This is a genomic window from Devosia sp. (assembly GCF_017744655.1).
In the GTDB taxonomy this organism is placed as follows: Bacteria; Pseudomonadota; Alphaproteobacteria; order Rhizobiales; family Devosiaceae; genus Devosia.
On the sequence record NZ_JAGIAW010000011.1, the window covers coordinates 1 to 89,722 of the forward strand.

The 89,722-nt window shown below is 61.3% G+C and carries 78 protein-coding genes; 23 read left to right on the forward strand and 55 right to left on the reverse strand.

Annotated elements, in window-relative coordinates; all coding sequences use genetic code 11:
* Nucleotides 1-803: 803 nt before the first annotated feature.
* Nucleotides 804-2,774, forward strand: a complete 1,971-nt coding sequence (locus J7557_RS18725; RefSeq protein WP_291421549.1) for a M23 family metallopeptidase — start codon at nucleotides 804-806, stop codon at nucleotides 2,772-2,774.
* Here J7557_RS18725 and J7557_RS18730 read toward each other — a convergent pair whose 3' ends face one another.
* Together J7557_RS18730 and clpB are read right to left on the reverse strand one after the other, a co-directional pair.
* Nucleotides 2,775-3,119, reverse strand: a complete 345-nt coding sequence (locus J7557_RS18730) for a VOC family protein (RefSeq protein WP_291421550.1) — start codon at nucleotides 3,117-3,119, stop codon at nucleotides 2,775-2,777.
* A gap of 104 nt (nucleotides 3,120-3,223) precedes the next feature.
* Entirely contained in the window at nucleotides 3,224-5,839 is a 2,616-nt protein-coding gene (clpB, locus tag J7557_RS18735) for an ATP-dependent chaperone ClpB (protein WP_291421551.1), read from the reverse strand.
* Nucleotides 5,840-6,154: 315 nt separating this feature from the next.
* Here clpB and J7557_RS18740 point away from each other — a divergent pair, with 315 nt between their 5' ends.
* On the forward strand, nucleotides 6,155-7,072 hold the full coding sequence (locus J7557_RS18740) for a hypothetical protein (protein WP_291421552.1): 918 nt from the start codon (nucleotides 6,155-6,157) through the stop codon (nucleotides 7,070-7,072).
* A 268-nt stretch (nucleotides 7,073-7,340) separates the two neighbouring features.
* Here J7557_RS18740 and J7557_RS18745 read toward each other — a convergent pair whose 3' ends face one another.
* The 5 genes from J7557_RS18745 to J7557_RS18765 form a co-directional block, all read right to left on the reverse strand.
* Nucleotides 7,341-8,033: a DUF4167 domain-containing protein gene (locus J7557_RS18745; RefSeq protein ID WP_291421553.1), complete on the reverse strand. Its 693-nt coding sequence runs from the start codon at nucleotides 8,031-8,033 to the stop codon at nucleotides 7,341-7,343.
* 340 nt (nucleotides 8,034-8,373) lie between these two features.
* A complete protein-coding gene (gene prmC / locus J7557_RS18750) occupies nucleotides 8,374-9,276 on the reverse strand; it encodes a peptide chain release factor N(5)-glutamine methyltransferase (RefSeq protein ID WP_291421629.1) in 903 nt (300 codons plus the stop codon).
* Nucleotides 9,273-10,349 carry a peptide chain release factor 1 gene (gene prfA / locus J7557_RS18755; RefSeq protein ID WP_291421554.1) on the reverse strand — a complete coding sequence of 359 codons (1,077 nt, stop codon included), beginning with the start codon at nucleotides 10,347-10,349 and terminating at the stop codon, nucleotides 9,273-9,275. Before prfA ends, prmC begins: the two co-directional genes overlap by 4 nt.
* A gap of 205 nt (nucleotides 10,350-10,554) precedes the next feature.
* Complete coding sequence (ptsP, locus tag J7557_RS18760) at nucleotides 10,555-12,822, reverse strand: phosphoenolpyruvate--protein phosphotransferase (RefSeq protein ID WP_291421555.1); 2,268 nt, start codon at nucleotides 12,820-12,822, stop codon at nucleotides 10,555-10,557.
* 69 nt (nucleotides 12,823-12,891) lie between these two features.
* A complete protein-coding gene (locus J7557_RS18765) occupies nucleotides 12,892-14,157 on the reverse strand; it encodes an aspartate kinase (protein WP_291421556.1) in 1,266 nt (421 codons plus the stop codon).
* 214 nt (nucleotides 14,158-14,371) lie between these two features.
* Between J7557_RS18765 and ubiG the strand changes: the two genes are divergently transcribed.
* Nucleotides 14,372-15,112 (forward strand): bifunctional 2-polyprenyl-6-hydroxyphenol methylase/3-demethylubiquinol 3-O-methyltransferase UbiG, encoded by a 741-nt coding sequence (gene ubiG, locus J7557_RS18770; RefSeq protein WP_291421557.1) that lies wholly within the window; start codon nucleotides 14,372-14,374, stop codon nucleotides 15,110-15,112.
* 1 nt (nucleotide 15,113) lies between these two features.
* Here the strand turns inward: ubiG and J7557_RS18775 are convergent, their stop codons facing one another.
* Entirely contained in the window at nucleotides 15,114-15,839 is a 726-nt protein-coding gene (locus J7557_RS18775) for a DNA alkylation repair protein (RefSeq protein ID WP_291421558.1), read from the reverse strand.
* A gap of 826 nt (nucleotides 15,840-16,665) precedes the next feature.
* On the opposite strand from J7557_RS18775, the gene ilvD reads away from it, so the two are divergent.
* Nucleotides 16,666-18,519 (forward strand): dihydroxy-acid dehydratase, encoded by a 1,854-nt coding sequence (gene ilvD, locus J7557_RS18780; protein ID WP_291421559.1) that lies wholly within the window; start codon nucleotides 16,666-16,668, stop codon nucleotides 18,517-18,519.
* A gap of 248 nt (nucleotides 18,520-18,767) precedes the next feature.
* Here the strand turns inward: ilvD and J7557_RS18785 are convergent, their stop codons facing one another.
* The 6 genes from J7557_RS18785 to J7557_RS18810 all read right to left on the reverse strand — a co-directional run bounded on the left by J7557_RS18785 (nucleotide 18,768) and on the right by J7557_RS18810 (nucleotide 22,499).
* Nucleotides 18,768-19,634 carry an aldo/keto reductase gene (locus J7557_RS18785; RefSeq protein ID WP_291421560.1) on the reverse strand — a complete coding sequence of 289 codons (867 nt, stop codon included), beginning with the start codon at nucleotides 19,632-19,634 and terminating at the stop codon, nucleotides 18,768-18,770.
* A 77-nt stretch (nucleotides 19,635-19,711) separates the two neighbouring features.
* Nucleotides 19,712-20,071 carry an MmcQ/YjbR family DNA-binding protein gene (locus J7557_RS18790; protein WP_291421561.1) on the reverse strand — a complete coding sequence of 120 codons (360 nt, stop codon included), beginning with the start codon at nucleotides 20,069-20,071 and terminating at the stop codon, nucleotides 19,712-19,714.
* Entirely contained in the window at nucleotides 20,068-20,493 is a 426-nt protein-coding gene (locus J7557_RS18795) for a DUF1178 family protein (protein WP_291421562.1), read from the reverse strand. Before J7557_RS18795 ends, J7557_RS18790 begins: the two co-directional genes overlap by 4 nt.
* 63 nt (nucleotides 20,494-20,556) lie before the next feature.
* Complete coding sequence (locus J7557_RS18800) at nucleotides 20,557-21,384, reverse strand: carbon-nitrogen hydrolase family protein (protein ID WP_291421563.1); 828 nt, start codon at nucleotides 21,382-21,384, stop codon at nucleotides 20,557-20,559.
* A gap of 20 nt (nucleotides 21,385-21,404) precedes the next feature.
* Nucleotides 21,405-21,659 carry a glutaredoxin 3 gene (gene grxC, locus J7557_RS18805; RefSeq protein ID WP_291421564.1) on the reverse strand — a complete coding sequence of 85 codons (255 nt, stop codon included), beginning with the start codon at nucleotides 21,657-21,659 and terminating at the stop codon, nucleotides 21,405-21,407.
* Nucleotides 21,660-21,692: 33 nt separating this feature from the next.
* Nucleotides 21,693-22,499 carry a ComF family protein gene (locus tag J7557_RS18810; RefSeq protein ID WP_291421565.1) on the reverse strand — a complete coding sequence of 269 codons (807 nt, stop codon included), beginning with the start codon at nucleotides 22,497-22,499 and terminating at the stop codon, nucleotides 21,693-21,695.
* A 49-nt stretch (nucleotides 22,500-22,548) separates the two neighbouring features.
* On the opposite strand from J7557_RS18810, the gene J7557_RS18815 reads away from it, so the two are divergent.
* The 5 genes from J7557_RS18815 to J7557_RS18835 all read left to right on the forward strand — a co-directional run bounded on the left by J7557_RS18815 (nucleotide 22,549) and on the right by J7557_RS18835 (nucleotide 26,446).
* The gene (locus J7557_RS18815) at nucleotides 22,549-23,382 is read left to right on the forward strand and encodes a methyltransferase domain-containing protein (RefSeq protein ID WP_291421566.1); all 834 of its coding nucleotides are present in this window, start codon (nucleotides 22,549-22,551) and stop codon (nucleotides 23,380-23,382) included.
* A 2-nt stretch (nucleotides 23,383-23,384) separates the two neighbouring features.
* Entirely contained in the window at nucleotides 23,385-23,918 is a 534-nt protein-coding gene (locus J7557_RS18820; RefSeq protein ID WP_291421631.1) for an AAA family ATPase, read from the forward strand.
* A 13-nt stretch (nucleotides 23,919-23,931) separates the two neighbouring features.
* Nucleotides 23,932-24,324 (forward strand): cupin domain-containing protein, encoded by a 393-nt coding sequence (locus tag J7557_RS18825; RefSeq protein WP_291421567.1) that lies wholly within the window; start codon nucleotides 23,932-23,934, stop codon nucleotides 24,322-24,324.
* A gap of 121 nt (nucleotides 24,325-24,445) precedes the next feature.
* Complete coding sequence (locus tag J7557_RS18830) at nucleotides 24,446-25,663, forward strand: HAMP domain-containing protein (RefSeq protein WP_291421568.1); 1,218 nt, start codon at nucleotides 24,446-24,448, stop codon at nucleotides 25,661-25,663.
* A 30-nt stretch (nucleotides 25,664-25,693) separates the two neighbouring features.
* Nucleotides 25,694-26,446, forward strand: a complete 753-nt coding sequence (locus J7557_RS18835) for a methyl-accepting chemotaxis protein (RefSeq protein ID WP_291421569.1) — start codon at nucleotides 25,694-25,696, stop codon at nucleotides 26,444-26,446.
* Between the two features lie 137 nt (nucleotides 26,447-26,583).
* On the opposite strand, the gene J7557_RS18840 is transcribed toward J7557_RS18835, so the two are convergent.
* The 4 genes from J7557_RS18840 to J7557_RS18855 form a co-directional block, all read right to left on the reverse strand.
* A complete protein-coding gene (locus tag J7557_RS18840; protein WP_291421570.1) occupies nucleotides 26,584-27,150 on the reverse strand; it encodes a CarD family transcriptional regulator in 567 nt (188 codons plus the stop codon).
* 368 nt (nucleotides 27,151-27,518) lie between these two features.
* Nucleotides 27,519-27,857 (reverse strand): ferredoxin FdxA, encoded by a 339-nt coding sequence (gene fdxA / locus J7557_RS18845; protein WP_035085354.1) that lies wholly within the window; start codon nucleotides 27,855-27,857, stop codon nucleotides 27,519-27,521.
* A 150-nt stretch (nucleotides 27,858-28,007) separates the two neighbouring features.
* Nucleotides 28,008-28,412: an RNA-binding S4 domain-containing protein gene (locus J7557_RS18850; protein ID WP_291421571.1), complete on the reverse strand. Its 405-nt coding sequence runs from the start codon at nucleotides 28,410-28,412 to the stop codon at nucleotides 28,008-28,010.
* A 2-nt stretch (nucleotides 28,413-28,414) separates the two neighbouring features.
* A complete protein-coding gene (locus J7557_RS18855) occupies nucleotides 28,415-31,432 on the reverse strand; it encodes a helicase-related protein (protein ID WP_291421572.1) in 3,018 nt (1,005 codons plus the stop codon).
* Between the two features lie 485 nt (nucleotides 31,433-31,917).
* On the opposite strand from J7557_RS18855, the gene J7557_RS18860 reads away from it, so the two are divergent.
* Entirely contained in the window at nucleotides 31,918-32,241 is a 324-nt protein-coding gene (locus J7557_RS18860) for a nuclear transport factor 2 family protein (RefSeq protein WP_291421573.1), read from the forward strand.
* Between the two features lie 365 nt (nucleotides 32,242-32,606).
* Here the strand turns inward: J7557_RS18860 and J7557_RS18865 are convergent, their stop codons facing one another.
* Nucleotides 32,607-33,380 carry a DUF3108 domain-containing protein gene (locus J7557_RS18865; RefSeq protein WP_291421574.1) on the reverse strand — a complete coding sequence of 258 codons (774 nt, stop codon included), beginning with the start codon at nucleotides 33,378-33,380 and terminating at the stop codon, nucleotides 32,607-32,609.
* Nucleotides 33,381-33,616: 236 nt separating this feature from the next.
* Here J7557_RS18865 and rpmB point away from each other — a divergent pair, with 236 nt between their 5' ends.
* On the forward strand, nucleotides 33,617-33,901 hold the full coding sequence (gene rpmB / locus J7557_RS18870; RefSeq protein WP_291421575.1) for a 50S ribosomal protein L28: 285 nt from the start codon (nucleotides 33,617-33,619) through the stop codon (nucleotides 33,899-33,901).
* A 121-nt stretch (nucleotides 33,902-34,022) separates the two neighbouring features.
* Entirely contained in the window at nucleotides 34,023-34,715 is a 693-nt protein-coding gene (locus J7557_RS18875; RefSeq protein WP_291421576.1) for a queuosine precursor transporter, read from the forward strand.
* Here the strand turns inward: J7557_RS18875 and J7557_RS18880 are convergent.
* Both J7557_RS18880 and J7557_RS21520 read right to left on the reverse strand, forming a co-directional pair.
* On the reverse strand, nucleotides 34,712-35,416 hold the full coding sequence (locus tag J7557_RS18880; RefSeq protein ID WP_291421577.1) for a hypothetical protein: 705 nt from the start codon (nucleotides 35,414-35,416) through the stop codon (nucleotides 34,712-34,714). The genes J7557_RS18875 and J7557_RS18880 overlap by 4 nt on opposite strands.
* 69 nt (nucleotides 35,417-35,485) lie before the next feature.
* Nucleotides 35,486-36,457: a L,D-transpeptidase family protein gene (locus J7557_RS21520; RefSeq protein WP_367272913.1), complete on the reverse strand. Its 972-nt coding sequence runs from the start codon at nucleotides 36,455-36,457 to the stop codon at nucleotides 35,486-35,488.
* Between the two features lie 332 nt (nucleotides 36,458-36,789).
* On the opposite strand from J7557_RS21520, the gene J7557_RS18890 reads away from it, so the two are divergent.
* Entirely contained in the window at nucleotides 36,790-37,329 is a 540-nt protein-coding gene (locus tag J7557_RS18890; RefSeq protein WP_291421578.1) for a glyoxalase superfamily protein, read from the forward strand.
* A 54-nt stretch (nucleotides 37,330-37,383) separates the two neighbouring features.
* Here the strand turns inward: J7557_RS18890 and J7557_RS18895 are convergent, their stop codons facing one another.
* The 6 genes from J7557_RS18895 to J7557_RS18920 form a co-directional block, all read right to left on the reverse strand.
* Nucleotides 37,384-39,282 carry an ABC transporter ATP-binding protein gene (locus tag J7557_RS18895; RefSeq protein WP_291421579.1) on the reverse strand — a complete coding sequence of 633 codons (1,899 nt, stop codon included), beginning with the start codon at nucleotides 39,280-39,282 and terminating at the stop codon, nucleotides 37,384-37,386.
* The gene (locus tag J7557_RS18900) at nucleotides 39,279-41,081 is read right to left on the reverse strand and encodes an ABC transporter ATP-binding protein (RefSeq protein WP_291421580.1); all 1,803 of its coding nucleotides are present in this window, start codon (nucleotides 41,079-41,081) and stop codon (nucleotides 39,279-39,281) included. The genes J7557_RS18895 and J7557_RS18900 overlap by 4 nt, the downstream gene beginning before the upstream one ends.
* 264 nt (nucleotides 41,082-41,345) lie before the next feature.
* The gene (pyc, locus tag J7557_RS18905; RefSeq protein WP_291421581.1) at nucleotides 41,346-44,786 is read right to left on the reverse strand and encodes a pyruvate carboxylase; all 3,441 of its coding nucleotides are present in this window, start codon (nucleotides 44,784-44,786) and stop codon (nucleotides 41,346-41,348) included.
* Nucleotides 44,787-44,894: 108 nt separating this feature from the next.
* Complete coding sequence (locus J7557_RS18910) at nucleotides 44,895-45,311, reverse strand: TIGR01244 family sulfur transferase (RefSeq protein ID WP_291421582.1); 417 nt, start codon at nucleotides 45,309-45,311, stop codon at nucleotides 44,895-44,897.
* Between the two features lie 104 nt (nucleotides 45,312-45,415).
* Nucleotides 45,416-46,951 carry a bifunctional diguanylate cyclase/phosphodiesterase gene (locus tag J7557_RS18915; RefSeq protein ID WP_291421583.1) on the reverse strand — a complete coding sequence of 512 codons (1,536 nt, stop codon included), beginning with the start codon at nucleotides 46,949-46,951 and terminating at the stop codon, nucleotides 45,416-45,418.
* Nucleotides 46,952-47,143: 192 nt separating this feature from the next.
* Entirely contained in the window at nucleotides 47,144-48,199 is a 1,056-nt protein-coding gene (locus tag J7557_RS18920) for a glycine betaine ABC transporter substrate-binding protein (RefSeq protein ID WP_291421584.1), read from the reverse strand.
* Between the two features lie 221 nt (nucleotides 48,200-48,420).
* Here J7557_RS18920 and J7557_RS18925 point away from each other — a divergent pair, with 221 nt between their 5' ends.
* Both J7557_RS18925 and J7557_RS18930 read left to right on the forward strand, forming a co-directional pair.
* Complete coding sequence (locus J7557_RS18925; RefSeq protein ID WP_291421585.1) at nucleotides 48,421-49,617, forward strand: ABC transporter substrate-binding protein; 1,197 nt, start codon at nucleotides 48,421-48,423, stop codon at nucleotides 49,615-49,617.
* A 76-nt stretch (nucleotides 49,618-49,693) separates the two neighbouring features.
* Nucleotides 49,694-50,287 (forward strand): class I SAM-dependent methyltransferase, encoded by a 594-nt coding sequence (locus J7557_RS18930; protein ID WP_291421586.1) that lies wholly within the window; start codon nucleotides 49,694-49,696, stop codon nucleotides 50,285-50,287.
* A gap of 3 nt (nucleotides 50,288-50,290) precedes the next feature.
* Here the strand turns inward: J7557_RS18930 and J7557_RS18935 are convergent, their stop codons facing one another.
* The 18 genes from J7557_RS18935 to J7557_RS19020 all read right to left on the reverse strand — a co-directional run bounded on the left by J7557_RS18935 (nucleotide 50,291) and on the right by J7557_RS19020 (nucleotide 73,199).
* Nucleotides 50,291-50,962, reverse strand: coding sequence for an RES family NAD+ phosphorylase (locus tag J7557_RS18935; RefSeq protein ID WP_291421587.1), 672 nt, complete (start codon nucleotides 50,960-50,962; stop codon nucleotides 50,291-50,293).
* Nucleotides 50,953-51,486 (reverse strand): MbcA/ParS/Xre antitoxin family protein, encoded by a 534-nt coding sequence (locus tag J7557_RS18940; RefSeq protein ID WP_291421588.1) that lies wholly within the window; start codon nucleotides 51,484-51,486, stop codon nucleotides 50,953-50,955. Before J7557_RS18940 ends, J7557_RS18935 begins: the two co-directional genes overlap by 10 nt.
* 60 nt (nucleotides 51,487-51,546) lie before the next feature.
* Nucleotides 51,547-52,782, reverse strand: a complete 1,236-nt coding sequence (locus J7557_RS18945; RefSeq protein WP_291421633.1) for a branched-chain amino acid ABC transporter permease — start codon at nucleotides 52,780-52,782, stop codon at nucleotides 51,547-51,549.
* A 50-nt stretch (nucleotides 52,783-52,832) separates the two neighbouring features.
* Nucleotides 52,833-53,837 (reverse strand): branched-chain amino acid ABC transporter permease, encoded by a 1,005-nt coding sequence (locus J7557_RS18950; RefSeq protein ID WP_291421589.1) that lies wholly within the window; start codon nucleotides 53,835-53,837, stop codon nucleotides 52,833-52,835.
* Nucleotides 53,838-53,840: 3 nt separating this feature from the next.
* Complete coding sequence (locus J7557_RS18955) at nucleotides 53,841-54,545, reverse strand: ABC transporter ATP-binding protein (protein ID WP_291421590.1); 705 nt, start codon at nucleotides 54,543-54,545, stop codon at nucleotides 53,841-53,843.
* Nucleotides 54,545-55,330, reverse strand: a complete 786-nt coding sequence (locus J7557_RS18960) for an ABC transporter ATP-binding protein (protein WP_291421591.1) — start codon at nucleotides 55,328-55,330, stop codon at nucleotides 54,545-54,547. Before J7557_RS18960 ends, J7557_RS18955 begins: the two co-directional genes overlap by 1 nt.
* Nucleotides 55,331-55,486: 156 nt before the next feature.
* The gene (locus tag J7557_RS18965) at nucleotides 55,487-55,849 is read right to left on the reverse strand and encodes a methylglyoxal synthase (RefSeq protein ID WP_051960832.1); all 363 of its coding nucleotides are present in this window, start codon (nucleotides 55,847-55,849) and stop codon (nucleotides 55,487-55,489) included.
* A gap of 35 nt (nucleotides 55,850-55,884) precedes the next feature.
* The gene (locus tag J7557_RS18970; RefSeq protein ID WP_291421592.1) at nucleotides 55,885-56,244 is read right to left on the reverse strand and encodes a DUF1801 domain-containing protein; all 360 of its coding nucleotides are present in this window, start codon (nucleotides 56,242-56,244) and stop codon (nucleotides 55,885-55,887) included.
* An 82-nt stretch (nucleotides 56,245-56,326) separates the two neighbouring features.
* Nucleotides 56,327-57,940 carry a globin-coupled sensor protein gene (locus J7557_RS18975; protein ID WP_291421593.1) on the reverse strand — a complete coding sequence of 538 codons (1,614 nt, stop codon included), beginning with the start codon at nucleotides 57,938-57,940 and terminating at the stop codon, nucleotides 56,327-56,329.
* A gap of 150 nt (nucleotides 57,941-58,090) precedes the next feature.
* On the reverse strand, nucleotides 58,091-59,791 hold the full coding sequence (locus J7557_RS18980) for a methyl-accepting chemotaxis protein (RefSeq protein WP_291421594.1): 1,701 nt from the start codon (nucleotides 59,789-59,791) through the stop codon (nucleotides 58,091-58,093).
* A gap of 365 nt (nucleotides 59,792-60,156) precedes the next feature.
* Nucleotides 60,157-62,565 (reverse strand): methyl-accepting chemotaxis protein, encoded by a 2,409-nt coding sequence (locus tag J7557_RS18985; RefSeq protein ID WP_291421595.1) that lies wholly within the window; start codon nucleotides 62,563-62,565, stop codon nucleotides 60,157-60,159.
* A gap of 252 nt (nucleotides 62,566-62,817) precedes the next feature.
* Entirely contained in the window at nucleotides 62,818-64,854 is a 2,037-nt protein-coding gene (locus tag J7557_RS18990; protein WP_291421596.1) for a methyl-accepting chemotaxis protein, read from the reverse strand.
* A gap of 160 nt (nucleotides 64,855-65,014) precedes the next feature.
* Nucleotides 65,015-67,021, reverse strand: a complete 2,007-nt coding sequence (locus tag J7557_RS18995) for a methyl-accepting chemotaxis protein (RefSeq protein WP_291421597.1) — start codon at nucleotides 67,019-67,021, stop codon at nucleotides 65,015-65,017.
* A 295-nt stretch (nucleotides 67,022-67,316) separates the two neighbouring features.
* Nucleotides 67,317-69,827: a methyl-accepting chemotaxis protein gene (locus J7557_RS19000; RefSeq protein ID WP_291421598.1), complete on the reverse strand. Its 2,511-nt coding sequence runs from the start codon at nucleotides 69,825-69,827 to the stop codon at nucleotides 67,317-67,319.
* Nucleotides 69,828-70,049: 222 nt separating this feature from the next.
* Nucleotides 70,050-70,439: a response regulator gene (locus tag J7557_RS19005; RefSeq protein WP_035085417.1), complete on the reverse strand. Its 390-nt coding sequence runs from the start codon at nucleotides 70,437-70,439 to the stop codon at nucleotides 70,050-70,052.
* A gap of 112 nt (nucleotides 70,440-70,551) precedes the next feature.
* Nucleotides 70,552-71,598, reverse strand: a complete 1,047-nt coding sequence (locus J7557_RS19010) for a chemotaxis response regulator protein-glutamate methylesterase (protein ID WP_291421599.1) — start codon at nucleotides 71,596-71,598, stop codon at nucleotides 70,552-70,554.
* Nucleotides 71,595-72,437, reverse strand: a complete 843-nt coding sequence (locus tag J7557_RS19015) for a protein-glutamate O-methyltransferase CheR (protein ID WP_035085419.1) — start codon at nucleotides 72,435-72,437, stop codon at nucleotides 71,595-71,597. The genes J7557_RS19010 and J7557_RS19015 overlap by 4 nt, the downstream gene beginning before the upstream one ends.
* Before the next feature lie 171 nt (nucleotides 72,438-72,608).
* Nucleotides 72,609-73,199, reverse strand: coding sequence for a chemotaxis protein CheD (locus tag J7557_RS19020; protein ID WP_291421600.1), 591 nt, complete (start codon nucleotides 73,197-73,199; stop codon nucleotides 72,609-72,611).
* Between the two features lie 163 nt (nucleotides 73,200-73,362).
* On the opposite strand from J7557_RS19020, the gene J7557_RS19025 reads away from it, so the two are divergent.
* Nucleotides 73,363-73,716 (forward strand): hypothetical protein, encoded by a 354-nt coding sequence (locus tag J7557_RS19025; RefSeq protein ID WP_152565894.1) that lies wholly within the window; start codon nucleotides 73,363-73,365, stop codon nucleotides 73,714-73,716.
* A gap of 125 nt (nucleotides 73,717-73,841) precedes the next feature.
* Here the strand turns inward: J7557_RS19025 and J7557_RS19030 are convergent, their stop codons facing one another.
* From J7557_RS19030 to J7557_RS19050, 5 genes are all read right to left on the reverse strand, one after another.
* The gene (locus J7557_RS19030) at nucleotides 73,842-74,267 is read right to left on the reverse strand and encodes an OsmC family protein (protein ID WP_291421603.1); all 426 of its coding nucleotides are present in this window, start codon (nucleotides 74,265-74,267) and stop codon (nucleotides 73,842-73,844) included.
* A 150-nt stretch (nucleotides 74,268-74,417) separates the two neighbouring features.
* Nucleotides 74,418-74,906, reverse strand: coding sequence for a chemotaxis protein CheW (locus tag J7557_RS19035; RefSeq protein ID WP_035085422.1), 489 nt, complete (start codon nucleotides 74,904-74,906; stop codon nucleotides 74,418-74,420).
* 109 nt (nucleotides 74,907-75,015) lie between these two features.
* Complete coding sequence (locus J7557_RS19040; RefSeq protein ID WP_291421605.1) at nucleotides 75,016-77,340, reverse strand: chemotaxis protein CheA; 2,325 nt, start codon at nucleotides 77,338-77,340, stop codon at nucleotides 75,016-75,018.
* A gap of 28 nt (nucleotides 77,341-77,368) precedes the next feature.
* The gene (locus tag J7557_RS19045) at nucleotides 77,369-77,734 is read right to left on the reverse strand and encodes a response regulator (protein ID WP_035085423.1); all 366 of its coding nucleotides are present in this window, start codon (nucleotides 77,732-77,734) and stop codon (nucleotides 77,369-77,371) included.
* Entirely contained in the window at nucleotides 77,731-78,021 is a 291-nt protein-coding gene (locus tag J7557_RS19050) for an STAS domain-containing protein (RefSeq protein WP_291421606.1), read from the reverse strand. The genes J7557_RS19045 and J7557_RS19050 overlap by 4 nt, the downstream gene beginning before the upstream one ends.
* A 162-nt stretch (nucleotides 78,022-78,183) precedes the next feature.
* On the opposite strand from J7557_RS19050, the gene J7557_RS19055 reads away from it, so the two are divergent.
* Both J7557_RS19055 and J7557_RS19060 read left to right on the forward strand, forming a co-directional pair.
* Nucleotides 78,184-79,500 carry a homoserine dehydrogenase gene (locus J7557_RS19055; protein WP_291421608.1) on the forward strand — a complete coding sequence of 439 codons (1,317 nt, stop codon included), beginning with the start codon at nucleotides 78,184-78,186 and terminating at the stop codon, nucleotides 79,498-79,500.
* Nucleotides 79,501-79,575: 75 nt separating this feature from the next.
* On the forward strand, nucleotides 79,576-80,472 hold the full coding sequence (locus J7557_RS19060) for a hypothetical protein (protein ID WP_291421609.1): 897 nt from the start codon (nucleotides 79,576-79,578) through the stop codon (nucleotides 80,470-80,472).
* Between the two features lie 6 nt (nucleotides 80,473-80,478).
* Here the strand turns inward: J7557_RS19060 and J7557_RS19065 are convergent, their stop codons facing one another.
* Nucleotides 80,479-81,450: a zinc-binding dehydrogenase gene (locus J7557_RS19065; RefSeq protein ID WP_291421611.1), complete on the reverse strand. Its 972-nt coding sequence runs from the start codon at nucleotides 81,448-81,450 to the stop codon at nucleotides 80,479-80,481.
* A 120-nt stretch (nucleotides 81,451-81,570) separates the two neighbouring features.
* Between J7557_RS19065 and J7557_RS19070 the strand changes: the two genes are divergently transcribed.
* Complete coding sequence (locus tag J7557_RS19070; protein WP_291421613.1) at nucleotides 81,571-82,380, forward strand: siderophore-interacting protein; 810 nt, start codon at nucleotides 81,571-81,573, stop codon at nucleotides 82,378-82,380.
* 33 nt (nucleotides 82,381-82,413) lie between these two features.
* Here J7557_RS19070 and J7557_RS19075 read toward each other — a convergent pair whose 3' ends face one another.
* From J7557_RS19075 to J7557_RS19085, 3 genes are all read right to left on the reverse strand, one after another.
* Nucleotides 82,414-82,905 (reverse strand): hypothetical protein, encoded by a 492-nt coding sequence (locus tag J7557_RS19075; RefSeq protein WP_291421615.1) that lies wholly within the window; start codon nucleotides 82,903-82,905, stop codon nucleotides 82,414-82,416.
* Between the two features lie 68 nt (nucleotides 82,906-82,973).
* The gene (locus J7557_RS19080; RefSeq protein ID WP_291421617.1) at nucleotides 82,974-83,858 is read right to left on the reverse strand and encodes a carbohydrate kinase family protein; all 885 of its coding nucleotides are present in this window, start codon (nucleotides 83,856-83,858) and stop codon (nucleotides 82,974-82,976) included.
* Nucleotides 83,855-84,832, reverse strand: coding sequence for a pseudouridine-5'-phosphate glycosidase (locus J7557_RS19085; protein ID WP_291421619.1), 978 nt, complete (start codon nucleotides 84,830-84,832; stop codon nucleotides 83,855-83,857). Before J7557_RS19085 ends, J7557_RS19080 begins: the two co-directional genes overlap by 4 nt.
* 380 nt (nucleotides 84,833-85,212) lie before the next feature.
* On the opposite strand from J7557_RS19085, the gene J7557_RS19090 reads away from it, so the two are divergent.
* The 4 genes from J7557_RS19090 to J7557_RS19105 all read left to right on the forward strand — a co-directional run bounded on the left by J7557_RS19090 (nucleotide 85,213) and on the right by J7557_RS19105 (nucleotide 89,421).
* Entirely contained in the window at nucleotides 85,213-86,304 is a 1,092-nt protein-coding gene (locus J7557_RS19090) for a polyamine ABC transporter substrate-binding protein (RefSeq protein WP_291421622.1), read from the forward strand.
* A gap of 55 nt (nucleotides 86,305-86,359) precedes the next feature.
* Complete coding sequence (locus tag J7557_RS19095) at nucleotides 86,360-87,511, forward strand: polyamine ABC transporter ATP-binding protein (RefSeq protein ID WP_291421624.1); 1,152 nt, start codon at nucleotides 86,360-86,362, stop codon at nucleotides 87,509-87,511.
* 244 nt (nucleotides 87,512-87,755) lie between these two features.
* Nucleotides 87,756-88,610: an ABC transporter permease subunit gene (locus J7557_RS19100; RefSeq protein WP_291421635.1), complete on the forward strand. Its 855-nt coding sequence runs from the start codon at nucleotides 87,756-87,758 to the stop codon at nucleotides 88,608-88,610.
* Nucleotide 88,611: 1 nt separating this feature from the next.
* Nucleotides 88,612-89,421: an ABC transporter permease subunit gene (locus J7557_RS19105; RefSeq protein WP_035085439.1), complete on the forward strand. Its 810-nt coding sequence runs from the start codon at nucleotides 88,612-88,614 to the stop codon at nucleotides 89,419-89,421.
* Nucleotides 89,422-89,519: 98 nt separating this feature from the next.
* Here J7557_RS19105 and J7557_RS19110 read toward each other — a convergent pair.
* On the reverse strand, nucleotides 89,520-89,722 hold a 203-nt coding region (locus J7557_RS19110; RefSeq protein ID WP_291421627.1), incomplete at its 5' end, for a hypothetical protein.

The window sequence follows — 89,722 nt, forward strand, 5'->3', positions numbered from 1 at the left end:
ACGTGCACCCATCGAAAGTCTTGTAACAACCTCGCTGGAATTGCTTCCAACTCAGTTCGCAAGAACCTCGCCGTCCACGTTTCTCTTTCTTCTTTCTTCACAATGTCAAAGAGCTGACCTAATCCCAACAAGGGAAAACGTCGGTGAGGAATTACCCTCGAATTTCAAATCCAACCAGAAGCAGTTCGTCCCCGGCCTAAACCGGCGTCATACCCGCCTTGTCAGATTTTAACGCCAAACAGTGGGAACAACTTAAAGCCGTTCGCGTCGTCAGCGCCGCGGTAGATAAGTGAACCAGAGTTCCTTGTCAACACCGCTTTTCAGAATTTCGGTAGAACCGATTTTCTAGTTCACTTAATTGTCGAATTTTTCATTCGTTTTCAGTGACTTGCTTCCGTGCCCGCCGCCGTTTGGCGCCGCGCTCTTCAGCGATGAGCGGGTTATAGGGGGAGCCCGTTTTCCTGTAAACCCCCCTCCATGACAAAAACGACATTTTTCGATTTTGACCTCGTCCGGCGTGTGGAAAACACGACTGGATCACCAGAGATTTCAGGCACCTCCGGTTCTTTGTGGTTTTCGGCAGATTTTTCAGGACCTTCTCCGCTTTGTAGGAACAGTTATGATCGCGAACGCTTCGATGTCCCAAAACTCCGCGCTTTCGCCGCATTTGCGGAAGATATGACGGCCATTGAAATCATGGGCCGCTCTCCTTAGGCTGCGCCCCACGCTATAGCTATATAGAGAAGAGGCCGTTTGCTTCGGCCCTTAGGGGGAAGACCCATTCAATATCGAAGGACGGCGCGTTGAACGCTGCGCAACGAAATCGCCACGCTTCCCTGCTGCGCGCCAGCGGGTTTGAAGACGGCCCGGCTCTGACAGTTCAGTCGACTGACGGTGAAATTCCGCAGGGTCGCGAGCTGAGTTTTGCCTGGTTGAGCGGCACGGTGATGACCGGCCTTACCTCGGTCTTGCTCATGGGCGCCGCGCTCTATGTTTCCTTCCAGGGCCAAGACACGTTTTCGACTGCCTATAAGGCGCTGCAGCTCGCGGCACCGAAACTCGAACAGCCCTTTGCGACCGATATCACGGCAAAGTCCTCGCGCATCCGCCCCGTCGCTGCCACCCGTTCCGACCTCGAAACCATCGAGGCTTCCATTCGCCAGGTGGTCGATGGCCGCGAGATCCTGCGCAACCAGCCTTTCATCCGCCTCCGCGCCACACTCGCGACGACAGCGACGTCCCTTTCCGCCGACGCGCCGGCCTATGATCCGGTCGCCATTCTCAATGCCACCCAGCCGCTGCAGGCCGGTGCCCTCGATCTCAATGCCGACGTCTATGGCACCGATGTCGACGGCGAAGTCGCCGTGCGCCAGGCCGAGATGCCGCTGAGCTTCATTCCGGCACGCGCCATCAGCGATGAAGTGGCCGCCGATTTCGTTCGCGGTTCGGCCGAAGCGACCTTCTATACGGAAGATACACCTCCGACCTTGGCCTATGCCGCGCTCGGTCCCAGCCTTGATGCGCTGGCCAAGGAAGGCACGCCCGCCGCTCCCAATGGCATTGCGGAAAATGTGACAGTCGTTCCCAAGACGACCCTCGCCGCCAATAACGGCCCCGGCCGCACCGAGCGTTTTCTGACCGTCCGCGAAATTGGCCCCCTGGCCGACACCCTGGTACGCAACGGTTTTACCCGCGCACAGGTCTCGATGGTGGAAAACACGCTCGCCAATCTCATGCCGGCAAGCGGCCTGCCGGCCGGTATCCGCCTGCGCATTCTCTATGGTCCACTGACCAGCGACAGCAACAGCCTCGTGCCCTATCGCATGTCGATCTATCGCCCCGAGGGCATTCAGGGCGATCCGCATATTGCGACGGTCGCCCTTAGCGACAATGGGCAATATGTCGTGGGCCTGCAGCCCGATTGGGTCGACTTCCCGCATGAAGATATCGAGCAGATCAATGTGGGCAACCTGCCCACCGTCTATCGCTCGATCTGGGAAACCGGCCGCAAGCATGACCTCGACGACGACACCATCCAGCGCATTGTCGGCATGTTTGCCTATGACGTCGACATGACCAAGCGCATCTCGGCCGGCGACACCATCGAAATTCTCGAGACCCAGGACGCGCCGGACGCCAAGCCCGAGCTGCTCTATGTCTCGCTCAATCTGTCGGGCACCAAGCGCCAGCTCTACCGCTTCGCCACCGAAGATGGCACCGTGGATTTCTATGATCCCGATGGCGAAACCGGCAAACGCTTCCTCAATCGCCGCCCGCTCGAAGGCGGCGGCACCCTGCGTTCGCGCTTCGGCTATCGCATCCATCCGATCTTCAAGACGCGAAAACTGCACACCGGCGTCGATCTCGCCGCCCGCTCCGGCACCCCGATCTATGCGGCCGGCGACGGCGTCATTTCCTACTATCGCTGGCAGTCCGGCTACGGCAACAAGATCGAGATCCAGCACGTCAACGGCTACGAAACCGCCTATGGGCACCTGTCGCGCTATGTCGACGGGCTCGGCGTTGGCTCCAAGGTGCGCCAGGGTCAGCTCATCGGCTATGTCGGCTCGACCGGCCAGTCGACCGGCCCGCACCTCCATTTCGAAATCCTGATCAACGGCAATCTCGTTGATCCCCTGAGCGTCAAACTGCCCAAGGACAATGTGCTGGCGCCGCAGTATCGCGACGCCTTTGCCCAGGCCATGACCCAGATCGACGACCTGCTCGCCCGCGACGGCGCTCCGACCCAGGTCGCCGCCGCCAAGACCCCGTAACTAACCTTCCTCGCGCGAAACCCAGACGGCAAGCTCATTGCCGCCTGGCTCGCGGAAATGGAAACGACGCCCACCAGGAAAATCGAACTGCGCGCGGGTGATGACACCGCCTGCAGCAATTACCCGCTTTTCCGCGCCATCGAGATCATCGGTCCGAACAATCGCCATAGTCGCCGCAACGCGGCCTTCCGCCTGATCGACGCCGCCGTCAATCCCGGCATTTTCGAGCCCATCATAATGCGGTCCATAGCTGGTCCGACCCCAGCCGAACGCTGCTTCGAAAAAGGCGCTGCTCGCCGCCCGGTTCGTCGAGGGAAACTCGATATAGTCGATCTTGTCAGCCATGTTTTTGCGTCCTTTTATGTTCTCTTTTTGTTCTAGTTCAGAATCGAAACGATGGCAAGCAAAAGGGCCGGTCAACGACCGGCCCCTTGTTAAGTCAGTGGCTCTCAGGCCGCGGCGTCAGCTTCACCCCTGCCACCGGGCAGTAGTAAAATGCCTTCATCATCGGCATCGACCACCACGCGTTCGCCATCCGAAACCTTGCCCGAGAGAATTTCCTCGGCCAGGCCATCCTGCACTTCGCGCTGGATGACGCGCTTCAGCGGCCGCGCCCCATAGGCGGGGTCATAGCCTTCATTGGCCAGCCATTCTCGCGCCTTGGGCGTCAGTTCGAGGCTGATGTCGCGATCCCGCAGCAACTTTTCGAGCCGCCCGAACTGGATGTCGACAATCGAGCCCATATGCTCGCGGCCAAGGCGATGGAACAGCAGGATTTCGTCGATACGGTTGAGGAATTCCGGACGGAACGCCGCCTTCACCGCATCGAGCACCTTTCCGCGCACCAGTTCCACCGATTCCCCATCCTTGAGATCGACGAGATATTCCGCCCCAAGGTTGGAGGTCAGGATAATGACCGTATTGCGGAAGTCGACCGTGCGCCCCTGCCCGTCCGTCAGTCGCCCATCATCGAGCACCTGCAGGAGAACATTGAACACATCCGGATGCGCCTTTTCTATCTCGTCGAAGAGCACAACCTGATAGGGCCGACGCCGCACCGCTTCAGTGAGCACGCCGCCTTCGTCATAACCGACATAGCCCGGAGGGGCGCCGATCAGCCTGGCGACGGAATGCTTCTCCATGAACTCCGACATATCGAGCCGCACCATCGCGGTTTCGTCATCGAACAGGAACTGCGCAAGCGCCTTGGTCAGCTCGGTCTTGCCGACGCCCGTTGGCCCGAGGAACATGAACGAGCCGATCGGCCGGTTTGGATCCTGCAAGCCGGCGCGCGAACGCCGCACGGCCTTGGCCACCGCCGCCACCGCTTCCGCCTGCCCGATGACACGTGCACCAAGGGACGTCTCCATATGGAGGAGCTTTTCGCGCTCCCCTTCCATCATCCGGTCGACAGGAATGCCGGTCCAGCGCGACACCACCTGGGCAATATCGCTGGGCTCCACGGTTTCCTTGGCCATCAGCGGATCGGGCTTGCCGTCCCCATCCGGATCGTCAGCCGTCTTCAGCCGCTTTTCGAGATCGGGAATAACGCCATAGGCGAGCTCACCCGCCTTGGCGAGATCGCCCTGGCGCTGCGCGATTTCGAGCTGGCTGCGTGCTGCATCAAGCTCTTCCTTGAGTTTTGTAGACCCCTGCAGCCTTTCCTTTTCCGCCAGCCATTTTGAAGACAGAACCTGCGCCTGTTCCTCAAGCCCGGAAAGCTCATGCTCCAACCGGTCTAGCCGAGTCTTCGACCCGTCATCGGTTTCCTTCTTCAGCGCCTCGCGCTCGATCTTCAGCTGCATGATGCGCCGATCAAGCTCGTCCAGCGCCTCGGGCTTGCTGTCTACAGCCATGCGCAACCGCGCCGCCGCCTCGTCCATCAAGTCGATGGCCTTGTCGGGCAGGAAACGATCCGTGATGTAGCGATTGGAAAGCGTCGCCGCACTCACCAACGCCGAGTCGGCAATGCGAATGCCGTGATGCAGCTCGTACTTTTCCTTGAGGCCACGCAGGATCGAGATCGTATCCTCAACGGTCGGCTCGGAAACGAATACGGGCTGGAAACGCCGCGCCAGTGCCGGGTCTTTTTCGACATGCTTGCGATATTCATCAAGCGTCGTCGCGCCCACGCAGTGTAGTTCACCACGCGCCAGAGCCGGCTTTAGGAGATTGGACGCATCCATGGCGCCATCGCTCTTGCCCGCGCCGACCAGTGTGTGCATTTCGTCGATGAACAAAATGATCTGCCCCTCGGCCGACTGCACTTCGTTGAGCACGGCCTTCAGCCGCTCTTCGAACTCGCCACGATATTTCGCACCGGCAATCAGCGCGCCCATATCAAGCGCAAGCAAGCTCTTGTTCTTGAGCGATTCCGGCACATCGCCATTGACGATGCGAATGGCCAAGCCCTCGGCAATGGCCGTCTTGCCCACGCCGGGTTCGCCGATCAGCACCGGATTGTTTTTGGTCCGCCGGCTCAAAACCTGAATGGTGCGACGGATTTCCTCGTCGCGCCCGATCACCGGGTCGAGCTTGCCCTCACGCACATCCTGCGTCAGGTCGCGCGCATATTTCTTCAGCGCATCATAGGCATTCTCCGCCGAAGCCGAGTCCGCCGTGCGCCCCTTGCGAATTTCTTCGATGGCCGTATTCAGCCCCTGCGGCGTCACCCCGGCCGAAGCCAGAATTTTGCCTGCATCAGTGTCTTTCTCGACCGTCAGCGCCAAGAGCAGCCGCTCGGCCGTCACATAACTGTCGCCAGCCTTCTGCGCCGCGCTCTCGGCCGTATCAAAAACACGCGCCAATTCGCGGCTCAGGTAAAGCTGCCCAGCATCGCCCGATACTTTTGGAATCTTGTTGAGCGCCGCTTCCACGCCGGCCCGCGCCGCCTTGGCGTCGCCACCCGCACGTTCGATCAGACCCGAGGCCAACCCCTGGTCATCGTCGAGCAGCACTTTGAGAAGATGGACCGGCGCAAACTGCTGATGGCCCTTGCCCAGAGCTGCCGTCTGCGCGCTCTGGATAAAGCCGCGCGAGCGCTCGGTGTATTTTTCGATATTCATTCAACTCTCCTTGTCTCGCTCGCCACCCAGCCCTCGATAGGCACCGGCATGACGACGGAAGCGTCGTGTGCAAAACGCCCGGCAACCCGGCGCGCTCCGTCACACGAAGATATATGGGGAGGTTTTTGGGTGGGGCAATGCCGCGGCGGGGCTAAATCGGTTGGTGGTTGAATTGAACCTCAGGGGAGCTTCCCGATGCCCACACCAGTTCAGAATTGCAAAGCCGAATACGTTGTTTCATATGACATCGACGCATAACCGCGGCGCCCTCTGGTCTATCCCAGCAACCCAACTACACACCCAATAGGAACATAGATGAAGATCGTTGCGGTCACTGGATTTTACGACATTGGACGCGCCGGATACGACAACCGCACGCCAGAGAAATACATCGGATGGCTCAACCAAACCCTGCAAATCCCGCTGCCGTTTCTGGTGTTTCTCGATCCCGGGTTTGACGCGAGCGGCATTGTCCTCAAGGCCGAGGACCGCATCATCCGGGTACCACGATCCGACCTGACGATGTTCGGGCACGGCGAGAAAATCCGAGAGATCGTTGCCGACAGCCAGACAGTCAATCGCCGTGACATATCGTTCAACGTGCCTGAATACGGTATGATCGTCATGTCAAAGCTCGACCTGATGAAGCGAGCTTCAAAGGAAACGGACGCCGATTTCCTGCTGTGGGCCGACGCAGGCGTGTGCCGCTTCATACCCGATCTGGGCGATGGAAAACTCAAGGTGACCAAGGCCGATCTTGAGGGCATGAACTTCGGCCTGTCGACGACCCTTCACCTCGCCCAGCGCACGCGTATTGGCAAGTTCCCACGGCGCATGGTGGGAAGAACTCTGGCCATGATGAGCGCCGAAGATTTCATCGTCGCACGCAGCTTTGCGCAAGAGCTGTCTGACCGAATGGATTTCCTCGTTCAAGAAGAATGGCTGCCGGCCGGGCTTTGGGATAACGAGCAAGTCGCCATCGGCACCCTGCTGTTTCGCGGCGCTTTACCGGGGACGCGCATCATTCAGACCCATGTTGGCGGCGGCGCGAACACGTTGAGGTGGCTTTTTGGGGCAGAACCCTACGGCCGCAAGCCGCCCCTCTATGTACGCTGGCGCATCCTGCTCGATGAATTCAGGACGAGGCAGGCTCCAAAAGACCAGTGCTACCTGCCCGGAGACTTTCCAGAGGCAGAGTTTCAGTCATGGGTGCAGTCGCGAGCGACCACCTAATCCCGCAAAAACTCCGTCGCGCTCTGCATCACGGCCGGTGACTCGATAATCGTATGATGCGTCCCCCCCCCCCGGGATGACCGCCGGCCGGTTGGCTGAGCGCAATGATCCATCCAAGCCGGCATCCCTCTGGCCCCGCCGAGCAATTTGTAAAACTCGACCACATGCTCTGGCCGGCTGGAATCCGCATCCGCAAAAACCAGCAACGTCTCGACCCGGCGCCCCCAAACAGAAAGGCAGGGCATTTCGCCCGGCCTTTCTAAAATTCTTACTCCGCTGCCGGAGCCGTACCCGCTGTCAAAAACGCCGGCAATTCGCCGACATCGGGCTGCGGTGCATTTGCCGGATCGACGGCACCTTCACCGCCAGCAGGGCGACGACGGCGCGGGCGGCGTTCGCGCGCCTTGCGCGGAGCCTGTTCTCCCTCTTCCGCGGCGGCCACCGGTTCGGAGGCTTCGCCAGCTTCAGCCGCAGGCCGCTCGGCAACAGGACGTTCGGCCGGCGGGCGATGGGAGCGCTCGGCGCGTTCAGGCCGCTCGGCTCTTTCGGCACGTTCGACCGGAGCAGCGGCCGGGGCCGCAGCCTCCTCTTCCGCTTCCGGGCTTGCCTGGACATGCACCGGCTGGGGCGAGGAGAAGCGCGAGTTCAAATCCGAGACATCGTCATCGAACTCGTTATCGTCCTGGCTCTGGCCATCGCGCTGGCCATTCATAGCCTGCTGGGCGGAAGAGACGATGCGGAAATAATGTTCTGCGTGCTGGAGATAATTCTCCGCCATCACCGAGTCACCGGACGACTGGGCATCGCGCGCCAGCTGCAGGTATTTTTCGGCGACATGAGCGGCATTGCCGCGGACCTTTACGTCCGGACCGTTGCTCTCATAGTTGCGCGACAACGGATTGACGTGCTTGCGTCCACCGTTCCGGCCACGCTGCCGGTTCTTGTTCTGGTTTGGTCTCATCGGGTCGCTTTGTCTAACTCTAGATCGTTAAGCGTCACATCTGGGCGGACCGGACTTTTGGCGGGTCTCGCCCCACATCCCGCGAACATCGCTTTGGATGGGGTTATACTGGTTTCATGAAGACCGTATGCTTTCGTGCAGCGCCCTCGGAAAAATCCGCCCTTCTCATCCCGCTTCATTCCAAAAGGAATGGAGCACGGCCCCTGCCGCAGGATTTGGATATAGGGTGTGGTCGCCGCGGCGCCCATGATGCGCCATTGACAGCAGGATCAAACTAGCGGTTTTCGCCGATCTTGACCAGCACAAAGTGTCTTGTGCCCAGTTTCTGCCTTTCGACACGCTAGATGTGGTGCGCCGAAACCACACGATCAAGCCCCGCAAGGTCCTTCGTAACGCCGATTCGCGAAAACCCCGCCGCCTCAAAGAGATTCGCCACCACCGCTCCCTGGTCATAACCAATCTCGACCAAGACCTGCCCGCCCGGCTTCAACCAGTGCGCCGCCTCCGCCGCAATGATCCGATAGGGCCCCAACCCATCCGGCCCACCATCCAGCGCCAGCCGTGGATCGAAATCCCTCACCTCCGGCGCAAGCGTTTCTACGATCTCGGACGAAATATAGGGCGGATTAGAGAGAATGAGATCGAAACCCGACCTATCGCCGCCATCGCCTCCCTCCCCCTTGTGGGGAGGGATCGAGGGTGGGGGTATGAGAGCCCCGAACCAATCGCCTTGCAAAAGGGTAAGTCGATCGCTCACCCCATTCCTCTCGGCATTCCGCCCGGCCATCTCCAGCGCCCGCGGATTGATATCGCTCGCCACCGCGCGCGCATCCAGCCGATTGACCAGCACCGCTATCGGAATGCACCCCGTTCCCGTCCCAAGATCGACAAACCGCCCGCCCTCGGGTAGCGCCCTCAGCGCCAGATCGACCAGCAGTTCCGTATCCGGCCGCGGCTCCAGCGTCGCCTCATTGAGTTCGAACTCGAGCCCATAAAATTCCTTGAGCCCGATGATCCGCGCCACCGATTCACCGGTTAGCCGCTTCTGCATCAATTCAGCGACGTCAGATGCTAACAGTCTGCTAACCAACTCGCTCTCACGCACCGCCAATTGCAGCGCATCAAAACCCAGCGCGTGGCCCACCAAAAGCTTGGCATCCAGCACCGCCGTCGCAAAGCCACGCTGGCTCAATTCGTCCCGCCAGCGCCGCCAAAGCGCGCCGACAGTGACCGCCTCGCTCAGTTGGAACTCTCCATAGCGGCGAGCTGCGCCGCCTGGTTTTCGGTGATCAGCGCCTCGATCAACTCATCCAGCGCTTCGCCCGCTATCACCTTGTCGAGTTTATACAAAGTCAGGTTGATCCGGTGATCGGTGACGCGCCCTTGCGGGAAGTTATAGGTCCGGATGCGCTCCGAACGATCCCCCGACCCCACCTGCCCCTTGCGCTCGGCCGAACGGGCACTATCTCGTTCCTCACGCTGCATTTCATAAAGCCGCGCCCGCAGCACCACCATGGCCTGCGCCCGGTTCTGGTGCTGCGATTTCAGCGCCGAGGTCACGACGATACCGGTCGGCAAATGGGTGATACGAACCGCGGAGTCGGTGGTGTTGACGTGCTGTCCGCCGGCACCCGAAGCGCGCATCGTATCGATGCGGATGTCTTCATTTCTGATTTCAATATCAATGTCTTCGACCTCGGGCAGCACCGCAACCGTCGCCGCCGAAGTATGGATGCGCCCCGAGCCTTCCGTCGCCGGCACACGCTGCACGCGGTGCACGCCGGACTCGTATTTCATCCGCGCATAAACGCCCTTGCCTGACACATTGGCGATGACTTCCTTATAGCCACCCATTTCGCCCGGGCTCTCTTCCATCAGCGTGACCTTCCAGCCGCGCAGCGAGGCATAGCGCTCATACATGCGGAAGAGATCGCCGGCGAACAGAGCCGCCTCGTCGCCGCCGGTGCCGCCGCGGATTTCGAGGATGATCGACTTTTCGTCGGCCTCATCCTTGGGCAGCAGCATGACGCGGATCGATTGCGTTAATTGCTCAATCTTTTCATCGAGTTCTTCGATCTCAGCCGCGGCCATTTCGGCCATGTCCTTGTCCGGCCCCTTGGCGAGAGACTCGGCTTCGGCGCGGTCGCGCTGCGCTTTTTGGTAGGCATTGATCTCTCCAACGATCGGGGAAAGATCGGAATGCTCCTTGGACAGTTTTGCCAGTTCGTCCGGGCTCGCGCCGCCGGAAAGGGCAGCTTCGATATACTGGAATCGGGTGGCAAGCGCGTCGAGCTTGTCCTCTGGCAAAGCGGGCATTCGTGATCTTTCCGGAGCTATCGGGGCTCTGGATAGTCGTCATCCCCGCCAATCGCAAGCAGAACTAGGGCTCTTACCATTCGGCCCAGGCCGAGACGAAAACGTCCACTGTCGAGAACCGGAGCGCAGCGTACATCAGTACGTGAGCACCGGAAGCACAGAAAGTGGGCGTTTGCAGGCCGGCATCGGCCGAATGGTAACAGCCCTAGCCCATGGGCAGGTTCTGCTTCTCTACCCATTCCTTGAGGAGATCCCGGATCGCCACGCCATCGGCGCCGACGCTCAGCGCAGCCGCAACCGAATCCTGGATCGGCTTGAGGTCGAGGTTGAGCACCAGTTCCTTGATCGGCCCGATGGAAGCCGGCCCCATGGAAAGCCGCGTCATACCGATCGCCATCAGCGCCAGCGCTTCCATCGGCTTGCCCGCCAATTCACCGCACATGGTCACCGGCTTATTGTGCCGCCGCGCCGCATCGACCACCAGCCGCATGGCCCGCAACCGCGGCAAGGCGATGGCGTCATAGTTCTTGGAGACACGCGGATTGGCGCGATCTGCCGCCGTTAGAAACTGCACAAGATCGTTCGATCCAATTGAGACGAAATCGGCCTCTGGCATGATCTGGTCGAGTTCGAACAGCAGCGATGGCACTTCCACCATGGCGCCCAGTTCGAGCCGCGACGGCACCGGTTCGCCGGCACGGCGCAGGCGCTCCATTTCCTTGGCAACCACGAGCTTGGTCTGGCGGAACTCAAAAGTCTCCGTGACCATCGGCACGAGAATTTTGAGCGGCCGCCCCTTGGCCGCCATCAGCAGGGCCCGCACCTGCGTCCGCAACAGACCCGGCCGATCGAGGCCCAAGCGAATGGACCGATAGCCCATGGCCGGATTTTCTTCAGCCATCGAGCGCAGATAAGGCACAACCTTATCGCCACCAATATCGAGCAGGCGGAACACCACCGGCCGATCGCCGGCAATCGCCATGGCCTCGGCATAGAGGTCGACCTGCTCCTGCAAACGTGGCAGCTTGCTCGCGATCATGAACTGCAATTCGGTGCGGAAGAGCCCAACCCCGCTCGCACCCGTATCGTCGAGCATAGGCAAATCCGCCACGAGCCCGGAATTGTGCAGCAGCGTGATATCGACGCCGTCCTTGGTGACGCTCGGCTTGTCCTTGAGCGCGGCATAGTGCGCCCGGCGCTTGGCCGAAATCCGCACCTTGTCGACATAGGTCTGTTCGACGTCCGGCGTCGGCCGCAGATGTACCTGCCCCGCAGGACCATCGATGATGATATCGTCGCCGCTTTCGCACATCGAGACGATGGAATCGGCCTGGCCCACCGCCACGAGCCCCAGCGAACGGGCGACGATGGCGACGTGCGCCGTCGCCCCGCCCTCTTCGAGCACGAGCCCACGCAGCTTCTTGCGGTCATATTCGAGCAGTTCCGCCGGCCCCATATTGCGGGCGACGAGAATGGCATTGTCGGGCAATTCGCGATGCGCTGGCTGGCTCGTATTGGTCAACACGCGCAAGAGGCGATTGGCGAGATCGTCGAGATCGTGCAGCCGGTCGCGGATATAGGGATCGGTCTGGCGCAGCATGCGGGCGCGGGTATCGTTCTGCACCCGCTCCACCGCAGCTTCAGCCGACAAGCCATTGTCGATCGCCTCGGTCAGCCGGTTCACCCAGCCCCGGTCATTGGCGAACATGCGATAGGTTTCGAGAATCTCGCGATGGTCGGAGCTGGGCTGCATATCGCCATGGTCGAGCATGGCGTCGATCGAGACACGCATGCTGGCCAGGGCCTTGTCGAGCCGAGCCTTTTCCGCCTCGGTATCATCGGCGATGAAGTTGACGACGACCACACGCGGATCGTGCAGCACCACGGTGCCAAGCGCGATTCCATCGGTAAAGCTAACGCCGTTGAACATGCGGGGACGCCTGAGATCGATATCCGACCCCGGCTTGATCAGATTGTCGAAATCCGAGGTCGCGACCATTTCCGCAAGGATTGTGGCCGTAGTCAGCATGGCCTCGGTTTCATCCTCGCCATAGTGGCGGCGCTCGGCGTTCTGGACGACCAGAACCCCCAGGGTTTGCCCGGCTCTGAGCACCGGCACACCGAGGAATGAATTATATTTGTCCTCGCCCGTTTCAGGACGATAGGCAAAGCCGGGATGGCTGGGGGCGTCGTCGAGGCTGAGCGGTTCGGCCTCGGACGCAATAAGGCCCACCAGACCCTCGCCGAGACGAAGCGTCGTCATGTGGACCGATTCGGCCTTGAGACCCTTGGTGGCAAAAAGCTCGAGCGCGCCGTCATCGCGCAGCACATAGAACGAGCACACATCGGCTCGCATATTTTCGGCGATCAGGGCCACGATCTTGTCGAGTCGCGCCTGCGAAGCCAGAGGCTCCGCCATGGTTTCGCGCAATTGCCGCAGCAGCACCCTTGGGCCGCCTATGGTCGTGACCATCCCACTATCGGCAGCCCCGCCGAGCCGCCCCCCTAATTCGGACGCGGCTCCTTTCCCCTCGAAACGAGATCAGGCGTCCTTCTTGTCCAAACCGTAATAGGTGTGCAGAGCGCGAACCGCAAGCTCAGCATATTCTTCATCGATCAGGACCGAGGTCTTGATTTCCGAAGTCGTGATCAGCTGGATGTTGATGCCCTTGTCGGCCAGAGCCTTGAACATCGAAGACGCAACACCCGCATGGCTGCGCATGCCGACACCCACGACCGAGACCTTTGCCCCACCCTTGGAGCCCGAAAGGCGGGCATATTCGAACTTGCCGCCATTCTGTTCGAGCGCCTTGACCGCCTTGTCATATTCGCTGTCGGGCACGGTGAAGGTGATGTCGGTGGTCGCGCCATCATCGGCAATGTTCTGCACGATCATGTCGACGATGATGCCCTCGTCGGCGAGCTGGCCAAAAATGGCAGCGGCAACGCCCGGCTTGTCCTTGACGTCGCGCAGGGTGATCTTGGCCTCGGCCTTGGCGAGCGTCACGCCCGAAACGATCTGCTTTTCCATGATCTCATCCTCATCGCAAACGAGCGTACCGGGAACACCGGGGGTCCCATCAGGCGCAATCTGGGGCGCGTTGGGGTCATCAAAACTGGAGCGCACCAGGAGGCGCACCTTGTGGGCCATGGCCATCTCAACCGAGCGGATCATCAGCACCTTGGCGCCGAGCGAGGCCATCTCAAGCATTTCCTCGAAGGAAATCTTGGTCATGCGCTGCGCCTTGGGCACGATGCGCGGGTCCGTCGTGTAAACGCCGTCCACATCGGTATAGATATCGCAACGGTCCGCACCGACGGCTGCGGCAACGGCAACGGCCGAAGTATCCGAACCACCGCGGCCGAGCGTCGTCACGCGGCCATGGGGCGAAATGCCCTGGAAGCCGGTGATCACAGGAACCCAGCCATCCTTCATGCGCTTGTCGAGTTCGGTCGGCTCGATACCGGTGATGCGGGCCGCGCCATGCGCATCATCGGTATGGATCGGCACCTGCCAGCCGGCAAACGAGCGCGACTGAATGCCCATCTCCGAAAGGACGATGGCCATAAGGCCAGCCGTGACCTGCTCGCCCGAAGCGACCACGGCGTCATATTCGCGCGCGTCGTGGAATTTGCTCGCCTCGTTGACCCAGCCAACCAGTTCATTGGTTTTGCCCGACATGGCCGAAACGACGACGGCAACTTCATTGCCGGCTTCGACTTCGCGCTTCACATGGAGGGCGGAATGGCGGATGCGTTCGATATTGGCCATCGAAGTGCCACCGAACTTGACGACGATACGGGCCACGTTCTTCCCCGAAAATCAAAATGCTGCCCACCGAACCCGGCGGTACGCTTTCATTAGCGCGGGGAAATGCCACAAAGCGCGGCTGGGATCAACTGGGATCACGCTCAGCGTCACCTGTGATCGCTCAGCGTCGCTTGCGATCGCGATCCTGCGTCACCCCGCGCCTTGAATGGGCCCTGCTTGCTCTGCCATATGGGGGCAGAAGGAGCACGCAATGTCCCAAACCACCATCAACGACGCCGAGATCGCCAAATTCACTGATATGGCCGAGGAATGGTGGGACCCCAAGGGCAAGTTCAAGCCGCTCCATAAATTCAATCCCGTGCGCCTTGCCTATATCCGCGATCACCTTGTCTCGCACTTTGGCCGTGACACCTCCGGCATGCGCCCGCTCGAGGGGCTGAAAATCGTCGATATCGGGTGTGGCGGGGGCCTGCTTTGTGAACCCCTTACCCGGCTTGGCGCCACCGTGACGGGTGTCGATGCCGCCGAGCGCAATATCAGCATCGCCAAAATTCACGCCGAAAAGTCGGGGCTCGATATCGACTATCGCGTCACGACGTCCGAAGCCCTGGTGGCAGCAGGCGAAAAATTCGACGTCGTGCTCAACATGGAAGTGGTCGAGCACGTGGACAACGTGCCGCTCTATATGAAGAGCTGCGCCGATCTCGTCGCGCCCGGCGGGCTGATGTTCACCGCCACACTCAATCGCACCGCCCGCGCCTATGCCCTCGCCATTCTCGGCGCCGAATATGTACTGCGCTGGCTCCCCAAGGGCACGCATGACTGGAAGAAATTTCTTACGCCCGACGAGATTCGCAGCCTCATCACTCGCAATGGGCTGAAGGTAACCGAAGGCAAGGGTGTGACCTTCAACCCGATCGCCGACGAGTGGCGCCTGTCCTCCGACATGGCGGTCAACTACATGCTGCTGGCGGAACGCCCCGCCGCCTGAATCATTTTCCGCGCTTGAGCCATTGGGCGCGCTCCGCGTCGGAAAAATGCTCGATGGCATAGCGCAAAGCCACGCGCGGCATGGTGTCGGCATGCCTGTCGAGAAAGGCGCGCAACCGCTCCGGCGCAGTGCGCTCGGTTTCGCGCAGCACGCCACCGACAACCTTGTTGATAAGATCCTGAGGATCGTGAACGAGAATTTCGGCGATGGCGAAAACGTCGTCGAGATCGCCCTTGCGGGCAAAGGCCATGGTGGCAAACATGGCCGTGCGCCGCTCCCACAGGTTTTGAGACCTGGCGAGGTCGTAGAGCACTGACCGATCCCTCTCGCGCAGCCAGACCCCGACGATCTGCGGCGCGCCGAGATCCACCAGGTCCCAATTGTTGATCCGGTCATGCCGCCGCAAATAAAGCGCCGCCAGTTCGCCCCGCCGTTCCTGCGATGTTTTCTTCAGAGTAAACTGCTTGGCCATGATCGACACCGCGCCGGCCCGCGCTTCATGGATGTCACTTTCGAGCAGCTTTTCGATCTCATCGAGCGGCATCAGCACATGCTCTTTGGCGAGCGCGAAAACCGTGCCCATGCGCACCCCGATAAAGCGGTCGCCTTCGCCATAATCACCCTCGCCGGATTTGAAATAGCGCCCGATCTTGGCCAGTTCCTCGTCAGACTGGTTCGCCCAGAGCGCGGCAAGGAATGCCTCGGCGGTCAGCGTGGTTTCCGTCATGAAAGCCCCCTCCTGAGACAGTTTTAGGCGATGCTGCTCCGAAACTACAGGCACCCACCAGCCCCAACCGAATTCGCTGTGGCGAATTCGGTGACCCCTCGCCCCTTGCGGGAGAGGGACAGATTTTCTGCGTTCAGCAGAAAATCAGGGTGAGGGGTTTCGAACCGGCCGAAGGCAAATTCGCTCCAGTGGAGCGAATTTAGGTAAGAAAGCCATTTGAGCTGCGCTCAAATGGCAGGCCTCCGCAGAGAGCATGTGGCGAAGTCCCAACCCCCTCTCGTCGTCATTGCCGGACCCGTCCCGGCAATCCATCTCCCCTCCCTCCATCACCGCGTCATTCCCGCGAAAGCGGGAATCTCCCTGCCGCGAAACTGGGATCCCCGCTTTCGCGGGGATGACACCGTGGTTTGGGAAGGGATGGACTTATCCATCTTATCCCCGCCTCCAATTATGCCCTCATAATAGCCCCATCCAACCTCGCATGGACGGTCTGCAGACGACAGTAGCGAGGGGGCCCGGCAGGGGATCGTCTCCCAGGCACGTTCGGGGCTGGCCGCTTGCGACGAGCGATCAATAGTCGCCGATAGTTCCCGCCCGAAAAGAGGGCACTCCGGAGCGGTATCCGCTTCATCTAACAAAAAACTTCGAGGCGAATGCCGCTCCGGGGTCCGTCCATCTTCCCAGCACGATAGCAAGTCGTTGTTCGGTTTCGTTCGTCAACCGTACCGTACGGTACGGTACGGAAAATCCTTGAAGCTGCCCTGGAATGGGTCTAAAGAAAAGGAAACTCCGGCCCCACCGGCGACAACGTATTGAGGAAACCGCCATGCCCGTCTATCGCTCCCGCACAACCACTCATGGCCGCAATATGGCCGGCGCGCGTGGCCTGTGGCGCGCCACCGGCATGAAGGAAGGCGATTTCGGCAAGCCCATTATCGCTGTGGTCAACTCCTTCACCCAGTTCGTGCCCGGTCACGTGCACCTGAAGGATCTCGGCCAGCTCGTTGCCCGTGAAATCGAGGCTGCCGGCGGCGTTGCCAAGGAATTCAACACCATCGCCGTGGACGACGGCATCGCCATGGGCCACGACGGCATGCTCTATTCGCTGCCGAGCCGCGATATCATCGCTGATTCCGTGGAATACATGGTCAACGCGCATACCGCCGACGCCATGGTCTGCATTTCCAATTGCGACAAGATCACGCCCGGCATGCTGAACGCTGCCATGCGCCTCAATATTCCCGTGGTCTTCGTTTCCGGCGGCCCGATGGAAGCCGGCAAGGCGATCGTGAAAGGCAAGCTGCAGGCGCTCGATCTCGTCGATGCCATGGTCATGGCAGCCGACGACCACTATACCGACGAGGAAGTTCAGGCTGTTGAAGAAGCCGCCTGCCCCACCTGCGGCTCCTGCTCGGGCATGTTCACTGCCAATTCGATGAATTGCCTCACCGAAGCCCTGGGCCTCTCCCTGCCCGGCAATGGCTCGACCCTTGCCACCCACTCGGACCGCAAGCGCCTGTTCCAGGAAGCCGGTCACCTGATCGTCGACCTCGCTCGCCGCTATTACGAGCAGGAAGACGAAAGCGTGCTGCCGCGCTCGATCGCGACCAAGCAGGCCTTTGAAAACGCCATGGCACTCGACATCGCCATGGGCGGCTCGACCAATACCGTGCTGCACATCCTCGCCGCTGCCCATGAAGGCGGCGTCGACTTCACCATGGACGATATCGACGCCCTGTCGCGTCGCGTTCCCGTGCTCTCAAAGGTCGCACCGGCCAAGAACGACGTGCATATGGAAGACGTCCACCGCGCCGGCGGCATCTTTGCTATTTTGGGCCAGCTCGATCGCGGCGGCCTTATCAACCGCAAGGAACCGACCGTTCACGCCGCGACCATGGGCGATGCCATCGACAAGTGGGACATCTCTCGTACCAATTCGGAAAGCGTTAGGAATTTCTACATGGCCGCCCCCGGTGGCGTGCGCACGACGGAAGCCTTCTCCCAGTCCAACCGCTGGGCCGAACTTGACACCGACCGCACCAATGGCGCGATCCGGTCGCCCGAGCATCCGTTCTCCAAGGACGGCGGCCTCGCAGTCCTCAAGGGCAATATCGCGCTCGACGGCTGCATCGTGAAGACGGCGGGTGTCGATGAATCGATCCTGAAATTCACCGGCCCGGCTCGCGTCTTCGAAAGCCAGGACTCGACGGTGAAAGCCATTCTCTCCAACGAGATCAAGCCCGGCGACGTTCTGGTGATCCGTTATGAAGGCCCCAAGGGCGGCCCCGGCATGCAGGAAATGCTTTATCCGACGAGCTACCTGAAATCGAAGGGTCTCGGCAAAGCCTGCGCCCTTCTCACCGACGGCCGCTTCTCCGGCGGCACTTCGGGTCTTTCCATCGGCCATGCTTCGCCTGAAGCGGCCGAAGGCGGCGCCATCGGTCTCGTGCGCGAAGGCGACATCATCGAGATCGACATCCCCAACCGCACCGTCAACGTGCTGGTATCAGATGCCGAAATGGCAGCCCGCCGCGCCGAACAGGACAAGCTCGGCTGGAAGCCGGCTCACCCGCGCAAGCGCAAGGTGACCACCGCCCTCAAGGCCTACGCCGCTCTCGTCACCTCCGCCGCCAAAGGCGCCGTGCGCGATACCAAGGCCATCGACAAGCTCTGGAACTGAGGCGCTAGGCCACGCCGCCAAAAGAGCGTCATCCTCGGGTCGAACCCGAGGATGACAGGCTGTGAATTTGCGACAATCGCGTGACAAGCAAGAAGAGCGGTGCTAAAGCCCCGCTCAGCCACTCAGCGGTCTGCCAAGACAGCTGAACTGGTCAGGCCCGATAGCGGGGATTCCACCCTCCCTATTGGGCCGACCCTAACCTTCGCGACATCGCCAGACGCAGAGCCGCCAGATCGAGACGGAAGCTCTTAGCGGCGACCGATCCCGTCCAGCGTCGCAAAATCCTCGTCGCTGAGCTTGACCGCCGCGGCGGCGACATTGTCCTCGAGATGCTTCACTTTGCCGGTGCCCGGAATGGGGAGCATGACCGGGGAGCGTTTCAGGAGCCAGGCAAGGGCAATCTGGCTACCGGAGGCATTATGCTTCTCAAGGATCGCCTTGGCGCCCTCATGGCCTTCGACGAGATCGCCACCGGCCAGCGGGAACCATGGAATGAAGCCAATGCCGTTCTTCTCGCAATAATTGAGCACAGCCTCGCTCTTGCGATTGGCGAAGTTGTAGAGGTTCTGGACGGTCGCGACCTTGAAATATTTTTGGGCTTCCTCGATGTCGGCAACGCTGACTTCGGAAAGACCGACATGGCGGATGAGACCTTCCTTCTGCATGGCGGCTATGACTTCGAACTGATCGGCGCGCGGCGTCTTGGCGTCGATACGGTGCAACTGCCAGAGATCGAGTCGTTCAAGCTTCAGGCGGCGAAGGCTGGTCATTACGCCCTGGCGCAGGAATTCCGGGCGGCCGACCTGGTGCCATTCATCGGGGCCGGTGCGGGTGAGGCCGCTCTTGGTGCCGACGATCGTGCCCTGCGCATAGGGCGCAAGTGCCTCGGCAATGAGATCTTCGCTGATATACGGACCGTAGCTTTCGGCGGTGTCGATGAAATCGACATTGATTTCTGGCAGGCGCTTCAGCACGCGAATGGCTTCGTCGTGATTTTCCGGCGGCCCCCAGATGCCCTTGCCGGTGATGCGCATGGCTCCGAAGCCAAGGCGGTTGACCTTCAGGTCTCCGCCGATAGCAAAGCTGCCCGACAGGCTTGCGTCGAGTGTGGTCATCTCAATCACTCCATAGATGGGTGCGAGAGGCGGCGGCCTGAACTCAGGCAGCAACCCCACGCTCAGGATTTTGAATTTCAGCCCTCGAGGATACCGAGTTCGGCCCGCAGCTTTTTGGTCAGTCCCTTGGAGACCAGAGCGTGCGAGCGCCCGATATAGGCGAGAAGGTCATCGGCACTGAGGGGCGAGCCCTCGGTCACCGAGACCCATTGGCGCTTAGCGAAATAGGCAGCCTGCTCGACCCCTTCAAGGGCCGTTAGGATATCAAAGCTGTCTTCGCCGCATTTGAACACCAGCCGCAGCGGCGGCGCGTCGGAGAGAAGACAAAAAACCTTGCCGCCAACCTTGGCGACATGCGCGTCCCACTGATCGACAAAGGCCACGCCCGGAAGGGCGGCCAGTGCCTCGTCATATTGGGCGCGATTGTAGAGGTTCAATTATGTTCCTCGGGAACATCGGGCAGTGGCAGGAAATCGACGCCGTCTTCGAGGAGAGCCGCAACCTCGTCGCGAGTAGCCTCGCCATAAATGCCGCGGGCTTCCACTTCCTCGAAATGGATTTTGCGCGCCTCTTCGGCAAAGCGATCGCCAACATAATCGGCTTCGGTCGTTACCTTGTTCCGATACTCACGCAGCATCTCGCGAAACTTCTTGGCGTCGGGATGGGCGGCAGAAAGGGGAACACGCTCATTGTCGGTGCGTGCCACGGCGGGGGCCATCGGCGCCTTTTCGACATGGGTTTCACCGCAGACGGCACAATTGACGATGCCGCGGGCCTGCTGTTCGTCATAGGCGGCAGCGCTTTTGAACCAAGCGTCGTAGCGATGCCCGTTCGAACACTGGAGTGCGTACTGGATCACGTTCTTGTCGTTTCTTGTCCGGCGCCAGAGCCGCGCCTTTGTCCTAGCATATAGGAGCCGGGCTCAACCGTGCAAACTGGGCTTGGTGAAATCGCGCGCATTGGCCAGCGCCGGAATGCGCTGCCGTGCTTCTACCACCGCCTGAGGATCGATTTCGGCCACCAGCACACTCGGCTCGTCATGGTCGAGTTCAGCGATCACCTTGCCCCAGGGATCGATGATGAGCGAATGGCCATAGGTCGAACGGCCATTGGCATGCGTACCGCCCTGCGCCGCAGCGATGACATATGAGCCGGTCTCGATGGCCCGGGCGCGCAGCAGCACATGCCAGTGGGCTTGGCCTGTCGGCACGGTGAAAGCGGCCGGCACGGCGATCAGGTTCGCCCCTGCATTCGCCAGCGTGTTGTAAAGTTTTGGAAAGCGCATGTCGTAGCAGATGGAAAAACCCAGGGTGAATGGGTCGAGCGGCACGGTGACGGCTTCCTCGCCACCCTTGTAGGTCGCACTCTCGCGATAGGCATTGAGCCCGGCAATATCGGCATCGAAGAGATGGATCTTGTCATAGGTCGCGATCTGCTCGCCCGTCGGCGCGAACAGCACCGAGCGATTGGCAAAGCGCCCGTCTTCCAGCGGAATGGGCAGCGAGCCGATGTGCACATGCAATCCGAGCCGCTTGGCCAGCGCGCCGACCTTGGCAAGCTGCGGATGCCCCTCAAAGGGCGCCGCCACCGAAGCCAACTGCTCCCGGTTTTCCGGAAAGATCATCGTCACTTCGGGCGTAAGAACATAATCGACGCCCTGCGCCGCCGCCTCGGTGAGGAGCGGTTCGAGCGCAGCAAGATTGGCTTCGGGATCAAGGCCCGAACGCATCTGGATGGCGGCGATTTTCATTTTTGGAACCTGGAAGGATTTTACTGGGCCAGCAGCGGATCGAGCCCGCCGGCGCGGTCGAGAGCCGACATATCATCGTAGCCGCCGACATGGGTTTCGCCGATAAAAATCTGCGGCACGGTGCGGCGGCCATTGGCGCGCTGCGTCATAGCTTCGCGCAGTGCCGGGTCAAGCACGGTGATTTCGGTGAAATCGACGCCCTTGTCCTCGAGCAGCGCCTTGGCGGCGTGGCAATAGGGGCAGGTCGGGGTCGTGTAGATTTCGACGGTGGCCATGGATCTGGGGCTCCAAACAATTGGTCTGTCTTCTTATATGGGCACTTCTTCGCCGCTGACAACGCGGGCAAAGGTCAGAACGTCAACTTCGCTTGCCCCGTTGCGCAACAAAACGCGCGCAACCGCCTTTACTGTCGCGCCGGTCGTATAGACATCGTCCACCAACACCACGCGCCGCCCCCTCATCCGTACCAGCGCATCGGCATGGGCCGAGAATGCACCTTGCACGTTTCGCGCACGACCATCACCCGACAGCCCGATCTGGGACCGCGTCTTCTTGTGCCGTCTTACGAGGAACGGATCGACATCAAGCCCGAGCTGGTGGCCCAGCGCTTTGGCGAGAAGAAACGACTGGTTATAGCGGCGAAAGCGCAATCGGCTTGGATGCAGCGGCACCGGCACCAGTAGCGGTCTTGCGCTCCAATATTCATGCCCTGCACCCGCCATCAGCCGCGCGCAAAACTGCGCCAGTTCGGTCCGATCGCCATATTTGAGCCGCGTCACCAGCGACTGCGCCACCTCGCTATAGCGCACTGCGGCGCGGGCACGCGCAAAAGGCGGCGGATCGGCCAAGGCCTCGGCACTGACTGCGTCCGGTCCCAGCGACACTTCGAAAGGCAGGCCCAGCACCGGGCAGAGCGGGGCCGTGATCGGCGCCGTGCCGGCAAAGCATTTTGGGCAAAGCCCGACACCCTCGGTAATGGGCGTGCCGCAGGCGGCGCAAACTGGCGGATAGAGCTGATCGAGCATCGCCGCGGCAAGCCGCCGCCCGCCCTGCAGTACCTTGCCCGAAAGGCCCCCGCCTTTGACTTCGCGCGCCCCGCTCTCCATAAGAACCATAGTGCTTCAAGGCCGCTTCATCGGCCAGTTGTTTTGAGAAGTTTCGGTTTTGTCTCAGCCGCCCCGCCTGTTCGATCCCGCCCAGCTCGCCCGCAACCTCAGGCGGCGCCCCTCGCGCGACAATTTCGTACGCGATCTGGTCTTTGACGATCTGGCCGATCGACTCGGCGCCCATATGCGCAATTTCGCCGATGCGGTTCTCATAGCCCCCGATGTCGACCTTTTGCCCCAACAGGTCGCCACGGCATCCGGTACGGTCAACTTCCACAAAGTGGAGGCCTTTGCCGGCGACGACGACTTTCCGGATCTTCCCGAAGGCAATTTCGATCTCATCGTCTCCCTGCTCCATCTCCAGGCCGTCAATGATGTGCCCGGCCACATGGCGCGCCTCCGCGCCCGGCTGCGTCCAGATGGTCTCCTGCTGGTTGCCATGATCGGCGGCGAAAGTTTTTCGGAATTGCGCGAAGCCTTCCTCGCCGCCGACCTCGCTGTTGCCGGTGGTGCATCGGCCCGCGTCGCGCCCATGGCGCAGGTGCGCGATGCCGGAGCCCTGTTGCAGCGCGCGGGCTTTGCCCTGCCGGTGGCCGATGTCGAAACCCATCGCGTCCGCTATGCCAATGCCTTTGCGCTGATGGCCGAATTGAAGGCACTGGGCGCAGCCAATCCGCTGACGGACCGGCCCCGGCGCTTCGCGACAAAAAGCCTGCTCACTCAGGCGGCGGCGGCGTACCAGGAGGCCTCTGCCGATGATGATGGCCGCGTGCGGGCAACGCTGGAAGTGATCTGGCTTGCCGGCTGGGTGCCGCATGAAAGCCAGCAGAAACCGTTGCGCCCCGGAAGTGCCAAGGTGAGCCTCGGCGATATTCTGAAGAAGAGCGAATGATGCTGGACCTCGCAGGGCACATCGCCATTATTTCCGGCTCGCCCGGCTCGGGCAAAACCACCGCTGCCGACGCGCTGGCGCATTTGCCGGGCGTGCCAAAAGTGCATGTCCATTCCGACGACTTCTGGGGCAATATCAAGCACGGCCATATCCCACCCTGGCTGCCGGAATCGGACGATCAGAACCGCATGGTCTGCCAGATCGCCGCCGATATTTCCGCCCGCTATGCGCGCCACGGCTACCTTGTCGCGCTTGATGGTGTGGTGCGCCCCTGGTGGCTACCGGCGTTCGAGGCTCTGGACCTGCCGCTCCATTATCTGGTGCTACGCCCGCCAGTCGAAGAGGCCATTGCCCGCTGCACGGCACGCGGTGGCGACAGCCTCACCGACCCAGCCGTCGTTGCTGATCTTCATGGTCAGTTCGCCGACCTCGGCACCTACGATGGGCATGTGCTCGACACGACGGGCCTTGATCGCAGCGGCACACTCGACGCCGTCATTGCAGCGCTCGATAGCGGGGCCTATCGTCTCGTCTGACAGGGAGGCGAAAATGAAAGAATGCAAGGTCATCCGGGGCAGCCTGAGCTTTCACGGCAAGCAGGGCATGGACTATTTTTCCGGCGTTTCGGCCGAGAGCGCCGGGTCCACCGGCATTTGCCTCCACATGCTTGTGCTGCCGCCCGGCGGCAAGGCCAAGCCGCATTTTCACGAGAACCACGAGACCGCTATCTACCAGCTTGAAGGCTCGACCTCGTTCTATCACGGGCCCAATCTCGAATTTCTCGATGAAGTCCATCAGGGCGACTATGTCTACATCCCAGCCGGCGTGCCGCATCAGCCGTTCAACCCGACCGATAGCATAGCCCGCGCCCTGATCGCGCGCACCGACCCCAACGAGCAGGAAAGCGTCGTGCTGCTTCCCGAGAGCGCCAGCCGTTTGTAGTCCGGGCGCGGCGCTTACCGAAAATTATCCAACTCATCTTAAAACTGGACGGAAAGCCCAAAGGGCGTTCGGGAGGAACTGAGATTTTTAGCGGTCCGCAGAATGCGGCCACAGGAACCCCATGTCCCTCAAGCATATGCCTATTCTCCAGAAATTCCTGCTGACCATCGTGGTCATGGCTGCCGCAGCCGTGATTCTCGGCACGGTGAGCTGGCGCGAAATCACCAGTCTCAAGGACACCATGCTGACCGTCGGCGCCAAGGAAGAGGCGGCGCGCGAGGCCATGGACCTGCGCATGGACATCATCGCCATCTCACGTATGACCTATCAGCTCGCCATGGCGCCGGAGCGCTCGGCTGATTTCGTCGCCGAAGCCGCCCGCCGCAGCGAAGAAATGCTCGGCCGCTTCCCCAAGATCGAAGCTGCGGCCGACGCCAAGGAAATGCAGCTCCTTGCCGATATCAAGCCGGTCATGACGGCCTACTTCGACAAGATCGACGCCATGCTGGCGGTCACCCCGAGCGGCGACATGACCCGCATTCGCGCCGCACTCGATGATGCACTGGCGTCCCAAAAAGTCGTGACCGACACGGTAAAACTCTACAGCACCTATTCGAGTGAGCTGATGGCTTCCATGCGCGCCGAGGCCGAGGCCCGCGCCAATACCGCCCTCATGGTCGTCATCGCGACTGCCACAACCGGCATCCTGCTTGGTCTCATTCTCTCGATCCTGATCGGCCGCCGCGCCATCGTCGCTCCGGTCCGCGCCCTCACCGAGAAGATGGAACTGCTCGCCGACGGCCAGCTCGACATTACTGTCGAGGAAGCCAGCCGTCGCGACGAAATCGGCAATATGGGCCGGGCCGTCGAAATTTTCCGCGAAAATGCCCGCCAGATCGCCGCGCTCAGCGCCGAGGAAGCCGAGCGCGCCCGCGCCCTCGTTACCCGCGCCGAAGTCATGGACCGCATGGCGACCGAAGTGCACACCGTGGTGGAAGCCGCCAGCCGCGGCGACTTCACCTATCGCGTCTCCGGCAATTTCGGAGATGAAGGGCTCAATGCCATCGCTTCGAGCCTCAATGGTCTCGTCGAAACCGTGGATCGCGGTCTCAACGAAAGCGGCGAAGTGCTCTCAGCCCTGGCCGACGCCAACCTCAACAAGCGCGTCGAGGGCCATTATGAAGGCGCCTTCGCCCGCCTCAAGACCAATACCAATGCCGTGGGCGATCGCCTGACCGAAATCGTCGGCCGCCTGCGCAACACCTCCCGCGCACTGAAGACAGCGACCGGCGAAATCCTCTCCGGCACCAATGACCTTGCCGAGCGCACCACCCGCTAGGCCGCAACGATCGAAGAAACCTCCGCCGCCATGGAGCAGCTCGCGTCCACCGTGCAGCAGAATGCCGAGCGCGCCCACGAGGCCAGCAAGGCTTCCGGCGCCCTGACCGTCGCTGCCGAAGAAGGCGGCGCAGTGATGAGCGACACGACGGCCGCCATGGAGCGCATCTCGTCCTCGTCGGCCAGCATTTCCAACATCATCGGGCTGATCGACGACATTGCCTTCCAGACCAACCTCTTGGCGCTCAACGCTTCGGTGGAAGCAGCGCGGGCGGGCGAGGCCGGCAAGGGTTTTGCCGTGGTCGCCGTGGAAGTGCGCCGCCTCGCACAGTCGACCGCGGAAGCCTCGCGCGATGTGAAAAACCTCGTCGAGCAGAGTGGTCGCGAAGTTGCCAGTGGTTCGCAACTCGTCATCGAGGCGGCAAAGAAACTCAATATGATGCTCGACATGGCGCGTTCCAGCAATTCGCTGATGGACGGCATTGCCCGCGACAGCCGCGAACAGGCTTCCGCCATCGACGAAGTCGCCGTCGCCGTCCGCCAGATGGACGAAATGACCCAGCACAATGCGGCGCTGGTTGAAGAAACCAATGCTGCCATCGAACAGACCGAAGGCCAGGCGAGCGAACTCGATAGCGTGGTCGAAATCTTCAGGCTCGATGGTGGCTCGGCCACGCGCCCAACCGCCCCGCGGACTAAACCCGCTGCCCCTGCAAAGCCTGCGACGGCCCGCTATCTGTCTCAAGGCAATGCGGCCATCTCGGCAGACTGGAGCGAGTTCTAGGCTCAGGCGCCTGCCATCGCCCCCTCCCAACCTCCCCCATCAAGGGGGGGTGTCGGGCCGGTGGGTAAGATAGAACCCCAAAACAAAAAAGGCCGGCATCGCTGCCGGCCTTTTGCATTCTCGTTGGACGAAACCGCTTATGCAGCTTCCTCGTCGTTTTCCGATTCAGCGGCATCCGCCTTGGTGCGCTTCGGGCTCTTGGCGAGCTGCTTTTCGATGAGCTGCACGGCTTCGGTCAGCGTCAGCTTGTTGACTGCGCTGATTTCGCGGCTCATGCGGTCCATGGCCTGCTCAAAGAGCTGGCGTTCGGAATAGGACTGCTCGGGCTGGTCGTCGGAGCGATAGAGATCGCGCACGACTTCGGAAATGGCGATCAGGTCGCCCGAATTGATCTTCGCTTCATATTCCTGGGCGCGGCGCGACCACATGGTGCGCTTGACGCGAGCCCGGCCCGTGACGGTTTCGAGGGCCTTCTTGACTTCGTCTTCTTCGGCCAGCTTGCGCATGCCGACGGACTTGATCTTGGCAACGGGAACGCGAAGGGTCAGCTTGTCCTGCTCGAAGCTGATGACGAACAGTTCGAGAGTGAGGCCAGCGACCTCTTGCTCTTCGATGTTCACGATCAGACCGACGCCATGGGCCGGATAGACGACATACTCACCCGTCTTGAAACCGAGCCGCTGCTGAGACTTCTTGGCTACCATATGCTGGAACTCCTTGTTGACGCCCCAAAATGAGCAGTTCCTTGCGGGAAGGACTGGTCATCCACACTACTTCGCCCGTTCATACGGGCTCTTTTACAGTACGAGCACCCACGGTCTTCGGTTCCGCTTTGTTCCGAAGCGCCATGCAACAGGGAATGTTGTGTCAAAAAAATCGTGCCTTGCGGCACGGTCTGGATGAAGGGCTGAACTGCATTTAGAAGGACCATAGCACAAAAATTCAGCAAAATCAAAAGGAACGAATCGCCTCCGCGACTCGTCCCTCCCGCGTCATCGACTGCCCATGACAGCTCAATGACAAATCCTTGCAAATGCTTAACTTCTCGACGCCAGTAGAAGCGCCCGACCAATCAGTCGCCTTCGCCGGGGGCTTCGGAAAAATACTTTTCGAGCTTGCCGGTCTCGCCATCACGTTCTTTTGCCTCTGGCAAGGCATCGCGGCGCTCGGTCAGATTGGGCCAGGCGGCGGCATATTTGCGGTTGAGTTCGAGCCAATTGTCGAGGCCGCTTTCCGTGTCGGGCCGGATGGCCTCGGCGGGGCATTCGGGCTCGCAGACGCCGCAATCGATACATTCATCGGGATGAATGACCAGCATGTTCTCGCCTTCGTAGAAACAGTCCACCGGACACACTTCCACGCAGTCCGTATATTTGCAGGCGATGCAATTATCAGTGACGATATAGGTCATAGAGAGGGCAGTCCTTGGCGGTCGCCGCGGCCCGGGGGCTGGCTTGGCGGCAGTCTCAACGGGTTTGGTGCTAAACTCTTTTCAGTTTTCGGGCAAGGCGCTAGCGCGGGACGGATTGGCGCAATTTCAGGCTGTGCTGAAAATGTGTGCCTAGTCGCCTTCGTCCTTGAGCGCGTCGGTCTCGCGGCGCTCTTTCTTGGTCGGCCTGCCGGCGCCCGCAGGACGCTCGGCAATGGCTGCCTCATAGGGCGAGCGCTCGGCCTTTGGCAGCGATGGCGGCGAAATGTCTTCGTAGAGACCCTGCGCTTCGCTCGCGGGCCCGCGTCGCGTCCCCGCATCGAGAATGCGCCAGACCAGAATCCGGCCATGCAGCGACATGGTCAGCACATCGCCTGCGCCAACCTTATGGTCGGTACGGTCCGTCCGTTCGGAATTGACCCGAACGGCACCAGTTTCGATGAGTTTTTGCGCCAAAGTGCGCGATTTGACGGCGCGCGAGAAGAACAGGAACCGGTCGAGCCGCTCCTTGTGGAGCGTTTCTCCCGGCCCTGCCAATCTTACTCCGACTTGCCGCGCAGGGCGGCAAGGGCTGCGAACGGGCTATCGGGATCGAAAGCCACCTTGCGCTCTTCGCGGGGCGGGCGGCGATCGCCACGATCGGGGCGCTCGTTCTTGTTGTCCGGACGCGGACGCTCTTCATTGCGCGGGCGCGTATTGGCCGGACGTGTATTCCCGGCGGGACGAGCCGAAGCCGCTTCGCCTTCGGGACGACGCGGGCCCTTGGGACGCGAGCGATCCGGACGGCCACGACCTTCGGTCTTGGCTTCGCCACCCTCGGCGCCTTCCGGGCGGCGATTGCCCTGCCGACGACCATTATGGTTGTTCTCGTTGTGACGACGGCCACCCGGGAACCAGATCTCGTCGAATTCCGGCTCGGCCGGCACCGTGGCTTCAGCGGCCTTGGTCTCATCGACCACACCTTCGGCGACAGCCGGAGCTTCCGCTTCAGCAGCAACCTCGGCAACAGCTTCGTCGACCGGCGCCTCCTCGGTCGGAGCATCGACCTCAGCAGATTTGTCAGCCAGAGCCGCCTCGAGCGCCGGCGCTTCAGCGCTGGCCTCGGCCGCCGGAGCGGCAACCTTGGGGGTACGGCGCACGCGATAGCCCAGGGACGACAGGATCGAAGCGAAATCTTCGCCCGAACAGCCAAGGAGGCTCGTCATCTCGACGGTGACGCGGAAACCATTGCCTTCGGCAGCGCCCGCCGGCGGCTCGCCCTGGAAACGGGTCGGATCGATGGCGATCAGCGGCCGAATGATATCGGCAAGACGTTCCAAGATATCGACGCGCACGGCACGCTTGCCGGCAACCTTGAAGCCGGCGATCTCATAGAGACGCGGGTCGACTTCGGGATCGACGAGGAAGGACGTGCGGCCCGAGAGCACGATATGCGGAATATCGGTGACGCCGGGCTGGCGGATGCCGCCATTGCGCAAGGCGAAGAGGATGAGGGCCAGTTCGCGCGGCGCCGGCTTCAAAGAAAGCGGAACATAGATGTGATAGGCACCGAACTTGATGCCAAGCTTGCGCATCTTGCCGCGCACGTCCTGGTCGAGATTCTTGACCTCATCGGAAACCTGTCCGCGGGGCAAAAGACCCAGATGTTCGAAGAGCTGGAAGGCGATACCGCGCGCCGCGCCCTCGACATCGGCCGGGGCTTCGAGCGCCATGACCTGTTCGAGCGTCGTGTTGACGTGATGGCGCAGCCAGAGTGCCAGACGATCCTGCACACGTTCGAGGTCGACACCGGTCAGCGATTCGTCGGCGAGGATGATGATGCGCGGCCGATAGAGGCTATCGCCTTCGGCAAGTTCGGCAACCACATCGCCGCGCCAGCGCAGACGACCATCGGTTGCAAGAACGAATTCCTCATTGGGCGCGCCGGCGAGGCGATCGGCGCGATTGCGGATCTCCGGCGCCACGACCTGGTCCGCTGCAGTGCGGGTGCCCTTGGCGTCTAGCTCTCCATCGGAGCGCGCCAGGGTGAAGCGGAAGCCTTCGAGCGTGCCGAGAAGGTGGCCTTCCAGCCTTACTTCGCCGCGCTCATTGATCTCGGGAGATACCATACGTTTGTCTTTCAGGTGGCGGAGCAGCACGCTGGTGCGCCGGTCGACGAATCTCTGGGTGAGACGCTCATGGAGGGCATCACTCAGGCGATCTTCAATCTCACGGGTCTTTTCGCGCCAATAGTGTGGGTCTGCAAGCCAGTTTTTGCGGTTGGCGACGAAGGTCCAGGTCCGGATCTGCTTGATCCGGTGACTGAGCGTTTCAATGTCACCTTCCGCATTGTCGCAAAAGCGAACCTGCTCGGCAATCCAATCAGTATTGACGGATACATTTTGCCTCAAATCCGAAAAGATCCGGGTGACGATCTCGCCATGCGCCGCCGGCGATATCCCCTGGTAGTCGGGAATCCCGCAGCATTCCCAGAGCAGTTTGACCGCTTCGTGGCCGCGGGCGAGTCCCGCAGCCTCATTTCGCGATAAAAATTCCAGCGCCAATTGGTCGGTCGCGATGGGCACCCGGGTCAGGGTCTTGTCTTCGGGAGACTTTTCAAGGCTTGAGCGCAGCCGGTCGATGGACGAGAAATCCAGCACGGAATTGCGCCATTGCAACACTTTGACCGGCTCGAAGTCGTGCGTTTCGAGTTGCACGACCAGTTCTTCGTCAAAACCTTCGGTGCCGCCGGTGACCCCAAAGCTGCCATTGCGCTTGTGCCGCCCGGCGCGGCCGGCGATCTGGCCGATCTCGGCGGGCGTCAGCGGCCGGCTCTGGCGGCCATCGAACTTGGTATCGTCGGCAAAGGCGACGTGATGAATATCGAGATTGAGCCCCATGCCGATGGCATCGGTGGCAACGAGAAAATCGACATCGCCATTCTGGTAAAGTTCCACCTGGGCGTTGCGCGTGCGCGGGCTGAGTGCGCCCATCACCACCGCGGCGCCACCCCGCTCGCGGCGGATCAATTCGGCAATGGCATAGACCTGCCGGGCCGAGAAGGCGACGATGGCGCTGCGGCTGGGCTGGCGCGAAATCTTCTTGGAACCGGCATAGGTCAGCTGTGAAAAGCGCGGCCGCTCGATGATTTCTGCGTGGGGCAGGAGCTTTCGGATGACATTGGCCATCGTCCCTGAGCCGAGCAGCAAGGTCTCATGGAAACCGCGCGCCTTGAGGATGCGATCGGTAAAGACGTGACCACGATCGAAGTCGGTCGCGGTCTGGATTTCGTCGACCGCGACGCAGTCGACATGGATATCCATCGGCATGGCTTCGACCGTCGCCACCCAGTAGCGCGGCTTTGGCGGCACGATGCGCTCTTCACCCGTTACCAAGGCAACGGCCTGTTCGCCGACGCGCTCGACCACTCGTGCATAGACTTCGCGCGCGAGAAGCCGCAGCGGCAGGCCGATCATCCCGGTGGGATGGGCCAGCATACGCTCGATGGCGTAATGGGTCTTGCCGGTATTGGTCGGCCCAAGGATGGCCTTGACCGACTGGGAGGAGAAAGAAGTCATCGCCCCTCTATTTAGGGTGCCGAACCTGCCATGGCGAGGGGCGAGAACATTTGTCCCACGAAAGCACGCCTTTTTGTGACACTGTTCGCTGCTTTTAAGATTTGGAACGGAGATAGAACGAACAGGGACAGAATCGGTTTCGACTCTGAATCCGGGTTTGTTCACGGCGATATCTAGTGGGCCAACAAGGGGAAAAGCCACTACCATCGTCACATCGGCGTCACGCTTGACCGAAGGGCGGCAAATCCCGTTCAGTTTCGTTAGAAAACCATGAAAATCGAGTGATTCCAGCTCCTTACGAACGAAAAATGAAAACGTCGTATCGGAAATTTTCTTTGCCGTTAGCACTTGAGCCCAGCTCCGCTGCGGCTCCCGGGCAAGATCTTCATACTTTTCCGTTTGACGTCCCAGCTTGGGTCGGCTGCTGACAGGGATCGTCAGCGGGCCGGGGATAGAACCACCTCCCAACACTTGTGAGGTTTTCCATGACCGTGTCCCCCACCCTGCCCGCACCGCTTCCCGAATATTTCGGCCGTACCGATGACACCAAGTTGCTGGACCTGTTTGCACCCGATGCCACCATCAAGGACGAGGGCAAGGTGCATCAGGGTGCGGCGGAGATTTCCGAATGGCTCGAAAGCGTCGAGGCCCGCTACCACCCGCGCTATCGCGTGATCGCTGCAGAACAGGACGGCGAGCGCGCAACTGTCACCTTCGTGGTGTCGGGCACCTTTCCGGGTAGCCCCGCCACCCTGCGCCAAAACTTCGTGCTGACCGGAAACCGTATCCAGCGCATTGAAACACTGTGACGTCCCAAAACCGGGCAGATTTTGCCCAGTTGAGACGCGAGCATTAACGTTTGGTCCAAAAGCAGAACGAACAGGGGCAGAATCAAGCTTTTCGGACAATGCCGGCTTTGTTCTCCACGATGGGTAGTGGGTCACACCGACCCGGAGCACAAGTCTGGCGCCTCCTCGGCGAAACCACTGGAAATCGTATTCATCTGCATAAACAATGACTTAAAAATGTGGGGCGACGCGACTTTCCTGCCGGCGTGTTACCGCAACAAAAAAGGGCGCCGCGGCGCCCTTAATTCCAAAAGCCCGCAATCCGGGGCCAGAAAAATGCAAAATTGAGAAAAAACCTTTTGACCGTGCCAACTTAGGACAGAGGTTCAAAACTCGGCTTTGGTCAGTACCATGGAGAGATCGCCCATCGAGGTGCCGAGCAGCACGCGATAGGGGATGAAATAGCCGCTATCACCGAGGGGCATGTACCAAATCAGGATACGGCTCTCGTCGGCGAGGTAATTGGTGATCTCATTGTTCTGATAGTGCCCGGAGATCGGTTCATAGGCGACCGAACAGAGCACCACCGGCCCCTGATAGCCCGTGCGCGGCGAAGTGGCATTGTCATCGCTGACGAAGCTCATATCGAGATTGAAACGCTCGACCCCGGTAAAGACCCGCATGCGCCGATCGCAAAGGCTCTTGTCCAGCGCCCTTCCCTTGAGCACGAAGGACGACACGAAATCCGCCACCCCGGTGAGGTGGCTGCGCTCGAGCGGCACGCGGTCATAGTCGCTGACCGGCGGATCGACCTTGAAGGACGAGACATTTTGTCCGGCAAAGCCGACATCGACCTTGAAAGTCTGGCCGCTGGCGCGTGTTTCCAGCGCAAAGCTTTCCGAACGCAGCGTCCCGCCCGAGGATTTGCCCTTGGCGGTGACATTGGCCGTACCGCTCGCCACCACCGCACCGAGCCCGGCGACATTAGCCTTGACGCCCAGCGTATAGGAACTGCCATCGTCATCGAGGTCGATATGCATCATGGCGACATTGATGCCGCCAAGGGTCAGCACATAGCTGGCCGTTGCATCGACCGGCGCAGCCTGCGCTTGGGAAAGGCCTAGAAGAAGGGCGGAGGCAGCAAGGCTGGTTCGGATCAAGATAGTGTCTCGTCTCGTGCGGCATGGGCCCCAAGAGGGCGCGTTCGCGAATCACCGATGAAAGACCAAGGTGCCGCCGAGATGTGGTACTGGCAAGGCGCTCGCAGGTGTTTGAGGCCCGTGCGGCTTGACGGGACCGCCCCTTTTCTCTAAGACGCCCGCAGATTTCATCACAATCGAGGCCCGTAGCGGGATTTCCCGCCACGCAGGACCTTTACACAAATAGGATATCTACTATGGCACGTCGCTGCGAACTCACCGGTAAGGGTGTTCTGGTGGGCAACACCGTTTCCCACGCTCTCAACCGTCACCGTCGTCGTTTTCTCCCGAACCTGATCAACGTGACCCTGATCTCCGACGCCCTGCAGCGTCCGATCAAGCTGCGCATTTCTGCTGCAGCTCTGCGTTCGGTCGAGCACCGCGGTGGCCTCGATGCATTCCTGATCAAGCAGGATGATGCCGATCTGTCCCCGGTCGCCCTGGGCATCAAGAAGGAAGTGCGCGCCGCCCTCGCCGGCTAATCGCGCTTCTGCTAGAATTTGAGCCGCGCGTGCCCCCGGGCCGCGCGGCTTTTGCTTTTTATATAAGTCTCATTCCCGCACCGGTCTTCTGCCGGCTCGTGGCTAAAAGAGGTGCATTCTGATGCTTTCTCGTTTCCTGGCGGCCGTAGCCGCCATGGTCGTAGTCGTTGCTGCGTCCAATATCCTGGTGCTCTATCCCTTTCAGGTCCAGCTCGGCTCGGTCAATCTCGCCGACCTCCTGACCTGGGGCGCCTTCACCTTCCCCTTCGCCTTCCTCATCACCGATCTCACCAATCGCTATGATGGCCCGCGCAACGCGCGCCGCGTCGTGCTGGTCGGTTTTCTGGTCGGCCTAGCGGTGTCCTTCTATCTGAGCTTCCATCCCCTGCCCTGGAATGCCGGCGGCACGCCTGCCACGACGCAGCGCATCGCGCTCGCTTCGGCCGCAGCCTTCGTCACCGGCCAGTTGCTCGATATCAGCATCTTCTCGCGCCTCCGCGCCGCCCGGGCCTGGTTCCTGCCGCCGCTGGTCGCCTCGCTCTTTGGCTCCATGATCGACACGGCAATCTTCTTTACCGTCGCCTTCGCGCCTGTGCTTGCCGGTATCGACGCGCTTTTCGGCCTCGAGGATGGTTCTCTGGCCTTCCCGGCGCCCTTCCTCGGCATTGGCCCCGAAGTCCCGCTCTGGACCTCTCTGGCTGCCGGTGATTTCCTCGTAAAATTCCTGGCCGCGCTGGTGCTGCTGGCGCCCTATCGCGCCCTCATGGGCAAGCTCAAGCCGCTGCCGCCGCTCGGCAACCGCACGCTCGCCTAGCAGGTAACGCGAATCTCGGCAAAGCCGGTGGTGGCCTCGTCACCGCCGGAGGTGACCGCGATCATGCAGGCCGTGCCCGGCAAAGGCACGGTACTGCCAGAGGGCACAGTGGTGCCGTCGGTCAGCGAAATATAGCCATTGTTGACATTCATCACTTCGATGGTCGTCTCGGTGCCGCAGACGGGATAGGAGTCCCCGGCGGCAACGAGCAGGCGCATGCCTGAGGGCAAGCAATCGCCATCGCTCTCGGTGGACGCCGTGGGACCCGACGCAGATGGTGCTGCTGTCGGCACTGCCTCGGCGGCCGCAGCCACGCCGCGCCAATTCTGTTCGAGGATGGCAAGGCGATTTTCGAGCGCCGACAGGGCCGCAGCTTCGGGCGCCTGCGCCGCGACCGGGGCCGGCGTCGTCTGCGCTCCACGCTGGACATAGAGATCAAGGCTGAGGCGCAACTGGGCGATTTCGGTTGAAACCCGCAGCATTTCCCGGCGCATATCGGTATAGATCCAGGCGCTGGCTGCAAGGGAGGCAAGCCCGATCACCGCGGCGCAAATGCCGAAGATCAGGTTCTTCTTCAACCGACGCCGGGGCCGCCTGACCCTGGCAAGGGCCGGAGAGTCAATATCGCCCACGAGCACGTCGGGGGCCTCCCCGGCATTGCCAGTTTCCGGCGATGTCTTCTCGCTCGGCTTGTCGTCCACGCCGCTCGCTCCTCGTCACATTGGCGTGACGGGGGTCACACCAAACTGGGGCCGAACTAAGGACCAAATCTATTGCGCAGGCGTTGCAGCGACTTCGGTCGTCGGCTGCGGATTGCCCGTAATCATATTGCCAATGCCCGAAAAGAACCCGGACACCGCCTCGCTTCTTTCCTTGAGCGCCGCTTCATTGGCCGCCTGACGTTGGACGCCTGCCGCCACATTGGCGAGAGCGCTGGCATCGGCAACCTTGCGGGCTTCAACCTCGGCATTCTGGTAGGTCGCCGGGCACGGCCCGATGGGATTGAGCCCCGATGCCGTCGGATTGAAGATATAGCGCTGCTCGCACACGTCCCATGCCGGCGGGGTCTTGGTCAGGTCGAAATAGTCGTAGCCTTCCTTGATGTTCCGCCAGAACGCGAGGTGCTGGTTCGAGGCGTTCTGGGTCAGGCTGGCCGTGGTCATGCGGAACGGGAAAATCTGCACCTGGAAGCTCGGATTGCCGCCCTTGAACGTTTCACGGGCAAGGGCATAGATCTCGGCAATGCCGGCATCGGTCATGGCATAACAGCCGACCGACTTGCAGTCGCCATGCACCATCAGGTTCGAACCCGAGCGGCCATTGGCGCGGTCGAACTTGTTCGGGAAGCCGGTATTGAAGGCGAGATAGTAGTTCGACTTCGGATTCATCAGGCCGGGCGTGATCGTATAGAACCCTTCCGGGCTCTGATAATCGCCTTCCTTGAATTTCGGGCCCAGATCGCCGGAATAGGAGCAGATCTCGTAGGTCTTGAGTATCTTGTACTGGCCCGAGCTCGTGCGCTTCCACACTTCGAGCTGCTCTTCCTTCTTGAAGATGCGTACAACCATGGCTTCGCCCGGCGAAGAGCCCATGTCGTGAAGCGCCTTCACCATGGCCGGGGCCAGAGGGATATTGTGCCGGTTGTCGCCACCCCCGACGAAATTGGAGCAGGCGGCGAGCCCGAAGCCCAGCCACACGATGATGATGAACGCTGCGATGCGATGAAAGAGATTGGCAGTCACGAACAGGGCCCGAAAAATCCGCCCAGAGGGGCATGGTTAGCGCAGCATGACTAGGCTGGGTGAAGGAAGCCTTATCACGCCGCCCGGTCAGGCGGAAAGCTCCCCACTTTCACGCAATAGTGTGGATGCTGGCCGCGCATTTTGACCCGATGACAGGACTGCTCAAACCCGCTAGAAAGCCTGCAGTGGCCGGAAGGCGGCCCGCAGCTCGCGCCTGGTTCAGGCATGGCAAATACCTTCTTCTTGCGACATGCGCTTTCCCTTTCCTTTTGGGCGACGCCGTCGGCAATGCGAGCGCTGACTTGACGTTTCGCCCATGTGGAGACGGAACCATGCGCGATTTTCGCGATGCAAAGGCCATGGCCAAGGCCCTGAAACTGGCCATCGAACAGGACGGCACCGAGATTACCCATACAAGGGCGCTCGAGATCGTCGCCCGCCAGTTCGATTTCCCAAGCTGGAACGTGCTTTCCAGCAAGATCGAGAAAGCCGAAGAGACGCCCGCCATTGCCTTCGAACAGGCCGTGCCGATCGTGCGCATCTTCGACCTCGCCAAAACCCAGGAATTCTACTTCGACTTTTTGGGCTTCTCGCTCGATTGGGAACACCGCTATGGCGAGAATTTCCCGGTCTATATGCAGGTTTCCCGCGCCGGACTGCGGTTGCATCTTTCCGAGCATGCCGGAGACGCCACACCCGCCGGCAATATGTGCGTCTATATGAAAGGCATTCGCGCCTTTCATGCCGAGCTGATCGGGAAGAACTATCGTTACATGAAGCCGGGGCTCGAAAAGAGCGACGACCGGCTAGAAGTGACCGTCACCGATCCCTTCAACAACCACATTCGCTTCATGGAAATCGTGGGGTACTAGCCCCAGGAGAAGCGTCCACCGTCATGGCCAAAACCATGACGGTAGACGAATGCGTTAGGTGCTGGCCGCCTTGGCATTGGCCTTGGCCACCAGCTCATCGGGGATATCGTCGAAGCTGGCATAGTTCATGTTGTAGAGGCGCGAGTAGAGCCCGCCCAGCTCCATGAGCTGGTCATGATTGCCCTCTTCGATCTTCTCGCCGCTCTGCAGCACGATGATCCGGTCGGCACCACGAATGGTGGCGAGACGGTGGGCGATGACGAGGCCGGTGCGTCCCTTGAGCAGGATTTCGAGCGCCTTCTGGATCTGCCGCTCGGTATAGCTGTCGATATTGGCCGTCGCCTCGTCGAGCACCAGGATTTTCGCGTCGGCAACCAGCGCGCGGGCAAAGCTCAGGAGTTGGCGCTGGCCCAGCGACAGGTTGGACCCACGCTGCTCGAGGCGGCTGTCATAGCCACCCGGCAGACGCTCGATGAACTCATGCGCACCCACAGCCTTGGCCGCCGCAATAACATCTTCACGGGTCGCCGAAGCCTTGTTGTACTTGATGTTTTCAAACACCGTGCCAGTGAAGAGGAACGGCTCCTGCAGCACCATGGCGACCTGTTCGCCCAACGACTCCTGGGTGACATTGCGCACGTCGTGCCCACCAACCAGCACCGCGCCGCCCTGCACTTCATAGAAACGATGAACGAGCGCCATGGCACTGGTCTTGCCCGAGCCGGTCGGGCCGACAAGCGCTACGGTTTCTCCGGGATTCACCCGGAAGGAGACGTTCTTGAGCACCGGCCGATTGGGGTCATAGCCAAAGACCACATCGTGGAAGGCCACCGAGCCGTCCATATCGCCAGTCAGCGTCAGCGCATCAGGCTTGTCGGTAATGGTCACCGGCAAGTCCAGCACTTCGGTGATGCGACGCCCCGAAGTCATGGCGCGCTGCATGATCGAATACTGCATGGTCAGCGAGCGGATCGGGTCGAAGAAGCGCTGGATATAGAACAGGAACGCCACGATGACGCCGACCTGCAAAGTGCCATTGAGCACCAGCGAGCCACCGACCAGCACCACGGTCGCCATGGCGATACCGGTGAGGCTGTCGACGATGGGAACCATCACCTGCGCATATTTCGAGCCGGTGAGCTGGGTTTCGAGGTTGTGATAAGCCTTGTCATCATAGAGGTCGAAATTGACCTGCTGGCGCTCGAGGTTCTGCACCGTGCGCACGCCATTGATGCCTTCGGCCATGGCGCCATTGGTCAGTGAGTTCGTCTCATGCGCTGCCCAGAAGGCGCGCTTGGCCGGTGGCAGCCAGAAGATGCGGACGATGAACAGCACCGGCATGGTGACGAGCGTCAGCAGCCCCAGCCAGGGATCAAGCGTCAGCAAAACCGCGACAATGCCGAACAGCAACACGATGTCGCCGACGGAAATGACCGAGGTCTCCAGAAATTCCTGCATGGAATTGACGTCACCCTGCAAGCGGCTCATCAGGCGACCGACTTCGGTCTTGTCCATGAAACTCAGGGACACGCGCTGAAGCTGCGCAAACATGGCGCGGCGCATGTCGAAGAGCACATTTTCCGCGACCTGCCCCACCTGCGTTTCCTGCACATAGGACGCGCCGAAATTGAACAGCACGGCCACCGCAAAAGCCACCACGGCCCAGATCAGGTTGGTGGCATCGCCTCCCGGCACCAGCGCCCCGTCAATGGCCCAGCCGATGATCAGCGGAATGGCAAGCTGGGTCACGGTGAACACCAGCACCGCCGCCACCGACAGGTAGATCTTCACGCGATACGGCTTCACGAAAGCCCAGATACGCCGCACGGTTTTCGGGTCATAGGCCTTGCCAAAGACCTCTTCCTCGATGCGATGGCTGCCTACGGAAGCGCGCGGCGGCCGTTGGCCCGGAAAACTTGCGACGTCCCGTTCGTCGTCCTCGACCACGCTCATTGGGCGGCCCTTTCTACGTCGATATCCTCGGTCGGTCGCGTCTGGAGGTCATAGAGCGCGCTATAGCGCCCACCCTGAGCCAGCAGCTCGGCATGGCTGCCGCGCTCGACGATCTCGCCGTCTTCGAGGAACAGAATAGTGTCGGCATGCATCAGCGATGACAGGCGATGCGCGATGATGATGGTCACGCGATCGCTGGCATAGGCGCGGATGGCCGAGCGGATGCGATGCTCGGTGCCGGCATCAATGGCGGCGGTCGAGTCGTCGAAGACCATTACCGCCGGGCGCAGTACGAGGCTACGGGCAATCGCAAGGCGTTGCCGCTGGCCGCCCGAAAGCGACACGCCGCGTTCACCAACCACCGTGTCATAGTCGGTCGGCAGGCCCATGATGTAATTATGGAGCTGGGCGCTTTCTGCCGCCTTCTCGATCTTGGTTTCCTTGGCCCAAGGATCGCCATAGGCGATGTTGTTTTCGATCGTGGTGGTGAAGAGGAACGAGTCCTGCTGCACCACGCCGACCTGCCGACGCAGGGATTCGAGCGTCACATCGCGCACGTCCTGCCCGTCAATGGTCACGCGGCCCGAGGTGACGTCGTAAAAGCGCGGGATGAGATGAGCGACGGTCGACTTGCCGCTACCCGGCGCACCGACAATACCGATGGTCTCGCCGGCCCGACCTTCGAAGGTAATCCCCTTGAGCGTCGGATGGGTGGCGCCGGGATAGGTGAAGTGCACGTTCTCGAAGCGCAAGGTGCCTTCGCCAAGCTGCAGCGGCACGGCACCGGGCTTGTCCTCGATCTCGATGGCCTGATCGATGAAGGCATAGAAGCGCTGGCCACAGGTATCGGCGCGGGCGAAGGAGTTGACCATCAGGCCGAGCTGACGCACCGGCATCTGCAGGATGGTCATGAAGGTCAGGAAGCTCGCGAGCGTACCGACGCTCATCTCCCCGCCGATGACCTTGTTGCCGCCAACCCAGAGCACAAGGCCCATCGCCGCGAAGAAGGAGAAGGTCATCATCGAGGTGTTCTTGACGCGGATGAGCACACGCTCATGCGCCAGTTCCAGCGCCGATTTCGACGACCGATCGAATTTGTCGAGTTCGAATTTCTGGCCCGAGAAGGCGCGCACCACGCGGATGCCGCCGAGATTCTCTTCCATGACGCGGGTCATGATCGAAAGCCGCTCCTGCAACACGACCCAGGTGGCACGCAGCATCAACTGCGCCACCGAAGAGCGCCAGGCAACGAACGGCACGAAGCTCAACGCCAGGAGGCCAAGCACCACATCTGTGCTCAGCAGCATATAGGCGCCCACCCCGATCAACACCGTGAGCAGGATCGTGCGCACGAAGCCGGTCGAAAAGAACATACGTACGCCGTCGAGATCGAGCAGGCCCAGGGTGATCAGGTCACCCGAATGCACGCGGTCATGGTAGGAATAGGAGAGTTTTTGCACCTTGTCGTAGAAGGCGAGGCGCAGCTCATAGCCGACATGGTGGCCGACCGATTCCGAATAGTAGTTCTGGACGAGGGTGAACAGGCCACGCGCCACCGAGACGAGGAGCAGCGTTACCGCGCTCCAGAGCAATGCCTGCTGGGCCCCCTCTGCCGCCGTGCTCAGCACATTTTGTGCCTGATCCACCGCATGGCCGAGCAGGCGCGGAATCATCAATTGCAACACCGAGGCGATGATCGTTGCACCAATGGCTAGGCTCGCCTGCCAATAATGCCGCAGGGAGAAGAAGGTGATGCGCAACAACGGGCTTCGGCCTTTGCCGGCATATACGGCGGCCAAGTGAGCCCGAGCATCGCCGCGTGAACGTTCGCGGCCAGCCTTGAGGGTAGGCAAGGGATTATCCAGACATCAAAAAGTGGGGCCCGAACGGGGAGGCGGGGATCCGTCGACCGAGGATCGGGCAAATCAATGCCTGCCTATAAAAGTCGCATTGCGCGTACCATTCAAGGTGCAAATTGCGCAAAATTTGCAACTTTTTGGCGCCCCGCTACGCGAGACGCCAAAAAGGGGTTTGTTGGCCATCTGAGGGATGGCGTGGGCGATCTATTCGAGCCGCACCAGCAGGTCCTTGGCATCGATCTGGTCACCCGGACGAATAAGCAGTTCCGCCACCACGCCATCAACTTCGGCATGGATCGCCGTTTCCATCTTCATAGCTTCGATCGAGCAGAGCACGTCGCCGACCTCGACCTTCTGGCCTTCTTTGACGGCGAGGGTCGAGATGACGCCCGGCATGGGCGCGCCGACCTGCTTGGGATCGCCCGCGACGGCCTTGGCGCGGACCTTGACCTCACCGGCCTTCAACCGGTCTGGCACCACAATGGTACGCGGCTGACCGTTGAGGTCGAAGAAGACACGAACCTCGCCCTTTTCGTTGGTCGGAGCACGGCCGAGATAATTGACGACCAGCGTCTTGCCTTTCTCGATATCGACAAGCAACTCGTCGCCTTCTTCGAGACCATAGAAATAGACCGGCGTCGGCAGGGCTTCAGTCGGACCATAACGATCCTGGGTCTTTTCGAAATCCGAATAGACTTTTGGGTACATCAGGTACGAGGCAAGCCGGAAGTCGTCGACGGGCAAGCCGACTTCATCCGAAATCTTCTTGCGCTCGGCTTCAAGGTCCACATCCCTAAGATAGGAGCCAGGACGCTCGGTGAGCGGCGTGCGGCCCTTAAGCACCTTCTTCTGCAGCGCCTGCGGGAAACCACCGGGAGGCTGGCCGAGATCACCGGCAAAGAAGCCGACGACGGAATCGGGGAAGGCGATGTCCTTGTCCGCATTCTCAACATCGGCGCGGGTAATTCCGGCCGAAACCATGGCCAGCGCCATATCGCCGACGACCTTGGACGACGGCGTCACCTTGACGATATCGCCGAACATCTTGTTCACGTCGGCATAGGTCTGGGCGACCTCGTGCCAGCGGGTTTCAAGGCCGAGCGAACGGGCCTGTTCCTTGAGATTGGTGAACTGGCCGCCCGGCATTTCGTGCAGATAAACTTCCGAAGCACCGCCCTTGAGATCGCTCTCGAAGGCGCGGTACTGGGTGCGCACGGCCTCCCAATAGAACGAAATCTGGCGGATCGCCTTGGAGTCGAGCTGCGGATCGCGTTCCGAACCATCAAGCGCGGCAACCAGTGAACCCAGGGTCGGCTGCGACGTGGTCGAGGACAGTGCATCCATCGCCGCATCGACGGCATCCACCCCAGCTTCCACCGCCGCCAGCACCGTCGCCGCCGAAGCGCCCGAGGTATCATGGGTGTGGAGGTGGATCGGCAGGTCGGTCTCGTTGCGCAGTGTCGAGATCAACTTGCGAGCCGCGGCGGGCTTGAGCAGACCCGCCATGTCCTTGATGCCGAGAACATGGACGCCAGCGGCCTCCAGTTCCTTCGCCAGACCAACATAGTACTTCAGGTCATACTTGGAGCGGTCGGGATCAAAGAGGTCACCGGTATAGCAGATGGCGCCTTCTGCCACCTTACCCTCGGTCGCGACGGCATCGATCGAAACGCGCATGTTTTCGACCCAGTTTAGGCAATCGAAGATGCGGAAGATATCAACGCCACCCTTGGCCGCCTGCTTGACGAAGAATTTTACGACATTGTCGGGATAGTTCGTGTAGCCGACGCCATTGGAGCCGCGCAGCAGCATTTGCGTGAGAATGTTCGGCGCGCCTTCGCGCACTTTGGCGAGGCGCTCCCACGGGTCCTCATTGAGGAAGCGCATGGAGACGTCAAAGGTCGCGCCGCCCCAGCATTCGAGCGAAAAGAGGTTCGGCAGCCCGCGAGAATAGGCCTGAGCAATCCGGGTTATATCGAACGAGCGCATGCGCGTCGCGAGCAGCGACTGGTGCGCATCGCGCATTGTCGTATCGGTAAAGAGCACGCGGCCCTGACGCTTCATCCACTTGGCAAGGCCCACCGGACCATCGCGATCCAGAACCTGCCGGCTGCCTTCCACCACGATCAGCGGATCGAATTCCGGCACGAAGGGCGCAGCAGCATCGGCTGGCGGCCGCGGACGGTCGCGCACTTCCGGATGCCCGTTCACGGTCACATCAGCGATATAGCTCAGGAGCTTGGTCGCACGATCGCGGCGCGGCTTGAAGTTGAACAGTTCCGGCGTCGTATCGATGAAGCGCGTCGTATAGCGGTTTTCAACAAAGTCCGGATGCGTGATGATGTTTTCGAGGAAAGCGAGATTGGTCGCCACGCCACGAATACGGAACTCGCGCAAAGCGCGGTGCATGCGCGAAATGGCCTCTTCGGCGCTCGGCGCCCAGCAGGTCACCTTTTCGAGCAGCGGATCGTAGTACCGGGTGATCACCGCGCCAGAATAGGCCGTGCCACCATCGAGACGCACGCCAAAGCCCGTGGCGCCGCGGTAGGCAGTAATGCGGCCATAGTCCGGAATGAAGTTCTGTTCCGGATCTTCCGTCGTCACGCGGCACTGAATGGCATTGCCATTGAGCCGGATGTTTTCTTGGCTTGGGACGCCCGATTCCGGCGTACCGATCACAGCGCCATCGAGCAGGTGAATCTGCGCCTTGACGATATCGATGCCCGTCACTTCTTCGGTGACGGTATGCTCCACCTGAATGCGCGGGTTCACTTCGATGAAGTAGAACTTGTCGGTATCGGCATCCATCAGGAATTCGACCGTACCAGCGCCACGATAGTTCGCGGCATTGCCGAGGCGCACGGCAGCGTCGGTCAGGTCCTTGCGGACGGCATCAGAGAGATAGGGCGCGGGCGCGCGCTCGACCACCTTCTGGTTGCGGCGCTGTACCGAGCAGTCGCGCTCGTAAAGGTGTACGAGATTGCCGTGATCGTCGCCAATGAGCTGCACTTCGACGTGGCGGGCGCGCTCAATCAGCTTTTCGAGATACATCTCGTCCTTGCCGAAAGCCGCCTTAGCCTCGCGCTTGCCTTCCGAAACTTCCGAAAGCAGCGTCTTTTCATCCATGATGCGGCGCATGCCGCGACCGCCGCCGCCCCACGATGCCTTGAGCATCAACGGATAGCCGATCTCGGCCGCGAGTTTTTTGATCACTTCTGGATCGTCGGGCAGCGCTTCAGTCGCGGGCACCACCGGGACTTTCGAGGCGATCGCCATATTGCGCGCGGCAACCTTGTTGCCGAGATCGCGCATGGTCTGGGCGCGCGGACCGATGAAGATGATGCCGGCATCGTCGCACGCATCGACGAATTCCGGGCTTTCCGACAAGAGGCCATAGCCGGGGTGGATCGCATCGGCGCCGGAGATACGGGCGATGCGGATATATTCTTCGATTTGAAGATAGGCTTCGACCGGGCCCTTGCCCTTGCCAATCAGATAGGCCTCGTCGGCCTTGAAGCGATGCAGCGCCAGTTTGTCTTCTTCGGCATAGACCGCGACGGTCTTGAGCCCGAGTTCGTTGGCGGCGCGAAACACGCGGATGGCGATTTCGCTGCGGTTGGCGACGAGGATTTTCTTGATTGGCATCGATTTAAATTCCGAGCAGGAGAGGTTGAGGACCCGTGCACCCGGGTCCGGCTCAGCTTGTGTCGGTAGAATGGATGGCGGGCCATCCACGCCGCCAAATTGGTTATATCAGCTTCTCGAAAGAATGCCGGCCAGATGGCTCATGTCGTAGCCGGCTTCCGCCGCCTGCGAGATGATTTCCGACGCATCCATCTCGCCGGCCTGGCTCAACGCCCAAAGGGTCGTCGAACGCGTACCCGAACGGCAGAAGCAGAATACAGGGCCGTCGCTCCCCTCGATGACGGCCTTGGTCTTCTCGACGAGGTCGGCATTGACGCCTTCTCGTCCCAGCGGGATCGCATGATAGGCTAGACCAGCCGCCTTGGCGGCAGCCTCGATTTCCTCACCCGCCGGCTGGTCGGGTGATTCACCGTCGGGACGGTTGTTGACGATGGCAACGAAACCCAGGGATTTGAGCGTGGCGACATCTTCCGGGCTGATCTGCCCAGAAACGCTGACGTGGTCGTTGATCCGCTTCAAGTCCAAGTCGCTACTCCCCAAATCCGCCCATTGGCTTCCCGCCCCCCTTATATCCACCGGGCGGCAAGCCATGCAACTGTCGGTTAGTCGAAGAGTACTGATAGTTACGCTCAGGCCGCGTCGGCGACCGCCAGACGCTTGAGCGGCGCCGGCCGGCCAAGCAGATAGCCCTGAAAGGCGCTGCAACCGGCGCGACGCAGCATATCGAGCTGTGCTTCGGTCTCGACGCCCTCGGCGATCACATCGACTTTCAGCGAGCGGGCAATATCGCAGATGGCGCCGACGATCATGGCATCGATCCGGTTGTCGCCCAGATTGGCGATATAGGTGCGGTCGATCTTGATGATATCGAAGGCAAAGCCGCGCAGATATTGCAGGCTCGCATGTCCCGCCCCGAAATCGTCGATGGCAACTTTTAGCCCAAAGGCCCTGATAGCATCGAGATTGGCCTGTTCTACGGCACCCGCCACCATGGGCACTGTCTCGGTGACCTCGACAATCAGCATGCCCGGGTCGACGCCCATTTCCTCGACCACAAGGCCCAATTGCCGCGCAAAATCAGAGCGGCGCAACTGGGCGGGCGAGACATTGACGGCAACCGGGGTTCGCAAGGTTTCGAGATCGGCACAGGCCCGTCGCAAAACCCATTCGCCGAGCTTGTCGATCAGGTCGCTTTCCTCGGCAATGGCGATGAACTGGGCCGGCGGAATCATGCCGCGCACCGTGTGCTTCCAGCGGAGGAGTGCTTCATGCGAGCGCACGCGCATGTCGGCACCAAAGACCGGCTGGTAATGCAGTTCAAGTTCATCCATCAGCAGCGCTGCGCGCAATTCGCGCTCGATGAAGCGGCGATGACGCTCGTCGCCCAGCATGTCGGGATCGAAGGCCACGACCTGCCGCCGCCCCGCCTTTTTACCCTTGTAGAGCGCCAGATCCGCCTTGGCGATGAGATCGTCGACATCGGTGGCATCGGCCGGGGCCAGGGCTAGGCCGATGGTCGCCGAAAGCCGAGTCGGACGACCGGCGACATTGACCGGCTGATCGAGCCGGCGCAGCAATTCTTCGCCGAGCCGCCGCAACGCGCCGCGATTGTCGCAACCGGGAATGGCAATGCCGAATTCGTCGCCGCCGAGGCGGCCGACAACGGCGCCGGGCATGACGATGCCGATGGTTTTGGCGAGGTGCGTCAGGGCAGCATCGCCGGCCGCATGCCCCGCCCCGTCATTGAGCACCTTGAGATTGTCCATATCGAGCAGCAGATAGCCCAGCGACTTGTCCGAGCCGTGGTGCACATCGTTGCGCAGCGCTTCCATGAAATAGGAGCGCGTGAAAACCCCGGTCAACGCATCGCGATGCACCGAGGCCATGACGGCTCGCGTGGTCCGCGCCGAGCGCAGGAGGTCGCGGCGGATCGTGCGATGACCCGCAATCAGCCCAACTAGCCCCAAAGCCGATAGCGATGCGACAACGAGGATCATGGAAGGATCGAGCCGGTCCGCGACGCGGCTGACGAGCAGCAGCGCGGTCGCGACCGCAGCCAGAAAACTGAGGGCAACGAGAATGGCAATGGAGCGATAATTCGACAGGATGAGCCCGAAGCGGTCGACCTGGCGAATATCTCGGTCGCCGGCGCTGCTTCTGCGCAATGCACGGCCCGGTCGGGAAAGACCACGAGCAAGCATCGCTCGGCTCCGCTCTCTTAACGAAAGATTCATAAACAGTTCAGGGGCTTAAAGGCGCATATGGCAGCACATTACGTCACCGGGCAGCGCCCCGGATGACGGTTCGATGACAAATCCTCGAAGCCCAAATTTATGGTATATGGCGCGTAAAGCCGCTCAGGGGGGCGCGCCGAGCCAGGTGCCCCAGAGATCGCGGCGCGTGGCGACAAAGCGCTCCGCTATTCCCTCGGCCGTCGCGCCGGGCTCGTTGAGCTGGCCAAGCAACGTATTCATTTCCGCGATCGGCATTGTCGCCCGCTGGAAATAGGATGCGACGGTTGGGGCTTCGGTAAAAACCCACTCCGCCAATGCGGTGACGACCGTTTCGGCTGGAAAGGAAGAAGGCTTGGGCGCCGCGCATTCAAGCCGCGCCAGGCATTTCATCGCCTCGTCGTCATAGGCACCCATGTCGAGAGCCCGGAAATCGAGCTGTGCCAGAACCGCATTGGGCTGCCAATAATAGAGGACAAAATTCTCGCGCCGACTTACCGCTTCGGCAATCAGTGCATCCATTTCGAAGCGGTTGGCCGGCTCGACCAATTGCACGAGATTGGTCAGGCCATAGGCGGCGATGAGATTGCGATTGATGACCGAACAGGCCCAGTCCGCGGGACAGGAAATGAAGCGGACGGGGCTTTCACTTGTCTCGGTCGAGAGCAGCGACTGCAGGGCTGCCGCGCTTGGCGGTCCGCCAAAGGCGCCCTCCATATAGGCCGGCACGAACCAGCCCTCCATCGTCGCTTCGGCATAGCTCGGCGCGACACTGCGCACCATCTGGGTTTCGATGGTACCGTTCCACACGGCAGCGATCCGGGTCACCCACATTTCCGGCGCCACGGCCGGCTGCCCCGTAGACCCCATGGAAGATGCGGTTGCAGCGAGGTCGCCGGGCACGACGCGCGCATCACAGGCGAATTCGGCATTGAGGATCCGGGTATGGATTTCTGCAAGCAGTTCCGCTGACGGCCAACTCATGCGCGCAATGGTCATGGGCTGGTTGCCGCAGGGCGGTGGCGGGGTCGCGGGCGTTTCGACGACTTCGCCCGTGGGCTCGGCCGGTGCGGCGCCTTGCGGTTGATCCTGGGCACTATCGAGCACAGTGATCTGCGCCAGGGCCGGACCGGCCAAAAGGGCCAGCATCAAGCCAGCAAAGACAGGGTGCCGAAATCGCATGCGCATCCTCATTCCACCGGTGCCAGTCTATGCGCAATCGCCTTGCCTTAAGCAACCGCGAGCGTTCACCATTTTGCCCAAGACCCCCGGTGACTCCCCACACGAAAATGTGCAACAGTCGCGCCAGCGGGGCGCGTGAGGCGCCCCCGATATTCGTTGTGTCGCTGCAAGGAGGAGGCTGGCAAGGCCGCCCGGCACACAACGGCAACAGAGGGACGTCCATGTTCAAAAAAACCCTGACCCTGGCGGTCGCCGCCACTGCTCTGTCCATCGCCGCTCCGGCTTTGGCCCAGGACACCGGCGCCACCATCGGCTTTATCGGTGGCTTCACCGGCCCGATTGAATCCCTGACCCCGCCGATCTTTGGCGGCGCTGAACTGGTCGTGAAGCAGATCAACGAGCAGGGCGGTATTCTGGGCGGCGAGCTCAAGCTCATCTCCGCCGACGGCGCCTGCGATGCAACGGCTGCTGCTGCCGCTGCCGACAAGCTTATCAATACCGACAACGTGACCGGCATCGTCGGCGCGCTGTGCACCGGTGAAACCATCGGCGCCTTCAACGGCTCGGGTCTCTCCGGCGGCGTCGTGTTCATCTCGCCGGCCTCTTCGGCTCCGGCCCTGACCACGCTCGAAGACAATGACCTTGTCTATCGCACCACCCCGTCCGACGCGCTCCAGGGCGTGAAGCTGGCCAATCTGCTGCTCGCCAAGGGCGTCAACGACATCGCCATCACCTATGTGAACAACGACTACGGCAAGGGCTTTGCTGACGCACTGGCTGCTGCCTACACCGCCGGTGGCGGCACCGTTGCTGCCAACCTCGCACACGAAGAAGGCAAGGCCGACTATCGTGCCGAACTCGGCAATCTCGTTGCGTCGCAGAACCTCGTGATCCTCGCCTATGCCAATGCTTCGGGTAACACCGTGCTGCGTCAGGCTGTGGAATCGGGCAACTTCACCACCTATGTGGGCGGTGACGGCATGGTTGGTGACGACCTGCTCAACGGTATCGACGCTGCTGCCGTCGAAGGCCTGATCGCGACCCGCGCCGGCGCTCCGACTGGCGAAGCCGTCGACATCTACAACGCCTTCACCGGCGAAAACTTCACCGCCAACGCCACCTATGCGCCGCAGGCCTATGACGCCGCCTTCCTCCTGGCTCTCGCCATCGAGAAGAACGGTTCGGCCAGCCGCGAAGGTCTCGCCGCCGCTCTGCGCGACGTTTCCTCCGCTCCGGGCGAAAAGATCCTGCCCGGCGAATGGAGCAAGGCCGTCGAGCTGATCAAGGCCGGCACCGACATCGACTATGAAGGCGCCGGTGGCCCGCTCGACTTCGACGCCGCTGGCGACGTGGACGGCATCATCGTCGAACTCGCTGTCGAAGGCGGCAAGTTCGTCGAGAAGGGCGCGATCCAGTAATTTTGGCGCCACACGGCATCGAATGACAAATTGCGAGGCCCGGGAGCAATCCCGGGCCTTTTCTTGGGAGAGGTTGATGGCCGACGATCCGACGCTGCGCTTTTATGCCGACAATGCCGCAGTCTATGCCGAGCACGTGACAACGCCGACGGGAAAACACCTCGACGCATTCCTGGCTCTGGTTCCAACGGGTGGCAAAATCCTCGAACTCGGCTGCGGCAATGGCAGGGATGCAGCGCATATGCTTTCCCTCGGCTTTGATGTCGATCCCACCGATGGCACGCCGGAACTGGCGGCAGAGGCAGAAAAGCGCCTGGGCCGACCAGTTCGCATCTTGCGCTTCAAACAATTGGACGCCATTGCCGCCTATGACGGCATCTGGGCCTGCGCCAGCCTTTTGCACGCGCCGGCTTCCGATCTCGTCGGCATCCTGGGCCGCATCCACCGCGCCCTGCGCCCCGGTGGCGTCTTCACCGCCAGCTTCAAGGCCGGAACAGGCGAAGGACGCGACGAGCTTGGCCGCTACTACAATTATCCGACATCGGAACGCCTTCGCGCCGATTTCGCAGCCGCCGGCTGGACCGACCTCACGCTCGAAGCGAATATGGGCAGCGGCTATGACGCAAAACCCACCGAATGGCTCTGGATCACGGCGCGGCGAGCTGCCTAGACGCTATTGCGACAGCGTCTCGACCGCGATCTGCGGCCCATTTGTGCGCACGGTCACGGACAAATGCTGGGCCTGGACCACATCGAGCACCTTGCTTGGCCGATAGGCGCAGATCGCGATGCCGCCCGCAAAGCGCAGGCTGTCATAGAGAATACCGTCTTCCCCTGCTGCGCGCTGCCGCTCCCCAAACGCCTGGCTCGCCACATAATCCTGCCGATCGTAGAGCTGAGGTTCATCGGCGCCGCGGAGATCGACAAAGGCTCCCTCGAGCCGCGCGACATAGACCCGAAAGCAGCGCGTGGCGCTGGGTTGCCGCCGCACAAAAGCCTCGCGTCGGAGATGGTGCGCCACCTCGGCAAGACTGGCTTCGATTGTGTCCGCAGCGTACCAGGCGCCAAGGTCCGCGCCCGAAAAACGCCCGCCGCCCGGCGCCGCATGGAGGAATGCGGCCATGACGATGGATGAATTGGCCCGACCGAACACCCATTCGTCCCGTGGCAAGCGGGCAATGCGTTCAGCCACCAGCCGGTCATTGGTCCAACCAGCCAGTTCCATCACTGCCTCAAGGTCGGCAGCGCGCGAAACCGTGTCAAAAAGCCCGATGGGCGGGAATTGCGACGGGATCAGGCGATAGCTCGGTTGCGGCGCTGGCGCGTGGCGCTTTTCTAGCGCCACGCGATATCTCCTGCCGTGGTCGGCAGAAAATCGGCATCGAGCCCATTGGGCGCCATATAGACCCCGCCCCGCGCCGCATCGAGAAAACGCCGCACCTGCAAGATACCGTCAAGCGAACCCGATACGACGAGGCTCAATGGTGCCTGCCCGCCAAAGAGCGGCGCATCATGCGGCCCCTTGAGCCAGCCCAATTGCGCCTGCGCATCGGCAAAGAGCACGCCCAAGGCCTGGTGCACGCCGAATACTGCCGAAAGACGCATCAGCGCATCGACATCGAGCGTGACCTCCCCCTGCTCACGCGCCAGTTTCATCCAGTTCTGATAGGTCGAGCGGCTCGGATAGCCCAGCACCAGCCGACGCTGTTCTTCGTTGAGCCCCCAGAGATCGGCAATGGCAGCAAAGGTGCGTAGCGCCGGTGCGCTCAGCCGTCGGCGATTGGCAGGCTCAAAGCGTTCAACGCCGAGAACCTGAGCCTGACCGGCAAATGCAGCCTGCGGTGCCTCACCCAACCCAAATACGGACATCTCGATCTCCTTCGAGATCAAGATTGTCTATATTTGGACATTTGTCAAGTTTCAGACAAATCAGCTTTCGCGCTTGACCACTTCGGGAATGAGGCCCTTCGGCGCAAAGCGGAGTGCAATGGTGATGACAAGACCGAGAACGAAGACGCGCATCTGCGCCGAGCGCGCTTCAATTTCCGGAATCGCGCCCCAGCCAAATTGCGTCGACCAGGTGCTGACGAAATCAAACACGGCCTTCGACAGGGGCTCGGAGACCACCCAGATCAGCCAGAGAAGCACGGCCCCAAACAGCGCACCCCAGTTGTTGCCTGCGCCGCCGACGATCACCATGACCCAGATGAGGAAAGTGTGGTTGATCGGTTGATAGCTCGACGGATCGAAGATCTGCACAAAGCTGACCAGCATGGCACCGCCAATGCCCATCAACACCGAACCGAACACGAAAATTTCGAGCTGGCGGGCGGTGACGTTCTTGCCCATCGAGGTTGCGGCAATGTGGTTGTCTCGGATGGCGCGCATCATGCGGCCCCAGGGCCCGGCATAGGCCCGCGAGATCAGCCAGAGCACAACGCCGAGAACGACAATGGCAAGCAGCAGATAGATGGCACGTGCGGTCAGCAGCGAGTCGGCGATACTCATGCCGCCGGCCTGCAACTGCTGCGGCAGCGGGGTCGGCCATGGGATCGGCGACACGGTCAGCGTGCCGCGCGTCAGCCAATCCATGTTCTTGATCAGCGCGCGGATGATTTCCGAAATGCCGATGGTCGCGATGGCGAGATAGTCGGTGCGGAGGCCCAGACAAATCTTGCCGACGACATAGGCGATACCAGCCGCCAGGACGCCACCGAAGACCCAGCCGAGGATCGGGTGACCGCCAAGACCACCGACCCAGCCGCCACCGGCTGCCGATTCGATATAGGCCGCTGCGGGATCAAGCTGGCTGCGATAGAGCACGTAGGCGATGAACCAGGCAAGGACGGTCAGCGCAGCCTTCCACTTGCCGGCAATGCCGATGCGATCGGCCTTGCGTGCGGCAAGGACGATCAGCGCACCGCCGGCAAAGGCGAGCAGCGCCCTGCCCAGCATGGCGGGACCTTCAGAACCCCAGAAGACTGGGTTGACCGGGTAGGAAATGAAGGTGACGGCTGCGCCGCCAACCATGAGAAAACCCATGATGCCGAAGTTGAAGAGACCGCCATATCCCCATTGGATATTGAGCCCCAGCGCGATCAGCGCATAGGCGGCTGCTTCGACGAGGCGCGAGGAGGTGAAGGGCGCACCCATCACCCCGCCCATGAGCAGGATGAGCACGAAAAGGCCGCCGAAAAGCGTCAGGGAACGCTGGATCATGACGAGGCTCCCTTGAAAATACCGGTCGGTCGCACGAGCAGTGTGACGACGAGAATAACGAAAGCGACGGTGAGCTTGTACTCTGTCGGCACCAGCGCCAGCGTCGGCGGCAACTGCATCCAGTCAGGCAGGATGGCGTTGAGCGGCCGCAGCAGCATGGTCCAGTTGAACACCGCCAGCGTTTCAGCAAAGCCGATGAGCAGGCCACCGGCAATGGCCCCATAGGCTTGGCCGAGGCCACCGACGATGGCGGCGGCAAAGATCGGCAGGATGATGTTGAACGCCAGATCCGGCTTCAGCGTCACGTCAAGCGCCAGCATGGTGCCGGCCATGCAACCGAGCGCACCGGCGATGATCCAGGTAACGCGCACGACAAGCGTGGTATTGATACCCGAAACCTGCGCCAGATCAGCATTATCGGCCATGGCGCGCATGGCCTTGCCGAGACGCGAACGCGTCAGAAAGAAGTGCAGCGCTAGCACCGAAACGAAGGTGACGAGGATCATCAGGACCTGCGGCTCGGTGATCACCAGCGGGCGCGTCGACCCGATGGCCGTCATATCGAAACGGAACACTTCCTTGGGCTCGGTCTCGAAGAACGAGTAGGAACCGGCGCCGAAGAACAGGCGAATGAGACCCTGGATCATCAGCGTCACGCCGATGGAGGCGATCAGCAGCGTCACGGGCTTCGCACCGCGCTTACGCAGGGGCGCATAAAAGCCCTTGTCGATCCCCAGCGCCAGAATGGCGGCCAGCACCATGGCGATGGGCAGCACGACAAAGCCGGTCGGAATGGGAGTGACAATGCCCCAGGCGGCAAAGAGGCTGGCGAGCAGGAAGGCGATGAAGGCACCGCCCGTCATCAGTTCGGAATGGGCAAAGTGCGCGAAGCGCAAAATGCCAAAGATCAGCGTGATGCCGATGGCACCCAGTGCATAGATGCAGCCCAGCACGAGACCGGAAATGATCACCTGATTGGTGAAGAAAATGAGTTCGGTCACGGCTCAGCCCCCGAGGAAAGACTTGGCGACTTCCGGGTCGGCGATAAGCTCCGCCCCGGTGCCGGTGAAGCGGTTTTGCCCGCTGGCAAGCACGAAACCCTTGGAGGCAAAGGCCAGGGCCTGACGTGCATTCTGCTCGACCATGAGAATGCCAACGCCTTCCTGATTGACGCGCCGGATGGTCTCGAAAATTTCGATGACGTAGCGCGGCGACAGGCCCGCAGAGGGCTCGTCGAGCATCAGCAGCGTCGGCTTGCTCATCAGTGCGCGGCCCATGGCCACCATCTGCCGCTGGCCGCCGGAGAGCTCGCCCGCCGGCTGACGGCGCTTCTCGCGCAGCACCGGGAACATCTCGTAGACCCATTCCATGGTTTCGGAAAAATCGTCGGTGCGCGTGAAGGCGCCCATTTCGAGATTTTCTTCGACCGACATGGAAGTGAAGACGTTTTTTTCCTGCGGCACGAAGCTCAGCCCCTTGGGCACGAGCTTGTCCGGCAGGGAGTTGGCGACGTTCTCGCCACCAAACTCGATAGTGCCGCCAGTGACCTTCAAAAGCCCAAAGATGGCTTTCAGCGTCGTCGACTTGCCGGCGCCATTGGGACCGACGATGACGCCGATATCCGATTTCTCGATGGCGATATTGACGCCATTGAGAATGGGCGCGCCGCCATAGCCCCCCACCACATGCTTGAGTTCGATCAACGGCATCAGACAGCGACCTCGGCAGGCGAGCCGAAATAGGCTTCGACGATTTGGGGATTGGCGCGGATTTCGGCCATCGGGCCCTCGGCGATCTTCTCGCCCTGCGCCATGACGATGACGGGATCGCAAAGCCGTCCGATCAGGTCCATGTCATGCTCGATGACGAAGAACGTATAGCCAAGCTCGCGATTCATGCGCTCGATATTGCCGGCGAGATCGTTGAGGAGGCTCTTGTTGACGCCGGCGGCGACTTCGTCGAGCAGCACGACCTTGGCGTCGACCATCATGGTGCGGCCGAGCTCAAGCAGCTTCTTCTGGCCGCCCGAGAGATTCCCCGCGAGCTCATTGCGCACATGGCCGAGCTTCAAAAAATCGATGACGTCGAGCGCCTTCTTGCGCACCTCGGTTTCGCGGCTCTTTACGAGGCCCGGCCGGAACCAGGTCGAAACCAGATGCTCGCCCGGCTGGTCGCCCGGCACCATCATCAGGTTTTCGAGCGCCGTCATCTGGCTGAATTCATGCGCGATCTGAAAGGTGCGCAGCATGCCGATGCGGAAAAGCTGGTATGGCTTCATACCAGTGACATCAGCACCATCGAAGATCACTCGGCCGCTATCGGGCGTGATATTGCCGGCGACCATGTTGAACAGGGTCGACTTGCCTGCGCCATTGGGGCCGATGAGCCCGGTGATCGATCCGCGCCGGACCGAGAGCGAACAATTATTGACAGCCAGAAGGCCGCCAAATCTTTTAGAGACGTCGCGAACGTCTATAACCAAATCGGTGGTCACTAAGCGCCCCGAATTTCCTGAATGCCATGCCGCCCGGTTCAATCCAGGCAATTTTGGGGCATCTGCTCACAAGAGGGGCAAAGGGTCAACGCCGCTGCGCCTCCCTTGGGGACAAAAAGACCTGATGAAATCGATTCTTTCAGGGATTTCAGTGGGTCAGACGGCAGCCAGGACAGCATCCGCCGTCGAACGGTTGTTGGCGAGCGGCACATCGTAGAGCGTCGCAAGGCGGGTAAGGGCCTTCACGTCTACATCATGCGGCTGGGCCGAAAGCGGATCGATGAAGAAAATCAGCACATCGAGCCGACCTTCGCAGATCATCGCCCCCAATTGCTGGTCCCCGCCCAGCGGCCCGCTTTTGAGCAATTGCACGGTGAGCCCCGTGGCGGCCATGACCCGGCTGCCGGTCGTGCCCGTGCCCCAGAGCTCATGCTGGACGAGCTTATGCCGATGCCGTTCGGCCCACGCGCAGAGGTCATCCTTCTTGTCGTCGTGAGCCACGAGCCCGATGCGCGCCATGCAAGCCTCCATATGTCAGGCGTTTCAAGCACGGCTCAGGCAAATAGCGCAATGGCTTCCATGAGAAAGAGGCCGATCTCCTTGTCGGGTACGGCCTGGCCGGGAGCAAGGCGCAGAATGCGTCCCTTCTTTCCCGGCTCGCCCACCAGCAGACCATCGGGATCGGACAACAGGCTGCCGCGCTGGAAGAAGATCGAGACGCGCTCGGGCTGGGCCAGTACGGCGCAAACATAGCCCGCTTTGGCATGGCTGAAATTGACTGAGCGCCAGCCGGGCATGACCTTGCCCGAAAGCTGGGGATGGCCGGCGATGAGCGTGACAACCTCGCGAGTCAGCGCCCCTATCGCGGGCGACATGGGTTGCAGGATGGCATCAAGGCCCTGCAGATCATGCATGCGAAACTCCCAATGGCGAAGCGCCACTGTCAGGTGGCGCTTCTGTGTCGGGCCCGGCAATGTCAGTCTGTGTCAGCAGACCTCAGAACTCGTCCCAATCCTGCGCCAGGGCCGCGTTGCCATGGCTCTTGGGCATTGGCTTTGACATGGGCTTGGGCCGGCGCACTGCCGAAACTGGGGCCGCTGCAAGCCGCTGGTGGCCTTCGATGCGGAAGACGTCGACGATCTTGTCGAGTTCGCTCGCCTGAGCCTCCGTCTGCTCGATCGCGGCATTGGTTTCTTCCACCAGCGCCGCATTGTGCTGGGTCATCTCGTCCATCTGCCGGACGGCGACGGTCACTTCCTCAAGCGCGGCGGACTGCGTGCGATTGGCCTGCGCGATCGTATCGATCAGGTCAGAGCTTTCCTGCGCGCCGGCAAGAATGTCGAGCAGCACTTCGGCGGCGCGGGCCACCAATTGCGTCCCGCTGCGCACTTCGGCGGCTGATGTTTCGATCAGGGCCTTCACCTCCGAGGAGGCATTGGCTGCCGACTGGGCGAGACGCCGCACTTCTACGGCGACGACCGCAAAACCCTTGCCTGCTTCGCCGGCCCGCGCCGCTTCCACCGAAGCATTGAGTGCCAGGAGATTGGTCTGGAACGCGATGTCGTCGATCATGCCGATGATATTGGAAATCTTGGCCGACGAGGTTTCGATGGCGCCCATTGCCCCGTTGGCGGCCGTGATCGCCTCACCGCCGCTCGTCGCGCTCTCGGCCACGCTGCGGGCCTTGTCGCTGGCCGTCGCCGCGCGCTTGGCATTCTCCACCACTGCCGTCGAAAGCTGTTCGATCGCCGCGGTCGTTTCCTCGATCGTGGCCGCCTGGCGCGTCGTACGGTCGGCAAGATCATTGGCACCCGAGAGGATTTCGCCGGTCGCCACTTTCATCTGGCGCGATGTCTGCTGCAACTGCATGACAATGGTGCTCAGGCGCTCGGCTACCGCATTGGTATCATGCTTGATCTGGTCGAATTCCGGATCAAGATCTGCGGTCACGCGCGTCGTCAGATCGCCGCGCGCCACATCCTGCAGCACCGCACCGGCAGCCGAGACGGCGGCCTGGATCTTGGCCTTGGCCGCGTCGTCCGCCTTCCTGGTATCGTCATTGAGCTTTTCGAAATAGGCAGAAACGCCGATGTCGATATCGAGCATGATGGCCTTGAGCACCGAAACCAGCGAACTGGTCAGCACCTCGACATCCTTCATGACGTCCTTGGGATCGCGCGGCACCGAACGCCCGAAAGCGCCCTTGGTCGGGGCCAGGGCCGTGGTCATGTAATCGGTGATGATACCAGTCACCAGCGTCTCGACGATGAGGCTATAGCCCCCGATATGCCAGCGCGGCTCAAGCCCGATCTGGGCATGGCGCAGGCCGACGCGGGTGCTTGCTTCGAAATAATTGGCATCGAGCTGGCCCGAAGCAATGGCGCTCCAGTGGCCAACCTGCTTGCCCTGGGCACGGGCCATCTGCGGCTTGCCATCGAAGAAGCGCGAAACGGCCGGAACCTTGGCGATATGGCCATAGAAGCGTTCAAGCGCCGGCACGAGATGGGCTTCGATCAGGGGGCGGATGCGCGGCAGGCGGGCCCGGGCCTCTTCATCGAGTTGAACGAAATCCAGCCGCGACTGCAGCAGCTCGTGAGAAGATTTAGACATGACCGGCCTTTGGACTAGCAAAAGAGTGCTTAGTTTTAACCGCGGGCAAGTTCCCAATCTTGATCACGATCAACTCGACAGACTTATGGTGGTCTTGGTAAATTTCCGGTTTATCGGCCTAGGAACTGCCTAGATAAAGGGCAGTCCGGGCTAGGCCGCCGAGCGCTCGTGCCGCGCGCTCCTTTGCTCCTGGCGGAAGACGTCGACAATGCCGTCGAGCTTGGCGGCCTGGGCCTCGGTCTGCTCGATGGCGGCATTGGTTTGCTCCACCAGCGCCGCATTGTGCTGGGTCATTTCGTCCATTTGTCGAACGGCCGTCGCGACCTCGTTGAGCGCCCCCGATTGTTCGCGGCTGGCCCTGGCCATATCCCCGATCAGCCCAAAACTGTCCTCGGCCCCGCGCAGGATATCGTCGAGTTTTCGCGCCGCCTGCTCGACAAGCTGGGCGCCGGTCCGCACTTCGCCGGCGCTGGTTTCAATGAGCGCCTTGACGTCGGCCGAAGCCTGCGCCGCCGATTGGGCAAGGCGTCGCACTTCCACGGCCACCACGGCAAAGCCCTTGCCCGCATCGCCCGCCCGAGCCGCCTCGACGGAGGCGTTGAGAGCCAGAAGATTGGTCTGGAAGGCGATATCGTCGATCAGCCCGATAATGTTGGAAATCTTGCCCGAGGAAGCCTCGATGGCCGCCATGGCCTCGGTCGCCTCCCCCATCACCGCGCCGCCCTTGGTCGCGTCTTCGGCAAGATTTTTTGCCTTTTCGCTGGCGGCCGCCGCGCGCTTGGCATTTTCCGAAACGGTCCCGGCCAATTGTTCGACCGCGGCCGAGGTTTCCTCGATCGTCGCGGCCTGCCGTGTCGTGCGCTGCGAGAGATCATTGGCGCCGGCGAGGATTTCGGCAGTGGCGGTTTTCAGCGAGCCCGATGTGGTGCGCAGCCCACCGACAATGGTTTCGAGCTGGCTCAGCGATTGGTTGAATGCTTGCCGGAGCTGCTCATATTGGCCGGTAAAGCTGGTATCGATCCGCCCCCCGAGATCGCCATTGGACATGCGCGCCAGGCTCTGGGTCAAAAGCGCGATAATGCCTTCGGCCCGCTTGCGTTCGGAAATGTCGGTCGCGAACTTGACCACCTTTACCACCTTGCCGGCGGCATCGAAGATCGGGTTGTAGCTGGCCTGGATCCATATCTCCTTGCCACCCTTGCCGAAGCGCTGGAACTCGGCCGAGATATATTCGCCCGCCCCCAGCCTTTGCCAGAAAGACCTATATTCGGCGCTGGCGGCAAAGTCCTTGTCGCAGAACATCGAATGGTGCCGACCGACGATTTCTTCGAGACGATAGCCAAGGGTCGAGAGAAAATTCTGGTTGGCCTCGATGACCGTGCCATCGAGCTTGAAGGCGATGACGGCCTGGACGCGGGAGATCGCTGCCACCTGCGCCGCATGGTCGGCGGCAACGCCCACCTGCTCGGTAATGTCGGTGGCGAACTTGATGACCTTTATCGGCTTGCCGGACTTGTCCATGACCGGATTGTAGCTGGCCTGGATCCAGATTTCCCTTCCGCCCTTGGCGAGGCGTCGATAGGCGCCCGATTGAAACGAACCGCGCCGCAGCTCGGCCCAGAAATTCCTGTACTCTTCGCTTGCCGCAAAAGCAGGATCGCAGAACATCGAATGATGCTTGCCAGCGACCTCCTCAAGGCGATAGCCCGTCGCGCCAAGGAAATTCTCATTGGCTGTGATGATCTTGCCTTCGAGGGTGAATTCGATGACTGCCTGGCTGCGCGAAATAGCCGCGCACTTGGCCTCAAGATCCCGTGTTGAGGCACTCTGTCCAAAGCCCAGAGCTCGCATGATTTTGGCCTTTTCTCCGGGGCAACAGCCGCCTATCGCCCTCTCCACGAGGCTGCTCCCAGAGGGTTAACAAAACCCTGCCTGGCAAATAGAATGTTTTTCGTATTTCGGCAGGCGATATGTAAAAAGACATATCCGGAATTAATATGACAATTTAGATCAATACTTGCTGCAACATTGCTTTGAGCAAAACTGCGTATTCACGGCTGCATCGACCATTAGCAAGTCAGGAGCGATGCTGAATGCGTCCTCTATTAAGGTACAGTCCCAGAAAATGAGAAGGGGCGCCATTTCGGTGCCCCTTTGCTTTGAAAATTCTACGGATAGAAGCTTCAACTTGGTGCAGGCACGGCGTGAGGTTCCGCTCAGAACTCATCCCAATCTGCCGAGATGGCAGCATTGCCCTGGCTGAGATAGGCGCTGGCGGCCTTCTGGGTGCTCGCGGGCCGCGGGGCGGGGCGGGAAGGCTTTGACGCTACCGGCTGCGGCGCAGCAGAGCGATCGTCCGTGTGGAACACCGCCACGATCCGGTCGAGTTCGCTGGCCTGTGCTTCGGTCTGCTCGATGGCGGCATTGGTTTGTTCCACCAGCGCCGCATTGTGCTGGGTCATCTCGTCCATCTGACGGACGGCGACGGTCACTTCCTCGATCGCTGCGGCCTGTTCGCGACTGTCGCGCGCCATGCCTTCCATCAGCGCCGAATTGGAGCGCGCCGCCTCAAGCATGGCTGCGAGCTTTGCCGCCGCTTCCGCCACGAGTTTCGTTCCGGCGCCCACTTCACCCGAGGATGCCTCGATCAACGCCTTGACGTCGGAGGACGCCTGCGCCGCTGATTGTGCCAGGCGCCGCACTTCTACGGCGACCACCGCAAAACCCTTGCCGGCATCGCCCGCTCGCGCCGCTTCCACCGAGGCGTTGAGGGCGAGGAGATTCGTCTGGAAGGCAATGTCGTCGATCAGCCCGATAATGTTGGAAATCTTGCCCGAGGAGGTGGAAATCTGCTCCATAGCCTTGGTAGCGCGGCTCATCACTTCGCCGCCCTCTTCGGCCGTACGGCTCACCAATTGCGCATCGGCATTGGCATCGCGCGCCCGGTCGGCGTTCTGCAACACGGTATGAGCCAACTGCTCCATGGCCGCCGAGGTCTCTTCGATCGTCGCCGCCTGCTTGGTCGTACGCTCGCTGAGATCATTGGCGCCCGAGAGAATTTCCCCGGTTGCCGTCTTGATCGAGCGCGAGGTCTGTTTGAGCTGGCCGACCACATCGCTCAGCGTCTCGGCTACTGCATTGGCGTCATTCTTCAACTTGGCGAAAGCGCCGCTGAAATTGCCCTGCATGCGGACCGTGAGATCGGTCTTGGCCAGGGCCCCGAGCACGATACCGGTTTCCGACACGCCGCTATCGACGGTTTCGACCAGCGAATTGACGCTGCGGGCGAGGCTGTTGAGTTCGGCATCCGGGAATTCGGCATGCACGCGCTTGGTAAAATCGCCGGCAATGGCGGCATCCACCACTTCGCCAAAGGCGGCTTGCAGGTCGGTCATCATGGCGCGGCGCTGCTGCTCGTCAGCTATGATGCGCGCGGCTTCCGCCTCGGTCATCTGGCTGATCTTGAGCCCGTTCTCGCGGAACACTTCCACGGCCCGTGCCATATTGCCGATTTCGTCCTTGCCCTGCTGATAGGGCACGTCGAGATCATACTTGCCCTGCGCCAGTTCGCGCATGATGGCGGTCATCTTCTGGATTGGGCCGGAAATAAAGCCCGCACCGAACCAGACAAGGCCAAGCGCGATCAGCGCCAGCACCGCCGCCGCGCCAATGGCGAGATTGCGGGTGTTGTCGACGCCGGCATAGATCGTTGCCAGCGGCACCTGCATGATCATGGTCCACTGCTCGGGCACGCCCGGGAACTGCATCTGCGTGGTGACAGCAAACTGCTGCACCCCGGCAGCGTCCACATAGGCCATGCCCTGTTCCATGCGCGCCGTATCCTTGAGCGCAGCGGCAACGTCGGGGGCAACGGCCGTCCCGGCCAATGTCGGATCGGGATTGACGATCCAGAGGCCGTTATTGCTGATGAGCTGTACCGTGCCGACACCGAAGGGTTTCAGCTGGCCGATCACGCCGGCAATGGTGTCGAGCGTCAGGTCCGAGGTCAGGATGCCGATCGGCTTGTCGTCCTTGCGGATCACGACGCTGACCGTGGTCATCAGCACGGTCTTGCCACCCACCGTATAGCTATAGGGCGGCACCAGGGTATTGCGGTTTTCCTTGATCGGCAGGTCATACCAGTCGCCGGTTCCGGCTTCGGGCGACATATCGAGCTGCTCGACGATCAATTCGCCATTGGGCCGGGCAAAATAGGGCACGAAACGGCCCGTCGCATCCGAATAGGCATGGCCGATAAATTCGGCATCACGGCCATCGGGCTGGTTCGGTTCGAAAGCCAGCGTCATGCCCATCAGCGTCGGCCGCGCCTCGATGGCCTGGGTAACGATGCGCCCGAGCTGGTCGCGATCGATCACCTCACCCTGCATGGCCCCCTCGATCGCCGCACCCACGCCCTGGGTCATGTTGACGATGCCGCCGAGCTGGCCCGAGGCCATCTGCGAATAGGAGGCGACAAGGGCTCTGGCGCGCTCCTGCGCTTCGGTGCCCGCCGTCTGATACATCAGGGCGATACCGCCGGCGATGAGCCCTGCCATGCTGACTGCAAACAGAACACCGGCGCCCGTTACCAGCTTGGCGCGAATGGAAAGATCGGAAAACTTCATTTCAACGCAATTGCCTCCACACCCTTCTGGGCGGAATTCCCTCGCACAGCCCATTGCCGTCCCCCGGGCTGCGCCAAGAGAAAGCACCTGTGAAGGGCCGTCTGGTGGCCGCCGAAGCGGACCATGATTTGCAATGTCTGCGTCCGGGGCTAGCAATGCACGATTTGGGTTAAGTGCCGGTAAAGCATAAATGCAAACGAAGGCGGCGCCCCGAGGGACGCCGCCATGCATGCCTGGTTACTGGGCGAAAAATCAGAACTCGTCCCAATCGGCGGCAAGTGCAGCATTGCCCCTCGATTTGAGCACTGGCGCCGCCGCCCGGGCCGGAACGACAGGCTCGGCACGGCCCCCATCCACCGTGAAGATATCGACGACCCGGTCGAGTTCAGCCGCCTGGCTTTCGGTCTGTTCGATGGCGGCATTGGTTTCTTCCACCAGCGCCGCGTTGTGCTGGGTCATCTCGTCCATCACCCGCACCGACGAGCCCACTTCCTCGATGGCCTGGGCCTGCTCCCGGCTCGCCTTTGCAATGGTCTGCATCACCTCGGCATTGCGCGCAACGGCGTCGAGCATGCCTTCGAGCTTCTTGGCCGCGGTCGACACGAGGCGTGAGCCACCGCTGACCTCCATGGCGCTCTTCTCGATCAGATCCTTGACCTCGGCCGAGGCCTGCGCCGCCGATTGCGCGAGGCGCCGCACTTCAACGGCCACCACGGCAAAGCCCTTGCCCGCCTCTCCGGCCCGCGCAGCTTCCACCGAGGCATTGAGCGCCAGCAGATTGGTCTGGAAGGCGATGTCGTCGATCATGCCGATGATATTGGAGATCTTGGCCGAGGACTGGGTAATGCGCTCCATGGCCTCGTTGGCTTCGCCCATCACGACGCCTGTCGCCTCGGCCTCGCGCGACACGCTTTCGGCATCGGCCCCGGCCTTGCCGGCCAGTTCCGCGTTGCTGGCCACGGTTGAGGCGAGCTGTTCCATGGCGGCCGAAGTCTCCTCGATCGTCGCCGCCTGCTTGGTGGTGCGTTCACTAAGATCATTGGCGCCCGAGAGAATTTCCCCCGTCGCCATCTTCAGCGCCCGCGAGGTGACACGCAACTGGCCGATGACATCGCAGAGCTTGTCGGCAACCCCATTGGTATCGCCGCTGAGCTTTGCAAATGCCCCCTGGTAATTCCCCGCCATGCGATGGGTCAGGTCCGCCTCGGCGAGGCGCGAGAGCACTTCCCCGGTTTCGCTGAGGCCGCGATCGACGGTTTCCACCAGCCGATTGACGCTGCCGGCGAGGCTGTTGAGCTCGGGATCGGCGAACTGGGCATGAACGCGCTTGGAAAAATCCCCGGCAATGGCCGCATCGACCACTTCACCAAAGGCTGCCTGCAGCGCAACCATCATATCGGTGCGCTCGACGCGCCGCCGCTGCGAGGCAAGCCGCTCTTCCTCGGTCATCTCGGTCATCTTGAGGCCATTGACCCTGAAAACTTCCACGGATTTGGCCATGGCGCCAACTTCATTATTGCGCGCCACATAGGGCACGACGGCGTCGTAATCGCCGCCCGAAATGGTCTCCATCACCTTGGCCAGCCGCGGCACCGGCGCCAGCAGCAGCCGCGCCACGAAAAATCCGGCGACGCCGAGCACGACCAGCACGCCGCCGCCCACCGCCAGGAGCAATTGCAGCAATTGCTGGATCGTGCCGTCGACCCGGGCCCGGTCGACACCGACATAGAGTATGCCCAGCGTCTTGCCGCCCTGATCGACGATAGGCTGGTAGGCAGTGTAATAGGGTCGTCCGACGATCGTCGCCTCACCGAAATAGGCCTGCCCCGCCATGACCGGCTCATAGGCCGCGCTCGCCTTGCCGAGCACGGTGCCGAGGATCCGTTCGCCCTTTTCATCGACGATCGTCGTCGTCATGCGCACAAAATCCTGCTGAGCCTCGTCCCAGCCGAAAATCGTCGCGGATTCCCCTGTCAGCCGCACGATCGAGTCGACAATGTCATGATTGAGAAACTGGCGCGGCATGGCCCAGGCGACGAGGCCTTCGAGATCGCCGGTCTCCCCCCACTTGGCCTCGGAGCCCGGCAGGTTGCCCGAAAGGATCGTTGCCGCCGTCTTGAGATTGGCGTGCTGTTGTTCGATCGCCTGCGCACGAAGTGCCGTGCCGAGGCTGGAATAAACAGCAAATGTCACGGCGCTAATGGACAGAATAATGGTCACCACAACCAGACAAACGATGGCAGAGGTAACTTTGACATCGGCAACAAAGGCCGAAATTCGGCTGAACATGAAATACCCCCTCAGGCGCTCGATTAAGACGAGTTTTTGCACTATCGGGGAATGTTAGCATTCGGCCATTAACCGAATATTATTGCTGATCTTCAGACAAAAATCCCGACCAGCGCTGGGCTGATCAGGATCAATATTGTTCGCAAACGACTGTTATTACTTAAAATTCATCCCAGTCTGCCGCGAGAGCCGTATTGCCGGCGTTCCGCGGAGCGGGCGCCCCGCCGCGTGGCGAAGCCGCGGCATACTTCTTCCTGGGTGCGCGAACACTTCCAGCGCAGTGGTCCTCGAGCCGGAAAATATCGACGATCCGGTCGAGTTCGCTGGCCTGTGCTTCGGTCTGCTCGATGGCGGCATTGGTTTCTTCCACCAGCGCCGCATTGTGCTGGGTCATCTCGTCCATCTGCCGTACGGCGGTCGAAATCTCCTCGATGGCGCCGGCCTGATCGCGACTATCGCGGGCAATGGCTTCGAGCGAGACAGTATTGTCGCGAATAGCCCCCAGCACCGACGCGAGCCTGTTCGCGGCCTCCTCTACGAGCCGCGATCCCGAGGCCACTTCGCCCGCGCTCTGCTCGATCAGCACCTTCACCTCAGCCGAGGCCTGGGCGGCCGATTGCGCGAGGCGCCGCACCTCCACCGCCACGACCGCAAAACCCTTGCCGGCATCGCCCGCCCGCGCCGCTTCCACCGAGGCATTGAGGGCAAGAAGATTGGTCTGGAAAGCGATGTCGTCAATCATGCCGATGATGTTGGAAATCTTGGCCGAAGACTGGGTGATCCGCTCCATGGCATGGGTCGCATCCTGCATGGCGAGCCCGCCCTGCTCGGCCGTGTCGGTCACCTGCGCCGCCTTGGCGCTGGCGTCACGAGCCCGTGCCGCATTGCCCATGACGGTGGTTGCCAACTGCTCCATGGCAGCAGAGGTTTCCTCGATGGTCGCCGCCTGCCGCGTCGTGCGCTCGCTGAGATCATTGGCGCCGGAGAGGATTTCCCCCGTTGCCGCCTTCAGCGCGCCCGATGTGGTGCGGAACTGGGTGACGATATCGGTCAGCTTCTCGGCCACAGCATTGATATCGATCTTGAGCTTGGCAAAGGCGCCGCGATGTTCGCCCCGCATGCGCTGGGTCAGATCGGTATTGGCCAGCGCATTGAGCACCATGCCAGTCTCACCGAGCCCGCGATCGACGCTCCCCACCAGCGTATTGACCGAATTGGCAAGGCCATTGAGTTCGGCATCGGGGAACTGCTCGGGCACGCGCCGCGAAAAATCCCCCTCGATGGCGGCGTCGACCACATCGCCAAAGGCGCGCTGCAAGTCGATCATCATAGCCTGACGCGCTTCAGAATCGCGAATGATGCGCGCCGCCTCCGCCTCGGTCATCTGCGCAACTTTCAGCCCACTCTCGCGAAAGACTTCCACGGCCCGCGCCATGGCGCCAATCTCGTTGCCGCGCTGCACATAGGGCACGTCGGTTTCGAACCGTCCCTCCGCAATCGCTCCCATGGCTGCCGCAATGCGCGGCAGCGGACGGGTGATGACGAGGCTCAGGAGATAGCCGAGAACGCCCAGCACCAGCGTCGTCACTACGGCAATGGTCAGCATCAGCACCATCATGCCCTGCACCGATTGCTCGATGGCCTCAAGCGTTTCCCCGACAAGGATCGCCCCGGCCACCGCACCGTCTTCCCGCACCACCGGATAATAGGCGGCATAATAGGTCTGCCCGCCAATCTGCTCTTCGCCCAGCCACGCACGCCCTTCCTTCATGGCGGCCATGACGGCGCCCTGCGGGTCCATGATCTGGCCCTTGAGGCTGGTGCCCGCTTCATCGGCCAGCGTCGTCGTATTGATCACCAGTTCCTTGGTGTCCTTGTCGGCAATGTAGATCGCCGTCTCACCCCCGGTGACGCGCGAAATGCCGTCGACCAGTTCGGTATCGAAGAAGGGCAGTAGCGCCCAGAGCGTCAGCTGGCCCAGCGCCCCGTCGTCTCCCCAATTGACCACGGTGCCGCCTGCCTTGTTGGTCGCCGCGGCGAAAATGGTCGCGGCGGTGCGCAGATTGGCTTCCTGGCGGTCGCGCCCCTGCTGCATCATCGTGCTGGAGAAGTTGAGGTAGATGCCGATCGCCACCACGGTAATCGAAACGACAATGGCTGTTGTCACCAAAGTCGCAATAATAAATCTCAGGCTTAGGCGCCCGAAAAAGGCGGATACAGACCGTGCCATTCTTGTCCCTCGGATGAGCAGCGTGGCGCGAATCTTATTGGAGTCAAATTTAATCAAGTATTACAATGATTTAGATCGCCGTCATTTTCATTTTTGCACCCTCGCGCTGAAAATGCGGCCAATGAAATCGACATCCACGGCAGGCTTTTTCAGAACGAACTCCCCAGACGAAAATGGGGAAGGCCCGTTTCCGAGCCTTCCCCACCTAGAGTGAAGTCTGAGAGCGTTTTATCTAGAACTCGCTCCAGTCGTCCGCTTTCACCGCCGCGCTGCCATGGCTGAGATAGGCTTTGGCAACCGACTTAAGCTTGTTCTGCAGGCCCCGCGCACCCTGAGACTGGGGTTCCGCAGGACGTGTGGCCGGAGCACTCTTGCGCCCGTCCGTCGCAAAGATATCGACGATCCCGTCAAGCTTAATGGCTTGCGCCTCCGTCTGCTCGATGGCCGCGTTCATCTCTTCCACCAGCGCCGCATTGTGCTGGGTCATTTCGTCCATCTGCCGCACCGCAGCATTGACCTCTTCGATGGACGAGGCCTGTTCGCGACTTTCCCTGGCAATGCCGTTCATCAGGTCATTGGACGAGCGCGCCGCTTCCAGCATGGCTGCGAGCTTCGAGGCCGCGTCGCTAACAAGCCGCGTACCGCCCTTCACCTCGGTGGCACTCTGCTCGATGAGCTGCTTCACATCCGAGGATGCGCTGGCCGCACTCTGGGCCAGACGCCGCACTTCCACGGCCACAACGGCAAAACCCTTGCCTGCCTCGCCGGCCCGCGCCGCTTCAACCGAAGCATTGAGAGCCAGCAAATTGGTCTGGAAGGCGATATCGTCGATCATGCCGATGATGTTTGAAATCTTGGCCGAAGATGCGGTGATCTTCTCCATGGCCTCCGTCGCCTGCGCCATCACCTGCCCGCCGACCTCGGCAGAATTCGTCACATCGCCCGCAGCCGCACTGGCTTCCTGCGCACGCTGCGCATTCTGCAGCACGGTAGCAGCAAGCTGTTCCATCGCCGCCGAGGTCTCTTCGATCGTCGCCGCCTGCTTGGTGGTGCGTTCGCTGAGATCATTGGCCCCGGAAAGGATTTCGCCGGTCGCCGTCTTCAAGGTTCCCGAAGTCGTCCGCAATTCGCCAACCACGTCGGTCAGGCGATCGGCCACCGCATTGACGTCCGACTTGAGCCGCGCAAAGGCGCCCTCATAGTCCCCTTCCATGCGATGGGTCAAATCGGTATTGGCCAGCGCCGAGAGCACGACGCCGGTTTCGCCCACGCCACGATCCACGGTTTCCACCAGACCATTGACCGAACGCGCCAGCGCATTGAGCTCATCATCCGGGAAATCGGCTTCCACGCGGCGCGAGAAATCCCCCGCAATGGCGGCATCCACCACATGCCCGAACGAGCGCTGCAATTTCTGCATCATGGCAGCGCGATCCGCCTGGCCGCGAATGATTGATGCCGCTTCTGCTTCCGTCATTTCCGCCATGCGCAACCCGTTCTGGCGGAACACTTCCACCGCCCGGGCCATGGCGCCGATTTCGTCGCCGCGATGACCGCCCGATACCTCGACGGCAAGATCGCCCTCGGCCAGCGTCTCCATCGTATGGGTCAGGCGCGAAATCGGCCGGCTGATCGAGCGGGCAAAGAAGAAGCCGAGCACTGCGGCAATGGCCAGCAGAACCCCGCCGACCAGCAGCGTCATGTTGCGCATGCTGACAACAGGCGCGAGCGCCTCGTCTTCGGGCTGCACCGCCGTCACCGCCCAGGTCACCCCGCCCACGCTGATGGGCTCGGCCCGCACCACCATGGGGGCACCGCGATAATCCGTGCTCATCCCCTCGCCGGTCTGGCCGGAGAAGGCTGCGGTCACCACGTCGGAGGTCAGCGCCGTGACGAGAACGTCGTCAGCCGCCGTCTTGGGCGATTCGCTGCGAAGGAGGCCATCCTGCCCCACCACCACGACTTCGCCGCTCTTGCCCATGCCCGAAAGCTCGGACACCCGGCTGCTCATCGCCGCAGGCGAAATCGCCAGCACCATGACGCCGGTATTTTCGTCCTTGTCGAAAACCGGCATGGCCATGAAACTTTGCGGCGTGCCGGTCGGGCCATAGACGGAGAAGTCGACAAAGGCGGCCGAACCATCCGGCATATCCTTGGCCGCCGTGAAGGCCTGGCCCAGGCCGGAAGCAGCCAGAACCGGGTCGGCGACGACATTGCCGGCAAAATCGATATTCTTGGCGACCGAATAGACGACGTCCCCGGTCGCGCTCACCAGCAGCACGTCGGAATAATCGCGCTCAAGTTTCAGCGTCCGGAAGCCGGGATGGAACCGCTTGTGCGGCGCGTCATAGGTCGCGCCCTTGCCATTGGCACTGTCGAGCGCCGAACGATCGTCCTGGTTCGGGTTTTCGGTGACGTAGGCGGTCTGCAATTGCAGCGCCGCGCGTTCCTTGAGCCCCATGCGCAATTCTTCGAGCGCACGCGTCAGGTTCTTCATCGCCGTGACCGTATCGGAGCGCTGCACGAAGAGCCGCAAATCCACCTCGGCGCTCGAAAAATACTCGCTCACCATGCTCGTCGCCGTGTTGAGCGAAGCCTGCATAGACTGGTCGCGCTGTTCCTCAACCGTGCCGAGGCCAATAAAATAGCTGGCAATGCCGACACCGGCACTCACCACCAGAGCCGAGCCAACCAAAGCCAATGGCAGTTTCTGCGCAATGCGCAGCTGCGGAATAAATCGCACCCTTGTTCCCCCCAAGCATGATCCGACCCAGCGGCTTTCAAGCCGGCCGCGTCCCAGCCAGCGACAGGCGCTGCGGGTCGGCAAATCTCCTTCCGCAATCGTTACATATTTAGGTTTAACCACTTATTACGGCGTCAAGGGACGTGAAAGCGGCCCGAAAAGCAAAGCGCCCGCAACCGGTTGGTTGCGAGCGCTTCAGGAACTGGTTTTGTCGCTAGCCGATCAGGTCAGCGCGCCGATCACGGCCTCGATACGCTTCTTCATGGTCGAAACGTCGAATGGCTTGATGATGTAGTTGTTGACACCAGCCGAAATAGCTTCCTTCACCTGCTCGGCGTCGGAACGCCCGGTCGCCATGATGAAGGGCATGGCCTGGGTGCGCGGATGCTTGCGGATCACCTTCAGAAGCGTCAGCCCGTCGATATCGTCCATGTTCCAGTCGGAAATGATGAGATCGACATTGGCGCCTTCGAGCTTGCCCAATGCATCGCGGCCGGACTTGGCCTCGATGATGTCCTTGAAGCCGAGTTGGTTGAGAATGTATTTACAGATGCCACGCATGGACTGCTGGTCATCAACGATGAGAACGCTGACAGCACTGGCTTTGGGCATGGACTCTATCTACCTCTTACTCGCCGGCGCCTAGGCTCCGGTATTCAAGATCATCCTAAGCGGGAGAGGTTACAATTCTCTCAATCGCACAGGGTGCATTGCAGCCTTGCCGTTAAGCTGCCGAACGCAAACGAACGAGCGCATTGGCCAGTTTGGCCGCGATCTGCTCAAGCGGCGCCTGCTCGACCACTGCGCCTTCCTCGAAGGCAACGCGCGGCATGCCATAGACGAGGGCCGAAGCCTGGCTCTGCCCCACCGTATAGGCGCCGGCATCGCGCATGAGTTTCAGGCCACGGGCCCCATCGCGGCCCATGCCCGTGAGAATGGCGCCAACCGCCATATGTCCCACCGCCTTGGCCACGGATTCGAACAGCACGTCGACGCTGGGACGATGGCCGCTGGTCAGCTCGTCCTGGCTCAACCGGCATTTCAGTTGCCCCGACGAGCGCTCGACGCGCAGGTGATAGTCGCCGCGCGCCACATAGGCATGGCCGCGCTCGAGCACCATGCGGTCCTCGGCTTCTACAACCTTGATGGCGCAGAGTTCGTCGAGACGTGCCGCAAAGCGGCCGGTAAAGCCGGCCGGCATATGCTGGGCAATGACGATGGGCGGGCAATCCGCCGGCATATTGGTCAGAACCGCGCGGATGGCTTCGACGCCACCTGTTGATGCACCGATGGCGATGAGAGCACCGTCGGGCGCCGCCGCCGTCTTGACCGCGGCCTTGGGCGTCTCGATCCGGGTTGCGGCGCCCCGCACGTCGGTGCGCGCCGCATCGCGAATCTTGTCGCGCAGGCTTGCGCCAAAGGCATCGAGCCCGCCGGCAAATTCGGCGCTGGGCTTGGCCACGAAATCAATGGCGCCCAGTTCGAGCGCCAGCAGCGTTTCGCTCGCGCCCTTCTTGGTCAGGGTCGACACCATCACCACTGGCATGGGCCGCAAGCGCATCAGCTTTTCGAGAAAATCGAGCCCGTTCATATTGGGCATTTCGATATCGAGCGTCACCACATCGGGGTTGAGCTGCTTGATCTTCTCGCGCGCTTCGATGGGATCGGTTGCCGTGCCGACGACATTGATGTCGCCATCGCGCGTCAGCATGCGGGTGAGCACCTCGCGAATGAGGGCCGAGTCGTCGACGACCAGAACCTTGATAGTCATGCTGCTTCTCGTTTGTTCATCCGCTTGGATTGATAGATGGTCTTGCCCACGAGGCGGAAACCCTCGCCACCCGACCCCAGATTTTCCGAATGGCCGATATAGAGGAAGCCTTCGGGAGCCAGGAGCTTGCCGAAGCGGCCGAAAACGGCGCCCTGCGTCGGCTTGTCGAAATAGATCGCCACATTGCGACAGAAGATGGCGTCGAACGGCCCCTTCATCGGCCATTCGGCGATGAGGTTGAGCGGCTTGAACGAGACCAGTTCGCGCGCCGCCTGCGGCACCTGCACTGTTCCGTCGCTGAGTTTCTGGAACGGCCGCGCCCGTTCGCCGCTAAGACCCGAAAGTTCGTTCTCGGGATAGATGCCGCGCGCCGCCTTGGCGATCACGGCCGTATCGATGTCAGTCGCCAGGATTTTGAAATCCCAGCGCTTGAGTTCGGGAAAGGCATTGAGCAGGTCCATGCCGATCGTATAGGGCTCCTGCCCCGTCGAACACCCGGCAGACCAGATGCGCAGGCGCTGGCCGCGCGGTCGCTCGCTCATCAGCGCGCCGACATAGGTCTTCAAATGATCGAAATGGTGATCTTCGCGATAAAAACGCGTGAGATTGGTCGTCAGCGCATTGACGAAGTCCTGCCCGTCGCTCGCCGAAGCACCCTTTTCGAGATAGTCGACATAGTCGTCGAAACTGGACAGGTCGAGCGCCCGCACGATCTTGGACAGGCGCGATACCACCAGGGTCCGCTTGGCGTCGCTAAGGGAAATGCCGGCAACCTTGTAGACGCGGCTTTTGATCCGCGAAAACTCGCGCTCGCTGAGGGAAATTTCTCCCTGTTCCATGAAACCTTCCCCGACTAACCAAGCCCTTGTCACAGAGCGGCAAGTTACCGTTCCGCGAGCATGGTCGCTTGTGCCGCGCCATGCTGTTGAGCGAAAGTCATTCTGGCCGGTTCATTCCTTAGATTGCGTAAATTCTGCCGGGAATGCCGGGCAATATTTGCGCGATGCGCCTTAGAAAAGTTCGATATCGTCGATGGGCGCCGGCACCACGACGCGGCGCTTGGCCAGCGCCAGTTCTTCCTTGGCGACATTGGCGCCGACATCGCTGTCGAGGCGCTTTACGAAAGCGCGGCCAGAATGGGGCTTGAAGAGCACGCGTCTGGCGAACATGCCGCCAAGATCTTCGCTCGAGGCCATATAGCCTTCGTCGGCGAGGAACTGGCGCACGAATTCGATATTCTTGGCCCCGACATCGTCGAGCGCCGAATTGATCTTGCCGCCGCCGAACACTTTGATCTCGAGGTTGGACTTCTTGCCCGACCCTTGCGAGAGCACCTTGTTGATCAACTGCTCCATGGCAAAGGCCCCGTAGCGGGCCGAGGCGCCATACCGATCCTTGGCCGAACCCGACTGCTCGGCGAGGAGAAAATGGTTCATCCCGCCGACATTGGCGACGCGATCCCTGACGCAGGCCGAGATGCACGAACCGAGCACGGTCGAGAACGTGACATCCTGAGCCGAAGAAACGTGGCAATCGCCCTGATGGACTGTAGTGACGATACCTCTGTCGAATTCAGGCGGCAGGGAGCTATTCTGGCCCATTTGTCTACGAATACCCGTCGAGTCCAATTGCTTCCGACCTTAGCTTTAACTCGTTAGCCAAACGCTAACCACGCCAAGCGGGGAGTCCCGATCTCGCCGCAACAGCAAGAAGCGGTTTAGAAATATTCGGATAATGTGGGCCGGTAGACCTGAGGTTATGCGTATGTCATTGCAGAAGCTGGCAAGAGAGCTCGACGAGACGGCCCGTCAGTCCGCCGCAATGCTGGAAGGGATCACCGAAGCCCTCGAACTCCTGACGGACTCGACGGCCGGTAAGGACGCATCCGTGCGCCAGGGCATGATGATGATCATCACCGCCCTCCAGGGCCAGGACCGCATCGAGCAGCGCTGCCGCAACATGGCCCTCGCCGCCCGCCAATTCTCCCTTCTGCCCCCAACGGCGCCCGAAAGCGTCTATGACGAAATCTGGCAGAGCCTCACCCTCGACGAACTCCGCGTCCCCGCCCTTTCCGGCGTCGCGGCCAACCAGGCACACGGCGAGATCGAACTGTTCTAGTTCGACGGTTTTCGACGCCATTTAGTCGTTCGATTTGCCTCAAGCCTGGCGGCGGAGCCCGTCAGGCAAGCAGCGGAACGTCACCCCTCCTCGCCCCTGAGGCGAAGAGGGCATTGAGGCCAGGCCTAGGCGAGCCTGGCGTCCAGCGTGACCTCAATGGCGCCCAGCGCCTTTGACACCGGACAATTGGCTTTCGCCTTTTCCGCCAGTTCCTGAAATTTGGCGTTGTCGATGCCGGGCACGGTTCCGACCAGGGTCAACGCGCTGCCGGTAATGCCGGTGCCGGGAATGAGCGTGACCGCCGCCTCGATATTGAGATTGGTAGCCGGGGTACCATTCTCTGCAAGGAAATGTCCAAGCTGCATCGCGAAGCACCCCGAATGTGCCGCGGCAATCAGCTCTTCCGGATTGGTGCCCGACTTGCCGCTCTCATCAACGAACCGCCCTTTATAGGTGTAGGGCAGCGCCGAGAATGCGCCACTCTGGACATCCAGGGTGCCCGTGCCTTCGACAAGTGTTCCTGCCCAGTTCGCAGTAGCCGTGCGCTTCATCGTGCTCTCCTCAGGTTGGATCCATGCACTTCATGGCAGCGCGAAGACTAGCAGTTGCGACCATGAAGCCCAAGCATCGACATGCGCAGGCAGTCCCACCAAACAGAAAGGGCGCCTTGCGGCGCCCTTGTCAAACTCATGCTCGTAAGCCTAGCCGTCGAGCTTGGCGCCATTGACCACGGCATGGAGGTCAATCAGGCCCACCATGCGACTGTCATGGGTGATGATGCCGTTGAGGAGTTCGGTGTCGATGGCATTGCCCTCGGGCACGTTGTGGATGTCTTCGCGGCTCACGGTCAGAATGTCGCTGACGGCGTCGACCAGGATGCCGACCCACTTGTCACCCACGCTCATCACCACCACGACATGGTTCTTGGTAGGCGAGGTCTGGCCATCGCCGAAGCGGGCGCGCAGATCGAAGATCGGCACGATGGTGCCGCGCAGGTTGATCACGCCGCGTACGAAATCGCGCGTGTTCGGCAGCGGGGTGGCACCGTTCCAGGCGCGGATTTCGCGCACCGTGGTGATCTCCACGCCATAGGTCTGCTCTCCGATGGAGAAGGCGATAAGTTGCAGGGTGTTCTGGCCAACGACGGCCGTTTTATCCCCATTGTCTTCGCGGAGGCTGAGCGCTTCCATTTTCCTGGCCTTTCTGCCGCCCTTCTGGGCCGGTTACACACTCTGAGCGGCTGACGCGCCGCGCGTTACTCGTACTCAGCGCGGCGTACCGCCACGCCCACTTGGCCAACTAGGCCGCGTTCTGGTGGATCTGATGGACACGCAGGCCCTGCACGTCGACGATCAGTGCGACATTGCCGTCGCCCAGGATCGTGCCGCCGGCAATGCCTTCGACCTGTTCGAAGTTCTCTTCGAGCGATTTGATGACCACCTGCTGCTGGCCGATGATGTCGTCGACGACCAGCGCCACCTTCTGGCTGCCCTCGCTTTCGCACAGCACCACGAAACGGTCGTCCGGCGCCTTGTTCGAATGCATGCCAAACCGCTGTGCTACGTCGATGACCTGCACATATTCGCCACGCACCTGCAGCACCTGTCCACCGGACGGCACGCGTTCGAAAATAGCGCCCGAGCACTGCATGGTTTCAACGATCGAGGAGAGCGGCACCACATAGGGCGACTCGCCAACCTTGACGAGCATGACGTCGAGCACTGCCAGCGTCAGCGGCAGACGCAAGGTCATGCGCGACCCCTTGCCGGTCCAGGAGCGGACATGCACCGAGCCGCCGATCTTCTTGATGTTGGAGAGCACCACGTCCATGCCGACGCCGCGGCCGGAAATGTCGCTGACCGCATCCGCCGTCGAGAAGCCCGGGGCGAAGATGAGCTGGTCAATCTGCTCGTCGGTCGGCGTGATGTCGGGCGCAACGAGGCCCTTGTCACGGGCAAGCTGCAACACGCGTTCGCGGTTGATGCCATTGCCGTCGTCTTCGACAATGATGAGGATATTGCCGCCGGCCTGTTCGGCCGAAAGGCGAATGGTGCCGATTTCGGACTTGCCGCGAGCCTTGCGCTTTTCCGGATCCTCGATGCCGTGGTCGGCCGAGTTGCGGATCATATGGGTCAGCGGATCGGAAAGCTGCTCGATGACGGTCTTGTCGATTTCGGTGTTTTCACCGATCGTCTCGAGCTTGATCTTCTTGCCGGTCTTGGTGGCGAGTTCACGCACGAGGCGCGGCATGCGCGAGAACACCGATTTCACCGGTTGCGCGCGGATGGCCATGACCGAATCCTGCAGGCCGCGCGTCGTCTGCGCCAGCACTTCGAGACCACGAACCAGTTCGGTGTAGCGAGCGCGCAGATTTTCATCCATCTGCTGGGTCAGCATGGACTGGGTGATCACCAGTTCCGAGACCATGTTGACCACGCGATCGACCTTGTCGAGATCGACGCGGATCGACTGCACGCCGGCGCTGCGATTGCCGCCCTCTTCGCCACCTTCGCCGCTGGCAGCGGGTTTTGGTGCGGCAGCGGGCTTGGGCGCTGCAACCGGCACGGGCCGGGGCGGCGCGGAAGCCGAGATTTCATTGGCAAGATCGGCAAAGCTGAGCGCCGGTTCCTCGGCGACAGGCTCTTCGGCAACCGGGGCGGCCGGAGCTTCGGCAACGAGGCGCACGGGAGCGGAGGCCACTTCGTCTTCAGTCAGCGCCATAAGATTCTCGTCGGCTTCGACAGGTTGTGCGACCGCGACAGGCGCAAGAGCCGGCGCAGCGACCGGCGGCGGAACGACGTGGCCCAACGGCACGACTTCGATGCTGCAATCGCCATCGACGAATTCGAAAACTTCGCGGATGGTTGCTTCCGTCAGGTCGGGTGCAAAGAGCGAGATTTCCCACGAGCAGTAGACGCCGAAGGGTTCGAAGTCGCTCAGCGGGGGAATGTCGGTCAGAATGGCGCGGACATTGATCTCACCCAGCGCTGCCAGTTCACGGAACAGCAGCAGCGGATCATTGGCGCGCGAATAGAGCTGACGATAGGGCGTAAACCGCACTTCCCAATGGCCCGGTTCGACCGGCATGGGCGGGGCTTCGAACGTATCGGGCTCGGCCGCAGCCGGGGCCTCGACGACTTCGTCGTCGGCGACAGCGAGTTCAACCCGGACCGGGGTGAATTCGATATCGAATTCCTCGATGATCTCGCCGCTCCACTCGTCTTCGTCGCCGCCGCGCTGACCGCGGGCAATGGCGTCGAAACGCTGCTTTTCTTCCTGGCCATAATCGGCGTCGAGCTCTTCGCCGCTCTGGGCCGCGTTGATATGGTCGGCGACGATATCATTGGCGCGGATGCAGAGATTGACCACGTCGTCGGTCATCTCGACGCGACCATCGCGAACATAGTCGAGCAGGGTTTCATAGGCATGGGCAAAGCCCACGAGCCCCGAGAACCCGAAGGCGCCGGCGCCGCCCTTGATCGAGTGGATGGCGCGGAACACGGCATTGAGCCGGTCGGCGTCGCGCTCGCCACCTTCGATCGCGGCAAACTGCTCTTCAAGCTCGTTCATGAGCTCGGAACATTCGTCGAAGTAAGTGGCCTTGAAGTCGTCTAGGTCGCTCATGGCGCCGTACCAGCCTTAGAAGAACGTATTAGTGGACCACGCGATGGATGACGCTGATCAGCTTGTCGGGGTCGAATGGCTTGACGATCCAGCCGGTACCGCCTGCGGCTTTGCCCTGGTCGCGCTTGTCCTGGCTCGTTTCCGTCGTGAGAATGAGGATCGGCAGGCTCTGGTACTGGCCGCTGGCCCGCACATTCTTGATGAATTCGATGCCGTCCATGACCGGCATGTTGATGTCGGTGATGACGACGTCGATATCGTGGCTCATCAGCACGTCGAGACCCTGCTTGCCGTCCTCGGCCTGCAGCACCTCAAAACCGGCATTGCTCAGGGTATGATGCAACATGGCCAGGATGGTTCTGGAATCATCCACAGTCAGTACGCGCAATGTCATGGTCTCATCATCCCTGAAAATTGTGCGCCAAGGCCCAATCGATCGATCGCGGCCAACATGGCGGCGCTCGGCGCGTCGACAGCAAATTCATTATGGTTACGGCGGGCGCTTTCCGCAGCGCTGATCAACATCAGCAGACCATTGGTCGACACGCGCTGCACCGCGCTTGCGACGACGGTCACCGCGCCATCTTCGACAGCGTCGATCAGCTTGTCACGAATCGCGTCCAGCGCGTCGAGGTCGATGACCTCTGGCAAGGCAATCGCGCTTGCTTCCTGATGTGCCATTTCGTGGCCAGCCCCCGGAGTTCTCTCCTTCGCCATATTCATCTGGAACGGTTTAAGAAGTGCTAATCGCCCGGAAGCCGGGGCTTAGCACCGTGCGACTTCCGGCGCGCTTGCCGCGGCGTGCAAGTGGCTGTAACGAGGCGGCAGTATCAGGACAACGCCATGACCACCAAGATCGCCCTGACCGGGCTCGCCCGTGACCTCGCCGCCCGCGCCGATGCGGGCAAGCCCATTCGCGTCGGCGTTATCGGCTCGGGCGAGATGGGCACCGATCTCGTCACCCAAATGAGCCTGATGAAGGGCGTGGAAATGGCTGCAATCGCCACCCGCCGGCCCCATACCGCGCTCACCGCCATGACCATCGCCTATGGCGACGATAGCCACGGCAAGGTGGTCGACACGCCCGCTGCCGCCACGGCCGCCATCGAACAGGGCAAGATCGCCGTCACCTCGGCCGAGACCCTGGTCACGACACCCAATATCGATGTCGTCATCGACGCCACCGGCAAGCCCGGCGTCGCCGCCGACTTCTCCCTGACCGCGATGGAACACGGCAAGCATCTGGTCATGATGAATGTCGAGGCTGACGTCACCATCGGGCCCTATTTGAAGGCCCAGGCTGATCGCCTCGGCGTCGTCTATTCCGTCGGCGCCGGCGACGAACCCTCGTCCTGCATGGAGCTGATCGAATTCGTCACCGCGCTCGGCCTCGATGTGGTCGCTGCCGGCAAGGGCAAGAACAATCCACTCAAACATGATGCCGTCCCCGACGACTATCGCGAGGAAGCCATCCGCCGGAACATGAACCCCCGCATGCTGGTGGAGTTCGTCGACGGTTCAAAAACCGCCGTCGAGATGACCGCCATCGCCAATGCCACCGGCTTGATGCCCGATATTCCAGGCATGCATGGCCCGGCGACCAATCGCGAGGACATGGCCAAGGTGCTCATCCCCAAGGCCGATGGCGGGATTCTGAATTCCTCGGGCGTCGTCGACTTCACCATCGGCAAGGGTGTAGCGCCCGGCGTCTTCGTGATCGTCAAAGCCGAACATCCGCGCATTATCGAGCGCATGGACGATCTCCATATCGGCCATGGCCCTTATTATGCATTCTTCCGGCCCTATCACCTGACAAGCCTTGAAGTGCCGCTCACCTGCGCGCGCATCGTGCTCTACGGCAAGCCCGACATGGTCCCCCTCCCCCGGCCCGTCGCCGAAGTCTGCGCTGTCGCCAAGCGCGACCTGCTGCCCGGCGAACCGCTCGATGCCATTGGCGAGACCTGCTACCGCTCCTATGCGATGAGGGCAAACGATGCCCGCGCTGCCGGCGCATTGCCGGTCGGCCTCCTCGAAGGCGGCAAGGTCACAGCCCCCATTGCCAAGGGCGCACTGCTTACGACAGCAAACTGCCAGCCCGACACGTCAACGCGCCTCTTCGCTCTGCGTCGGGAGCAGGACAAGATGTTGGACTACCTCTAGATTTTCGGAAGCGCGCCACATTCTGGTCGTGCTTGCCCCTAGAAATGTTGGGGATGCCTTTCCTCGGAGCCCGACATGCGACTGCTCGGCCTTTTCGTCCTCGCCATGCCCCTGCTGCCGCTGACCGTGGCCGCTGAGCCGGCAGTCAAGACGAAGGCCTTTGCCGATTGCGCGGCATTGGTCGCCACCATGTCCGAGATCATCGTGGGTTCGAAGAGCAGCGTGGAAGACGTCGATGGCGGTTGCCGGGCGACCAATGTCCGCTACGGCGTCTCCAGCTTCATGAATTACAGCATCGATGAGGTGACGCTGCTGAGCCCGAACCTCTTGGCAACTTTTCCGACCGGCGAGATTTTCGAAGCGGCCGAACTCGTGCTCAAGGGCGTCCGCCTCAAACCGGTGACCCATTCGCCGCTGCAGGATTATGTCCTCGCCCTTAACACCGTCGGCATGGACTTGCGGCTCGCCTACACGACCGATCCCGAAGCCCTGACCAGCCAAGCCGAGTTTGAGTTCAGCGCGGAGAAGCTGGGACGGTTTGCGGCGAAGGCTTTCCTTTCCGATTTCGACAACACCGATATCGACATCGACGACATCGCAGACGTTACGGGCAGGCTCCACCAGCTTGATTTCACGCTCGAAGACCGCGGCCTCTTCGTCGCAATCTTTGCCCCGGCCGTCCTCAATTGGTTTTTCGCCCCGGATGAAGACCCGACCAATGCGATCATGGTCATGCAGGAAAGCGCCGTGGCGATGCTCGCCGGCCTGCCCGAAACCACCATCTCGCCCGACTCCCTTGTCGCGCTCAGTACCCTGATCCGGGCCTTTCCCCGGCCCGAGGGCGATTGGCACCTGAGCTTTTCGAGCGAGAGGGGAATTTCCGTTGACGACCTCGAGGGGAACGAAGCCACCGTCATCGCCGCAATTCTCGCAGACGCGAAAATCGCGGCGACGGGTGAGCCTGCCCGCTAGCGCCTGCTAGATTCCCTTGATCGCAATCTTGCCCTTGCGGCCCGGTTCGCCGCTGGCGCGCACGGCTTCGGCAACCTCGCTGATCGGATAGGCCGCCTCAATATCGAGCACCAGCTTGCCGGCAACGGCATCGCGGACCAGTTCACCCAGCAATTCGCCAATCCGCTCGGGTTTGACCGGCGGCTTAGCGCCCCAGAAGCCCTTGACCGTGATATTGCGGAACAGCAATTCCCCGGCCGATATTTTCAGCGGCCGGCCAGTCATCGCGCCAAAACTAATGAGCTGTCCACCATCGGCCAGAATGCTCGAAAGCTGCGCCGCACCATCGCCGCCAAGCGACTCCACGCCGCGAATGATGGGCGCGCCACCGGTAACGGCCCGAACCTTCTCCTGCCAGCCGTCGCTTTCGGTTGCCACGACATCCTTGAAGCCCAGCGCAGCCATTTCTTCGACTGCCGCATCGCGGCGGACCAGACCCAATACCTTGACTCCCTTCTCGGCCGCGTACTGGCTGAGCAGCTTGCCCACCGCGCCATTGGCAGCATTGATGGCGATCCAGTCGCCCGCTTTTACATCAAGCGTATCGAGCAGCATCTTGGCTGAGAGCGGCATGGAAACAAGCTGGCAGGCTGTTTCGTCACTCACGCGGTCTGGCACTGGTACAAGCCGTGCTGCGGTGCCGACATAATATTCGGCCCAGGTCTTTTCTCCACCGCCGGCAACGCGCTGCCCAACCTTGAGATGGGTAACACCTTCGCCCAGCGCTTCGACAATGCCCACTGCTTCCGTGCCCGGCACGGCGGGAAGGCTCGGCTTGAACCCATATTGGCCGGCAATGGTCATCAGGTCATGATTGTGGACGGGTGACAGCACCATCTTGACCAGCACCTGGCCAGGGCTAGGCTGCGGTCGCTCCACATCTATCGTCTTGAGTACTTTTTCCGGCGTACCGAATTCGGAATAGATGGCGGTCTTCATGGCCGGCTCCTGTAAATTGCTATGTAGCAAAGATATGTCTCGCGCTTTGGTGTTCAAGCCCGGCTTGCCATCCCGAGCTGCATGAAATAATTGCTGACTAAATTATTCAGGATTAAAGCCATGACGACCGAAGCTCTCGATCCCCGTGCGCCGCAGCGCATTCGCCACGACACCAAATTGCGTTTGTTGACCGTCACCGCCGTCACCGACATTACCCCGCTCATGCGCCGGGTCCGTCTCACCGGCGATATGGAAGGCTTCGTTTCTCCCGGTCATGCCGATCATATCAAGGCTCTCTTCTTTCCTGAAGGCGTGACCCCGCTCCTGCCCGTCATCGGGCCCAATGGCGCCGAATTCGAGCCCGGCACCCGTCCCGAAATGCGCGACTACACGCCCCGCTACTGGGATGTCGCCGAAGGCTGGATCGAACTCGATTTCGTCCTCCATGGCGATGGCCCTGCCTCGAGCTGGGCTGCGGATGCGGTGCCGGGCAAGACCCTCGTCATCGGCGGGCCGCGCGGCTCCATGGTCGTCCCAACGACCTATGACTGGTACCTGCTCGTGGGCGACGAAACCGCCCTCCCCGCCATCGGCCGCCGCATCGAGGAACTGCCCGCAGGCGCATCGGTTGTCGCCGTGGTGGAAGTCGACTCCGCCGCCGAGGAACAGAGCTTTGAGACCAGGGCCGATCTCGACCTGATCTATGTGCACCGCAACGGCGCCGCAGCCGGCAGGACCACACTGCTCATCGACAAGGTCCGCTCGCTCGACCTGCCCAAGGGCGATGCCTATGCCTATATTGCGGGCGAAAGCGGCATGAGCAAGTCGGTCCGCCAGCACCTCACCGAAGAACGCGGCTTCAGTTCCGAATGGGTCAAGGCGGCCGGCTATTGGCTGCTCGGCACCGCCGACGCCCACGAGCCGCACTGAGCCTAAGGCCGGCCCATTAAGGCCGGCACTCGCTTACTTGGTTTTGGTCTTTCCCATTGCCGGCGCATTGGCTTCGGCCTGCAGCCGATCCATCAGCGCACGCCATTCTTCATAGGCCGCTTCCTGATCCGGCAGGGCTTCGCGCGAACCGCCGAGCTCGACCAGTTCACCCAGCACCACTTCGACATCAGGACCTTTTTCCTCGCAGGTCCCGGCCTCGTCGAGCGCGTTGAAGGCGGGGGTGTAGTAAGTGGTGTCGTAGTCGTCGGTGCTGAGCTTGAGCTGACCATAGGCGAGGAGATCCGCGGAATCAGTCAGCAACGACCAGTCCTCGTCGGTCACCTCATAACCCGCGCAATTGCTCGACACGACATTGGCGAGCACGACCCGCTCCAGAAATGCCTCGGCCTCGGCTCCCGAATAGGAGGTCAGATCGGGCAGCTGCACGAAAATCTTGCCATCGGCAGTCGCCTGCTGCGCTCCCATGGCAAGAAGCAGTCCCGATATCAGCGCTTTCTTGAGCATTTTGCATTCCCGATTGTTGGCTTCGCCCCGAAGGTACTGAGCTTCATGGAGAAATAACGGCAGAAGGACTATTGCGGCTGGCCGCCCACGAATTGAACCGCCCGCGCACCATTGGCGATGCCGCGCTCAAGGCACTCCTCGACTGCTTGCCCGTCCGTCAGCGCGGCAATGAAGCCGGCGGCGAAAGCGTCGCCTGCACCGGTCGAATCGACCACTTTCACGATCGGCGCGGCACGGCTGAAATCGACGCCATGCGCGCCGCCAACCGCGGCACCGAACTGCCCGCGCTTGATGACGACATGTTTGAACTGCGCGCCAAGGATGCGCATCTGCTCTTCAAAGCCAGCGACGCCCGCCAGCATTTCCGCTTCGCTTTCATTGGCAAAGAGCCAGTCGGCCGCGCCAACCCAGGCAAGGAACGTCTGCGGCCCGACTTCGTCGAGAAAGCCGATCGAGGCTGGGTCGATGGCAATCGAGATACTGCGTTTGCGCGCTCGACCCAGCAGCGACTGCACGACGGAGCGCGGCCCCGGCGCGAAGAAGCTGTAGCCGGAGACCAGCACCAGGCCCGTCCCATTGAGGAGGCTATCAGGCAGGTCTTCGGCGCAAAGATTGAGATTGGCGCCGCGATCGGTGAGGAAACTGCGCTCCCCGCTGGGATCGAGTATCGTCACCAGCACGCCCGAGCCCAATTGCGGATCGCCCGCCAGCATCGGTGTCACGTTGCGCAGGCGGAAGTGCCCCTCATGGCTCGCCTTGTCGACCATGCCAACCCGGGCAGCAAACACCACATCGGCCCCGGCCGCACCAAGCCACACGGCCTGATTGGCGCCCGAACCACCGGCACGGCTTTCGATCGCCGCCCGCCGGTCGGAGCCGAACACGATCGGCCCTTCCGGTTTGACGATGACGTCGGTCATCACGTCGCCGACGACGAGGACCCTTTTGCTCATGCGCGACGAACGGGTGCCTTGCCGGCCTGAAGATGCGCCAAGGCCACCGCGATCTGGCCGGCCACCAGCGCATTGTTCTTAACGAGCGCGATATTGGACACGAGCGACTTGCCATCCGTCAGCTCAAAAATCCGCTGCAACAGGAACGGCGTCATCGCCTTGCCTTTCACCCCCTTGGCGTCGGCGTCAGCCAGAGCCTGAGTGATGAAACCCTCGATGGCGCCCGCTTCCCAGGCATCGGCTTCCGGGATCGGGTTGGCAATCAGCACGCCGCCCATTTCGAGATCGGACTGGATGGCCAGCATCTTGGCCACACCCTCGGCATCGTCAAACCGGTGATCGACACCAAAGCCGCTTTCGCGCGCCCAGAAGGCCGGGAAATGGTCGGTACCGAAACCGAGGACCGGCACACCATTTGTCTCGAGCACTTCCAGCGTCTTGGCGATATCTAGGATCGACTTGGCACCGGCACAGATCACCGTCACCGGCGTCCGGCCCAGTTCTTCAAGATCGGCCGAAATATCAAAGCTGTCCTCGGCACCGCGATGCACACCGCCAATGCCGCCAGTGGCAAAGACCTTGATGCCCGCAAGCGCGGCGATCTGCATGGTCGTTGCAACGGTGGTCCCGGCCGTGGTCCCGCTTGCCAGCAGCGCCGCGACGTCACGACGGCTCGCCTTGGCCGCCTTATGGCCTTCGAGAGCAAGACGCTCGAGGTCTTCCCCGGCAAGACCGACGCACAGCCTTCCATCCATGATGGCAATGGTCGCGGGCACTGCGCCGGTTGCCCGCACCACGTCCTCGACTTCGTTGGCCATGGCGAGGTTCTGCGGATAGGGCATGCCATGGGTGATGATGGTGGATTCGAGCGCCACCACGGCCTTGCCTGCAGCGAGCGCCGCCTTCACGTCTGCCGATATTGAGAGATAGGCCTTGCCGCTCATCCGCGCCTCTTTCGAACTGTTCGTGGGCATATAGGTACGCCCCTTGTTGCCAGCGCTTTTGCGCTCGGGCAGTTCTCTGGTCAACCCCCGCAAAAACTTCTGTTTGTCCGTCTTGTCGCTCCCAAAAAATGACTTTAGTTTGCCTGTCGATCAGAGAGGGAAAGGGCACTTCGCTGACCAGGTCTTTTGTTGATGGCGCAACTCTTGCGCGTCGATATCAGCCCCATGCCGGGCCGATCACAGCGATAGTCCCGGGCGCCCTTCGGCGTCCCCTGAAGACGTGTTCCCAATTGTTCGCCAATTCTGTGCCGGGCACTCAAAGATGAGCGCCCGGGCCTGAGCCCTGCCATTCGAACCTCCCCTCCCCAAGAGGGGCTATGCCCCCGATTATTACTTGGAGCTTTGACGTTATGAACAAGACGCTCGCCCTCGCCTTTGGCGCCCTGGTGGCCGCAAGCCCCGCTCTGGCCCAGGAGGAACCGGTCCTCAACGTCTATAATTGGTCCGACTATATTGCCGAGGACACCATCGCCAATTTCGAGGCGGAGACCGGCATCAAGGTCAATTACGACGTCTACGACAATAACGAGATCGTCGACGCCAAGCTCCTTGCCGGTAATTCCGGCTATGACATCGTCGTTCCCTCGGGCAATTTCCTCGAACGCCAGATCAAGGCCGGCCTGATCCTGCCGCTCGACAAGTCCAAGCTGACCAATCTCGGCAATCTCGACCCGGCCGTCATGGCCACCGCCGCCGAGCAGGACCCGGACAACGCCCATGGCGTGCCCTACATGATCAACACCATCGGCCTCGGCTACAATGTGGCCAAGGTGACGGCCGCCCTCGGCCCCGATGCCGATCTTGAAAGCTGGGACCTCCTCTTCAAGCCTGAAGTCGTCGAGAAGCTCGCCGGTTGCGGCGTTGCCGTGCTCGACAGCCCCTCCGAGGTCACCGGCATTGCGCTCCACTATCTCGGCCTCGATCCGAATTCGGAGAGCGAGGAAGACCTCGCCAAGGCCGAGGAACTGCTCAATTCGATCAAGCCCTCGATCCGCTATTTCCATTCGAGCCAGTATATCGACGACCTCGGCAATGGCGAAATCTGCCTGGCGCTCGGCTATTCCGGCGACATCTTCATCGCTTCGGACGCTGCTGCCCAGGCCGGCCAGGGCAATGAAGTGACTTACCTCATCCCCAAGGAAGGCGCCGCGACGCTCTTTGACTTCCTGGCGATCCCGATCGATGCCCCGCATCCGGACAATGCCCACAAGTTCATCGACTATATCCTCAAGCCCGAAGTCGTGGCCGCGATCACCAACTACGTGTTCTACGCCAACCCGAACCTGCCGGCGCTCGAATTTGTCGACGAGGAAGTCAAGTCCAACCCGGGCATCTATCCGCCCGCCGAAACCATCGCCAAGGCATTCGTCATGAAGGCGCACTCGCCTGAATTCGAAGAGGTCTTGACCCGCACCTGGACCCGCATCAAAACCGGCCAGTAATTTTTCCGACAGGGGCGGCTTTCCGGCCGCCCCTTCACACTCCTCGGGTTCCGCCATGAAGAAGTCCCAGCAGCTCGCCGTCGACACCCGGCCATGGCGTGACACGGCCAATAACAAGCCGTTTGTCCGCATCAAGAACGTCACGAAGAAATTCGGCGACGTGCTGGCGGTGCACGATGTCTCGCTCGACATCTACCGCTCCGAACTCTTCTGCCTCCTCGGCGGTTCAGGCTCGGGCAAGTCGACGCTACTGCGCATGCTGGCCGGCTTCGAGCAGCCGACCTCGGGCACCATCGAGATCGATGGCCAGGACATGACCGAAGTCCCGCCCTATAATCGCCCGGTCAACATGATGTTCCAGTCCTATGCGCTCTTCCCGCATATGTCCGTCGAACAGAACATCGCTTATGGCCTCAAGCGCGACAATCTCCCCAAGGGTGAGATCAATGACCGCGTCGCCGAGCTTTTGAGCCTCGTCAAATTGCAGGACTATGGCCGCCGCAAGCCGCATCAGCTATCAGGTGGCCAGCGCCAGCGCGTCGCCCTCGCCCGCGCTCTCGCAAAACGTCCCAAACTTCTGCTGCTCGACGAGCCTTTGGGCGCATTGGACAAAAAGCTGCGCGAGGAAACCCAGTTCGAACTGGTGAAAATCCAGGAGAGCCTGGGCGTCACCTTCATCGTCGTGACCCACGACCAGGAAGAGGCGATGACCCTCGCCACCCGTATCGGCGTCATGAACCTTGGTGAAATCGCCATGGTGGGCGAGCCCACCGACATCTACGAATTCCCCAATTCGCGCTTTGTCGCCGGCTTCATCGGCTCGGCCAATATGGTCGAAGGCATTGTCACCGAGGACGAGCCGGGCCATGTGCGCATCCGTTCGAGCGAATTGGGCTGCGATATCTATGTCGGCCACGGCGTCGACTGCGCCCCCGAACAGATTTTGTGGTGGGCCATCCGCCCCGAAAAGATGTCGCTCAGCCGTGAAAAACCCCAGACGCCCCATGATGCCAATGTCACTTCGGGCATTGTAGAGGAGATCGCCTATCTCGGGGATATCTCTTTGTATCAGGTGGCTCTGGAGAGCGGCAAACGCATCCGCGTCAGCCAGACCAATTCGGTGCGCGGCAATCCCGATGCCATCACCTGGGACGAGAAGGTGTTTGTCACCTGGAGCGATAGTTCCGGCTCGGTGCTGACGGTATGATGATGGTTGTGGCATCCCCCTCACCCGTCTCGGCCTTCGGCCGATCCACCCTCTCCCCGATGGGGAGAGGAACAGTGGTGATCGCCTCTTGTTCTTCTCCCCATCGGGGAGAAGGTGGCGCGCAGCGCCGGATGAGGGGGAGCCTATGACCGCCACCCACACCCCCACCATTCCGCCGCCGCGGCGCTTGAAACCCTGGAACGCGGTTGAGCGTGGCCTTGCCAAGGTCGGCATTTCCGGCCGCATGCTGGTGCTGGCCGCGCCGGTGCTTTGGCTGCTGGTCTTCTTCCTCATTCCACTAGCCGTGGTTTTCGGCATTTCGCTTGCCACAAAACAGTTCGGCCGCCCGCCCTATTCGCCGCTTCTCACGACCGAAGAAGGCACGGTGCAGCTGACCCTGCACCTCAACAACTACATCCGCCTCTTCACAGACAATCTCTATATCGCGGCCTATCTGTCCTCGATCCGCATTGCCTTCATCTCGACGGTGATCACGCTCTTTGTCGGCTATCCCATGGCCTATGCCATTGCCCGCGCCCCCGACAAATGGCGCAATATCCTGCTTATGCTGGTGATCCTGCCCTTCTTCACCTCGTTCCTGCTGCGCGTCTATGCGCTGACCGGGTTCATGCGTGGCAACGGCGTCATCAATCAGTTTCTGGGCCTTTTCGGCATCGAACCGCTGGTGATGATGCAGACCGATTTCGCCGTCTATGTCGGCATCGTCTATACCTACCTGCCCTTCATGATCCTGCCGCTCTATACGACGCTCGTAAAACTCGACGTGTCGCTGTTTGAAGCCTCGGCCGATCTCGGCGCGCGGCCGCTGCGCACCTTCCTGTCGGTGACGCTACCCCTCTCGCTGCCGGGCATCATTGCCGGCTCCATGCTGGTCTTCATTCCCGCCATCGGCGAATATGTCATTCCCTCGCTGCTCGGGGGGCCGGAAACCCTGATGATCGGCCGCGTGCTCTGGGACGAATTTTTTACCGCCGCCAACTGGCCGCGGGCCGCCGCCGTGGCCGTGGCCATGCTCCTGGCCGTGGTGGTTCCGATCATGCTGTTGCAGCGCGCCCAGAGCGCCGTGGTGGAGAGATAAGATGCGTCGCGGCTGGTTCCTCCCCATCGCAGCGGCTTTGGGCTTTTCGTTCCTTTATGCGCCCATCGTTTCACTGGTGATCTTCTCCTTCAATGAGAGCCGCCTCGTCACCGTCTGGTCGGGCTTTTCGACCAAGTGGTATGGCGAACTGTTCCGCGATCCGCAGATGCTGGGCGCTGCCTGGCTGAGCCTGCAGATCGCCGCCATTGCCGCGACCATCGCGCTTGTCCTCGGCACATTGGCGGCCGTGGCCCTGGTGCGCTTCCGCCGCTTCAAGGGCCGGACGCTGTTTTCCGGCATGGTTTCCGCCCCGCTCGTCATGCCCGATGTGATCACCGGTCTTTCCCTGCTGTTGCTCTTTGTTGCCATGGAGGGGTTTTTGGGCTGGCCGCGCGGCCGCGGCATGCTGACCATCGTCATCGCCCACGCCACTTTCTGCACCGCCTATGTCTGCGTCGTGGTGCAATCGCGGCTGTCGGATTTTGATCGCAGCCTCGAAGAGGCGGCGATGGACCTTGGCGCGAGCCCGGTTCGCACCTTTTTCGACATCACCCTGCCGATCATCGCCCCGGCGCTGGTTTCGGGCTGGCTCCTCGGCTTTACGCTCTCGCTCGACGATCTCGTTATCGCCAGCTTCGTTTCGGGCCCCGGCTCGTCGACACTGCCCATGGTGATCTTTTCCAAGGTCCGCCTCGGGGTTTCGCCAGACGTCAATGCGCTGGCGACCATCATCATCGGCCTCGTGGCGACCGGCGTGCTCATCGCCACCATCATCCAACTGCGCTCAAAGCCCAAAAAGGCCAAGGCCTGAACATCTCGGGGTTGTCACCCCGGCGAAGGCCGGGGCCCAACGCCTGATCTCAAGATGGGCCCCGGCCTTCGCCGGGGTGACAGCGGGTTAATGAGGCGCTATCTGCGCACCTGCTCAGGCCCGCCCAGCACAAAAGTCCGCCCGGCCTTTTGGCTTGCGGTTGCACGGTCGCTACGCCCTTTGGGCGCACGGTGAAAAGCGGCTTTCGCCCCGAAAATGTAAAAATAGAAGAGGCGAAAGCCGCTTCCCACGATCGGGATTTTTTGCGCACGCCTCGAGCAGCCCCCTTTTGGGGTTTTGC

What these genes read in the sequence shown, in the direction of transcription:
- J7557_RS19080 (WP_291421617.1), bottom strand. Translation starts at nt 83,858, where the DNA reads ATGAGCAAAAGGGTCCTCGTCGTCGGCGACGTGATGACCGACGTCATC.
- J7557_RS19045 (WP_035085423.1), bottom strand. Translation starts at nt 77,734, where the DNA reads ATGACATTGCGCGTACTGACTGTGGATGATTCCAGAACCATCCTGGCC.
- J7557_RS18775 (WP_291421558.1), bottom strand. Translation starts at nt 15,839, where the DNA reads ATGACGGAAACCACGCTGACCGCCGAGGCATTCCTTGCCGCGCTCTGG.
- J7557_RS19030 (WP_291421603.1), bottom strand. Translation starts at nt 74,267, where the DNA reads ATGAAGCGCACGGCTACTGCGAACTGGGCAGGAACACTTGTCGAAGGC.
- J7557_RS18990 (WP_291421596.1), bottom strand. Translation starts at nt 64,854, where the DNA reads ATGTTCAGCCGAATTTCGGCCTTTGTTGCCGATGTCAAAGTTACCTCT.
- J7557_RS18740 (WP_291421552.1), top strand. Translation starts at nt 6,155, where the DNA reads ATGAAGATCGTTGCGGTCACTGGATTTTACGACATTGGACGCGCCGGA.
- pyc (WP_291421581.1), bottom strand. Translation starts at nt 44,786, where the DNA reads ATGCCAATCAAGAAAATCCTCGTCGCCAACCGCAGCGAAATCGCCATC.
- J7557_RS18920 (WP_291421584.1), bottom strand. Translation starts at nt 48,199, where the DNA reads ATGCGATTTCGGCACCCTGTCTTTGCTGGCTTGATGCTGGCCCTTTTG.
- J7557_RS18855 (WP_291421572.1), bottom strand. Translation starts at nt 31,432, where the DNA reads ATGACTTCTTTCTCCTCCCAGTCGGTCAAGGCCATCCTTGGGCCGACC.
- grxC (WP_291421564.1), bottom strand. Translation starts at nt 21,659, where the DNA reads ATGGCCACCGTCGAAATCTACACGACCCCGACCTGCCCCTATTGCCAC.
- J7557_RS18940 (WP_291421588.1), bottom strand. Translation starts at nt 51,486, where the DNA reads ATGTCCGTATTTGGGTTGGGTGAGGCACCGCAGGCTGCATTTGCCGGT.
- J7557_RS18955 (WP_291421590.1), bottom strand. Translation starts at nt 54,545, where the DNA reads ATGCCGTTGATCGAACTCAAGCATGTGGTGGGGGGCTATGGCGGCGCG.
- J7557_RS19010 (WP_291421599.1), bottom strand. Translation starts at nt 71,598, where the DNA reads ATGACTATCAAGGTTCTGGTCGTCGACGACTCGGCCCTCATTCGCGAG.
- J7557_RS19095 (WP_291421624.1), top strand. Translation starts at nt 86,360, where the DNA reads ATGAAGAAGTCCCAGCAGCTCGCCGTCGACACCCGGCCATGGCGTGAC.
- J7557_RS18840 (WP_291421570.1), bottom strand. Translation starts at nt 27,150, where the DNA reads ATGGTAGCCAAGAAGTCTCAGCAGCGGCTCGGTTTCAAGACGGGTGAG.
- J7557_RS18830 (WP_291421568.1), top strand. Translation starts at nt 24,446, where the DNA reads ATGTCCCTCAAGCATATGCCTATTCTCCAGAAATTCCTGCTGACCATC.
- J7557_RS19015 (WP_035085419.1), bottom strand. Translation starts at nt 72,437, where the DNA reads ATGGAACAGGGAGAAATTTCCCTCAGCGAGCGCGAGTTTTCGCGGATC.
- ubiG (WP_291421557.1), top strand. Translation starts at nt 14,372, where the DNA reads ATGTCCCAAACCACCATCAACGACGCCGAGATCGCCAAATTCACTGAT.
- J7557_RS19070 (WP_291421613.1), top strand. Translation starts at nt 81,571, where the DNA reads ATGACGACCGAAGCTCTCGATCCCCGTGCGCCGCAGCGCATTCGCCAC.
- J7557_RS18925 (WP_291421585.1), top strand. Translation starts at nt 48,421, where the DNA reads ATGTTCAAAAAAACCCTGACCCTGGCGGTCGCCGCCACTGCTCTGTCC.
- J7557_RS18890 (WP_291421578.1), top strand. Translation starts at nt 36,790, where the DNA reads ATGCGCGATTTTCGCGATGCAAAGGCCATGGCCAAGGCCCTGAAACTG.
- J7557_RS19025 (WP_152565894.1), top strand. Translation starts at nt 73,363, where the DNA reads ATGTCATTGCAGAAGCTGGCAAGAGAGCTCGACGAGACGGCCCGTCAG.
- J7557_RS18810 (WP_291421565.1), bottom strand. Translation starts at nt 22,499, where the DNA reads ATGGTTCTTATGGAGAGCGGGGCGCGCGAAGTCAAAGGCGGGGGCCTT.
- J7557_RS19075 (WP_291421615.1), bottom strand. Translation starts at nt 82,905, where the DNA reads ATGCTCAAGAAAGCGCTGATATCGGGACTGCTTCTTGCCATGGGAGCG.
- J7557_RS18730 (WP_291421550.1), bottom strand. Translation starts at nt 3,119, where the DNA reads ATGGCTGACAAGATCGACTATATCGAGTTTCCCTCGACGAACCGGGCG.
- J7557_RS18980 (WP_291421594.1), bottom strand. Translation starts at nt 59,791, where the DNA reads ATGCGAGCTCTGGGCTTTGGACAGAGTGCCTCAACACGGGATCTTGAG.
- J7557_RS18835 (WP_291421569.1), top strand. Translation starts at nt 25,694, where the DNA reads ATGGAGCAGCTCGCGTCCACCGTGCAGCAGAATGCCGAGCGCGCCCAC.
- J7557_RS19100 (WP_291421635.1), top strand. Translation starts at nt 87,756, where the DNA reads ATGCTGGTGCTGGCCGCGCCGGTGCTTTGGCTGCTGGTCTTCTTCCTC.
- J7557_RS18985 (WP_291421595.1), bottom strand. Translation starts at nt 62,565, where the DNA reads ATGAAGTTTTCCGATCTTTCCATTCGCGCCAAGCTGGTAACGGGCGCC.
- clpB (WP_291421551.1), bottom strand. Translation starts at nt 5,839, where the DNA reads ATGAATATCGAAAAATACACCGAGCGCTCGCGCGGCTTTATCCAGAGC.
- J7557_RS18860 (WP_291421573.1), top strand. Translation starts at nt 31,918, where the DNA reads ATGACCGTGTCCCCCACCCTGCCCGCACCGCTTCCCGAATATTTCGGC.
- prfA (WP_291421554.1), bottom strand. Translation starts at nt 10,349, where the DNA reads ATGCCCGCTTTGCCAGAGGACAAGCTCGACGCGCTTGCCACCCGATTC.
- rpmB (WP_291421575.1), top strand. Translation starts at nt 33,617, where the DNA reads ATGGCACGTCGCTGCGAACTCACCGGTAAGGGTGTTCTGGTGGGCAAC.
- J7557_RS18785 (WP_291421560.1), bottom strand. Translation starts at nt 19,634, where the DNA reads ATGACCACACTCGACGCAAGCCTGTCGGGCAGCTTTGCTATCGGCGGA.
- J7557_RS18975 (WP_291421593.1), bottom strand. Translation starts at nt 57,940, where the DNA reads ATGTCTAAATCTTCTCACGAGCTGCTGCAGTCGCGGCTGGATTTCGTT.
- J7557_RS19060 (WP_291421609.1), top strand. Translation starts at nt 79,576, where the DNA reads ATGCGACTGCTCGGCCTTTTCGTCCTCGCCATGCCCCTGCTGCCGCTG.
- J7557_RS19090 (WP_291421622.1), top strand. Translation starts at nt 85,213, where the DNA reads ATGAACAAGACGCTCGCCCTCGCCTTTGGCGCCCTGGTGGCCGCAAGC.
- J7557_RS18930 (WP_291421586.1), top strand. Translation starts at nt 49,694, where the DNA reads ATGGCCGACGATCCGACGCTGCGCTTTTATGCCGACAATGCCGCAGTC.
- J7557_RS18875 (WP_291421576.1), top strand. Translation starts at nt 34,023, where the DNA reads ATGCTTTCTCGTTTCCTGGCGGCCGTAGCCGCCATGGTCGTAGTCGTT.
- J7557_RS18745 (WP_291421553.1), bottom strand. Translation starts at nt 8,033, where the DNA reads ATGAGACCAAACCAGAACAAGAACCGGCAGCGTGGCCGGAACGGTGGA.
- J7557_RS18895 (WP_291421579.1), bottom strand. Translation starts at nt 39,282, where the DNA reads ATGAGCGTGGTCGAGGACGACGAACGGGACGTCGCAAGTTTTCCGGGC.
- J7557_RS19050 (WP_291421606.1), bottom strand. Translation starts at nt 78,021, where the DNA reads ATGGCACATCAGGAAGCAAGCGCGATTGCCTTGCCAGAGGTCATCGAC.
- J7557_RS18800 (WP_291421563.1), bottom strand. Translation starts at nt 21,384, where the DNA reads ATGAAAATCGCCGCCATCCAGATGCGTTCGGGCCTTGATCCCGAAGCC.
- J7557_RS18825 (WP_291421567.1), top strand. Translation starts at nt 23,932, where the DNA reads ATGAAAGAATGCAAGGTCATCCGGGGCAGCCTGAGCTTTCACGGCAAG.
- J7557_RS18970 (WP_291421592.1), bottom strand. Translation starts at nt 56,244, where the DNA reads ATGCATGATCTGCAGGGCCTTGATGCCATCCTGCAACCCATGTCGCCC.
- J7557_RS19035 (WP_035085422.1), bottom strand. Translation starts at nt 74,906, where the DNA reads ATGGAAGCGCTCAGCCTCCGCGAAGACAATGGGGATAAAACGGCCGTC.
- J7557_RS19040 (WP_291421605.1), bottom strand. Translation starts at nt 77,340, where the DNA reads ATGAGCGACCTAGACGACTTCAAGGCCACTTACTTCGACGAATGTTCC.
- J7557_RS18965 (WP_051960832.1), bottom strand. Translation starts at nt 55,849, where the DNA reads ATGGCGCGCATCGGGCTCGTGGCTCACGACGACAAGAAGGATGACCTC.
- J7557_RS19055 (WP_291421608.1), top strand. Translation starts at nt 78,184, where the DNA reads ATGACCACCAAGATCGCCCTGACCGGGCTCGCCCGTGACCTCGCCGCC.
- J7557_RS18945 (WP_291421633.1), bottom strand. Translation starts at nt 52,782, where the DNA reads ATGGGCGGGGTGATGGGTGCGCCCTTCACCTCCTCGCGCCTCGTCGAA.
- J7557_RS19005 (WP_035085417.1), bottom strand. Translation starts at nt 70,439, where the DNA reads ATGCCCAAAGCCAGTGCTGTCAGCGTTCTCATCGTTGATGACCAGCAG.
- ptsP (WP_291421555.1), bottom strand. Translation starts at nt 12,822, where the DNA reads ATGGTCACGACCATAGGCGGCCCAAGGGTGCTGCTGCGGCAATTGCGC.
- J7557_RS19085 (WP_291421619.1), bottom strand. Translation starts at nt 84,832, where the DNA reads ATGCCCACGAACAGTTCGAAAGAGGCGCGGATGAGCGGCAAGGCCTAT.
- J7557_RS19105 (WP_035085439.1), top strand. Translation starts at nt 88,612, where the DNA reads ATGCGTCGCGGCTGGTTCCTCCCCATCGCAGCGGCTTTGGGCTTTTCG.
- J7557_RS19065 (WP_291421611.1), bottom strand. Translation starts at nt 81,450, where the DNA reads ATGAAGACCGCCATCTATTCCGAATTCGGTACGCCGGAAAAAGTACTC.
- fdxA (WP_035085354.1), bottom strand. Translation starts at nt 27,857, where the DNA reads ATGACCTATATCGTCACTGATAATTGCATCGCCTGCAAATATACGGAC.
- J7557_RS19020 (WP_291421600.1), bottom strand. Translation starts at nt 73,199, where the DNA reads ATGGGCCAGAATAGCTCCCTGCCGCCTGAATTCGACAGAGGTATCGTC.
- ilvD (WP_291421559.1), top strand. Translation starts at nt 16,666, where the DNA reads ATGCCCGTCTATCGCTCCCGCACAACCACTCATGGCCGCAATATGGCC.